This is a genomic window from Salmonella sp. NW645 (assembly GCF_051703725.1).
Classification (GTDB): domain Bacteria; phylum Pseudomonadota; class Gammaproteobacteria; order Enterobacterales; family Enterobacteriaceae; genus Salmonella; species Salmonella enterica.
In genome coordinates this window covers 1-114,771 of record NZ_JAMMKR010000009.1, presented here as the reverse complement: position 1 = coordinate 114,771, position 114,771 = coordinate 1, and the positions used below count along the sequence as shown (strand labels likewise).

The window sequence follows — 114,771 nt, the reverse complement described above, 5'->3', positions numbered from 1 at the left end:
CGCAATCTGTTTATGTACTCGCCTAACGGCAAAAAAGACGGGCTTCAGATCATCCCATTGTCAGAAGTCGCGGCGAAGGATGAATTTCTTAACATCAAGAACGTGAGTCGGGATGACATGATGGCAGCGCATCGTGTGCCGCCACAAATGATGGGGATTATGCCGAATAATGTTGGGGGGTTTGGGGATGTGGAGAAGGCCGCGAAAGTATTTGTTATGAATGAGTTACTACCAATTCAAAAACATATTCTGCAACTTAATGAATGGGCTAAAAAAGACATCATCTCATTCAGTGAATACTCTGTGGAGTGTATGTAAATTGAATAATGGCAGGTACTATACCTGCCAATGAACTTATATTTTAGCAAACGTTTCTAACGCCAAGCTATCTGTTCTTTCTTTTATTAATGAATCATCCCATTTATGTTCTCTTGCTTCTGACTCGCTAACAAACTCTGTAACTAATTTTAAATCAGATTTTTTATAAGATTCTATTTTTTTGTGCAACTCATAATTTTTGCAATCTTCATTAAGTGAAAAACAGAGTGGTAGTAAATTACCAATCATACCTACGACTGACTCGTTAGTTTTGCTTTGAGATGATATGTGTTCCAAAGAAACTATATCCATTTTTAACTCTCGCGTCCCTCGTCTGATACGTTCCAATTTGTCAAAAATATAAACAATCAACTTCCTTTGCCCAGACTTTTTATTTGTATAAACAATATTCTTTGAAAATGCTTGTTTGAATATATTTTCTGAAGGCCCTTTCTGTGTAAAATAATCTAACGCGTCATTAATAACACCCTCAACTTCTCTTTTATTTAATGCCTTATTCATTCTTACTGCTAATACAGAATATTTTGCATCGATTCCAGATGGTCTTAGACGACATACTGCATTAAACTTAAAGTGAAATGACTCTAAGGACTTCAAACATTCTATCAGCATTGATTGTGTAAGGGCTCTCGGTTTCTCTTTACGTTTTCTAAGTAATGAGAGTACAAATGGTCGAGGAATACTCACATTAAAAATCTCGAATGCTTTTAACGAGTTGTAAATTTCACGCTGATCAGGTTGAGGCCAGTCATCTGTATTTGGCGCTATTATTTTACAGTATAATTCAACATCATCATATAATTCGTTCAGAAATGATGCTGATGACAATAAAGTATTCTCATCTTGAATCTCACGTTTAAAAGCACGATAAAGTTGATCTTCTCCAATATAATTATACTTAGAAAGCCACCACGTTCTAATATAATCAGCAATAGTGCTATTACTATCCCTAGACTCAATTTGAGTAACGATATAATCCCATTTTGTTTTTGCAATATCTACCGGATATGTTTGAGTGCAAGTTTGGAATACTTTATTCTTTATCAAATCAATTGAACTTAAGTTTATCCCTCGAGCATTCAACACTTCAAAAATATCATAAGCATCATCCTCCTTACCTACAGATATTTTTACCAACTTCAAATAATTGGTAATCATTCTATATACAGCAGTCAAACAAAATATATAATCTTGGTTATTATAATGTTTTGCACCATCTCGCAACAATGCAGAACAGAGTGATTTCCTCCCTAGTTTTCTAGAAAGAAAAATTCCTGCATAACTTATACGTACATCCTCTTCACAAGATTCATCAACTTGATGCTCTTCGCGATCTTGATATTTTAACTTAAAATATGTTCTATCGCTATTTTTTGCTAATTTTTCAATAAATGTCTCACCATTTGAAGCTAATTGGCTTCTGCTAAATGTAGGACTCACAGTAACGATATATGTTTTAAATATATCATCCGCTAATGAATCTTGCCCTAAGGAACGCAATTTACGCGATATTAATGAAAGCAATATAGTAATAACTGAAAATCGTTGTTGTCCATCAACCACTTCTAATACATCATCACTATCTGCTCCAGAAAGAACAATAGTCCCTATAAAATATTCTGAACACTCCAAGTTCTGTCCATCTTCATTCAACCTTATATTTCTGACAATATCTTGCCATAATTCTTCAAGCTGAAGCTTTTCCCAACTAAACTCACGTTGATTACGAGGAATAACATATCTTTGTTTTACAGATAGAATGTTTTTTATATTTAGTGGTGTTGCATCAAAATTCATAACTTATCCTCAGAGACAACAAATTGATAATAATGTCCTATTCAAATGGCTAATGATATGACATAAAAAAAGAAAAATGCAATGTACTACAAGAATATCAGTAAACATTTCTAGCGCGCGCTCGTATCCCCGCCACGCCTGCCCACTTTATGCAGTGGTTTTCATGCAGCTGCATGACATGAGCAAAAGCCCGCCATTTCTGGCTGGTCTAAGCATAGACGATCCTCGATCGATCATGCGATTTCATGCAGCATAGTCATGCACTGCCATGGGAAGTTAACGTATCTGAATAATCGCTTGAAAAACGAACATATGGGCTTGCAAAGATGAAAGCCCGCTTGAGCGAAAAGTGGAAAATCAACATGTTACAAAGCTTGAAAATTACTTTTGTTCTTGAAAAATCAGCCCAACCATTACTATAGTATTATCTAAATTGGTTAATGTGCCCTGAAATCACCGTAAAATTCAGCTATAACGGCGTATAGATATTAATTAACTGAAATACTAAAAAATTATATTTAAACGGAGTTAGTATGTTGGACGCACGAAAAAATATTGATTTAATCAAAGATATTGACGAAATTTCAGAGAAGGGAATTCAAGCATTTGGGTTATTATATGATGAATCCGGGCACTCAAATCTTCACGATCCTCTACTGAGGTGGTGTGATTTTCTTTTACGCTACATTGCTCCACAAAAACGAATAATTTTAAAATCAGATCGATTTCCTGAAAATATTCACGATGGCGCAAGGGTTGGATTGCAGAGAATCGAGATGTTGTTTACTACTGGTGGTGATGTAAATCCTTATCAGAGTAAAACATTAACATTATTCAATGACACAAGCGGTAAAAAGGCGACGAAAAGAACGGATAACCTATGGGCTGATTGGGGGATTCATCACCTCCATCTGCCATTAAATCCAGTAAGTTCAAGTAAAAAATACTCAGATCGTGCTGAGTGGGTATTATTCCTGAAGGTGTACTCAAACGCTGTGCTTTTTATTGATATAAAACATCATGATAAAAACATAGAACCAAATCTTTTTTCTCAAAGAGATTTGGTAGAAACATTCATACGCAACTGGCCAGAAGCAGCAGAAATATTTGAAATGAAAGGTATTTCAGGCTTGGCTTGCATTCATCCAACTACAGATCCAGATATTGCAAACTTAAGAAAAAATGGAATAAATCTGCCCGTAGTGATGGATGGAAAAGCATATGCCCCATTAGGAATGGGAATAACAACAGCGCGTACCGCTGTGAGCGTATCAACTTATCGAAATAAAATATATCATTGTGCTAAGCACATAGAGAAAATATTTATGGATGAAGATAGTCCATACATAAAAGAAATAAAATCTCTAGGTGTAAACAATCCTGAATTCAAGATGCATATGTTTGATGATGGTGGGTTAGGTATTGTTGAGATAAATACTAGAAAAGGCTGGAAATTCCTTAGAAAAAATGCTGATGCGTCTCATGATGTTTTCAGTTTTTTAAATAACGCGCTGATGCCAGAGTGGGCTAGTCCTGTTGTATTACAGTTCTGGGAAAAAAACTCATTGTAAAATGGAGGGAATTGAAAATTAATACTGAAATTTGTATGGCTCACATCTCCCCCCGAGGTAAATAGTTATTACGCAGTTCTGTTATTGGTATAAAGTGGGTGATAACTTATCAAAATGGCCTCCCACCTAACGCCTCGTTTCACTCGTTGCTCAAACTAGCCCCCATCAGAATGAACCCTACTGGGGGCAACGTTTCTTAATGCAGCCAGCTATCGTCTTCCCACACCTTCTGCATAATTTTCATCACTTGCTTCCTTTCTTCGTCCAGTTGCAGTCCGGTCAGTTCCACACCGTTAGAGCTACCTTTGCGCATGCGAATTACCGTTTTTGGATACAGGGGGCGCAGATTGCGGTAAAGCTCGGATTCAAGGGCGTCCAGGGTAGACTGGCTAATCTTCTGCTCTTTATCGATCATTATTTCAATGCGCATAAAAGTCACCTCAACTGATGACATCCATTGAGCGGTTGTATTCGTGAGTTCTGATTTTTGCCATGAGTTCATCAGTCAACTCAGAAACCCACTGCAGAGCCAGCCCCTTCTCTTCATCACTACACTCACTAGCCGCTACAAGCTTAAGAAAAAAATCAATGCGCTGGAGCTTCAAAGACTCCAAAAAATAGTCCTGCATCTTTCCTCCTATGACACCACAATCAATACTGTATACATAACCACTGTTTATATTTACAGTATATAATAATCTTACTGATGTAAAACGTTTTTTTACGTTCATCAGCCTGATATGCCTGGTATTATTAAGAGCACGAATTGTTAACCCGCGTAATTAATACAGGTTCCGCCACTTATCATCTTCCTGCAAACGCTGGTTCCGATAGAAGATACGCAGGCCTGCTCCTGACGGAATACTGCCACCGCGAAGGAGTAAATCGACCTCTTTCTCGCTGCCATCAAATCCTCTGGACTTCAGTTCATAGACGAGCTGCTGTCGCTGATGATCTGTAATTCGCTGTTTGTAGTCTTTACGCCGTTTCGGCTTAACCAGGCGTAACCTTGCTGCCAGTTCCCGGCGCTCTTTTTTGCTCATACTGTGCAGGTAATCGTGCAACTCCTTGTCATCCATGCGGATAATGTCCGTTCTGGTGTCCCCATCAGCTGATTTATCTTTCTCCTGTTGGTTCAAATTTTCAGCAAGGGGACAGTTATTGCCACGAGTCCAAGGGGCGCAAGCGCCCTGGTCGGCTGCCGCCTCCTGAACGTCAACGGCCTTACGAACCATTTTCCACTTCACCGCATGAGTGCAGATCTTGCCCTCTGCAATGGGTGACCAGATGCCATAAATACGAATACCGTGATCGCCATAGGCGGTCGGCTCTTCGTTGATTTCATAAGCAGTTCTGATGAGGTGATATTTGCGGGGAACCAGTACGCCGCCCTGCTTCATGATGTAGGTGGCAAAACAACCAGCATCAGCAGCAGCCAGGATTGCATCAAGGCGCGGGTTATCCAGTACCGGCGCACCTGCTTTTTTGTCCCCCTGTTGCCTTGCCGCCTGACCAGCCAGCAATCGCAGTTCACGGTAAGCCTGACGCCCCGGAATGCCAAAGAAGCGGAATTGCTGAACACGATGCAGAGACGCCCAGGCATTAACGTATTCAGCGTTATCACGCAGGGATTTACCCGTTTCCTTGCTGATCTCGCCAGCCAGACCACGCCCGTCAATGTTCTTACTGATGTATTTCGCGATGTAGCTTGTTGGCGTACCTTTGCGCGGGTTTATCAGCTCAGACTTAAAGCGTGGTCCCGTGTTATTACCCAGCTCCTCGCGGTCTTCACGGATGGCAAACTTACGCAATAAAGCAGTAATGGCGCGGCGATCTTTTTTGCGCATAAAACACAACAGGTGCCAGTGAACTGTACCGTCATGATGCGGCTCAGCCACCCGCACGCCATACCAGCGCAATCCGGCTTTGTGCATCGCCTTACGAAATGCAGCAAACATGCCGACCAGATAATCACTGCTTTGTCTTACCGTCGCATTTGTCCAGGTCGGGTTAGGCCTGCCGTTATTTAGCGTGGAATGGAAACGTGACGGACAGGTGATGGTGTAGAAAACGGCGCAGTCACCGCGCATTTCCGCGATAAGCTCCAGGCCTTTAACACAGGCCATCATCTCATTGCGGCGATGCGCAGGGTTGCTGCTGCTGGCGTTTACCACATCCTCCATGTCCAGCGTGTCGCCGTCTTCGTTCACCAGTTCATGAGAACGAAAAAACTCCAGCGACTTACGGCGCTGCTCACGTTTATGCATCACGGCTTCATAGCTGACATAAGGAGATGCTTTTTTGCTAACCAGGCAGACAGCGCGCAACTGCTCTTCCCGCCATTCGCAACGCATCTTCCATAATTTCCGATACCACCAGTCGGCGCACAACATACGCGCCAGCGAACCCGGAATGAGTTCATAGGGCACGGGTTTACGGCGGTTTCTTTTCCGGCGGAGTTGCTCAAACGCAAGTGGGATGACATCCAGACGCAGGGTTTCCGCCGCCACCCTTTCCCATGTCTTGCGGATTTCTTCTGGCTTAACGTCATCGGTGGCATACAAATCGCCACAAGCTGCATCAAGGCACATGCTCATATGCGCAGCAACAAGGGTGGACAGGCGTTTCACCTGATCCTGACTCATTTCAGGCAGAATCAGCAGGCCGTCCAGCCCTTCATGGCTTGCCATAAAGCGAAAAGAAGTGGATAGCTGACTGTCGCGTACATGCTCCAGCCGTTCCAGACATGGCTTAATCGTCTCACGCAAATAGCGGGAATAAGCCTTTGGCCTGCCAAGGCTGCTGAAGTATTCAATACGTTGCATCAGCGGCTTGCTGATATGGGAGGGCTGGGCGCTGACGTCTGCCAGAATGACCATGTCCGGGTTAAAACGCTGCTGCTCATGCGCCAACTTTGCCCGGCTAATGAGCTTATCCTGCTCCATTTCGCGCTGGACAGGATCACGGGATTCATTAAAGAAATAACGCTCCCAGACCTGATCACTCAGTGCCTCGCGGCGCAGTTGTTCCTGCTCGTTATCGGCAGCGTACAGAGTGATCAGGTTTGAAAGCGCAGAAACCGGCGCAACTTCCGCCGGGTCCAGATAAGGGTTAATAGCCTTTTTCGGGCTGTTCCATGAGAATGCTGCGGCGGCCTCGTTAAAGCCGCTGCAGTTGTTCATATCAGCATGGCTCATGCACGCACTCCGTACACGGCAGAACTATCCACGCCACGCGAAGGATCAAATCCCACCCAGCAGCGCGCCCCAGAAACAGCGATGATTTCTGTTGCAGATTTACTCTCACCAGCTGCTACGCCGATGCTGCGTTTTGCCTTGATGTAGTGGTGAGTAAAATTGCGATACAGCGAACGGATCAGGGATGTGTCACTGTTAGAAACAATGACCGGATGTCCTTCTGATGACCGATGTTCAAGAACGGATGCCAGGTGATACTGGTCATCTTCAGTGAAGCCGTCAGTGTGATAACCGGAAAACGTGCCGTCATACGGCGGATCGCAATACACCACATCCCCCGCCTTCAACATCGCCAGCGTTTCATCAAAGCTGGCGCAGATAAACGTTGCCCGCTGGGCTTTTTCTGCAAATGCGCGAATTTCTTTTTCAGGGAAATACGGATTTTTATAATTACCGTAGGGAATGTTGAAATGCCCGCTCTTGTTATAGCGACATAAACCACGGTAACCGTGACGATTGAGATACAGGAAATATACCGCTTTCATGAAATCAGTAATTTCATTTGAGTAATTAAACTCCTGTCTTATGTTGTAATAAGCCACCTCCCTGTTTGCTTCCTTAAATAAAACTCTGGCACGAGATATAAACGATTCACAATCAGCGGCAACCTTTTTATAGAGGTTGATTAAATCAGGATTAATATCCGCAACCAGATAGCTTGGATAATCCGTCGCCATCATCACAGCACAGGAACCCGCGAAAGGTTCAACCAGTCGCGGGCCAGCAGGAAGATGTTTTTTCAGTTCGGACATAATTGCGGTTTTATTTCCTGCCCATTTCAGGATGGTGCTCATACAGCACCTCCGTTGTAATGTTTGCCTTTCAGCTCTGCGATTTCCTGACAGGTAATGCAAAGCTGCACACCTGGAATGGCGCGGCGGCGTGCTGGCGGAATTGGCGCTTCACACTCAATGCAAAGCACGCGGGACACGCCCGGTGTTTTAGCACGGGCAGCACAGATATGGCGCTGGCGTTCTTCTTCAACGCGCTGCTGTACGAGATCCATTGCATCAGCCATTAGTGGATCTCCTGCGCTTCGTTCTGGATTGCTTCAGCAGTCACACGCAGCAGTTCTGCCGCTTCGACGTGGTTTAGCTGGCGGGATGTGATATGACACGCCAGGCTATCAAGGCGAGCTGCCATCGCTTCAGCCCTTGCCCGACGTTCTTCAAAACGGGCCTCTGTCAGTAAAAGATTAAGACCTGCATCATCCGGTCCGGTTTTAGTCGTGAGGGTTTCAATATTACGCATAATCAATTCTCCTGAATTTAGATAAAGGGATACCCGGCGGGTTTACGCCATGAATTTCATTAGTTGGTTAATTCGGCATGGTTAGCCGTCTGGGAAATAAGCTCACCACTGCACGAAAATGATTCATTGCTTTAATCAACTCCCGCTTTTCATCAGTGGTCAGCTCATTAATGCTGATGCTATGACGTTCAGCTGGAATTTTTGCCATAAAGAATATGGCAGCCAGTGCCCGTTTATTTTGTTCATTATTGATATCCCGTGGATCACGCATATCTTTAATAAACCGCTCAAGCTCTGACTCAATATTAAGGCCAAAAACTTTCGCCCTTAATTCCGCAATGTGATTAAGCCCATTCAGGCGTTCGCCGGGGCTTAATGGAACAGTTGCTGCAGCGCCATTAATTGCCATACTTCATATCCCCCAAACGCAGCTATCGTTCTTTGTTCTTACGGTAACGCTCAAGAGGAGATACATTTTTTCGTATCGTCTCTTTAACCTGCTCTCCCCGTAAAAACGTCCCATCCTTTAACGTGAAAAAGTAACTGCCATCGCCCGACAATGACGGATAGCAACAGAGCAAATCATCTTCAGGTACTGAATAACTCTCCCCTCTGTAACGAAACTGATAAACCACTTCACTTTCTGCCGCATACATTTGGACTTTCTCCGTTTCCTCGTGGTCAATTCAGACAGCAATTCATCTTGTGAATGACATGGATGCCAGCGTTTTCCATCCTCACCCGTGATCCAGCCGTGACCGTAGTGCATTGCCGGGCTTTGTTTTACCAGCAGCGATGCAAATGATGGTTCTTTCGTCAGCATAAGCACCTCACAGCAAACCGAATGAAGCACCGAGGCCAGTCACGGTATCAACTGCACTCGCCATCGCAGGATTAGCCTGTAAACGGGCCTGCAATGAAACAGCAGCCAGCGCCATCAGTCGTGTTACAGAGTTAATGCTGCTGATAGCATCACGACGACCGGCACTAGTTTTTACATCACCAGATACCGCACCTGCTGCAACACGCCCGATCTCTGCAGTTGCGCTCATGACGTAATGCGGCAGTTTCTCTTTTGCTACCTCATTAATCGGTACACATGGCAGACAATGAATCTGTGCCAGAAAACCATCTACCAACGTTGAATCTTCAGTCAGATCGGTAAGCAGCCAGATTTCTGGTGCGGTTAATAAATGAGGTTGAGCTGGGTTCAGCTTGTTCCGCAGAATCTGCACATTCATGCCCGCACGTTCTGCCAGTTGCACCAGATTGTGGCGCAGTGCGAATGCACGACAGGCTTCATCAAAATGTGGATGTTTGGAAACTTGGTAATCAAACATGGTTTTCAACTCCGAACTTATCGCAAAATCGAACTCAGCGTCTTATTGCGAAAATAGACGTCTATTAAGCAGACAAAGCATCAACAGTCAGAGCAGCCAGGTTAATCATTACCTTTTCACGTTTTTTGTCTTTACGAAGACGATGACGAGGTAGTCGGCCATCAGCCAACATGTCGTTAATCGTATCAATAGAAAGGCCAGTCAGTTCGCTATAACGTTCGATTGTGACATGTGGTGTATTCAGAGTAATTGAAATGTTAGGTGTCATAAGGCAACATTCCTTCTAGATATGGCTTGTGGCGAGCCGTTGTTTGTCGTGATTAGTAGTGAAGGCTCCAAAAGAACACTTCTGGTTCAACTTTAAGATCGCTTTTGGAATCTGTCAACGAATTTTGGATTTCTTTGGAGGACTTGTGGATTTCAATAGCGGCGGTAAGAAAGCCATAGAACGTTTAGTTGAAGCATATGGATTCGGTACCCGTCAGGCTCTCTGTGATCATTTAGGTGTTTCTAAGAGCACCATGGCAACGCGCTATATGCGTGATATTTTTCCAGCAGATTGGGTAATCCAGTGCGCCCTTGAAACGGGCACCTCGCTTAATTGGCTAACAACAGGGCATGGTTCAAAGCAAGCATCAGCAAATACAAATACTATAGAAGTAGAAAAATATTTATTGTCTGATGGAGCATTGCAGAAAGACGGTTTTTATATTTTTGATAAGGGATTTCTACCCTCTACGTTTAAAAAACCTTTTGTCATCACAGATAACAATTCTGAATTTATTTGTGATAAAGAATTTGATGATATACGTGATGGTAAATGGGTAATAAGTATTGATGGCGAAATAACGATCCGTGACATTACTCGTTTACCCGGTGGAAGAATCTTCGTCGAGGGTGGAAACAGAGCCTTCGAATGCAAGATAGAAGACATTGAAATAATTGGTAAAATTATAAGTTTAACAGTCAAGTATGTTAAATAGTACCGGGAGGAAACTATGCTTGGTAAGGTATTTTTTGTGGTTTTGTCATGTTCTTTGTTATTAAACCCACTAACTACCTATGCTAGAAATTATCCCTGCTCAGGGAAAAAGGGAGGTGTTTCTCACTGTACCTCAGATGGCAAATTCGTTTGCAATGATGGAACTATTAGTAAATCCAAAAAAATCTGTACTAAAAACTCACGATAACTTTTGCTTTTATATCTGCGTCTAAAATAAAAATGAGCCGCAGGTTAACCGCAAAAGTTACATGCTCACATAGCAAAAAGAATAGCCAACTTAATTATGGCTTCAGTGAGATGTATGGTCGTAGGATTTCATACATTGACACTGGTTATACATACAGTGAAAATGCTCTCTACTGGAGGGCATTTTTTATGGCAGTACGAAAACTCACCACAGGGAAATGGCTTTGCGAATGTTACCTCGCCGGACGTAATGGGCGTCGTGTGCGTAAACAATTCGCCACCAAAGGCGAAGCACTAGCCTTCGAGCGATACACCATGGGTGAAATAGAAGCAAAGCCCTGGCTGGGCGAATCAGTGGATCGTCGGACACTGAAAGATATGGTTGAGCTATGGTTCAAATTACATGGCAAATCTCTTACTGCCGGACAGCATGTCTACAGCAAGCTGCTGTTGATGGTTGACGCCTTGGGAAATCCCCTTGCAACCGATCTCACCTCAAAAATGTTTGCTCACTATCGCGATAAACGCCTTACTGGTGAAATCTACTTCAGTGAAAAATGGAAGAAAGGAGCAAGCCCAGTTACTGTTAACCTGGAGCAAAGCCATCTAAGCAGCGTTTTCAGAGAACTTTCCCGCCTGGGTGAATGGACACTTCCAAACCCATTAGAGAAGATGCGCAAATTCACTATCGCAGAAAAGGAAATGGCATGGCTTACACATGAGCAGATCATCGAATTACTGTCTGACTGCAAACGTCAGAACCCAATTCTGGCACTGGTTGTAAAAATATGTCTAAGTACAGGCGCACGTTGGCGAGAAGCAATCAATCTTACCCGCTCACAGGTCACCAAGTACCGAATCACCTTTGTGAGAACGAAGGGGAAGAAAAACAGAAGCATCCCTATCAGTAAAGAGCTTTATGAAGAGATCATGGCGCTCGATGGGTTCAATTTCTTCACAGACTGCTATTTTCAATTTTTATCCGTGATGGAAAAAACGTCTATCGTTCTCCCTCGCGGTCAACTGACACACGTTCTGCGCCATACGTTTGCGGCGCACTTCATGATGTCGGGTGGAAACATCTTGGCCTTACAAAAAATTCTCGGACACCACGATATAAAAATGACTATGCGTTATGCGCATCTGGCACCGGATCATTTGGAAACGGCGCTCCGTTTCAATCCACTGGCAACGTTACCAAATGGCGACAAAGTGGCGGCAGCGGTTGGCATTACCCCGTAATAACCACCACTGACCACCACATTAAGTTATTGTTTTTTATCTAACTTATTGTTTTTATTAACCCATTTAGATAAGTGGGTTTTTTGTTGCCCGACGCAGAGTGACACGACATTGACTCTCCGGCGATTCGCTTTACCATCTGTAAAATCGCTTCACGCGCCAGCGGCGTTCGATCCGTTACAAAATGCAGCGTCATCCCCTCGATAAACGCATCCAGTGCGCGGGCGGTCTGCGCGTCAAACCACTGCGCCAGCGTATTCTGGCTACGCTGCATCCAGTTTTGCATGACTATTTTTAACGCTGGCTTATCGCTGGCATAGGCATATAACTGATACATTAACGCCATATTATCCGGCGTCGTAACCTGCGAGCCGTAAATCATTTCCGTTATCGCCTGGCACGCCCCCTCCGCATCCGTCACCTGCGCAAAAAAATCCTGGTATTGACGCGACATGTTCTCGGTGAAAAGTGTAAAAGCTTCACTCAATAACGCATCCATACCGGCAAAATAGTAGGTCATCGAGCCAAGCGGCACCTGAGCGATAGCGGCGATTTTCCGGTGCGTCACGGCATGAACGCCATAGGTCTTTACCGCTTCCAGTGTGGCCTGAATTATTTTTTCCCGTCGCTTAGGATCATTGGCGCGTCTTACGGCATTTTCTTTCATGATGAGTTCCACATCTCATTCAGGATGCAGGCTATAGTAGCCTGCCGCTTACGCTGAAAAAATAGACAGTAAAAACTGTCTGCACAACGAAGTATGACGACGATATGTACAAATGTACACAAGCTTGCTAATGTTTACCTCTCGCTTCTATTTTCTGGCCTGACGCTATGACCGTCCTCTCCTCACGTAACGCCTTAAAACGCCGTACCTGGGCGCTGTTTATGTTCTTCTTTTTACCCGGACTGCTGATGGCCTCCTGGGCAACCCGAACGCCTGCTATTCGGGATATTCTTTCCGTCTCTACCGCGGAAATGGGGGCGGTCTTATTCGGGCTTTCTATCGGTTCAATGAGCGGTATTCTTTGTTCCGCCTGGCTGGTGAAACGATTTGGCACCCGAAAGGTTATTCGCACGACGATGACCTGCGCAGTAACCGGGATGGTTATTCTTAGCGTCGCGCTGTGGTGCGCCTCGCCGCTGATTTTTGCCCTTGGATTAGCCGTTTTCGGCGCCAGTTTTGGCGCCGCCGAAGTGGCGATTAATGTCGAAGGCGCGGCGGTCGAACGCGAGCTGAATAAAACCGTTCTGCCGATGATGCATGGTTTCTACAGTTTCGGCACGCTGGCGGGCGCTGGTGTCGGCATGGCGTTAACCGCATTAAGCGTCCCGGCTAACATCCATATCATCCTCGCGGCTGCCGTGGCGATCGCGCCCATTTTTATCGCCATTCGGGCGATCCCTGACGGTACGGGTAAAAACGCATCGGAAGATGCTCACCTTCAGGAAAAAGGATTACCTTTTTATCGGGACATCCAGCTTTTGCTTATTGGCGTGGTGGTGCTGGCAATGGCATTCGCCGAAGGCTCTGCGAATGACTGGCTGCCGCTACTGATGGTAGACGGACACGGTTTTAGCCCAACCTCCGGCTCTCTGATCTACGCCGGTTTCACGCTAGGTATGACCGTTGGCCGCTTTACCGGCGGCTGGTTTATTGACCGCTATAGCCGGGTGACGGTTGTTCGCGCCAGCGCGTTGATGGGAGCGCTGGGCATTGGTCTGATTATTTTTGTCGATAGCGACTGGGTTGCCGGCGTCTCGGTCATTCTTTGGGGCTTAGGCGCTTCGCTCGGCTTCCCGCTGACCATTTCCGCCGCCAGCGATACCGGTCCCGACGCGCCGACGCGCGTGAGCGTTGTCGCCACGACCGGCTATCTGGCGTTTTTGGTCGGGCCGCCGCTGTTGGGCTATCTGGGAGAGCACTATGGATTACGCAGCGCCATGATGGTTGTGCTGGCGCTGGTTATTCTGGCGGCGCTGGTGGCGAAGGCCGTCGCCAAACCTGTATCGACTCCGCAACCGGTGATGGAGCATAACGCATGAGTATCAAATTAATCGCCGTCGACATGGACGGCACGTTTCTGAGCGATCAAAAAACCTATAACCGTGACCGGTTTATGGCGCAGTACCAACACATGAAGCGGCAAGGCATTCGCTTTGTCGTGGCCAGCGGCAACCAGTATTACCAGTTAATCTCCTTCTTTCCGGACATTGCGCACGAAATCGCTTTTGTCGCGGAAAACGGCGGCTGGGTGGTCAGCGAAGGAGAGGATATTTTTAACGGCGAGCTGACAAAAGCCGACTTCCAGACGGTTGTCGAACACCTGCTCACACGCGCCGATGTGGAGATTATCGCCTGTGGAAAAAACAGCGCCTACACGCTGAAACGGTATAACGATGCGTTAAAAGCCGTTGCGGCAATGTATTATCATCGTCTGGAGTTTGTGGATAATTTTAATAATATCAACGATGTCTTTTTCAAATTCGGCCTTAATATTACCGATGAACGGATACCGGAAGTACAGGCGGCGCTGCACGACGCCATTGGCGATATCATGGTCCCTGTTCATACCGGCTATGGCAGTATTGATTTAATAATTCCCGGCGTGCATAAAGCCAACGGCCTGCGTCTGTTACAGCAGCGCTGGGGCATTCATGATAGTGAAGTGGTGGTCTTCGGCGACGGCGGCAACGATATTGAGATGCTGCGTCAGGCCGGGTTTAGTTTTGCCATGTCGCACGCCAGCGAAGCGGTCGCGGCGGCGGCGAAATACCGCGCCGGATCGAACAACCAGGAAGGCGTGCTGGATATTATCGACAGCGTATTAAACAACGAGCCGCCGTTCAACGTCTAGCGGATACCTCTCTATGCCTGATAACAGAAAGCTTATCAGGCGTAGCCGCTCTCTCAGACTGTTTGCAAATTCCCCGTCCGCTTATCTTTTAAGAAGACCAGCATCAGCAGTAGCCAAAGAATACCGTTTGCCAGATTAAACAGGCTAAATAGCCCATTGCCGCCGCTTAACCAGGCGTGTTTACTTACTTCAATGCCAACGGTAAAAATCAGCATTTGTAGCATTCCCATCGCCGCCGAGACCGTTCCTTTACTCATATCGCTGGAGAAGAGCGTCAGACGCACCAGTCCAGCATTCGCCAGCCCAATGCCAAAAGCGTATACGCTTAATCCCGCCGTCATCCATAAATAAGCATGGGATGAAACCACCGTCGCCGCCGCGGCGATGATCAGCCCCGCGACGATAGGCCAGCCGCCCATCACGATCAGCGAGCGAACCGTACGTCGGGAGGTTAAACGCGCCAACACCAGATTACCGGCAATGAGCGCGCCAAAAACGGGCACCTGTAGCAGACCATATTCATAGCTGCTGAGCTGTTCGCCGCTAATGATGATAATCGGCGACTGCGCAATCCAGGCCAACAGCGGCAGGCTGACAAATCCCAGCGCTAACGCCCCTGCGACGAACCGCCGGTTTTTTATCACCAGCCGATAATCCCGGCCCAGCGCCTTAAATGACAACGTTTCGCCCCGCCGCGTGGCGGTCTCCGGCATTGCGCGCTGTAGCCCGAAAAAGGCGATAGCGGCCAGTGCGGCAAATAAAATAAACATCCCCTCCCACGGCAGAACATGCACCCATGCCGCCCCAACCAGTGGTCCCAGTAGCGGCGCGATTAACGCCACGTTCGCCATCAGCGCGGTAATTTTTATACACACCGCTTCCTCAAAGGATTCCTGAATCGCGGCATACCCTACAGCGCCGATAAAACACAGGCTAATCCCTTGCAAAAAACGCAGGAAGGTAAATTGTTCGATGTTTTTCGCCAGTAACGTCGCCAGGCAGGTGACAATAAACCACACAACGCCCGCCAGCATCACAGGACGACGGCCAATCCGGTCAGACAACGGGCCAAGCAGCCACTGTAAGAACATACCGCCCGCCAGATAAGCGGTCATGGACGTCGGAACCCAGTCCAGGCCCGCCTGATACTGCTCAACCACCGCCAGCATACCCGGCTGGATCATGTCGTTGCCAATATAAGTAGAAAATTCGTACAGCACCAGACAGAGAGGAAAAAGCAACGCCTGACGTCCCAGCCTGCCGCCTGATTGTAAACGATTCTGCATACCATCTCTTCGCCAATAAAAACCGCGCAGAGTGTAATGAAAGTCGGGGAACTGAGATAGCGAATTATGAGGCTGCAAGGGAAATAGCGCACATTTTTACAGAAAGCCACTTAGCGCTTGCGTACTTTAAGGTTAATTTAAGTTTGCGCCGTTATCATCGACATTATTTTATGCCATTGTCTTAAATCTCTTCATGTTGCCGCCAAATAAGACAATACTGCTTTTCCTCCCTGTTACGCTGCATTTATGCTCAGTTTGCACGGGGATGAGCTGGCTATCCCTTTTGATTTCATTGCTCCGAGCCTGGATGTTATGCTGGAAAACCTTAACAACTCGCTGTTTTATTTTATTAACGCCACGCCTGATTCCGCGCAGTGGACAATTTCGCTCGCTATCTTTATCGCCAAAGATCTTATCAACATCGTCCCGCTCTTAGCCGTTGTACTCTGGCTGTGGGGTCCCCGCGATCGGGTCTGCGCCCAGCGTCAGCTGATCGTTAAAATTGGCATCGCGCTGATTATCAGTCTGGCGGTCTCCTGGACAATGGGACACCTTTTCCCGCACGACCGTCCATTTGTCGATCATATCGGCTATAACTTCCTGCATCATGCCGCCGATGACTCGTTCCCCAGCGATCACGGTACGGTGATTTTTACCTTTGCGCTGGCGTTTTTGTTCTGGCACCGCCTCTGGTCAGGCATCGTGATGATGGCGATAGCCATTACCATCGCCTGGTCGCGCGTCTATCTCGGCGTACACTGGCCGTTAGATATGATTGGCGCGCTGCTGGTAGCGATGCTTGGCTGCCTGAGCGCACAGCTGATCTGGCAATGGTACGGCGCGCCGCTCTACCAGGCGCTGCAACGTTGTTACCGTTTCTGTTTCGCGTTGCCCATTCGAAAAGGCTGGGTACGTGACTAAACAGCGAAAAAAAGAGTAATATTAAGCGCTCTGTATGGTGCGGAGCGCTTATTTAACTCTCCAGGGGAACTATGGAAACGCGACGCGACGAGCGTATTGGTCAATTGCTGCAGGCCTTAAAACGCAGCGATAAACTTCACCTTAAAGAAGCCGCGACCCTGTTGGGCGTCTCTGAAATGACCATTCGTCGCGACCTGAACCATAAAAGCGCGCCTGTCGTGTTGCTGGGCGGCTATATCGTACTGGAGCCCCGCAGCGCCAGTCATTATCTGTTAAGCGATCAAAAATCTCGTCTGGTGGAAGAAAAACGCCGAGCCGCTCAGTTGGCTGCAGGCCTGGTACAAGCGCATCAGACGGTATTTATTGACTGTGGCACCACCACGCCGTGGATCATTGAAGCCATTGATAATGACCTTCCCTTTACGGCGGTGTGCTATTCACTTAATACCTTCCTGGCGCTGCAGGACAAACCCCATTGCCGCGCTATCCTCAGCGGCGGGGAGTTTCACGCCAGCAACGCCATTTTCAAACCGCTTGATTTCCATGAAACCTTAAACAATATTTGTCCGGATATCGCGTTTTATTCCGCCGCCGGCGTTCATACCAGTAAAGGCGCTACCTGCTTTAATCTGGAAGAGCTGCCGGTAAAACATTGGGCCATGACGATGGCACAGTGCCATGTACTGGTGGTGGATCACAGTAAATTCGGCAAGGTACGTCCGGCGCGGATGGGGGAATTATCACGCTTTGATACGATTATCAGCGACCGCCGTCCCGATGAGGCCTTTGTGGCCTACGCTAAAGCGCAACAAATTACTCTGATGTATTAACCGCCCGTTGCCGGATGCGACGCGCACCCGGCAACGGGGTTATTTTACGAGAACCAACTGCCAAACCACTGATGGAGTTTCATCAGCACAAAATCCCACATCCGGCTGAAAAATCCCCCCTCCTCGACGTTTTCCATCACCATTAACGGGCGTTGCTCAATGGATTTTCCGTTAAGCTGGAAATCGATGGTGCCGACAACCTGCCCTTTCTTCAACGGCGCCGTGAGCTGTGGTTCGTTCAACGTAAAGCTGGCCTTCAGGTTTTTAAGCTGCCCACGCGGAATCGTCACAGACCCCGCATCGCCCGCCCCCAAATTGACCTCAGGCTTATCGCCAAACCAGACCCGTTGCGTCACGAATGTCGCGTCAGGTTTAATCGGCGTGACCGTTTCAAAGAAGCGGAAACCCCAGGTCAACAGTTTTTCTGACTCATTAAAACGAATACGGTCCGTTTTCGCCCCCAGCACGACAGAGATCAGACGCATATCGCCCTGAGTGGCGGAGGCGACAAGGTTATACCCAGCGCCAGCCGTTGTCCCCGTTTTCATGCCGTCGACATGCAGATTGGTGCTCCACAACAGGCGGTTGCGGTTCGGTTGACGAATATTATTAAAAGTAAATTCTTTCTCTTTATGAATGGCGTATTCGTCAGGCACATCGTGAATCAAGGCCTTGCCGAGCAACGCCATATCGCGAGCGGTACTGAACTGCCCTGGCGCATCAAGACCGTGTACCGTCTGGAAGGTTGTATTCGTTAATCCCAGTCGTTTCGCATAGGCATTCATCAGGCCGATAAAGGACTCCTGGCTTCCGGCGACGTAGTCGGCAAGCGCGATACAGGCATCATTACCTGACTGAATGATGATGCCTTTATTAAGATCCGCAACAGACACCTGATCGCCTGGCTTCAGAAACATCACCGACGACCCACGTAGCGCCGGGTTCCCCGTCGCCCAGGCATCTTTGCCCACCGTTACCATATCGGTCAGCTTGATTTTCCCTGCCTTCAGCGCCTGGCCCACTACGTAGCTGGTCATAATTTTTGTCAAACTGGCAGGGTCAAGTTTCTCATCGGCATTACCTTCCGCCAGTACTTTACCGCTGGCGTAATCCATTAAGATCCAGGCTCGCGCATCAACGCCCGGCGGCGCGATCGTTTGTTCCTCTGCCTTTACAGGCGAAGCGAAAAGGAATAAGAGAACCGAACCTGCCGCGAGGCTACGAAGGGAAGAAGCGTATTGCGTCATAGTACCACCCGAGTATCCATTCCAAAAACACACGTCACACCACCGTGTAATAAGTGCGGTGAGTAATAACGCACTCACGACGTTAAAGAAACCGTAACTTGGTAAAGTTTTTAAAGTTTATGCAATAACATCCCGTTACGCTTCCTTCATAACGATTTTTTTACAGACCATTGTGTAAATGTTAGGTTTATCTCACGGTAGGCCGATTACTGTCATCATCCTGATAAAACAGAAGGGGTTAATATGATTACGCTGTGGGGCCGGAACAACTCGACTAATGTTAAAAAAGTGTTGTGGACGCTTGAAGAGCTGGAACTGCCATACGATCAAATTCTGGCAGGCGGAAAATTCGGCGTTAACCAGGATGCCGACTATCTGGCGATGAATCCCAATGGACTGGTGCCGCTGCTTAAAGATGATGAAACCGACCTGTTATTGTGGGAATCCAATGCCATTGTCCGCTATCTGGCGGCGCAATACGGCCAGAACCGGCTATGGGTTGATAATCCGGCGCGGCGTGCGGAGGGCGAAAAATGGATGGACTGGGCGAATCAAACGTTAAGCCCGGCGCACCGTGTGATCCTGATGGGACTGGTCAGAACCCCGCCGGAAAAACGCGACCAGGCGGCAATTGAAGCTGGTATCGAAAAGTGTGATGGCCTGTTTGCGCTTCTTGATGATGCTCTGGCCCACCAGCCGTGGTTCTCCGGGGATAACTTTGGCACCGGTGATATCGCTATTGCGCCTTTCGTCTATAACCTGCTGAACGTGGGTCTGAAATGGACGCCGCGCCCGAATCTGGAACGCTGGTATCAACAGCTTACCGAGCGCCCTGCTTTTCGCAAAGTGGTGATGATCCCGGTGACCTAACGCGTGGCTGCAGGACTTACCTTGAGTAACTGCCCGTCGGACTCATCGGTTAACACATATAAGTAGCCGTCAGGTCCGACACGCACATCCCGAATACGCTGCTTTCTGTCACCCAGAATACGGCCTTCTTCCGTCACCGTATTGCCATCGACGCGCATCACAATGACCTCTTTATCTTTTAGCGCGCCGATAAACAGTTTGTGCCGCCACGGCGCAAAAACGTCGCTGGCATAAAAAGCCATCCCGCTGATCGCCGGAGAATCCTTCCAGTAGTAAACCGGTTGCTCCGTTCCTTCGACAATTTCACCTTTGGCTTCCGGCACTTTTAGACCACTATAGTTGACGCCCCATGTGGCCAGCGGCCAGCCATAATTTTTGCCTTTTTCCGGGATGTTAATTTCATCGCCGCCGCGCGGACCGTGTTCATGCAGCCATAGCGCGCCGCTCCAGGGATTGATGGCCAGCCCCTGCGGATTACGAATACCGTAAGACCAGATTTCCGGACGCGCGCCCGCCTGATGCACAAACGGATTATCCGGCGGAATTTCGCCCTGCCCGGTCAGGCGCACCAGCTTACCCTGTAATTTATCCAAATCCTGCGCGGTAGCGCGCTGGTTATTTTCACCCAGGGCAATAAAAAGAGATCCTTGCGCATCGAATACCATACGTCCGCCGAAATGGTTGCCGGTAGACAGCTTAGGCATCTGGCGAAACACGGTACGAAAATACTCCAGACGCTGAAGATCGTCGCTCAGCCGTCCAAAACCGACTGCCGTACCGGCATTTCCTTCGCGGTCAGCTTCAGCATAGCTCAGCCAGACGCGGCGCGACTGGGCAAAGTCAGGCGCCAGCACGACGTCCAGCAAACCTCCCTGCCCTTTTGCCCACACTTTCGGTACGCCAGCCAGCGGATCGGAAAGTCCCCGTCCCGCCTGCCAGTGGCGCAGTTGTCCCCCTTTCAGGGTAATGAGCATCCCACGGTTATCCGGCAAAAAAGCCAGCGACCACGGGTGATCGAGTCGGGTTTGCAGCACCTCAACGTTCACCGGCGCAAGATTGGCGTTCGCCCATGAAGAGAAAAGAGAGAATGAAACTATCGCGAGAAGTATTCGACGCATACCGCCTCCTTCAGGGCTCTGCGTTAAAGCGTAGTCAGCATCGCAAGAGGTCGGTTTATTTTTACAAAACATTAAGCGGCGCGGTCCGGTAAAAAGGGGGAGTCGCCTCCCCCTTATTCAGACCTGTGTAAGCGGTGAATGTGCTTTCAGACTCTGAATACTCAGCGTCAAAGTTGTCAGACAGTTTTCAAGTTTATCTGCGTTGACGGCAATAAAGGTCGGACAATCATGGTGTCCGCTCATTAAACAAACGGCGGCGGCTGCAAGCGCGCCTTCGGCACGGCGCAGCGCGTTCCACTCTTCCTGATCGAGATGCAGTCCCTGCCGTAAAGCGTGATCGTGGAGCTCGCGATTCAGTTCAAAAAAATTGTCACGCAGAGTGTCACTTTCGCTGACTGACATATACCCCTTCGCTTTTCGCAATTGCAGATAAGCGGCAAGATCGATACGCGCGTTTATCAGCTTGTTGAGAAGATCGGTTCTCAGTCTGTCAACGACCATACCTTTTTTCCTCCTCTTTTCTACCAGGGTTCAACTTAATAGTATGGTCGTTTTTTAGACAAAGGGGGTGTCAGAGATCAAGAATTTTCTTAGAATTGCCCTTTTTCACCTTTTGCTGACAACCACAACGGTTGATGCCGCCGCTCCTGATGAGATTGCGATACAATTTTTGTTCGGATATCTGTAGAATCCCTGCCCTGACCATTCCAATAAATGAACACTTTTTAAGCTATGAGTAATGTAACCCACCAGCCAAAGATCGGCTTCGTTTCCCTGGGCTGTCCGAAAAACCTCGTTGATTCGGAACGCATCCTGACTGAGCTGCGTACCGAAGGCTATGACGTTGTGCCACGCTATGACGATGCGGATATGGTTATCGTTAATACCTGTGGCTTTATTGACAGCGCGGTACAAGAGTCGCTGGAAGCCATTGGCGAAGCGCTGAACGAAAACGGTAAGGTAATCGTCACCGGCTGCCTGGGCGCAAAAGAAGATCAGATCCGCGAAGTGCATCCGAAAGTACTGGAAATCACCGGGCCGCATAGCTATGAGCAAGTTCTGCAGCACGTACATCATTACGTACCGAAGCCGAAGCACAATCCATTTTTAAGCCTCGTACCGGAACAGGGTGTAAAACTGACGCCGCGCCATTATGCGTATCTGAAAATTTCTGAAGGCTGTAATCACCGCTGCACGTTCTGCATCATCCCGTCGATGCGCGGGGATCTGGTCAGCCGTCCGATTGGCGACGTATTAAGCGAAGCGAAACGTCTGGTTGATGCCGGGGTCAAAGAGATTCTGGTGATTTCGCAAGATACCTCCGCCTACGGCGTAGATGTGAAGCACCGCACCGGATTCCATAATGGCGAACCGGTGAAAACCAGTATGGTGAGCCTGTGCGAACAGTTATCAAAACTGGGCGTCTGGACACGTCTGCACTACGTCTACCCCTACCCACACGTTGATGATGTGATTCCGCTAATGGCGGAAGGCAAAATCCTGCCCTATCTGGACATTCCGCTGCAACATGCCAGCCCGCGGATTCTTAAACTGATGAAACGTCCCGGTTCCGTTGACCGCCAACTGGCGCGCATTAAGCAGTGGCGCGAAATCTGCCCGGAACTGACCCTACGCTCCACCTTTATTGTCGGCTTCCCCGGCGAAACGGAAGAAGACTTCCAGATGCTGCTCGACTTCCTGAAAGAGGCGCGCCTCGATCGTGTAGGCTGCTTCAAGTACAGCCCGGTGGAAGGCGCAGGCGCGAATGACCTGCCGGATCAGGTGCCGGAAGAGGTGAAAGAAGAGCGCTGGAACCGCTTTATGCAACTGCAACAGCAAATCTCCGCTGAGCGCTTGCAGGAAAAAGTGGGCCGCGAAATTCTGGTGATCGTCGACGAGGTTGACGAAGAAGGCGCTATCGGGCGTAGCATGGCGGATGCGCCGGAAATTGACGGCGCGGTCTATTTGAACGGCGAAACCAACGTCAAGCCGGGCGATATCGTGCGCGTGAAAGTGGAAAACGCCGACGAATATGATTTGTGGGGCAGTCGGGTTTAACGCCACCTCCCCCGGCGCGGGTGTCGGATGTGTTACCCCACCTGGCGAGCCCGTTCCAGGCCCGCCAGGCGTCAACGCCACCGGGCTGGCTTACCCCTTAATCTTCGGGTCCAGCGCATCGCGCAACCCGTCGCCTAACAGGTTAAACGCCAGCACAGTCAGGAAAATCGCCACCGCCGGGAAGAGCGCTACGTGCGGCGCGATGACCATATCCGCCCGCGCTTCATTGAGCATCGCTCCCCACTCCGGCGTTGGCGGCTGCGCGCCTAATCCGAGAAATGACAGGCTTGCCGCGGAAATAATTGACGTACCGATACGCATCGTAAAGAAAACCACAATTGACGAGACCGTTCCCGGCAAGATATGGCTAAACAAAATCGTCGTGTCGCTGGCGCCGATACTGCGGGCAGACTCAATAAACGTCTGCTGTTTTAAGACCAGGGTATTTCCGCGCACCAAACGTGCAAACGCCGGAATAGAGAAAATCGCCACCGCAACGATCACATTAGCAATACCGCTGCCTAACACCGCCACAACGGCAATCGCCAGCAAAATGCCGGGGAAGGCGAACAGCACATCGCAAATGCGCATAATGAAACGATCCCACCAGCCTTCATAATATCCCGCCAGCAATCCCAACACCGTGCCGATTATCGCGCCGATAAATACCGCGAACACGCCCGCCGCCAGTGAGATCTGCGCCCCAACGAGAACCCGGCTAAAGATGTCTCTTCCCAGCGAGTCAACGCCAAACCAGTGCTGCAAAGAGGGGCCATTGTTCAGGCTATCGTAGTCAAAATAGTTTTCCGCATCGTAGGGCGTCAGCCAGCGGGCAAAAATCGCCACCAGAATTAACGCCAGTACGAATCCCCCGGCGACCAACGCGACATGCTGGCGGCGAAAACGACGCCAGAACTCCCGCCATGGCGTGCGTATCTGGTCGGGTTTTACCACCGGCATAGCATGTAAAATCGCCTGACGGCGCCAGTTAAATAATCGCATCCTTACTTATACCTGATAGCCGGATTAATGGCGGCATAGAGGACATCCACCACTAAGTTGATAAGAATAAATTCCAGAGAAAACAGCAGCACTTCCGCCTGAATCACGGGGTAGTCGCGCATGTCGACCGAGTCGACCAGTAATCGCCCAAGCCCCGGCCAGTTAAACACTTTTTCGACGACGATCGATCCGCCAAGCAGAAAGCCAAATTGCAGTCCCATCATGGTGACGACCGGGATCATCGCATTGCGCAGGCCATGTTTTAACACCACCCACGTTTCACTGACGCCTTTCGCCCGCGCGGTCCTCATGTAATCCTCGCTCAGGACATCGACAAACGAGGAGCGCGTAAAACGCGCCATGACTGATGCCACCGCCGCGCCAAGCGTCAGGGAGGGTAAAATATAATGTTGCCAGCTATCCGCCCCCACGGTCGGTAGCCAGCCCAGATCCACGGAAAAAATCTGCATTAACAACATTCCCAGCGCAAAAGCCGGGAAAGAAATGCCGGTCACGGCAAGCGTCATTCCTACCCGGTCAGGCCATCGATTACGCCACACGGCGGCGGCGATGCCGATCGCCATGCCAAACAGAACCGCCCATATCATACTGGTTATCGTCAGCCACAGCGTCGGCAAAAAGCGGCTGGCGATCTCCTCAGAAACCGGGCGGCGGGAAACCATTGACGTACCGAAATCGCCTTGTAAAACATGGGTGATGTAACGCCAAAACTGGACATGAAGCGGCTGATCAAGCCCCAGCTGCTGACGAACCAGCGCGATCACCTGCGCGTCGGCTTCTGGTCCGGCTATCAGCCGCGCCGGGTCGCCGGGCAACAAATGAACAAATAAAAACACCAACACTGCCACAATCAACAGCGTAGGAATTAATCCCAGCAGGCGCTTGAGAACATAGTTAAGCATCACACGAACCTTTTACCGGATGGCGGACAACGCGCGCGCCATCCAGCCCCATCGCATTACTTACTTCAAATCCGCATCGTCAAAGCTGAAACCGGTATCCGGCATAATCCAGAAACCGGTCAAATTTTTACTGTGCGCAGAAACCAATTTCTCCACCACCAACGGTATCCAGGGCGACTCTTTCCAGATAATATCCTGCGCCTCTTTGTATAATCGTGTTTTCTCCTGCGGATCGTTGGTCTTTAAGGCCGCCGCCAAATCGCTGTCGACCTGCTTGTTGCTGTAAAAAGCGGTATTAAACTGCGTCGGCGGCCAGTTTTGTGATGCGAAGAGCGGCGATAACGCCCAGTCAGCTTCGCCCGTCGACGCCGACCAGCCGGTATAGAACATTCGCACGCCGCTCTCTTTTTGCCCTTTGCCCTCAACTTCCGCGGCGCGCTGGCCAGCGTCCATCGCGGTTATCCGGGCTTTAATGCCAATCTGCGCCAGTTGCTGTTGGGTAAACTGCAACACTTTTTGCGCGGTGCTATGGTTGTGCGATGACCACAGCGTGGTACTGAAACCGTCTGGATACCCCGCCTCTTTCAACAGTTCGCGCGCTTTAGCCGGATCATAGGGCCACGGCTGATAGCTTTGCGCATAGGCTATCGACGGCGGCACCACGCCCGTCGCCGGCGTGGCGTATCCGGCAAACGCCACTTTAACCAGCGCCTGACGATTGATAGCGTAATTCAACGCCTCACGCACCTTAGGATTATCAAACGGCTTCTGCGTCACATTCATACTGATGTAACGCTGCATAATAGACGGGCTGGCGACCAGTTCGAGGTTTTTATTTTTCGCCAGTAACGCGGCCTGCTCATAAGGGATAGGAAAAGCAAATTGCGCTTCGCCGGTTTGCAGCATCGCCGCGCGGGTATTGTTGTCAGTAACCGGACGCCAGGTAATAGAATCCAGCTTGGGTAAGCCCTGCTGCCAGTAACCAGCGAACTTTTTCACTTTGACAAAGTCGGTCTGATTCCAGGTTTCAAGCTGGTATGGACCGGTACCGACCGGATGAAAACCAATATCCTTGCCATATTTTTCCAGCGCTTGCGGCGAGATCATCGCCGTCGCCGGGTGCGCCAGAATATTAATGAAAGCGGAGAACGGCTGTTTCAGGGTAATTTTTACCGTTGCCGGGTCGACAACCTCCGTTTTTGCGATATTTTTATACAGGTTATAACGCTTGAGGTGGTTATCCGGATTGCTGGCGCGATCGAGATTCGCTTTCACCGCCGCCGCATCAAAATCCGCGCCGTCCTGAAATTTCACCCCCTGCCGTAGGGTAATGGTGTAGGTCAGACCGTCATCAGAAACGGTATAGCCTTTCGCCAGGACGTTTTTTACCTTCATGTCTTTATCCAGGCCAAACAGCCCCTGATAAAATGACTTCGCCACCGCCTGCGAGAGCGTATCGTTGGCGTCATACGGATCGAGCGTGGTGAAATTAGACCCTACCGCCACCACCACATCTTTGGCCGCCAGGGCCGGAAAAGCCGCAATGGATGAGGCCAGTCCCAGCGCCGCCAGCCATTTATGCGTAATAAATTGCGTCATGTTGTTCTCCTGAAACCCTGCCTGTCTGAATGTTATAAGCGCGAGAGCGCATTATCCTGCAGCGGCCGCGCAACATAATGTCCCGGCCCGACCAACTGTAATGAAACGGCGGGCGTCTCTTCGCCACGTTTATGAATATTGCTGGGTATATCATCTGATAGCAGAACGCGCCGCGGCCGGTGTCTGGAGGGATCGGCAACCGGCACCGCCGCCATCAATTTACGCGTATAAGGATGCTGCGGATTTTCAAAAACGGCGCGCCGCGGCCCCATCTCAACAATTTGACCAAGATACATCACCGCTACGCGATGGCTAATTCGCTCCACGACCGCCATATCATGCGAAATAAACAGGTAGGCGATCCCCATTTCCCGTTGTAAATCGAGCAATAAATTAATGATCTGCCCGCGAACGGAAACATCCAGCGCGGAGACAGCCTCATCAGCAATAATCACTTTAGGATTCAATGCCAGCGCGCGAGCAATGCAGATGCGCTGACGTTGACCACCGGAAAACTCATGCGGATAACGCCAGGCATGTTCAGGACGTAATCCGACACGCTCAAGCAACCAGGCCACGCGCTTTGCCGCAGCGTCCCCCTGCCCCAGGCCATGAATCCGTAAAGGTTCCATAATGGAATACCCCACGGTCTGGCGCGGGTCGAGCGAGGCGTAAGGGTCCTGGAAAATACATTGAATATCGCGGCGCAACGGCTGGAGTTTACCCGCAGACAGCGTGTCAATGCGCTGGCCGTTAAAGATAATCTCCCCCTGCCGGGATTCAACCAACCGCAGCAGCGCGCGTCCGGTCGTCGATTTTCCGCTACCGGACTCGCCCACCAGCGATAGCGTTTCGCCCGGCCAGAGATCGAAACTGATATTCTCAACGGCATGAACTTCACGCGTAACGCGGTTAAAGAGACCGCTACGCAGCGGGAATCGCGTCACCAGCCCCCGAACCTGGAGAATAGGCTCGCCTTCCACCACCGTGTCTTGCTCAATCTGCGATTCATAAAGGGCCGGTTCGTCAGCGGAAATCAACGGGAAACGGCGTGGCAGCGAGTGGCCGCGCATCGCGCCAAGCTGAGGGACGGCGGCCAGCAACGTTTGGGTATAAGGATGCGTCGGCGCATGGAAAATCTGCTCTACGCTGCCGGTTTCCACGGCCTCGCCTTGATACATCACCAGCACGCGATCGGCAATATCCGCCACGACGCCCATGTCGTGGGTGATAAAAATCACGCCCATCGACATCTCTTGCTGCAACACTTTGATAAGTTGCAGAATTTGCGCCTGGATAGTGACATCCAGCGCCGTGGTGGGTTCATCGGCAATCAATACCGCCGGACGGCAGGATAGCGCCATCGCGATCATGACTCGCTGGCGCATCCCGCCGGAAAGCTGATGCGGATAACGCGATAAAATCGCCTGCGACTCCGGGATCCGTACCTGATCGAGCATACGTTTCGCTTCCGCCAGCGCCTCTTCGTGGCTGGCGCCCTGATGCAAACGAATAGATTCGGCAATTTGCTCGCCAACGGTAAACACCGGGTTGAGCGAGGTCATTGGCTCCTGGAAAATCATGGCGATATCCGCGCCGCGCACACGCCGCATCTGCGCGTCACTCTGCTCAGACAACTCAATCACCTGGCGATTACGCCGACGCAACAGCATTTCGCCGCAGCGCACGTTCGCGCCCGACTGCTCAATCAGCCGCATTAACGCCAGCGCCGTCACCGATTTTCCCGATCCCGACTCGCCGACAATCGCCAGAGTCTCTCCACGCTTCAGGCGTAATGACACATTACGCACGGCGTCTATCTGTTGCCCTTCGTGGTGAAACGCGATATTCAGGCCACTGACGGACAGAACATCGCGGCTATCCAGCTCATCGCTGTGCGGCACCTGCGGCTCCTTATTCCCGGTAAATTCCTGTGGTAGGGGTATCCTCGGCATATCCCCAGGCGCGATACATCCCTTCGCTGTTAAACGGCAACGCGACATTACCTTCGTGATCAACGGCGATTAATCCACCGCTGCCGCCCAGCGCCGGTAATTTTTCCATCACCACGCGCTCACAGGCATCGGCAAGGCTGAGTCCGCCATATTCCATCAATGCGGCGATATCGTAAGCCGCGAGCGTGCGAATAAAGACCTCTCCCGTTCCGGTACAGGAAACGGCGACGCTGGCGTTGTTGGCATAACACCCTGCGCCGACCAGCGGGCTGTCGCCGACGCGCCCGGGCAATTTATTGGTCATCCCACCGGTAGACGTTGCCGCCGCCAGATTGCCGAATTTATCCCGCGCCACCGCGCCGACTGTACCCATTTTTTTCGTTTCGTCCAGCGGCGCGCCGCTGTGATCGAGCGCCATTTCGCCCGCCGCACGCGCCGCCAGCAATTGCTCGTAACGCGCCGGGGTGGAAAAGATATCCGGCGAAACGCGCGCCATCCCCTGTGAAAAGGCAAAGTTTTCCGCCCCTTCCCCCACCATGAGTACATGCGGGCTGCGCTCCATCACCAGTCTGGCGGCGAGCACAGGATGGCGAACATGACTCACGCCCGCGACGGCTCCGGCTTTCAGGGTATTGCCGTCCATCACGCAGGCATCCAGTTCATGAGTCCCGTCTCGGGTATAGACCGCGCCGATACCCGCATTGAAGAGCGGACACGCTTCCAGCAGGCGCACCGCTTCCGTCACTACATCAAGCGCGCTGTCACCTGCTTCCAGCATCTTTTGCCCGCTTTCGACAATCTCTGACAGCGCCTGGATATAGCGTAGCTCCTGCTCATGGCTCATTTGCGCGCGAGCAATCGCGCCTGCGCCGCCGTGAATCGCAATCACTGCTTTATTCATTTTTAGGGTCCATTAACGGTGGCACACAACTTTTACTATAACTATCAGAATTGTTGTGAGTTATTCATTCGATTTTTGAATATAGAAAGATGCGTAAGGTATGTAAAGGCACAAGGCCGTCTCTAAGACCGAGGTAGCATACTGCCCGCCACTGTTTTCTGACATAATAGCCGGATTCGATTTTGCCTCGCAGGAGTATGTTCATGGAATTTTCCGCCGGATTGATGCCGCTTGAAACGGCGCTGACCCAGATGCTTTCACGTATTACCCCGCTCACCGCCGTAGAAACGTTGCCGCTGGTGAACTGCTTTGGCCGCATCCTGGCGACCGATATCGTTTCTCCCCTCGATGTTCCCGGCTTTGATAATTCAGCTATGGATGGTTATGCGGTACGTGTGGCGGATTTGTCCGCCGATAAGCCGCTACCCGTCGTCGGCAAAGCATTTGCCGGTCAGCCTTACCAGGGAGAATGGCCTGCGGCAACCTGCATTCGCATTATGACCGGCGCCCCGGTGCCGGCAGGTTGCGAGGCGGTAGTCATGCAAGAGCAGACGGAACAAACCGATGATGGCGTGCGTTTTACCGCCGATGTTCGTTGCGGACAAAACATCCGCCGCCGCGGCGAGGATATTCGCCAGGATGCGGTGGTCTTTCCGGCCGGTACGCGCCTGACTACTGCCGAACTGCCGGTGCTGGCGTCGCTGGGAATTGCCGATGCGCAGGTTGTACGTAAAGTGCGCGTAGCGCTGTTCTCGACCGGCGACGAGCTCCAGCTTCCGGGCCAGCCGTTGGAGGCGGGGCAAATTTATGACACTAACCGTCTAACTATACATTTGATGCTGCAACAGCTTGGCTGCGAAGTGATCAATTTAGGCATTATTCCTGACGATCCCGGTAAGATTCGCGCCGCGTTTATCGACGCCGACAGCCAGGCCGATGTAGTGATAAGCTCCGGCGGCGTCTCGGTTGGTGAAGCGGACTATACCAAAACCATCCTTGAGGAGTTGGGCGAAATCGCCTTCTGGAAGCTGGCTATCAAGCCAGGCAAACCGTTTGCCTTCGGCAAACTCAGTAATAGCTGGTTCTGTGGCCTGCCGGGGAATCCAGTCTCTGCGGCGCTCACTTTTTATCAACTGGTTCAGCCTTTACTGGCGAAGCTTGGCGGCAACACGGCAAGCGCTGTACCGCCGCGCCAGCGTGTACGCACAACATCTCGCCTGAAGAAAACGCCGGGGCGTCTCGATTTCCAGCGCGGCATCCTGCAACGTAGCGCCAACGGCGAACTGGAGGTCACGACCACCGGGCACCAGGGTTCACATATTTTCAGCTCGTTTAGTCTGGGCAACTGCTTTATTGTGCTGGAGCGTGAACGCGGCAATGTTGAGCCGGGAGAATGGGTGGAAGTCGAGCCGTTTAATGCTCTGTTCGGAGGCCTGTAATGGCGGAACTTAGCGACCAGGAGATGCTGCGCTATAACCGACAAATTATTCTGCGCGGCTTCGATTTTGAAGGGCAGGAAGCGTTAAAAGAGGCGCGGGTATTAGTGGTCGGGCTGGGCGGACTCGGCTGCGCGGCAACGCAGTATCTGGCCGGCGCTGGCGTCGGGCAACTGACGCTACTCGATTTTGATACCGTTTCCGTTTCCAATCTCCAGCGTCAAACCTTGCACAGCGACGCCACGGTCGGGCAGCCAAAGGTAGAGTCCGCCCGCGACGCGCTGGCGCGAATCAACCCGCATATTACCATTACGCCCGTTAACGCGCGGCTGGACGACGACGCTATGACCAGCCTGATTGCCGGGCATTCGCTGGTACTGGACTGTACCGATAACGTTAGCGTACGTAATCAACTTAACGCCGGGTGCTATACCACGAAAGTGCCGCTAATCTCCGGCGCGGCCATTCGTATGGAAGGACAAGTTACCGTCTTTACGTATCGGGAAAACGAACCCTGTTACCGCTGCCTGAGCCGCCTGTTTGGCGAAAACGCTCTGACCTGCGTAGAGGCAGGGGTGATGGCGCCGCTGATTGGCGTGATCGGTTCGCTACAGGCAATGGAGGCCATTAAGCTGCTGGCGCATTACGGTCAGCCTGCCAGCGGAAAAATCGTCATGTACGATGCGATGACCTGTCAGTTCCGCGAAATGAAGTTGATGCGCAACCCCGGCTGTGAGGTCTGCGGTCAGTAGTCACTTTACGGATAAACATACCGAAGCACGGTTTATGGCCGTGCTGTATCAACAGATAATTACTGTCATCAGACGCAAAGCCAGCTTACCCAAGCTCCGACTGACGATCGGCTCAAGCAGCGCGGCATCATCTTAAACGCCATATCACAGCCTCAAACCGTGATGTTGTACCTCATTTAACGCCTCTTTATCAGAACCTCTCCATTCGTTGACGCACATCAAGATAACTTTCATTCGAAAGTAATTTAATCTTTATATGAAATAAGAGAGGCCGTTTATGATCTTCAATATTCAGCGCTATTCTACCCACGATGGCCCCGGTATCCGTACCGTAGTATTTTTCAAAGGCTGTTCGTTGGGCTGTCGCTGGTGCCAGAACCCGGAAAGCCGCGCCCGCGCTCAGGATCTGTTATACGACGCGCGGCTGTGTCTCGAAGGATGCGACCTGTGCGCGCAAGCCGCGCCGGACGTCATTGAGCGCGCGCTAAACGGCCTGCTCATCCATCGCGAGAAACTGACCGACGCCCATTTTTCCGTCCTGGCGCATTGCTGCCCCACACAGGCGTTAACCGTGTGCGGCGAAATAAAAAGCGTGGATGAGATCATGGCGACGGTACTGCGCGATAAACCTTTTTACGATCGCAGCGGCGGCGGTCTTACGCTTTCCGGCGGCGAACCGTTTATGCAGCCGGAGCTGGCGGCAGAGCTGTTTAAAGCCAGCCATGACGCCGGTATTCATACTGCGGTTGAGACCTGTCTGCATGTCCCATGGAAATACATTGCGCCCTCACTGCCTTATATCGATCTGTTTCTGGCTGATTTGAAGCATGTCGCCGACGGGCCGTTTAAGCAGTGGACCGATGGCAGCGCCTCGCGGGTGCTGGAAAATCTCAGGAAACTCGCCGCCGCGGGCAAAAAAATGGTGATTCGCGTCCCGCTGATTCAGGGATTTAATGCCGATGAGGAGGCCATTAAAGCCATTACCGACTTTGCCGCCGACGAACTGCACGTCGGGGAAATTCATTTTCTGCCCTACCACACGCTGGGCATCAATAAATACCACTTACTCAGTCAACCCTATCATGCCCCGGATAAACCACTGGATGCGCCGGCGTTACTCGATTTTGCCCAGAAGTACGCCTGCCAAAAAGGTTTAACCGCGACCCTACGAGGATAATTATCATGACCCAACTGAAACTGGACACGCTCAGTGACCGCATTAAGGCGCACAAAACCGCGCTGGTACATATCGTGAAACCGCCGGTCTGTACCGAACGCGCGCAGCATTATACCGAAATGTACCAGCAGCATCTGGATAAACCGATTCCGGTACGCCGTGCGCTGGCGCTGGCCCATCACCTGGCGGAACGCACTATCTGGATAAAACACGATGAACTGATCGTCGGCAACCAGGCAAGTGAAGTCCGCGCCGCGCCGATTTTCCCGGAATATACCGTCTCGTGGATTGAAAAAGAGATCGACGACCTGGCGGACCGGCCCGGCGCAGGTTTTTCCGTAAGTGAAGAAAACAAACGTATTCTGCACGACGTCTGTCCGTGGTGGCGCGGTCAAACCGTCCAGGATCGCTGCTACGGCATGTTTACCGATGAACAAAAAGGGCTTCTGGCGACTGGCATTATCAAAGCCGAAGGCAATATGACTTCCGGTGACGCGCACCTGGCGGTGAACTTCCCGCTACTGCTGGAAAAAGGGCTTGATGGCCTGCGCGATAAAGTCGCCGAGCGCCGCTCACGCATCAACCTGACCGTGCTGGAAGATCTGCATGGCGAGCAGTTCCTGAAGGCGATTGATATTGTGCTGGACGCGGTAAGCCAGCACATCACGCGCTTTGCCGCGCTGGCGCGCCAGATGGCAGGCGAAGAGTCCCGTGAAAGCCGTCGTAAAGAGCTACTTACCATCGCCGAAAACTGCGAGGTGATCGCCCACCAACCGCCGCAGACCTTCTGGCAAGCACTGCAATTGTGCTACTTCATCCAACTGATTCTACAAATTGAGTCTAACGGTCACTCGGTGTCATTTGGTCGTATGGACCAGTATCTTTACCCTTATTATCGTCGCGATGTCGAACTAAACCAGACGCTGGATCGTGAGCACGCCATTGAACTGCTGCACAGCTGCTGGCTGAAACTGCTGGAAGTAAACAAGATCCGCTCCGGTTCGCACTCTAAAGCTTCCGCAGGCAGCCCGCTGTATCAAAACGTCACCATTGGCGGTCAGAATCTCATCAACGGTCAGCCAATGGACGCAGTGAATCCGCTGTCTTACGCCATTCTGGAGTCCTGCGGACGTTTGCGTTCTACCCAGCCCAACCTCAGTGTGCGTTATCACGCCGGAATGAGTAACGATTTCCTTGACGCCTGCGTCCAGGTCATCCGCTGCGGCTTTGGGATGCCGGCGTTTAACAATGATGAAATCGTCATCCCGGAATTTATCAAGTTGGGGATCGAACCGCAGGACGCTTACGATTACGCGGCGATCGGCTGTATCGAAACCGCCGTCGGCGGGAAATGGGGTTATCGCTGCACCGGCATGAGCTTTATTAACTTCGCCCGCGTCATGCTGGCGGCGCTGGAAGGCGGTCGCGACGCCACCAGCGGCAAAGTATTTCTGCCGCAGGAAAAGGCGCTCTCCGCAGGCAACTTTAACAATTTTGACGAAGTGATGGCCGCCTGGGATACCCAAATTCGCTACTACACGCGCAAATCGATCGAAATTGAGTATGTGGTCGACACCATGCTGGAAGAGAATGTCCACGATATTCTCTGCTCAGCGCTGGTAGATGACTGTATTGAGCGAGCGAAAAGTATCAAGCAAGGCGGCGCGAAATATGACTGGGTATCCGGTCTGCAGGTCGGTATCGCCAACCTGGGCAACAGCCTCGCCGCCGTGAAAAAACTGGTCTTCGAACAGGGCGTTATCGGTCAACAGCAGCTTGCCGCCGCGCTGGCCGATGACTTCGACGGTCTGACTCACGAGCAGTTGCGCCAGCGTCTGATTAACGGCGCGCCGAAGTACGGCAACGACGATGACAGTGTCGATACCCTGCTGGCGCGCGCTTATCAGACCTATATTGATGAGCTGAAGCAATATCATAACCCGCGCTATGGTCGTGGCCCTGTCGGCGGCAACTATTACGCCGGTACGTCCTCTATCTCAGCAAACGTGCCATTTGGCGCCGCGACCATGGCTACCCCGGACGGTCGCAAAGCGCATACACCGCTGGCGGAAGGCGCAAGCCCTGCATCAGGTACGGATCATCTCGGCCCGACGGCGGTGATTGGTTCCGTAGGCAAATTACCTACCGGTTCCATTCTCGGCGGCGTGCTGCTCAACCAGAAACTGAACCCAACGACGCTGGAAAACGAATCCGACAAACAGAAACTGATGGTTCTGCTACGGACGTTCTTTGAGGTGCATAAAGGCTGGCATATTCAGTACAACATCGTGTCACGCGAAACGCTGCTGGATGCGAAAAAACATCCGGACCAGTACCGCGATCTGGTCGTGCGTGTGGCAGGCTACTCCGCCTTCTTCACCGCGCTGTCGCCGGATGCGCAGGACGATATCATCGCCCGTACCGAACATATGCTGTAATTTGCCCTGGCGCCATCGGCAATATGTCCGAATTGCCTGATGGCGCTACGCTTAACAGGCCTGCGCAGGCCTGTTAATCAGAAGGGATCGGTGCCGTCAAGCACGGCCTGAATGACGTTGAGCGCGCCTTGATGGTTATTATCATCAGTGTGATAGCGTGAAAGCGCTTTGATATTGTCTGCAGCATTGCCCATGGCAAAAGAGTAATGCGCCATTTTCAACATTTCCGCATCATTACCGCTGTCGCCAATGGCGACGACATTCTGTGGCGACCTGTTCCAGCGCTTTAACAGACGACTGATGCCATTCGCTTTATGCAGTCCCGGGATAATCAGGTCGATAAAACCGAAGCCGCTGGTGACGGGCTTCATGATGCCATCCAGAGATACGTGCAGTTTGTCGATAACCAGCGGAATTTGTTCATCAGGCAAATTCAGGGAGAACTTAAACAGGATATCGTCAATGTCGTGATAATCGTTTACCGGCTGCAGGCGGTGATAATGTTTGGCCATCAGCGCCACGAAAGCCTCGGGAGCGTTTTTGCTGACATAAGCGCTTTTCAGACCACAGGCGACGAAGTTAAGCTGCTTATCCTTCAGCAGTTCGCCAATCACAATACGCGATTCATGCCGGGTTAGCTCCCCGTGAAACAACTGTTTGCCATGTTCATACACCAGCGCGCCATTTTCTGCGACGAAGGAAATTTCGTCTTTCAGCTCGGGGAAGAAGGAGATCAACTGGTAGTACTGATTACCGCTAGCGACCACAAATTCGATATTACGTTTTTTCAGTTCCTGGTATTGCGCCATGAAGCGTACACGATCGTACTGCTTGGCATCGTCGAGAAAAGTGCCGTCCATATCGGTAACGACAACGTTAACGGTCATACTTAAGCTCCTGGCTGTAACTGCGACCAGAAACATTTTAATAACAATGTGAGCAGAACCACAAATTTATTTCGAATGAAAAGTGGCTGAACGAAAGGAATAGCCGCATAAGACATTAAGGCGTCCTGGCCACCTTACGTTTTCCTCTCGCTTCCCTCTTTGTGTTCCCCTCAATATTTTAAACTTGCATTAACCTTATTTTAACTTAAAGTATCACATGTAACTAATTTTACTTTCGAACGAAAGATGATGAGGTTGATATGACGACTCCTTTTACCCACGAAACGCTGCCCGCCGACCCAAAAGCGGCCATTCGTCAGATGAAGCAGGCGCTACGCGCGCAAATCGGCGACGTACAGGCGGTGTTCGACCGTTTGAGCGCCACCATAGCAGCCCGGGTGGCGGAAATTAACGATCTGAAGGCACAGGGACAGCCGGTATGGCCAATTATCCCTTTTAGCGAACTGGCGATGGGCAACATTAGCGATGCCACCCGCGCCGAGGTTAAGCGCCGTGGGTGCGCGGTGATTAAAGGTCATTTTCCACGCGAACAGGCGCTGGCGTGGGACCAGTCGATGCTCGACTATCTGGACAAGAACCATTTTGACGAGGTGTATAAAGGACCGGGGGATAATTTTTTCGGTACGCTGAGCGCCTCCCGGCCTGAAATCTATCCTGTCTACTGGTCGCAGGCGCAAATGCAGGCCCGCCAAAGTGAAGAGATGGCGCTGGCGCAGTCGTTCCTCAACCGTCTGTGGCAGGTAGAGCACGACGGCAAGCGATGGTTTAATCCGGATATCAGCATCATTTACCCGGATCGCATCCGTCGCCGCCCGCCGGGCACCACATCCAAAGGACTGGGAGCGCATACCGACTCCGGCGCGCTGGAACGCTGGCTGCTACCAGCCTATCAGCAGGTATTCGCCAGCGTGTTTAACGGCAGCGTCGAGCAGTACGATCCGTGGAATGCGGCGCACCGTACCGACGTTGAAGAGTATACGGTGGATAACACCACAAAATGCTCGGTATTTCGCACCTTCCAGGGCTGGACCGCGCTCTCCGATATGCTGCCCGGTCAGGGGTTGCTTCATGTCGTCCCTATCCCGGAGGCGATGGCGTATATTCTGCTGCGCCCGCTGCTGGATGATGTCCCGGAAGATGAATTATGCGGCGTCGCGCCGGGCCGGGTGCTGCCGATTTCTGAACAGTGGCATCCTTTACTGATGGCGGCGTTAACCAGCATTCCGCCGCTGGAAGCCGGGGATTCCGTGTGGTGGCATTGCGATGTCATCCACTCCGTCGCCCCCGTCGAAAATCAGCAGGGCTGGGGCAATGTGATGTACATTCCTGCCGCGCCAATGTGTGAGAAAAATCTGGCCTATGCGCGTAAGGTGAAGGCGGCACTGGAGACAGGCGCATCACCGGGCGATTTCCCGCGCGAGGACTATGAAACCACCTGGGAAGGGCGCTTCACGCTGCGCGATCTGAATATTCACGGTAAACGGGCATTAGGTATGGACGTTTGACGGTCGTACCGCCCTGCCCGCTCACCTGCGGTGTGCCCTTTACCTGGGCGCACCCGTCTTACCGAACCGACGCGCCAGGATACGTTGGCCCGGTAAGCACAGCGCCACCGGGCGTCAGTGTTTAGCTTTCAATCCCTTTACTACGCAAATAATCGTCGTAGTTGCCGCTGAAATCCACCACGCGCTCCGGCGTAATTTCAATGACGCGGGTTGCCAGCGAGCTGACAAACTCACGGTCGTGCGAAACAAAGATCAGCGTGCCCTGATACAGCTCCAGCGCCATATTCAGCGATTCGATCGACTCCATATCCAGGTGGTTAGTCGGTTCGTCCATGATCAGGATATTCGGCTTTTGCATCATCAGTTTGCCGAACAGCATACGGCCCTTCTCGCCACCGGAGAGGACTTTCGCAGGCTTTTTGATATCATCCTGGCTAAATAGCAGGCGGCCCAGAATACTGCGCACTGCCTGCTCGTCGTCGCCTTCCTGCTTCCACTGACTCATCCATTCAAACACCGTCAGGTCATTTTCGAATTCATATTCGTGGTCCTGCGCGTAGTAACCAATACGCGCGTTTTCCGACCATTTAACGGTGCCGTGATCGGCGTCCAGATCGCCAACCAGCGTCTTCAGCAGCGTAGATTTACCCACGCCATTGGTGCCGAGTACCGCCAGCTTCTCGCCGACTTCGAGCAGCAAATTGACATTTTTAAACAGCGGACCGTTATCAAAACCTTTCGTCAGCGCTTCCACTTCCAGAGCGTTACGGAACAGTTTTTTATCCTGCTCAAAACGGATGAACGGGTTCTGACGGCTGGAGGCTTTCACCTCTTCCAGCTTGATTTTATCAATCTGCCGCGCGCGCGACGTTGCCTGACGCGATTTAGAGGCATTGGCGCTAAAACGGCTAACAAAAGATTGCAGCTCGGCAATTTGCGCTTTTTTCTTCGCATTATCGGCCAACAGACGTTCACGCGCCTGAGTCGCCGCCGTCATATACTCATCATAGTTACCCGGATAGACGCGCAAGTCGCCGTAATCCAGATCCGCCATATGCGTACAAACCATGTTCAGGAAGTGACGGTCGTGCGAAATGATGATCATCGTGCTATCGCGCTCGTTCAGCACCTGCTCCAGCCAACGGATAGTATCAATATCCAGGTTGTTGGTCGGTTCGTCGAGCAACAGGATGTCCGGATTAGAGAATAACGCCTGCGCCAGCAGCACACGCAATTTCCAGCCTGGCGCGACTTCACTCATCAGACCGTAATGCTGCTCCAGCGGGATGCCCACCCCCAACAGCAGTTCGCCCGCGCGCGCCTCAGCGGAATAACCGTCCATCTCGCCGTATTTTACTTCCAGATCGGCGACTTTATAGCCGTCTTCTTCGCTCATTTCCGGCAAGGCGTAGATACGGTCGCGCTCCTGCTTGACTTCCCACAGTTCGCCATGCCCCATAATGACAGTATCAAGTACGGTGAATGTTTCAAAAGCGAACTGGTCCTGACGCAGCTTACCGATGCGCTCATTCGGATCGAGGGAAACATTGCCCAGCGTCGGCTCCAGGTCGCCGCCGAGGATTTTCATAAAAGTGGACTTTCCGCTACCGTTGGCGCCGATCAGGCCGTAACGGTTGCCGCCGCCAAATTTGACGGAAATGTTTTCGAACAGCGGCTTACTGCCGAACTGCATGGTAACGTTGCTGGAAACTAACACAGGCTTATCCTGAAAAAAGATGTGACAAACCGCTTATTATGCCACAAGTCTGAAATAAGATCGCGCCCTGTACAAAGGGCTACACTGAACCGTAAGGGAAAAAAACGTGATTTCGTACACATCTGAATTCCCTGTTTACTGGAATGCACCTATAATGCGCTCCCAACATGACAGAATTCTCAACCTACTAGCCTGCTTGGCACAGAATCTCGCATAACATGAATATGAAATTAACAACGCTTTTCGCGGCGGCTTTCGCTGTAGTTGGTTTTTGTAAAACAGCCTCAGCAGTCACTTACCCGCTGCCTACCGATGGTAGCCGTTTAATTGGGCAAAATCAGGTCATCACCGTTCCGGAGGGCAATACCCAGCCGCTGGAGTATTTTGCCGCGGAGTATCAGATGGGGCTCTCCAACATGCTGGAAGCCAACCCTGGCGTGGATACCTTCCTGCCGAAGGGCGGTACCGTGCTGAATATTCCGCAGCAGCTGATCCTGCCGGATACCGTACACGAAGGCATTATCATTAATAGCGCGGAAATGCGCCTCTATTACTACCCGAAAGGCACAAACACCGTTATCGTCCTGCCGATTGGGATCGGTCAGTTAGGTAAAGACACGCCTATCAACTGGACGACCAAAGTTGAACGTAAAAAAGCCGGTCCGACCTGGACGCCTACGGCAAAAATGCACGCTGAATATCGCGCCGCCGGCGAGCCGCTGCCTGCCGTCGTGCCTGCGGGCCCGGATAACCCGATGGGCCTGTACGCGCTGTACATTGGTCGCCTGTATGCTATTCACGGCACCAACGCCAACTTCGGCATCGGGCTTCGCGTGAGCCACGGCTGCGTACGTCTGCGCAACGACGATATCAAATTCCTGTTTGAAAATGTGCCAGTCGGTACCCGCGTGCAGTTTATCGATGAACCGGTAAAAGCCACCACCGAGCCGGACGGTAGCCGTTACATTGAGGTGCATAACCCGCTGTCAACGACGGAAGCGCAGTTTGAAGGTAAGGAAGCGGTGCCGATCACGCTTAATAAGAGTATCCTGGCCGTCACCAACGAGCCTGACGTTGATCAGACCGTCGTACAACAGGCGGTTCAGGATCGTTCCGGGATGCCGGTTCGTCTGAACTGACAGACTCTGCCTGCGAAGCCCGATAGACACTATCGGGCTTCTCTTACGGCATCAGTTGCAATAATCCATATCCCACCAGCGCCGCCCATGCCAGCATCGGCAGCGAATAGAAATGAAATCGCCACCAGATTCGGCGATCGTTCGCCATCCGTAAAGCAATAAGATTTGCCAGCGACCCCGGCAGCAGACCAAACCCGCCGATATTCACCGCCCATGCCAGCAGCGTCGAGGCCGGTACATAGTTCAGCAGGAGAATGGTACTGGGCACATTACTGATAACCTGCGACAGGCCGATAGCGGTTAGCCAAAGTCCCAGGTGAGACAGTGCGCCAACCTGGTTGAAAACGCCCTGCAACGCCGGCAATTGCGTTAGCAGATGGACATCAATAAACATCGCCATAAATACCAGCAGCAGCGTCCAGTCCACGCTGACTATCACCCTGCGCGCCAGCACAATAAACCCAGCCGCCACCAACACCAGTCCCCATAACTCTTGCCTGAGCTCCAGCGCGGTAAGAAAAACGACATATAATGCCAGGCAACTCCACACCAGACGGGGCTGCCACTGCGGCGAACGCGTACCGGTATGATACTGTAACGCCCTACCCGGAAAACAAAACCAGCACAGGAGCAGTAACGTCAGCATCATCATGACGGCAAGCGGCGCCATTTGCCCGCTAAATTCAGCAAAGGTTAAGCCGGAGCGTCCCCACAACAGAATATTTTGCGGATTACCGACAGGCGTCAGCAGCGAACCGGCGTTCACCGCCAACGCTTCAAAAATAATCAATCGGTTGACCGGAATCGCGCACAGTTTTTTTAACGTTATCGTCAGCGGCACAACGATAAACAGCGCGACATCGTTTGTCAGAAAGGTCGACAGCGCCGCCGCAGCCAGCACCAGGAACATCGCCAGTTGCCGCTCGGTATGAAATCGGCGCGTCATCTTGCGTCCCAGCACATCAAAATAGCCGCTCAGCTCAACGCCTTTAGTGAGCAACATTAACCCACTGAGGGTAATAATGGTGTGCCAGTCAATCGCGCCAGGCCAGGCGCGGGGCGCAAAAGGAACAAACAGGCTTAGCGCCATCCCCACAATGATCAACAACTGAAAAAAACGGTCACGCCGCAGCGCCCGTAAAAAGGCCAGATTCATTCTGCAGATGTTCCATGCTGTTGCGTGAAGGCCAAAAAGGCATCCAATGTCTCCTGGCTGACATGGTGTTCCATCCCTTCCGCATCACGACGCGCGATCTCCGGGCTTACGCCTAATACCAGTAAAAAATTTTCGACAATTTGATGCCGCTCGCGGCTTTCCTGCGCCAGCTTCTCCCCTTCCGGCGTCAGAAAAACGCCGCGCCAGGGGATCATTTGAATAAATCCTAACGATGCCAGGCGCTTAAGCATTTTGGCCACAGTCGGCTGGGAGACGCCGAGCCGCGCCGCCATATCCACCTGACGCGCTTCCCCTACCTCAATAATTAAATCGGAAATCAGCTCAACGTAATCGTCTATCAACTCACGGCGATGCGCCTCTCTGACCTGACGAAATCCTTCAACGTGTTCTTCTACGTTCACCAATTGCGTCACTTTTTTTGTTGTTGGCGTACCTGCGCGACGACCCATTTTGCTTCCTCGTTTCTGTGACGCGTTAACGCGTCAGCTGACAGAGCGCTCATTGTAAACCAGAGTTGTCCGGGCACAAAAAATTAACGTTTTAGCAATAGCTATAAAACATAGCCTGTGCTATATCTGTATGTAATGCAGACATCCCTCACGGATCGATGGGATAGAAATATCAGGAGGTTTATATGAACGAATTTAAGAGGTGTATACGCGTGTTCAGTCACTCTCCCTTTAAAGTCCGGTTAATGCTGCTCTCTATGTTGTGCGATATGATCAACGGCAAACCGGAACAGGATAACCCTTCCACGAAATAAGGCGGCGGTGCGGTACGCCGCTTTATTTTGCATCCTCAACGGAAATGGCGCCCATTTCCCCTGTTTTTTGTGGTTTTGCTATTCTCTTCGCAAAACATTTTCTTTCCGGCGGTTGACCTTCTTACCCGCACGCTCTATCTTCTGGCAGCCCTGAATATTTTGCGACTCGCCGTTGCGAACCCAATACCTTTTTTACGCATAATCAGGCAGGTAATGACCCTTCGCGCCAGGGTTAGCACATGGCGTTTTTGCAATAGTGGCATATGAATTCAACCCTTATCGATTCACTTCTCGCCCGTCGTCGGACTGTAAGCCCGTGGGCGGGCCTCTACTTTTTACAGTCGCTGCTGATTAACCTCGCGCTCGGCTACCCCTTTAGCCTGCTTTATACCGCGGCGTTTACCTGCCTGTTGCTGCTGCTCTGGCGCTACCTGCCCCGCGGACAAAAAGCGCTGCTCGGCATTTGTTCGCTGGTAGCCGCTTGCTATTTTCCCTTTGGCCAGGCTTACGGCGCCCCGAACTTTAATACGCTGCTGGCGCTGCACTCCACCAATATGGAAGAGTCGAGCGAAATCCTGACCATCTTCCCGTGGTATAGCTACCTGACCGGACTTTTTATTTTTGCGCTGGGTATTATTGCGCTTCGCCGCCGAAAAGAAGAGGTCAGGCCGCGCTGGAATAGCCTCGACAGCCTGTGCCTGCTGATTAGCGTCGCGGCATTTTTCGTCGCGCCGGTACAAAATCTGGCCTGGGGCGGCGTTTTTAAGGTTATTGATACCGGCTATCCGGTTTTTCGCTTCGCTAAAGACGTTATCGTCAATAACAACGAAGTCATTGAAGAGCAGCACCGTATGGCGCAGCTATCCGGCATAAAAGATAGCTGGACGGTTACTGCGGTGAAACCCAGATATCACATCTATGTCGTGGTGATTGGTGAAAGCGCGCGACGGGATGCCATGGGCGCTTTCGGCGGCCACTGGGATAATACCCCCTTCGCCAGCCATGTGAATGGCGACTTCTTTATGGATTACATCGCCGCCAGCGGCTCAACGCAAAAATCGCTTGGTTTAACGCTCAATCGCGTGGTGGATAACAAACCGCAGTATCAGGATAACTTCGTCACGCTGGCTAACCGCGCCGGTTTTCAGACATGGTGGTTTTCCAATCAGGGGCAAATCGGCGAATACGACACGGCCATCGCCAGTATCGCCAAACGCGCCGATGAAGCGCATTTCCTGAAAAACGGCGATTTTGAAGCGGATAAAAATACTCGCGACGACGCGCTGTTAACCATGACGGCGCAGGTATTGGCGACAGAACGCACGCAACCGCAGTTGATTGTGTTGCATTTAATGGGATCGCATCCCCAGGCCTGTGACCGTACTCAGGGAAAATACGCGACGTTTGTCCAGTCGAAAGAGACGTCTTGTTATTTATACACCATGACGCAAACCGACGATTTGCTCCGTCAGCTCTATACTCAGCTTCGTCATAGCGGCGACAGCTTTTCGCTCGTCTATTTCTCCGATCACGGGCTGGCGTTTAAAGAGCGCGGCAAAGCGGTACAGTACCTGGCGCATGACGACAAATTCCAGCAAAACTTCCAGGTGCCGTTTATGGTGCTATCCAGCGACAGTAAAGCGCATCGGATCATTAAAGCTCGCCGTTCCGCGAACGATTTCCTGAGTTTTTTCTCGCAATGGACAGGAATTAGCGCTAAAGAGATCAAAAATCGCTATCGATTTATTTCGGAACAGAAAGCCGGGCCCGTTTATATCACCAATTTCAAATTACAGAAAGTGGACTATAACCATCTGGGCAGCGATATTTTTTCACTAAAATAATGCACGTTTCAGGCAAAAAAAAATCCGCCCCGAAAGGCGGATTTTTCATTTTCACCGACGTGATTAGAAGCGGTAACCCACGCCAGCAATCCAGGTGCCAACGTCAACGCTACGAATACGGCTCTGCTCGTAAGAGAAGTCCAGAGCAACATTTTCCATCGGGTTGAATTGCAGACCAGCGCCATAGGAGAAGCCATAATCGCTGGTGTCATGTTTGTAGGTTGGGTAATCGGTCGTCTGGAATTTACCGTAACCCACACCGACTACACCGTAGATGCTCGCCCAATCGTTCAGACGGTAAGCCGGGCCGGCAGTGATGCCGTAGTACTGACCTTTGTTGTAATCGCCCGCACCGTTAGTACGATCTTTTTCGGTGTAGGTGAAGGAACCGATTACGCCCAGCGGGTTGTCGTCCTGCTCATAACGATACTTCAGGTTAAAACCGCTCATTTTATTCGCTACGCCCTGCGCGTCGCTCTGAGCGTAACCACCGGTAACGGTAGAAGTAGCAGCTACTGCAGTACCTGCGGAAAAAGCCAGAACAGCGGCCAGTGCTGAAAGACATGCAATTTTTTTCATAACCACCTCAAATGTGCTTCAAGTAAGTCCTAAGTTTTAAATATATCAAAAATTAATGGGAAACTCTTTGCGATTCACGGTGTCTAAGGGCGCCTTTCATGTAACAGAACGTTTCCATATCGCGCTATCTTATTCAATTAACATCACTTTTCCGGCTGATTGCACCAATAATGCGCGTGCGGCGCGATACATTCATCCAGATTATTCCTAAACTAACAGTCTATTTATCCATCAATTTAAGTTCATTTTATGGAATCCTGGAAATTTTTTTTCAACGAATCCTCAACCGCCGCGGGGAATTTCCATTACACTGCCACCTTTACTCGTACTGACATTTTTTGACAGGAGAAAGGATGCCGGGGTCAACACGTAAACTACCAGTCTGGTTGCCCATTTTGGTTTTGCTCATTGCCATGTCCTCTATTCAGAGTGGCGCTTCACTGGCGAAATCGTTATTTCCTCTTGTCGGCGCGCCGGGCGTAACGGCGCTTCGTCTGGCGTTGGGAACGCTTATCCTTATCGCCTTTTTCAAACCCTGGCGTTTGCGTTTTGCCAAAGAGCAGCGGCTGCCTTTACTGTTTTATGGTCTGTCGCTGGGCGGGATGAACTATCTATTCTATCTGTCGATTCAGACGGTGCCGTTGGGTATTGCGGTCGCGCTGGAATTTACCGGTCCTCTGGCGGTCGCGCTGTTTTCATCCCGGCGGCCGGTAGATTTTATTTGGGTCGTACTGGCTGTGCTTGGGCTCTGGTTCCTGCTGCCATTAGGGCAAGATATGTCTCACGTCGATCTTACCGGGGCCGCGTTAGCGCTCGGCGCTGGCGCCTGTTGGGCTGTCTATATTCTTACCGGCCAGCGAGCAGGCGCGGAACATGGTCCGGCCACGGTGGCGGTAGGCTCGCTGATTGCCGCCATCATTTTCGTGCCGATTGGCGCAGTTCAGGCTGGCGACGCGCTATGGCACTGGTCGATTCTTCCCTTAGGGTTAGCGGTCGCTGTGCTTTCTACGGCGCTGCCTTATTCACTGGAAATGATTGCGCTGACGCGCCTGCCAACCCGCACCTTCGGTACGCTGATGAGCATGGAACCCGCGCTGGCCGCCGTTTCCGGGATGATTTTTCTGGGCGAAACGCTTACGGGCATACAAATCCTGGCCCTGTGCGCCATCATCGCCGCCTCAATGGGCTCTACCCTAACGATTCGCCGCGAACCGCAAATTAAACAAGTTGACGTAAAATAGTTTCTTATTCTGCATGATGTGCATAATCATGCAGAATATCACCTCGTTATTCACCTTTTATTATCGCGCTATTACTTCGTCATTTTTTGTCATATTTTTTCTCATTTTTTACATTAAAATGAGAATTATTACCCACTAAACAACAAACTAACATAACTAATTGATTTATAATTAAAATAAATATTAAATCTTGTCTGTACTATTAAAGTGATAGGTAAATTCAAAAAAGCAAAGTTAAAAACCGGTGCTATACTTATTTTCGTTAATTACCTGGGACACAAACATCAAGAGGATATGAGATTATGAGTACCGCTAAACTGGTAAAAACAAAAGCGTCTAATCTGCTTTATACCCGTAACGATGTATCAGAGAGCGATAAAAAAGCGACGGTTGAGTTGCTTAATCGTCAGGTGATCCAGTTCATTGACCTGTCGCTGATCACGAAACAGGCCCACTGGAACATGCGCGGTGCTAACTTTATTGCCGTTCATGAGATGCTGGATGGCTTCCGTACCGCACTGACCGACCATCTGGATACTATGGCCGAGCGCGCCGTACAGCTTGGCGGTGTGGCGTTAGGCACCACGCAAGTTATCAATAGCAAAACACCGCTGAAAAGCTATCCGCTCGATATCCATAACGTGCAGGATCACTTAAAAGAACTGGCCGATCGCTACGCTGTTGTCGCTAATGATGTTCGCAAAGCTATCGGTGAAGCCAAAGATGAAGACACTGCCGATATCTTTACCGCCGCATCACGCGACCTCGATAAATTCCTGTGGTTTATCGAATCCAACATCGAATAAATCTATCTCTACCCTGAATACTTCGAGTTGCAGGAAGGTACAAACGCAGCGAATCCGCAGGAGCCTGACTTCCGTCGGTAACTGAAGCGAACGCACCTGCAACTTGATGTACACAGGTATATAAGTCATCCCTATACCCCTGCCTGTCACAGGGGTTTTGCACTTAAATAGTGCACACGTCTTGTACTCCCCCTCAATAAAAGTGAATTATTTGTAATAATTACATCACACAATCGTTAATTAAAGATTGTTTTAACAACAATTTTTACGCTAAATAGACCCTGTATCTCTACTTTGTTATTCATGCACTAAATCAGTGCCCCGAAACGGTGCGGCATACTGGTTTTGCCCGACTTATTGTGCACAGGAATGATTCATGCTTCTGTTAAAACAATGAGTTACATAATTGGCATGATTTTTTCATTACGCTACATGTTCTCGCAGGGGATCGCCCCGTGGATAGAAAAGGAAATGCTATGAAGTCTCTATTAAAAGTTTCACTGGCTGCACTTACCCTGGCTTTTGCGGTGTCTTCGCACGCCGCGGATAAGAAACTCGTTGTGGCAACCGATACGGCGTTCGTTCCGTTTGAATTTAAACAGGGCGACAAATACGTCGGTTTTGATGTTGATCTGTGGGACGCTATCGCGAAAGAACTGAAGCTGGACTACACCCTGAAACCGATGGATTTCAGCGGCATTATTCCGGCATTACAAACCAAAAATATCGATCTGGCGCTGGCGGGTATTACGATTACAGACGAGCGTAAAAAAGCGATCGACTTTTCCGATGGCTATTACAAAAGCGGTCTGCTCGTGATGGTGAAAGCCAACAATAACGACATTAAAAGCGTTAAAGACCTCGATGGCAAAGTCGTTGCCGTGAAGAGCGGAACCGGGTCGGTGGATTACGCGAAAGCGAATATCAAAACCAAAGATCTGCGTCAGTTCCCGAACATTGATAACGCGTACATGGAATTAGGCACCAACCGCGCAGACGCCGTTCTGCACGATACGCCGAACATCCTGTACTTTATCAAAACCGCAGGCAATGGCCAGTTCAAGGCGGTAGGCGAATCACTGGAAGCACAGCAATACGGAGTTGCCTTCCCGAAAGGCAGCGATGAACTGCGCGAGAAAGTCAACGGCGCGCTGAAAACGCTGCGTGAGAATGGCACCTATAACGAAATCTACAAAAAATGGTTCGGTACAGAACCTAAATAAAACGACCTGATGTTGGCTTGTGGCCCGGTAGTGAGGACGCTCACCGGGCCTACAGCTCTTTCCGTGACGGATAAGACACTTTCACGCCATTTCCGCGCCGGATAGAGCATTTGACTATTTACACCACGGTAACAGGAACGACATATGCAGTTTGACTGGAGCGCCATCTGGCCCGCCATTCCGCTTTTGCTTGAGGGCGCTAAAATGACCCTGTGGATCTCGGTCCTCGGTCTGGCTGGCGGCCTGGTTATTGGACTGGCGGCAGGTTTTGCCCGTACGTTTGGCGGCTGGTTCGCCAACCACATCGCCCTGGTTTTCATTGAAATTATTCGCGGCACGCCCATCGTTGTCCAGGTCATGTTTATCTACTTTGCCCTGCCGATGGCATTTAATGATTTGCGTATTGATCCGTTCAGCGCAGCGGTCGTGACAATTATGATTAACTCCGGCGCTTATATCGCGGAAATTACTCGCGGCGCAGTACTATCCATTCACAAAGGTTTTCGCGAAGCGGGTCTGGCGCTGGGCCTTTCTCGCCGGGAAACCATCCGCCATGTTATTTTACCGCTTGCTCTGCGCCGTATGCTGCCGCCGCTGGGCAACCAGTGGATCATTAGCATCAAAGACACCTCGTTGTTTATTGTTATCGGCGTAGCCGAGCTGACCCGTCAGGGCCAGGAAATTATTGCCGGTAACTTTCGTGCCCTGGAAATCTGGAGCGCCGTGGCCGTCTTCTATTTGATCATTACGCTGGTGCTGAGCTTTATTTTGCGTCGTCTTGAAAAAAGGATGAAAATCCTGTGATTGAATTTAAAAACGTCTCCAAGCACTTTGGCCCCACCCAGGTGCTGCATAACATTGATTTAAACATCCGTCAGGGCGAAGTGGTTGTGATTATCGGCCCTTCCGGTTCGGGTAAATCCACGTTATTACGCTGTATCAATAAACTGGAAGAGATCACCTCCGGCGATCTGATTGTCGATGGTCTGAAAGTCAACGATCCTAAAGTAGACGAACGGCTGATTCGCCAGGAAGCCGGCATGGTGTTTCAACAGTTTTATCTGTTCCCGCATCTGACCGCGCTCGAAAACGTGATGTTCGGTCCTCTGCGCGTGCGCGGCGTAAAGAAAGAAGAAGCGGAAAAACAGGCGAAAGCTCTGTTAGCGAAAGTTGGACTGGCGGAACGGGCGCACCACTACCCCTCCGAGCTTTCCGGCGGTCAACAACAGCGCGTCGCCATTGCCCGAGCGCTGGCCGTGAAGCCGAAAATGATGCTCTTTGACGAGCCAACCTCCGCTCTGGACCCTGAACTGCGCCATGAAGTGCTGAAAGTCATGCAGGATCTGGCGGAAGAAGGCATGACCATGGTCATTGTCACTCACGAAATCGGCTTTGCCGAAAAAGTCGCCTCACGGCTGATTTTCATCGATAAAGGACGTATTGCCGAAGATGGCAGCCCGCAGGCGTTGATCGAAAACCCGCCAAGCCCACGTTTACAGGAATTTTTACAGCACGTCTCCTGAGATATCGCCCTTCCTGCCCTGCGGCAGGGAGGGCATCATGGAATAGTCCCATTTCATTTTCCCTTCCCTGCGCCATCTATACTTAGTGTTTTGCGTCTCTTTTCTCACTGGAGGAGTCATGCGGTGGACCCTGTTCATCCTTTTTTGTCTACTGGGCACGCCTGCCCATGCGGTCGCCATACCCGGCGTGACCACGGGGACATCAACCAGCCAGCAAGCAGCGCCAGAGCCCAGTCCTGAACAAAAAAAAGCGGCCTATGCGGCCCTGGCTGACGTACTGGAGAACGAGGCTTCACGTAACGAATTAATAGCGCAACTCCGCGAAGCCTCAACCACGCCGCCGACCGAGCCAGCGCCAGCGCTTGCGCCGCCTGCGGCCAAAGATGAGAAAACGGTACTGGAGAACGTCACCACCGTTACCCGTCAGTACGGCGATGCTTTCGCTACCCGTTTCGCCCAGCTTTATCGCAACATCACCGATGCGCCGCACAAGCCGTTTAACTCGCAAACCTTCACCAACGCGTTAACCCACTTTTTATTTCTGGCCGTCGCGGTATTTGGTTTTTATAGCGTGATACGGCTTTGCGCCCTGCCGTTATATCGAAAAATGGGCCTGTGGGCACGCAAGAAAAACCGTGAACGCAGCAACTGGTTACAGCTCCCGGCGATGATCGTCGGCGCGTTTATTATCGACCTCCTGCTACTGGCGCTCACCTTATTTATCGGTCAGATGCTCAGTGATAATTTCCATGCGGGAAGTCGAACTATCGCTTTTCAGCAAAGCCTGTTCCTGAATGCCTTCGCGCTGATAGAGTTCTTTAAAGCGATTCTGCGGCTTATTTTTTGCCCTAATGTACCGGAATTACGCCCATTCGCGATTCAGGATGCGACAGCGCGTTACTGGAATCGCCGTATGAGTTCGCTTAGCAGTTTGATTGGCTACGGGCTGATTGTTGCCGTTCCGATTATTTCCAATCAGGTGAATGTTCAGGTTGGCGCGATGGCTAATGTGGCGATCATGCTCTGCATCACCATCTGGGCGCTGTACCTGATCTTTAAAAACAAAGCGGAGATTACGCAACATTTATTAAGCCTGGCGGAACGATCATTAGCCTTTTTTAGCCTGTTTATCCGCGCCTTTGCGCTGGTGTGGCACTGGCTGGCCAGCGCTTACTTTATCGTGCTGTTTTTCTTCTCGTTATTCGACCCAGGCAATAGCCTGAAGTTTATGATGGGCGCGACCGTGCGCAGTCTGGCGATTATTGGCATCGCCGCGTTTATCTCCGGCATGTTTACCCGCTGGATAGCGAAAACCATCACCCTGTCGCCCCATACGCAGCGCAATTACCCGGAATTACAAAAGCGGCTTAACGGCTGGCTCTCCTCGGCGCTAAAAGTCGCACGCTTTTTGACCGTCTGCGTCGCCGTTATGCTGTTGCTCAACGCCTGGGGATTATTCGATTTCTGGCACTGGCTACATTATGGCGCGGGGGAAAAGATGGTCGATATCCTCATCCGTATCGCGTTAATCTTATTCTTCTCCGCCGTGGGATGGACGATTCTCGCCAGTCTGATTGAGAATCGCCTGGCCTCCGATATTCATGGTCGCCCGCTACCCAGCGCCCGCACGCGCACGCTGCTGACGCTGTTCCGCAATGCGCTGGCAGTGATTATCAGTACCATAACCATCATGATCGTGTTATCGGAAATCGGCGTCAATATCGCGCCATTGCTGGCTGGCGCGGGGGCGTTAGGTCTGGCTATCTCTTTCGGTTCGCAAACCCTGGTGAAAGATATTATTACCGGCGTCTTTATTCAGTTTGAAAACGGGATGAATACCGGCGACTTAGTCACCATAGGCCCGCTGACGGGGACGGTCGAAAGAATGTCGATTCGTTCCGTCGGCGTGCGGCAGGATACCGGGGCATACCATATTATCCCGTGGTCCTCGATCACCACTTTCGCCAACTTTGTGCGCGGTATCGGCTCTGTTGTCGCCAACTATGACGTGGATCGCCATGAGGATGCGGATAAAGCGAATCAGGCGCTGAAAGACGCGGTAACGGCGCTGATGGAGACGGAGGATATTCGCGGGCTGATTATCGGCGAACCCACGTTCGCCGGTATTGTCGGTTTAACGAACACGGCGTTTACTTTACGCGTATCGTTCACCACCCTACCGCTCAAGCAGTGGACGGTGCGTTTTGCCCTTGATAGCCAGGTGAAAAAGCATTTTGATCTAGCCAATGTGCGCGCGCCGGTGCAAACGTATCAGGTTCTGCCCGCCCCCGCTGGCGGCCCGTCGCCTGATTCGCCGCCGCCGCGCGAACCGACGATTTAGCGTTTACGGGTGATAAAACGGCGACGCTGGTCGTCATCCATAAAGGTCCAGGCAATAAAGCGGCTTTGCTTTTGCCCCTGGGCCATCTCTTTTTTCACCACTTTCACCGCGCCAGCCTCCGTCAACGCCCGGTAAAGCGGCGGTAAATTCTCGCCGCGCGACACCAACGTCGTAAACCACAACACCTGACGGCGGAAGGATTGGCTTTCAGCAATCATTTTTTTAATAAAGGCGACTTCGCCGCCTTCGCACCATAGCTCCTGCTGTTGACCGCCAAAGTTCAGCGCATCATCTTTATTCTGCCCCAAATTGCGGCGCTTACGCTCGCTGCCCGCGCGGGCTGCGGCGGCGGAGTCGTGAAAAGGCGGGTTACAAAGCGTTGCGTCATAAAATTCATTTTTATGAATGATACCGGTAAAAATGGCCGCCGGATCTTTTTGCCGACGCAGACGAATGGCGCGGCTTAACCCCGTATTAGCCTGAATGATAGCCTGCGCGCTGGACATCGCTGCGTCGCTGACTTCACTACCGGTAAATCGCCAGCCATATTCATGAACGCCGATAAGCGGATAAATACAATTGGCGCCCACGCCCACGTCCAGAATAGTTGCCTGCGCCGGAATACTCCCTGTCGTTTCGCCAAGCAGATCCGCCAGATGATGGATATAATCCGCACGACCAGGCACTGGCGGACATAAAAACCCTGGCGGAATGTCCCAGTGTGTGACGGCATAAAAATGCGCCAGCAACGCCTTATTGAGCGCTTTTACCGCTTGCGGATTAGCAAAATCAACGCTCTGTTCACCGGCGGGCGTGCGGATAAGAAAGGACGTCAATTCCGGCGTGGTCTGACACAGTGCGGCGAGATCATAACGGTGTTGATGGCGGTTGCGCGGGTGTAACCCCGATTTCTGGGCGGACATGGCATTCTCCTTTTAGCAGCGGCGTAAGATACCCGTATAACGCCACGGGGTAAATATACCACCGCGAATTCCCTGCCTCGCTCGTTTGATCGGATATCTGAATGACATTGGTTCTGCTCATGGTCTGAAAAGATCGCGCGATGCGATTTTTTCGCCTGACGGCGCTACACTTAACCTCAGGTACCCTAAAATCAGGAGAGCGTGATGGCATCCGGCTGGGCAAATGACGACGCAGTGAATGAACAAATCAACAATACCATTGAAGATGCCGTTGCCCGCGCTCGCGGCGAACTTCCCCACGGCGAAAGTCGCGATGAATGCGAATCTTGCGGCGATCCTATCCCTGAAGCGCGGCGTAAAGCCGTACCGGGCGTTCGGTTATGCATATCCTGCCAACAGGAGAAAGATTTACATAACGCAACATTTTCAGGATATAATCGTAGAGGTTCAAAAGACAGCCAGTTACGCTGACTTTTCTTTACCGAAACCGCCAGTATCATCCATTCCTTTACGCTCATGCTTTTTAGCGTTCTGCGTCGCAGAATGTGCCGTTAACCTCGACTCTGTAAAGCCAGATGACAAGAACGGTAAATTCCACCGTTGAATTAATTAATAATCAATAGGTTATTTGTCATTCAAAAATTTTGAGCAAGGCCGTCAATTCTATTCGATTTTATCTTTCGCAAAAAACCGTGATACTCATCACATCGACGGAACATCGTCCCATAAACAGAATAACCTGCGAGAGATTAATCATGAAAACCATTAAATATGCTGTTGCAGCCATCGCGCTTTCCACCCTTTCTTTTGGCGCTTTTGCCGCAGAACCGGTTAGCGCGTCTCAGACGCAAAACCTGCATAAAATCGGCGTAGTGTCTGCCGACGGCGCCACCACGCTGGATGGCCTGGAAGCTAAACTGGCTGAAAAAGCCGCCGCTGCTGGCGCAAGCGCTTATAACATCACCTCCGCCGTGGGTAATGACAAAATGAGCGGCACTGCGGTGATTTATAAATAATTTACCTGCCCGCCAGATTTCAGGCTGTAACATCGCTGTTGTTTGAATTCTGACGGGTATTACCCTCGTCTGTTTGCCAACAGACCCACTGCTCCAACCCTCATTAACCCTGTTTGTTACCCTTATTTGCCCGTCCGCCACTGGACGGGCTTTTTTTATTCGCTAAAAGCCTGTTCGACGCGCGCAATCCCGTCTTCTAACGTCGCCGCCTCTCCCGTCGCAACCAGACAACAGGCCATTTGCGTTTTTAATGATTGCGGCACCGGCTCGTGGCCGGCAAGGCAGCGCTCAATCCAGCGCGCGGTGATTTCAGGATCTTTAGTCGCAGGCAGTGAAAGCGGCTCGTCGTGCGTGTCGCTCTGACGCTCATGCAGTACCTGCACGCCACGGCTATCAATCAGGCTGATTTGCGGACAGCGTTGCGGGTTGGCATAGACTTCGCCTTCGGTACCATGCATCAGCAAAGCCCGCCCGCCAATGCGGCTAAAAAAGGTCGCCACACGCGGGACATATTCAGGGTGAGAAACGCTTGATAAACGCAGCGCGGCATCCTCAGCAAATGGTGTTGCCAGCTTGGCCAGTGAATGCGCGCTGTTGCGCACGCCCATCCGCCAGCGCATCGCCAGCTGTTTTTCCAGCGGCGGGCAGAGCGCGCTCACCGGGATAAACACCGGCTGGTGCCCGTCCAGTTTGGCCTGCGCTTGTCCGCCGTGTAGGGTGGGGACAATCCCCATCAGCTCAAATATTGTTTCCGTCAGTACGCGGGTCGGATCTTCACTGACGCCGTGTACTACAACTGGAAAGCCCAATTTATGCAGCAGGATAGCCAGCAACGGCGTTAAATTCGCCTGTTTACGCGCGCCGTTATAGCTGGGAATAATGACCGGCAACGGCCTATCTGCGGGCGGTGTCAGTTTGATGGTATGATTCTGCATGGCTTCATAAAAGCCCAGCATTTCGGCTTCGCCTTCGCCTTTAATACGCAGCGCCATCAATATACTGCCCATCTCCAGGTCGGGGACGTCGCCATTCAGCATTCGGGTATACAAACCGCGCGCGGTATCCAGATCCAGATCGCGGGCGTGATTTTTAACTCGCCCGATCTCTTTGATGATCTTGCGATAATCCATTGAAAGCTCCTTGAAGTGTGCTCACAGCATTAACGCCGTCGGCGGCGTGCAGGTTTTGCTTTTGGTTTTACTATAACGTCTGGCACGGCAGGCTGCTCTATCGGAAAAACAGGTAAGGCATTCAGTAAACGCTGTCCGTAGTTTTTGGTCAACAACCGCTTATCATAAATGACCACTTCTCCCCGACAGGCATGGCTACGGATCAATCGCCCTACCTGCTGAATTAAATTAAAAGACGCGCTTGGTAAACTTTGTACCTCAAACGGATAACGATTCAGACTTTTTAGCCATTCGCCTTCGGTGATCACGACCGGGCTGTCGATCGGCGGGAAGGCAATTTTATGGATATGGACCTGCGTCAGCAGCTCGCCTTTAAGATCCAGCCCTTCGGCAAAAGACTGAAGCCCAACCAGCACGCTGCGTTCGCCGCTCTCCACCCGTTTACGGTGTAGCTCCACCAGCCGGTAACGCGGCTGGTCGCCCTGAACCAGGAGGAGTAAGCGCACATCAGCGACATGCTCCAGAAAACGCTGCATCGCCCGCCCGCTGGCGAACAGTACCAGCATACCATGATGTTTTTTGCTCTCCAGTTGCTCTCGAAAATAGGCTGCCATTTCGGCAATATGCTGCTCTTCGTTATCAATGGTGGGTTCGTAGCGCATTTGAGGAATCACCAGTTTCCCCTGTTCCACATGATTAAACGGCGAATCCAGCGCCACAAAGCGGTCGCCGGCTTTTTCTTTTAAGCCGCTCATTTCCTGCAGGCGCGAAAAGCTATTGAGCGAGCGCAGTGTCGCCGAGGTGACAATAATGTGCGGTACGCTGCGCCATAACAATCTTTCCAGCTGATCGCTGACGCGGATACCGACACAATGGAACCAGACGTGGAGTTGCCCTTCGCGTATTTCACGCGTCGCCCATTTGGACACCGGCGCGCCTGAAGACTGCGCCATCGAAGCCAGCCGCCATAATTTACTTTGCGCCTCGAACATTCCCAGCGCCCGGTTCATCTGTAAAATCACCCGATGCAAACGCACAATATCGTGCGACCCGGTTTTTTCGCTGAGATCGTTGAGAAAGGATTCCGCCAGCCCACGCAGCGTCTCGGTCAGCTTCGCCAGTCGCTGGCAGATTTCCATGACCTCATCAGGCAACTCGCCCATTGCAAAACGGTGCTCCGCCTCCTGCGCTGCGGGCATATACAGATTAAGAATGGCATTGAGCGAGGCGATCAGTTCGTACACCTCCTCGCAATGGGCGTTAAGTCGCTCAGGATTCGCTAACGGCGGCGTGGTCTTAGGGCGAAATTGCTCCATGCAGGTCGCCACCAGTTTGCTGAACAGGTCCAGTTGCAAGCGATACCAGGAGGCGGTAATTTCCGCGCTCATCTCCAGCGCATCGCGAGCGACATCGGGCAGATGATGACCTTCATCCAGTACCAACAGCAGATGCTTTGGTTCCGGCAGTACGGCTTCACTTTCCATCGCCGCCATTACCAGCGCGTGATTCGCCACCACGACTTCCGCTTCCTGTATTTCACGTCGGGCGACAAAGAATGGACATTCGCGGTAATAGTGACAGTTGCGGTTCAGACAACTGGCTTTATCGGTACTTAATCGCCGCCACAGATCGTCGTCAATAGCAATGTCGGTATGATCCCGCAGACCATCCCATTTGTAACCGTCAAGATCCCCTTTCAGCCTGGCGCAGCGCTTTTGCTCTTCCTGGTTGTTAGGCGTCAGTTCGTCATCAAGAAAGGCGAGCAGATCCTGCTGCGTAGGCTCGCTACTGGCGAGCGCCGCCAGGTTTCGCGGACACACGTAGCGCCCGCGGCCAAAGGCGGCGGTAAAACGCAGATCGGGGATGATTTTTCGTAGCAGCGGCAAATCTTTGCTAAAGATCTGATCCTGTAACGCCACGTTAGCGGTACTGACTACCAGTGTTTTTTGCTCTTCCCGGGCAATGGCAATACCGGGAATAAGATAGGAGAGGGTTTTCCCGACGCCGGTCGGCGCTTCAATAGCCAGATGTCTCCCTTCTTCCCCGGCCAGCGTTCTGGCGACGTCAGCAATCATCTGCCGCTGCGGCGCACGGGGAATAAAGTCGGGAATCTGGTCCTGAAGCGCCTTATACCAGGCGGCGATTTGCGCTTTCAGCGCAGCGGTCAATGCCATGAGAAAACCTGAAGTACTGTATAAACAGCCACTATTGTGTCACATTTCAGGGGCGGGAAGTACCTTTTTTACCGGTTCTGGAAGGCGGCTCGCAACGCGATGTGTATTTTGCCGGATGACGGTGCAAGCACCTTATCCGGCCTACGTATTTGCATAGTCCGTAGGCCCGGTAAGCGTCGCGCTACCGGGCATGTTGCCGGATAAAATTTACTGGGCAGGCGTGATTCTGCGCGGGCGACGCGGCGGACGTGCTTTGTCGCCAGCGGGTTTCCCCTCGCCTGTGCGCGGTTTTGGTTTCGCCTTCGCCGCCCCGCTATCCTGACGTCGCGGCTGCTGACTGCGCCCCGCTCCCCCCTGATTTTGTCCGCGTCCACGACCGCCGCCTCCGCGCTGCTGACGGCCATTCTGAATCGGCTCCGCTTTAATCGACGGGTCCGGCTCATAGCCCGGCGTCGTAATGCGTGGGATCTCTTTTTTCAGCAACTTTTCGATATCACGCAACAGTTTATGCTCGTCAACACAGACCAGCGACAGCGCCTCGCCAGTTGCCGCCGCGCGACCGGTACGGCCAATACGATGTACATAATCTTCCGGCACGTTCGGCAGCTCATAGTTGACCACGTGCGGCAGCTCTTCAATATCCAGACCACGCGCCGCAATATCCGTCGCCACCAGCACGCGAATATCGCCGGATTTAAAATCGGCCAGCGCGCGGGTACGTGCGCCCTGCGATTTATTACCGTGGATCGCCGCGCTGCGAATACCGTCTTTATTAAGCTGTTCCGCCAGATGGTTCGCGCCATGCTTGGTGCGGGTGAAGACCAACACCTGCTGCCAGTTGCCCTGGCCAATCATTTGTGACAGCAGTTCGCGCTTACGTTTTTTATCGACAAAGTGCACGTGCTGCGTCACCTGCTCTGAGGCCGTGTTGCGGCGCGCCACTTCGATTTCCAGCGGGTTGCGCAACAGCTTTTCGGCGAGCGCTTTGATGTCGTCGGAGAACGTGGCGGAGAACAGCAGATTCTGACGCTTCGCCGGCAGTTTCGCCAGCACGCGACGAATGTCATGAATGAAGCCCATATCCAGCATACGGTCGGCTTCATCCAGTACCAGAATCTCAATCTGATCCAGCTTCACGGCATTTTGATGTTCCAGGTCGAGCAGACGTCCCGGCGTCGCCACCAGCACATCCACGCCGCCGCGCAGTTTCATCATCTGCGGATTGATGCTTACGCCGCCAAATACCACCAGCGAGCGAATGTTGAGATATTTACTGTAATCTCTGACGTTTTCGCCAATTTGCGCCGCCAGCTCGCGGGTTGGCGTGAGGATCAATGCGCGCACCGGGCGACGACCTTTAGCGTGCGGCTGATGGGTAATCAGATGCTGCAACAATGGCAGGGTAAAACCCGCCGTTTTACCGGTTCCGGTCTGGGCGCTGGCCATCAGATCGCGGCCTTCCAGCACGGCGGGAATCGCCTGTTGCTGAATAGGGGTAGGTTCACGGTAACCCTGCTCGGCAATGGCGCGCAGGATATCAGGGTTTAATCCCAGGGAATCAAAAGACATAACTACTCCGGACCGCCCCGACCGTTGCCGGTGTAGTTTTCAGGGAGATGCTCAAATTTGGAATGACAAAAACCACAATGTCATGAAGGGGCGGAGTGTAGCAGTTTTTGTGATGCGGCGCATAAATTATCCCGGAAGGTGGCAAAGACAAATTAATCGACCACACTGGACAAGTGCCATTATGAGTCATAGTCTTAATCAATCGATTGATTAAGACTTAGGGCGTGTGATGAATATTACCACCACGACCACCAAGGGCGAGCAGGCGAAAAGTCAGCTCATTGCCGCCGCGCTGGCGCAGTTTGGCGAGTATGGACTCCATGCCACCACGCGCGATATCGCCGCGCTGGCGGGGCAAAATATTGCCGCTATTACTTACTATTTCGGCTCAAAAGAGGATTTATACCTCGCCTGCGCCCAGTGGATTGCCGATTTTCTTGGCGAAAAATTTCGCCCCCATGCTGAAAAAGCGGAACGTCTGTTTAGCCAGCCTGTCCCTGACCGGGACGCCATACGCGAGCTTATTCTGCTCGCCTGCAAGAACATGATTATGCTGCTGACGCAGGAAGACACCGTTAACCTGAGCAAATTCATTTCACGCGAGCAGCTCTCTCCCACGTCGGCCTATCAATTGGTTCATGAACAGGTTATCGATCCGTTGCACACCCATCTGACAAGATTGGTTGCCGCTTATACCGGCTGCGACGCCAATGATACGCGCATGATTTTGCATACCCATGCCTTACTGGGCGAAGTGCTGGCGTTCCGTCTCGGCAAAGAAACTATTCTGTTACGTACCGGCTGGCCGCAGTTTGATGAAGAAAAAGCGGAGCTGATTTACCAGACGGTAACCTGCCACATCGATCTTATTCTGCATGGTTTAACGCAAAGGAGTCTGGACTGATGAAAAAACCTGTCGTTATCGGACTGGCAATCGCAGCGATCGTCGCTGTGATTGCCGGTGGAACCTGGTGGTATCAAAGTCGGCAGGACGATGGGCTGACGCTATACGGTAATGTCGATATCCGTACCGTCAATATCAGCTTTCGCGTCGGCGGCAGGCTGGCGTCGCTGAATGTTGATGAAGGCGATGCCATCAAAGCCGGACAGGTGCTCGGCGAACTGGATCACGCGCCATACGAAAACGCGCTGATGCAGGCGAAAGCTGGCGTGTCGGTCGCGCAGGCGCAATATGATTTGATGCTGGCAGGCTATCGCGATGAAGAGATAGCCCAGGCCGCCGCCGCCGTCAGACAGGCACAAGCCGCCTATGACTACGCGCAAAACTTTTATAACCGTCAGCAAGGATTGTGGAAAAGCCGCACCATTTCCGCTAACGATCTGGAAAACGCCCGCTCATCGCGCGATCAGGCGCAGGCGACTCTGAAGTCCGCGCAGGATAAACTGAGCCAGTACCGTACCGGTAATCGTGAACAGGATATCGCCCAGGCGAAAGCCAGCCTGGAACAGGCAAAGGCCCAACTGGCGCAGGCGCAGCTTGATTTGCAGGACACTACGCTTATCGCACCTGCCAACGGAACCTTGCTCACCCGCGCGGTCGAGCCTGGCAGTATGCTGAACGCCGGCAGCACGGTATTAACGCTCTCGCTGACCCGCCCCGTCTGGGTGCGCGCCTATGTCGATGAACGCAACCTCAGTCAGACGCAACCGGGGCGCGACATTCTGTTGTATACCGACGGTCGTCCTGACAAACCTTACCACGGCAAGATTGGTTTCGTTTCGCCCACTGCGGAATTTACGCCGAAAACCGTCGAAACGCCGGATCTGCGTACCGATCTTGTCTATCGCCTGCGCATTATCGTCACCGATGCGGACGATGCGTTACGCCAGGGGATGCCAGTCACGGTGAAATTTAATGACGAGGCACGGCATGAGTGAGGCCGTTATTACGCTGCACGGTCTGACGAAGCGCTTTGCGGGAATGGATAAACCCGCCGTCGCGCCGCTCGACTGTACCATTCATTCCGGTTATGTCACCGGGCTGGTAGGGCCGGACGGCGCAGGAAAAACCACGCTGATGCGTATGCTGGCGGGCCTGCTCAAAGCCGATGGCGGCAGCGCGTCCGTATTGGGCTTCGACCCGATACAAAACGACAGCGAGCTGCACGCGGTTCTGGGCTATATGCCGCAGAAATTCGGTCTGTATGAAGATCTTACCGTCATGGAGAACCTTAATCTCTATGCCGATTTACGCAGCGTTACCGGCGAGATACGCGAAAAGACCTTTGCCCGTTTGTTGGAATTTACCGCCCTCGGCCCTTTCACTGGCCGTCTGGCGGGGAAATTGTCCGGCGGGATGAAGCAAAAACTGGGGCTGGCCTGTACGCTGGTCGGCGAACCGAAAGTGCTGCTGTTGGATGAACCGGGCGTTGGCGTTGACCCGATTTCACGGCGCGAGTTGTGGCAAATGGTCCACGAACTGGCGGGCGACGGGATGCTGATTTTATGGAGCACCTCCTATCTGGATGAAGCCGAACAGTGTCGCGATGTGCTGCTGATGAATGAAGGCGAGCTGCTCTATCAGGGCGAACCTAAAGCGCTGACGCAAACGATGGCCGGTCGTAGCTTTCTGATGAGCAGTCCACAGGAAAACAACCGTAAGTTGCTACAAAGAGCGCTCAGACTGCCGCAGGTGAGCGACGGCATGATTCAGGGACGTTCGGTACGCCTGATCCTGAAAAAAGAGGCGACCGCAGCAGATATTCGCCAGGCCGAAGGGATGCCGGAAATCACCCTCAATGAGACCGCGCCGCGCTTCGAAGATGCGTTTATCGATCTGCTTGGCGGAGCGGGAACCTCGGAGTCTCCGCTGGGTTCAATCCTGCATACGGTTGAAGGCACTGCCGGCGAAACGGTGATTGAAGCGCAGGAACTGACGAAAAAATTTGGCGATTTCGCGGCCACGGACCATGTTAATTTCGTCGTACAGCGCGGCGAGATTTTTGGCCTGCTCGGCCCGAACGGCGCGGGTAAATCAACCACCTTTAAAATGATGTGCGGCCTGCTGGTGCCGACGTCCGGCAAGGCGCTGGTGCTGGATATGGATCTGAAAGTCAGCTCCGGCAAAGCCCGTCAGCATCTGGGCTATATGGCGCAAAAATTTTCGCTTTACGGCAACCTGACGGTTGAGCAGAACCTGCGTTTTTTCTCCGGCGTCTACGGTTTGCGGGGCCGCGCGCAAAATGAAAAAATTCAGCGCATGAGTGAAGCATTTGGTCTGAAAAGCATCGCGTCGCATCCCACCGATGCGCTGCCACTGGGTTTTAAACAGCGACTGGCGCTGGCCTGCTCGCTGATGCACGAACCGGATATTTTATTCCTTGATGAACCAACATCCGGGGTTGATCCCCTCACCCGCCGTGAATTTTGGCTGCACATTAATAGCATGGTGGAAAAAGGGGTCACGGTAATGGTGACGACCCACTTTATGGATGAGGCGGAATATTGCGATCGCATCGGACTGGTTTATCGTGGGAAGCTTATCGCCAGCGGTACGCCGGACGATCTCAAAGCGCAGGCCGCCGATGAGCAACAGGCCGATCCGACGATGGAGCAGGCCTTTATCACTCTCATCAATGACTGGGATAAGGAGCATACGCATGAGTAAGTCTCTCTCCTGGCGCCGCGTGCGTGCGTTGTGCGTCAAAGAGACGCGCCAGATCGTGCGCGATCCCAGTAGCTGGCTGATTGCGGTGGTGATCCCGCTGCTGTTGCTGTTTATTTTTGGTTACGGCATTAACCTTGACTCCAGCAAGCTGCGGGTGGGGATTCTGCTTGAACAGCAAAGCCAGGAGGCGCTGGATTTCACTCATGCGATGACCGGTTCACCCTATATCGACGCGACCATTAGCGATAATCGCCATGAATTAATTGAAAAAATGCAGGCCGGACGCATTCGCGGACTGGTGGTGATTCCGGTGGATTTCGCGCAGCAAATGGCGCGCGACGGTGACAGCGCGCCGATTCAGGTGATTACCGACGGCAGCGAGCCAAACACCGCCAACTTCGTTCAGGGTTATGTGGAAGGCATCTGGCAAATCTGGCAACAGCAGCGGGCGGAAGATCGCGGCGACACCTTTGAACCGCTCATCGACGTCCAGACGCGCTACTGGTTTAACCCGGCGGCGATCAGTCAGCATTTTATTATTCCCGGGGCGGTGACCATTATCATGACGGTAATTGGCGCAATCCTCACCTCGCTGGTCGTTGCCCGCGAATGGGAGCGCGGCACGATGGAGGCGCTGCTCTCAACCGAAGTGACGCGTGTTGAACTGCTGCTGTGTAAGCTTATTCCCTATTACTTTCTCGGTATGCTGGCGATGCTGCTCTGTATGCTGGTATCGGTGTTTATTCTCGGCGTGCCGTATCGCGGTTCGCTGGTGATTCTGTTTATCATCACCAGTCTGTTTTTACTGAGTACGCTGGGGATGGGGCTGTTGATTTCCACCATCACTCGCAACCAGTTTAACGCCGCGCAGGTGGCGCTGAACGCCGCCTTTTTGCCATCGATTATGCTGTCCGGATTTATCTTCCAGATAGACAGTATGCCTGCGGTGATCCGCGCGGTGACCTATATTATTCCGGCGCGCTATTTTGTTAGCACCCTGCAAAGTCTGTTTCTGGCCGGCAATATTCCGGTCGTGTTAGGCGTTAACGTACTGTTTTTAATCGCCTCGGCGGTGATGTTTATTGGCCTGACGTGGCTAAAAACCAAACGACGACTGGATTAACTCTGGCGCTCGTATTTTGCCCGGTGGCGCTATGCTTACCGGGCCTACGGGCCATGTAGGTCGGGTTAGCGTAGCGCCACCCGACATGAGGAAGGTTCTATGTTTCATCGCTTATGGACATTAATTCGCAAAGAACTGCAATCGCTTTTACGCGAACCGCAAACGCGCGCGATCCTGATTCTGCCGGTGCTGATTCAGGTCATCCTGTTTCCATTCGCCGCGACGCTTGAAGTCACTAACGCGACTATCGCTATCTACAACGAAGATAACGGCAAACATTCGGTAGAACTTACCCAGCGCTTTGCCCGCGCGAAAGCGTTTACCCATGTGCTATTGCTGAACAGTCCGCAGGAGATCCAGCCGACTATCGATACGCAAAAAGCGCTGCTGCTGGTACGCTTCCCGGCGGATTTCTCGCGGAATCTGGATACCTTCCAGCCAGCGCCGATGCAACTCATTCTTGATGGACGTAACTCCAACAGCGCGCAAATCGCCGCCAATTATCTGCAACAGATCGTCAAGGAGTATCAGCAGACATTGATGGACGGCAAGCCAAAGCCCAACAATAGCGAACTGGTGGTACGCAACTGGTATAATCCGAATCTGGACTACAAGTGGTTTGTGGTGCCCTCGCTGATCGCCATGATCACCACTATCGGCGTGATGATCGTGACTTCGCTGTCCGTCGCCCGCGAGCGTGAACAAGGCACTCTGGATCAGCTACTGGTCTCTCCGCTCACCACCTGGCAGATTTTCGTTGGTAAAGCGGTGCCGGCGCTGATAGTCGCGACCTTCCAGGCCACGATCGTGCTGGCTATCGGCATTTGGGCATACCAAATTCCCTTCGCCGGTTCGTTAGCGCTGTTTTATTTCACGATGGTGATTTACGGGCTGTCGCTGGTAGGCTTTGGCCTACTGATATCATCGCTTTGCGCCACGCAACAGCAGGCGTTTATCGGCGTCTTTGTCTTTATGATGCCGGCGATTTTGCTCTCGGGGTATGTCTCGCCGGTGGAAAATATGCCGGTCTGGCTGCAAAACCTGACGTGGATAAACCCTATCCGCCACTTTACTGATATTACCAAGCAAATTTATCTTAAGGATGCGAGTCTGGGGATTGTCTGGGGAAGTTTGTGGCCGCTACTGGTGATAGCGGCCACCACGGGTTCAGCGGCGTATGCGATGTTTAGACGCAAAGTGATGTAGCTTTTTATCTTTCGCCAGTAGCGAGACTACGGCGGGCCCGGCCAGGATAGCCAGCCCCGCCAGAGCCAGTAAGACATTGTTTTGCAATACGCGGGATAGCAGCCAGAGGACAATCAGCGCGGTGCCGAAGTACCAGGTGGTAGTCAGCTCTTCCAGCACATCCGCCACATCGCGCCAGCGTTGCTCATGATGGCGCTGCAACGCCAGCATCAGCAGTACCGTCACGCCATAAAGCACGCATAATCCCAGGCCGACGCGCACTAATGTGCCGCTCATCCAGCCTATTACCAGCATCGCCACTACCAGTAAATGCAACATAATCTGCCAACAACCGAGGCCGGTTGCGACACGAACGCGTTGTTGCCACTTCATGGCTTTTCTCCTGAAGCATTTTTCTCTCATTATTCAGAGTACCGAACTTTACGGAAAATTCCGTAAGACCGCATCTTTTTGTGACGACGACTACACTATTTCAATCAGGATAGTGACGCGGACAGGAAGAAAATGACTCAACACACGCGAAATTTTTCATTCAAAGTGCTCACAATTAATACGCACAAAGGTTTTACCGCCTTTAATAAACGCTTCATCCTGCCGGAGCTGCGCGACGCCGTCAGAACGGTCGGCGCCGATATCGTCTGTCTGCAAGAAGTGATGGGCGCGCATGAAGTACATCCGCTGCATATCGAAAACTGGCCGGACACTACCCACTATGAATTTTTGGCCGACACCATGTGGAGCGATTTCGCCTATGGCCGCAATGCGGTCTATCCGGAAGGCCACCACGGTAACGCGGTTCTTTCTCGCTATCCCATTGAACATTATGAAAATCGCGACGTCTCGGTCGGCGGTAGCGAAAAACGCGGCGTGCTCTATTGCCGCATTACGCCGCCCATGCTCAACCGCCCTATCCACGTCATGTGCGTACATCTCGGCCTGCGGGAGAGTCACCGCCAGGCACAGCTAACCATGCTGGCGGGATGGGTGAATGCCTTGCCGGAATCAGAACCGGTGCTGGTGGCCGGAGACTTTAATGACTGGCGGCAAAAGGCCGGCCCGCCGTTAAACGCGGCCGGGTTGGAGGAGATATTCACCCGTGCCCATGGCCGACCGGCGCGCACATTCCCGGTGAGTATGCCGCTGCTGCGACTCGATCGTATTTACGTCAAGAATGCGAACGCCAGTTCTCCTACGGCACTACCGCTGCGGAACTGGCGACATTTATCAGACCATGCCCCCCTTAGCGCGGAGATCCATCTATGAAATGCGGCTGGCGTGAAGGTAATCAAATTCAGCTACTGGAAAACGGCGACCAGTTCTATCCTGCCGTGTTTGAGGCTATCGCTCAGGCACAGCAAAAAATCATTCTGGAAACCTTTATCTTGTTTGAAGATGAGGTGGGTAAAAAACTCCATGCCGCTCTGCTAAAAGCCGCACAGCGCGGCGTAAAAGCCGAAGTATTACTCGACGGCTACGGCTCTCCCGATCTCAGCGACGCGTTTGTCGGCGAATTAACCTCGGCGGGCGTGATTTTTCGCTATTACGACCCCCGCCCGCGTCTACTGGGGTTGCGAACCAATATCTTCCGCCGAATGCACCGCAAAATTGTGGTGATTGATGATCGTATTGCTTTTGTCGGCGGCATTAACTACTCCGCCGAACATATGTCGGATTACGGCCCGCAGGCGAAACAAGACTACGCGGTACGGGTCGAAGGGCCTGTTGTGGCCGATATCCTGCAATTCGAAGTCGAGAATCTGCCGGGGCAAAGCCCCGCGCGCCGCTGGTGGAAGCGCCATCACCAGGCTGAAGAAAACCGTCACCCCGGCGAAGCGCAGGCGCTGTTTGTCTGGCGGGATAACGAAGAGCACCGTGACGATATCGAACGTCATTATCTGAAAATGCTGACCCAGGCAAAGCGTGAAGTGATTATCGCTAACGCCTATTTTTTCCCCGGCTATCGCTTGCTCCACGCAATGCGTAAAGCCGCCCGCCGTGGCGTGAGCGTAAAACTGATTGTCCAGGGGGAACCAGACATGCCGATAGTCAAAGTCGGCGCGCGGTTGCTCTATAACTATCTGGTGAAGGGCGGCGTGCAGGTTTATGAATACCGACGCCGTCCGCTGCATGGCAAGGTGGCGCTGATGGACGATCACTGGGCCACGGTAGGGTCGAGTAATCTCGATCCGCTCAGCCTGTCGCTTAACCTTGAAGCTAACCTGATCATTCACGATCGTACCTTTAACCAGACCCTGCGCGATAATTTACAAGGCATCATCGTGAACGATTGTAAGCAGGTCGATGAGTCTATGCTGCCGAAACGCACCTGGTGGAACCTGACCAAAAGCGTGCTGGCGTTCCACTTTTTACGTCATTTCCCGGCGCTGGTCGGCTGGCTACCTGCGCATACCCCGCATCTGGCGCAGGTTCCCCCGCCTGCCCAGCCAGAAATGGAAACCCAGGATCGCGTTGATCCAGAAAATACAGGAGTGAAGCCCTAATGGCTAAATCGCATCCGCGCTGGCGGCTGGCTAAAAAAGTGCTGACCTGGCTGTTTTTTATTGCGGTCGTCGTTCTGCTGGTGGTTTATGCTAAAAAGGTCGACTGGGGTGATGTCTGGACCGTCATCCGCGACTATAACCGCACGGCGCTTTTAAGCGCTGTAGGACTGGTGATCGTTAGCTATCTTCTGTACGGCTGCTACGACCTGCTTGGACGGCTTTATTGCGGCCATAAACTGGCGAAGCGACAGGTGATGTTGGTATCGTTCGTCTGCTATGCCTTTAACCTGACGCTCAGCACCTGGGTCGGCGGGATCGGGATGCGTTACCGACTATACTCTCGCCTCGGGTTGCCCGGCAGTACTATCACGCGCATTTTCTCGCTCAGCATTACCACTAACTGGCTGGGCTATATTCTGCTTGGCGGCATCATTTTTACCTTCGGCATTGTCCAGCTTCCCGACCACTGGTATATCGATGAAGGCACGCTACGTATTCTCGGTATCGTTTTATTGTTGATTATCGCGGTCTATCTGTGGTTTTGCGCCTTTGCGAAGCGGCGGCATATGACGATTAAAGGGCAGAAGCTGGTGCTGCCGTCATGGAAATTCGCGCTGGCGCAGATGGCGATCTCCAGCGCGAACTGGATGGCGATGGGCGCCATTATCTGGCTGCTGATGGGTCAGGATGTGAACTATTTCTTTGTGCTGGGCGTACTGCTGGTGAGCAGTATCGCGGGCGTCATCGTGCATATTCCGGCAGGCATCGGCGTGCTGGAGGCCGTATTCCTCGCGTTGCTGGCGGGCGAACATACGTCGCAAGGCACGATTATCGCCGCCCTGCTCGCGTACCGCGTGCTTTACTATTTTATTCCCCTGTTGCTGGCGCTGGTGTGCTACCTGATCCTGGAAAGCCGGGCGAAGAAGCTGCGGGCGAAAAACGAGCGGGCGATGGCGAAATAAATCTAAGCAGACGCGTTTTCGCTTTCCAGCACAACGCGTTTTATCCGGTAAAAATAAACATATGCTGAGAAAAAAGACGTATTCATCTGTAAGCGGGAAAAAAGCAGCAATGACCAGCTAAACAGCAGCAGGAGCACTTCGTGAAACTCGCCCATGAATACTGATGACAGGGTACAGAACGTTGCCAATGTAACGGAAATAATGGCCAGCAATAGCGCATACCGGTAAATAATGACCCCGTTCATATTCCCATGAAAATCCGGTAATGAAATGAGAAATCAGCGCTGGTGGGCATTTCTTATTAAAATCCTCGCCGCCATTTTTAATGGCGCGAGTGACGTCTTTAGCTTCACAAAACACTAACCAAAATTGTTTGCCACATAATTTACTCATTATACCCATCATCACCAACCTGAATAAAAAACCTGCAACGCCTACGGCCTGAAAGATAATAGTATTTCCAGAATCATCAAAATGATATAACGACACAGCGTAACCACAGCATTAATAATGCCAAGGTAAAGCGTCAGCGCGCCAAATAAAGCGCAACGAGACAGGGATGAAAACTCGCTGTGGTATAACATGCGGGCATAACCATGAAGTGTCGATTTTTCTAGTGCTGTAATCAATGTCCACACCAATACCGTCAGTACACTGACTATCCAGACCAGAGTGCTACTGGCCACCAGGCTATTGACAACTATCGCAGCGATGATCCCGCTTACCGCCATAAAAATTAACGGCCTGAATAGACCAGAACTGATATTCAGGTAGAAAATAAATAAGGCATTAAGACTAAACATGATTCCAACAATCACGAAAATGGTCGCGCCACCTGAGAAAAGGTAAGCTAATGACACGCCGGTAAGCGTAATGATGGCAATATATATCAACATTGCGACAACAGTGCCAAAGCGGGAAAGACAGGTAATGGCCCCATACCCCAGGCCAAGCAAAAGTGTTGATATCCACAAAACAACAACAGGTTGAACGTAGGTTATCAAAAAATGAGTATACAACGTTAACCATATAATGCCGGCGGTACACCATAGTCCCAACGCAGTATACCAATAGGTAAGGGATAACATTGTCGCGGGAATAAATGCTATTTGCCGTATACGTATTGCAGCCAGAGGGCCCACTTGTCATTTATCACTCTTCACATGATCACGGTGATAAGAATGGCAAGCGCAGGAAAATATTTCTAAGATATCTATGCTGTTTCGCCCTAAATATAGTCCTAAAAAAATCCTGGCGCAGGGCCAGGATTTTAAGAGATCAATATAATTAGCGGCGATTGCCAAAAATACGCAATAACATCAGGAACAGGTTGATAAAGTCCAGGTACAGCGTTAACGCGCCGAGAATCGAATATTTACGCAGATTAGCGCTATCGCGGGTATCTATTTGCTCGCCGATATTTTTCAGTTTCTGCGTGTCATAGGCCGTCAGACCGACAAACACCACCACCCCGATATAGGTTACCGCCCACATCAGCGCTTCACTCTTCAGCCAGAAATTGACCAGCGACGCCAGAACGATACCAATAAGCGCCATAAACAGCATATTGCCGAAACCGCTAAGATCGCGCTTAGTGGTGTACCCGTACAGGCTCATGGCGCCAAACATTCCCCCCGTCACCACAAACGTGCTGGCAATAGAGGAGTAGGTGTAAACGATAAAAATACTGGATAACGTCAATCCGGTTAGCGCCGAATAGAGCATAAACAGCGTGGTCGCCATTCCGGCGCTAAGTTTATGCACCAGTCCCGACAGAACAAACACCAGCGCAAGCTGGGCAATAATTAAGCCAAAGAAGGTGATCTTACTGGAAAAGACAAACATCATGACGGCTGGCGTATTAGCCGCATACCACGCGATAAACGCGGTCAGTAACAGTCCGACCGTCATCCAGCCATACACTTGCGCCATATAGGTCTGCAGGCCGGACCGCGCCTGCACTATTGAATCAGATCGTGGAAATCTGTCCATGATGAACTCCTGTGTGGAAATGATACCCTAAAGCGTATCACATTCTGCTACCAACGTTTCGCCGACTGCTGGTCGCTGTCGCGCGCTTCGACCCAGCGATCGCCTTCCGGCGTGGCTTCACGCTTCCAGAACGGCGCACGGGTTTTCAGATAATCCATAATGAACTGGCCGGCGTCGAACGCGCTACTGCGGTGCGCGCTGGTGACGCCGACAAACACAATCTCATCGCCCGGCCATAATTCGCCAACGCGATGAATCACCGTGACCCGCCCCAGCGGCCAGCGGGAACGCGCCTTCGCGACGATCTCCGCCAGAGCTTTCTCAGTCATGCCGGGATAATGCTCCAGCGTCAGCGCCTTAACGCTATCGCCCAGGTTATGATTGCGCACTTTTCCGGTAAAGGTGACGACCGCGCCGTCTTCGTCGCACGCCGCCAGCCAGGAATATTCTTCCCCGACGCTAAACGGCGCAGGGCCGACTACAATTCGCGTTTCGCGCATGTTAGCCCCCCGTGACTGGCGGGAAAAACGCCACTTCATCGCCCGCCGTCAGCGGGTGGTCAAAACTTACCAGCGTCTGGTTGACCGCCGCCAACAGCTTGCCGTCTTCCAGCGCCAGCGCCCAACGATCGCTGTTTGTCGCCAGATGCTGTCGCAGCGACTCAACGGTGGAAAAATCTGCTGGAAGCTCCAGCGCGTCAGTTCCTGTAAGCTCGCGAACCTGGGCGAAGAAAAGCACCTTAATCATGCGCATCCACCTTAAAATCCCCCGATTTGCCGCCGCTTTTCGCCAGCAGGCGCACCGGACCAATTACCATATCTTTTTGTACCGCTTTGCACATGTCGTAGATGGTTAACGCCGCGACGGACGCCGCGGTTAATGCTTCCATTTCGACGCCGGTTTTACCGGTCAGACGGCACAGAGACTCAATACGCACGCGGTTATGCTCCGGCTCGGCCTGAAGCTGAATCTCCACTTTACTTAGCAGTAGCGGGTGGCACAGCGGGATCAGCTCCCAGGTGCGTTTGGCGGCCTGAATACCGGCAATACGGGCGGTCGCGAAAACATCGCCCTTGTGGTGTTTGCCATCAACAATCATCGCCAGCGTTTCACTACGCATGGTAACGAATGCTTCCGCACGCGCTTCACGAACGGTTTCCGCTTTCGCGGAAACGTCCACCATGTGCGCTTCGCCTGCGGCGTTTATATGGGTTAATTGCGACATCGTTATTTCTTTAAATGAGGGTGAAAATTACATGGGCGTGTACGGGCATCCAACTGCGGCGCAATGATATTCTCCCATGCGGTTCTGCACGCTTTTGTGGAGCCCGGCATGGCGAAAATCAAGGTGTTATTCGCCACGCCAGCTACCGCGCGCGACTGCAGAGTTGCGGTGCCGATCTCTTCAAACGAGAGCATGCGAAACACTTCGCCAAATCCTTCCACTTCACGATCGAACAGCGGCAACAGCGCTTCCGGCGCCTGATCGCCTTCGGTCAAACCGGTCCCGCCAGTTATCAATACGACCTGCACCTCATCACTGGCGATCCAGGCGGAAACCTGGGCGCGAATCGCGTAACGGTTTTCTTTAACGATGGCTTTCGCCACCACTTCATGCTCGGCCTCCTGCGCCGAATCACGCAGATAATGACCGGAGGTGTCGTCTTCTTCGCCGCGTCGGCTGGAAACAGTAAGAATAGCGATGCGGGTCGGGATAAATTCAGCGCTGACCTGACTCATCTGAAATCTCCTTATTAAGGATTAACCGCCAATGTAAGATAAATTTTGCGTAATACCAGTATTGCTCTGGTGAAGGAAATGGGTCTGCTTTTTCTCCCGCAACGCGTCGGAAATACGTTCCTCAAGCGCGTATTGCTGCGCATCATCCTGTAACAGGTCGCGTAAACTCACGCCGCCGTCGCCAAACAGACATAAATGCAGCTTACCGACGGACGAAACACGCAGGCGGTTACAGGTGGCGCAGAAATCTTTTTCGTACGGCATAATGAGACCGATCTCACCGGCGTAATCGGGATGACAAAAAACCTGCGCCGGGCCATCGCTACGCTGGCGGAGCTGGTGGATCCAGCCGCGCTTAATCAGCTCGTCGCGTAATACCTGACCCGAAATATGATGTTTGCGGAAGAGATCGCTCCCCTCGCCCGTCTCCATAAGTTCAATGAAGCGTAGCTGAATGGGGCGAGGCTGAATCCAGGCAAGGAAGGTATCCAACTGATGGTGATTCACGTCGCGCATCAGCACGGTGTTGACTTTCACCTTTTCGAAACCGGCGTCAAAGGCGGCATCGATGCCCGCCATCACCTGGCGGAATTTGTCCTGACCGGTAATCGCATGGAACTGACGCGCATCCAGACTATCCACGCTAACATTGACGCCCGTCAGCCCCGCTTCGCGCCAGTTCGCGGCATCGCGCGCCAGTCGATAACCGTTAGTGGTCACCGCGATCTGGCGAATAGCATCATTTTCACCTACGGCGGCAATGATGTCGGTAAAATCGCGGCGTAATGAAGGCTCGCCGCCGGTAAGACGCACCTTCTCCGTGCCAAGACTGGCAAAAGCGCGCGTAACGCGACGAATTTCATCGACGGTAAGGAAACCGTTGTTAGTAACGCCGCCAGGTTTGTAGCCATCCGGCAGACAGTAGGTGCAACGAAAGTTGCACACATCGGTAATCGACAAACGCAAGTAGTAAAACTTACGCGCGAAAGCATCGGTAAGTTGTGAAGCCATGTACACCTTTCCAAATACGGGAGGCGGAGTCATTTCTTCCTGCGCCCTGGTGGCAAACGTTAAACGTTGTCACGGCCAAAGCACCATATCAAAAATGACCCAGGTGCAGAGGCTAGAGTGTTTACTGTGGTTACGCCGATACTAGCGTGTAAATGACAATTTCGCCATCACGCTTTCGCTATATAAACATATACATAGCGATATGATCGTGCTATTTAGCGACAGAATACGTGAAAATCACACTTTTACATTGATATATATCATTTAGCCGTGGTAACGCCCTCGCTATAAAGGGGTAGTCGGGAATAATTAATTGTCTTTTAGCCGGTCGGCTAATTGCTGAAAACCCGCGACTTGCGCTACTGTAGCGCTGCTTATTTGACTTCAGGAATTTTTATGCGCAATCGTACGCTGGCTGACCTTGATCGTGTCGTTGCCCTCGGCGGAGGGCATGGATTAGGACGCGTCCTCTCCTCGCTTTCTTCTTTAGGTTCGCGCCTGACCGGCATTGTGACTACCACAGATAACGGGGGGTCAACTGGCCGTATTCGCCGCTCGGAAGGCGGGATCGCCTGGGGCGATATGCGCAACTGTCTGAATCAGTTAATTACCGAACCCAGCGTCGCATCCGCTATGTTTGAGTATCGTTTTGGCGGTAATGGCGAACTTTCTGGTCATAACCTCGGAAATTTGATGTTAAAGGCGTTAGATCACCTGAGCGTGCGGCCTCTGGAAGCGATTAATTTAATTCGTAATCTGCTTAAAGTGGACGCGCAGCTGATCCCGATGTCGGAGCTACCGGTAGATCTGATGGCGATTGACGAACAGGGGCATGAGATTTACGGCGAGGTGAATATCGATCAGTTAGCGACGCCGCCGCAAGAGATCATGTTAACGCCGAACGTGCCGGCGACGCGGGAAGCGGTACAGGCCATTAATGACGCGGATCTGATTCTGATTGGCCCTGGCAGTTTTTATACCAGCCTGATGCCTGGCCTGCTGCTGGATGAACTGGCGCAGGCGCTGCGGCGCACCCCGGCGCCAATGGTGTATATCGGCAATCTGGGCCGCGAACTGAGTCTGCCCGCCGCCAGTTTAACGCTGGTCGATAAGCTGGCGATGATGGAGCAATATATTGGCAAAAAAGTCATTGACGCAGTGGTGGTTGGACCGCAAGTTGACGTCAGTGCGGTGAACGATCGGGTGGTGATTCAGGAAGTGCTGGAGGCCAGCGATATCCCCTATCGCCACGATCGTCAGTTACTACACAATGCGCTGGAAAAAGCGCTACAGGCGTTGGGTTAAGCCCGTTTACCGACGACGCTGCGCTTATCAGATGCCTGTTTACACCGAAGGGTAAACAGGCTCTCTCCCCCTTCTGATAAACTGCGTTCAGCTATCGCCAGTAGGCGCTCATGAGCGAGCTCACCTCTTTTTTCAGCAATATATTCTCCATGATCCCAGTAAAGTGGGTCTGATTGATCTCTTCCATTATCCGCATCCCAGCCATGCGCTCTGCGTCAGGATCACCCGCTATTCCTAACGCTTCCAGTTCAGCATTGACCCGGCTCTGATACTCATCCGTTTCAATATACTCAGCCCTTTTAGCCATCATTTCACGCCACTCTTCTGGCGCTATACGCTCCAGCACTTTATGCCACGGCCCCCACAGCGCAAACCATTTGTGAAAATCCCTATTTTCAGCAATTTTTATCCTTAATTCCGCCTCGTCAAGGTCAGACTCAGTGATACCCGAAACGTTATAAAATCGCATATCCTGGGTCATTGTTGTCAGCGACAGCGACTCTCGTAACTGATTCTGAAAACCCAGAAATACTTCGATTTCGTCAATAAAAAACAGCCGTTTTACCTTTTCTCTGGCGAGCGATTCTATTTGCTCCAGCCGAAAGATTTCACGCCCCGCCATAATCAGTTCCGCTAAGTGGCTATCAAAGACGCCTCTTTCAGCATCATGAACCAACGTCGCTTCCTGCATTTGGTGGTATGCCAGTGTGACCCGATCTTCACAGCTTATCGTTGCATCCATCGCTATAATAAATGCGGTTTCTCTTAGTGTGCTATCATCAGCCAGGCGCATTAGCCAGGCGGAGACTTGCTCCTTAAAATCCGAATGTCGGGTGTTCTGCGTATCGCCAAGACGATCCAGAAACATGCTGAAGGCTGCCGCGTTTACTTCCGTCTCAAACGCCCGCCATTGGTTGACGTCTTCCTCCTCGAGACAGGTTAGCCAACCCTGGACAGCTTGATGCAGTGGTCGAGTTACCCGAACAATTGAAAAGTCGCCCATGGCAAACAATACCCGGGGTCCCTGATAATCTACAGAGGACATTAGCCGCTGCATATTCTGTATTGTTCGTTCTGAAAAAGGATTATATTCTACGATTATTCTCGTAGGTTGAGGTCCCTCACCACGAAAATGGGGTAACGACTCCGGGAGACGGACCAGGCGATTGCGAGAGGCCTGCATTATTTGTAATGCCGCCGGGAGGTTTTCCGGTAGATTAATCAAAGCATTACGGGAAACATCCAGCGTTGTTATCGTGGGAGGTAGTGTTTCAGGCAGAACAGTAATCTGATTTTTACTTACATCCAGGAACTGTAATTCTGGTGGTAACGATGCGGGCAGACTGGTTAAGACATTTTCGCCGGCCTCCAGATTCTTCAGGCCCGGTGGCAATGTTTCAGGCAGAGCGGTTAACGAATTACTCTGCACATTCAAATGGGTAATCCCTGACGGAAGATGTTCTGGCAGTGTCCTTATGCTATTGTCATAAACGCTCAGGTACCGAAGTTCCTCAGGTAGATTTTCAGGTAAGGAACTAATTTTATTATGGAAAAGATCCAGCGATTGAAGCGCTGAAGGCAAACGTTCCGGTAATTCAGTAATACGGTTAATGCTCAGCTCCATTTTCTGTATGGTATCCGGTAACGTGGCAGGGATACTGGTTAGCCGATTACTGCTGGCATACAGGGTCTTTATATTTCCCTGTAAATTTTCCGGCAAACTTTTCAGTTCATTGTTATCGAGTGTCAGAGTAGTTATCTGCTCAGGAATACAGGCGGGTATAGTGGTAAGTCCTAATATTTTCAGACGGAGTTCCGTCTTATTATTTTTCAGGCAGTCACGCATCCGTTGTACGGCTTCTTCACGATTTGCTGCCTCTTCCGCTGGTGCCTCTTTTACCCACTCAGACCAGATTAACTCATAATTCACAGCAACTTTGGAGCCGGAAGCGCTACTCGCCTGCTCGCTTTCTGTTACACGGGTATAGGTGACTGACTTTCCCCCTCCCTCAACGGTATAGCCCTCTGTATTAAAAATTATAGACAGAATTTCCTGACTATTTTCATTCAAAATACAGTATTGGTCTGTCCCCCCTCTATTACTCTGAATATTATCCGCATACGCCGGGAAGGCTAACTCCCTCAAACATTCAAACTTGCCTTTGATCTCTTCTGGCGAGGCGGTTTCAGGTGGATGACAAAGATAAGCGATGCAGCTTTGTGCTTCAACCTGATGTTCTGAAGAGAAAAAGGCACTTATTTTATTCCATATCTCTTCTTTTAAAGGCACCTCTGTTGATGCCTCATTGCTAATACTTTGATGCCTTGCCGTAGATTGTATATTAGTAATATTAAACATATTTTCCCTACCTGATCTGAACGTAACCTAAAGTAACAGATAAGGATATTCTCAACTTTAAACAAGAGGTCATAGTCATCATTATTTCGGACAAATCATTCAGTATTTGCAGCGCTTGACTTATAAATGCTCGCGCTTCCATCACCTCTTTTTTAAGTAGAATGATGTAATCTGTTGCCATGACACGCTTTCAACGAACTCACATAAGATTAAAATGACGATCATAAGGATAGCTATACCGATAATACGGGGCGTTTTTTTTCATAGCCGAGGAGAGAGGGAAAATTAGCGTTGGGTTCAGCCTCAACGCTAATTTTCTTCAGTTGTGATTAAACTAGCTACCCCATTGATGTTTTGAGTTTTTCGACAATCTCGTTAGTCAAAGCCTGTCACTGTTTTTCATTCCTGACTGACTTAGCCCTTACTATTGCACTGAAATTCTCAAAAGCGAGCCATGGTAACGATGACTCGCTGCCGATCGACACATTGTCAGGACGCCGCGATAAACAACTCGCGTAACTGGTGCAACTGGTCGCGAATTTGCGCGGCTTCTTCAAACTCCAGATTTTGCGCGTGCTGCATCATTTGCCCTTCCAGTTCATGAATTTTCTGCTGCAACGCTTTCGGCGTCATATCCAGTTCGACAATTCCGGCTTTTGCCGTAGAACGGCCCTTGCCTTTCCCCTTCGCTTTGGTTTTCGCAATGTTCTGCCCCAGCGCCAGGATGTCGACCACTTTTTTATTCAGCCCCTGCGGAGTGATACCGTGCTCTTCGTTGTACTTCTGCTGCTTCTCGCGACGTCGCTCGGTTTCGCCAATCGCCTTCGCCATCGACGGCGTGATTTTATCGCCATACAGAATCGCTTTACCATTAACGTTACGCGCCGCGCGTCCTATGGTCTGAATCAGGGAGCGCTCGGAGCGCAGGAAGCCCTCTTTATCGGCGTCCAGAATCGCCACCAGCGAGACTTCCGGCATATCCAGCCCTTCGCGCAGCAGGTTAATCCCCACCAGAACGTCAAACTCGCCCAGACGCAAATCGCGGATGATTTCCATGCGCTCCACGGTATCAATATCTGAGTGCAGGTAACGCACGCGCTCGCCGTGTTCTTCCAGATATTCGGTCAAATCTTCCGCCATCCGTTTGGTAAGCGTAGTGACAAGGACACGCTCATTAATGGCCGCACGCTGACGAATTTCGGACAGCAGATCGTCCACCTGGGTCGCCACCGGACGCACTTCAATAATCGGGTCCAGCAGCCCGGTCGGTCGCACGACCTGATCCACCACCTCATCACCAGATTTTTCCAGCTCATAGTTGCCGGGCGTGGCGGAAACATAGATAGTTTGCGGCGCTAAGGCTTCAAACTCCTCAAACTTCAGCGGACGGTTATCCAGCGCCGAAGGCAGACGGAAGCCATACTCGACCAGCGTCTCTTTGCGCGCCCGGTCGCCGCGATACATGCCGCCTATCTGCGGGATGGTGACATGAGACTCATCCACCACCAGCAGTCCGTCGGCGGGCAGATAATCGAACAAGGTTGGCGGCGGTTCGCCCGGCCCGCGGCCCGACAGAAAGCGGGAATAGTTTTCAATGCCTGAGCAGTAGCCCAGCTCGTTCATCATCTCTAAATCGAACTGCGTGCGCTGGCTTAATCGCTGCTCTTCAAGCAGCTTATTATTTGCCAGCAAGACTTTACGCCTGTCCGCCAGCTCATCTTTTATCTCTTCCATCGCCTGCAGAATACGCTCGCGCGGCGTCACGTAGTGCGTTTTGGGATAGATGGTATAACGTGGCACCGTTGACTCTACCTGCCCGGTTAACGGGTCGAACAGCGACAGGCGTTCCACTTCTTCATCAAACAGCTCAACGCGTAACGCGATATCGTCAGATTCAGCCGGGAAGATGTCGATCACTTCGCCGCGCACGCGAAAGGTACCACGCTGAAAAGCTTGATCGTTACGGGTGTATTGCAATTCCGCCAGCCGACGCAAAATCGCGCGCTGGTCAATCAGCATTCCCACCGTCAGATGCAGCATCATTTTCAGGTAGAGATCCGGATCGCCCAGACCGTAAATCGCGGACACGGAAGCCACCACCACGACATCGCGTCGCTCAAGCAACGCTTTCGTTGCCGACAACCGCATTTGCTCAATATGTTCGTTTACCGAAGCGTCTTTTTCGATAAACGTATCCGAACTTGGCACATACGCTTCCGGCTGATAGTAGTCATAGTAGGAGACGAAATACTCCACCGCGTTTTCCGGGAAAAACTCTTTCATTTCGCCGTAGAGCTGCGCCGCCAGGGTTTTATTGGGCGCAAGCACCATCGTTGGCCGCTGCAAGTCCGCAATGACGTTGGCAATGGTGAATGTCTTCCCGGAACCGGTCACGCCCAATAACGTCTGATGCGCCAGCCCGTCCTCCAGCCCTTCTTCCAGACGACGTATAGCGTCCGGCTGATCGCCAGAAGGTTTAAAAGCGGAATTCAGTTTGAACGGTTTACTCATGAGCGGCTACCTGAAGGAGTGAGCGGGCAGGGGTGTAATTTTACTCTTGACGGTGAATATTGCCAATAAAAAATACTGGATGAAAAAACAGTAACACTCCAGTGTATAATGGCTATCGGCAGATACCCCACGCTATTTAGAGGTAAAACATAGACAGTCGCGGGGTAAAATTCCAGCAGTGTGCTGGTTATCCCCAGACCAGAGTCTTTTTTAACATTTGTCAAGTCGGATGATGAAAGTTTTATGTCAACGTATCCCCCTTCCTTTACAACCATTGATTTTATATAACTTGCTGTCTAGAAAGGGATATTTTCTCAAGCCGTCTTTCGCGCCAATTTAGTCGCAGGCCGCGTCGCCTCTCGCTTACGTTGTGTTTTCTAACTCTAATACACAAGGTTATCCACAGGAATAGTGGATAACTGCTTCCAGCCCGTATCCCCTGCCGCCTGGCAAAATCAGCCCCTGACGTTTTCGCCGGGCGATAAAAAAAAATTATCGCTATTTTTGGCAGATTATTGGCTAACGAGAAGGGAAAAATTGAGGCGTAGACGCTCACATTTTGCACATTTTTATCCTGGCGACGTCAGGAGGGTCTGGCGAAAGAACAGCAGGATCGTCTGATCCTGCAAGAAGGCGGTTTTTAAGCGCGGTCAGGCGCGTTCCAGGGGGCTAAGGTCCAGATACTGTCCTGTCGCCGCCTGCGATGGAGAAACGCCCAGCCACGGGATTTCCCCTAACAGCGGGGCCGGGATGACGCGGCGAAGCGTCGCGAGATATTCACCATGACGCGCGCCCGGCGGCTGTATGTCGTTGGCTATCCATCCGACAAGCGGTAATCCGGCCTGTTCTACCGCCAGCGCCGTCAGCATGGCGTGATTAATACAGCCCAGCTTGACGCCAACAACCAGAATCACCGGCAGCTGCTCCGTCTGTACCCAGTCGGCAAACGTCAGCGTGGCAGAGAGCGGTGTAAACCAGCCGCCCGCCCCTTCTGTCAACACCCAGTCTGCCTGCGCCTCCAGCGTTCGCAATCCGCGTGATAATACCGCCGCGTCTATCGCCCGGCCTTCGTCGGCGCTAACGATGTGGGGAGAGGTAGGCTCGGCAAAAGTATAAGGATTGATAGCGGAATAAGGTTGCGGCAGGCTGCTGTTACGCTGCAAGGCCAGGGCATCGCCATTGCGTAGCCCGTCGGTTGTCATTTCGCTGCCGGAAGCGACGGGCTTATAGCCTACGGTTTGATAACCTAACTGCGTTGCGGCCTGCAATAAGGCGCAACTGGCAACCGTTTTACCGACTTCAGTATCAGTACCGGTCACAAAATAGCGTTTAGTCACGTTCAATCACTCCCATAAAAAGATGGTACGTCAGCGGATATTTCCCCTGCCGCTGCGGCCATGCCAGTTGAATCTGTCTAAGCCGGGCGCGGGTTAATACATCCGACTCCCGCCCTTCATGAAGATGGGTGGCGCCAATGCCTTTAAGCGAGCGCATCGCACTCAGGGCATCCTCAAACCACAATGTCATCGCCTGAGTATGACGAGACGCCCGCCAGCCGCGCAGCGCGTGGTCAATTGCCTCTTCCGGCAAAAAGCTATTCGCGTGAGCGCGATTATCGACGGCCTGCCATGCCTGACGCAGCTCCGGCAACGACCCCTGGCACAAGGTGGTAAACGCCACCACGCCGCCGGGCCGTACGACCCGGTACAACTCGCTCAACGCATCACGTAAATCGCCGCACCACTGGACCGCCAGGTTGCTCCAGGCCAGGTCAAAAACTTCGGCGTCATGGGGAATCGCTTCGATATCCGCCAGCAAATAGTGATGCGCCGCCTGACGATCGCGCGCCTGTTGCAGCATCGCCAGCGAAAGATCCAGGGCGGTCACTTCGCTCCCCCGCTCTCGCCAGTAACGACTCATACGTCCAGGGCCGCAGCCTGCGTCCAACACACTGGCAAACTGGCGGCCTGCCAACAGCGTCAGCAGCGCATCCGCGCTGTGTTGCTGCAAAGAGGCGTGTTGTTCATATTGCGATGCGGCCCGGCCAAACGCCGCCGCAATAGCCTGCTTATTCACCTGCGCCATGCAGCACCTCCAGCAGACGGTCTATATCGCACGCTTCATGCGCCTGCGTTAACGTTAAGCGCAGGCGCGCCGTACCGACAGGCACCGTCGGCGGACGAATCGCCGTCGCCCAGCATCCTTGTTGACGCAGCGCCTCCGCCAGGCGCAATGCACGGCTGTTATCGCCCACGATTAACGGCTGGATGGCGCTATGGGCATTCAGTAGCGTAAATCGGGACGCGTTAACGCCGGCCCGAAAGCGCTGAACCAGAGCGGCGAGTTTTTCGCGCCGTTCACCACCTTCATCGCTACGGATCACCGCCAGCGAGGCGCTTAACGCCTGCGCCTGGGCGGGCGGCATACTGGTGCTGTAAACCAGATGGCGGGCGAATTGCAGCAGATAATCCGCGACGCTTTCCGAGCAGAGCACCGCTGCGCCGCTGACGCCAAACCCCTTACCGAAAGTCACTACCAGCAACTCAGGCTTCCCCCCCCGTTGCCAGCAGGTGCCCCGCCCCTCATCGCCAGTCACGCCGATGCCGTGCGCATCATCAACCAACAGCCAGGCATGATGCCTGCGGGCAATGTGCTGGATTTCCGCCAGCGGCGCGCTGTCGCCGTCCATGCTGTATACACCTTCTGTCACCACCAGTTGCTGACCCACGCAGGGCGATTGCAGTAAACGCGACAGATGCTGCGTATCGTTATGGATAAAGCGGCGAAGCTGCGCCGGACTCAGATTAGCGGCCTCCAGCAGGGAAGCATGACTCAACCTGTCGGCCACAATCCGGTCATTTTTTTTCATTAAGGCGGTAATGACCGCCTGATTCGCCGCAAAGCCAGAGATAAACAGTAGCGCGCGCGGATATCCTAACCATTGCGCCAGTTCCTCCTCTAACGCCCGGTGCGCCACGGAATAACCGCTGATATGACCCGACCCGCCGCTGCCGACGCCAAAACGCGTCGCTGCCTGTTGCCAGGCGCGAATAATCTGCGGGTGTTGACTTAAGCCGAGGTAATCATTGCTGGAGAAGTTAAGATACTGTCGCCCGTTCGCTACCAGCCAGCGTCCGGCGCCCTGCGACACCACATAGCGGCGGCGCAACGTATCCGTCGCCCGACGCGCCGTCAGCGCATCGTCGACGCGTTGTTGCCAACTCATAAGGCTGCCGCGTTGTAATAATCATCGGTGTCAGGCGTCATCAGCGTCTGCTCCAGACGTTGCTGCTGCTCGTTATCGCCCGCCAGCACCCTGGTCTGCTGCGGATTCAGCCCCAGCTTACGGAATAACTGCAGATCCTTGTCCTCTGCCGGATTTGGCGTAGTTAACAATTTGCAGCCATAGAAAATCGAGTTCGCCCCGGCCATAAAGCACATCGCCTGGGTCTGCTCGTTCATCTGTTCACGTCCTGCGGAAAGACGCACGTATGAGGTCGGCATCATGATGCGCGCTACGGCGATAGTACGAATAAAATCAAACGCATCCACGTCATCGTTATCCGCAAGCGGTGTGCCTTTCACCTTCACCAGCATGTTGATTGGCACGCTTTCCGGCGGCGTCGGCAGGTTCGCCAACTGCAACAACAGACCGGCGCGATCGGTAACCGTTTCGCCCAGACCCACAATGCCGCCAGAGCACACTTTAATCCCTGCTTCACGGACTTTTTCCAGCGTGTCGAGGCGCTCCTGATAGGTACGGGTAGTGATGATATTGCCGTAAAACTCCGGCGAGGTATCGAGGTTGTGGTTGTAGTAATCCAGCCCGGCATTAGCCAGACGCTGCGCCTGGCTCTCGTTCAACATACCGAGCGTCATACAGGTTTCCAGCCCCATCGCTTTGACGCCCTGTACAATCTGCTCCAGATAAGGCATATCGCGTTCATGCGGATTCTTCCAGGCCGCCCCCATACAGAAGCGGGTCGAACCGGCGTTTTTCGCTTTACGGGCGGAGTCCAGTACCTGCTCTACTTCCATTAAACGCTCGGCTTCCAGCCCGGTTTTATAGCGCGAGCTCTGCGGGCAGTATTTACAATCCTCCGGGCAGGCGCCGGTTTTGATCGACAGCAGCGTACTAACCTGTACCTGCTGCGGATCGAAATGCTGGCGATGAATTTGCTGCGCTTCAAACAGCAATTCCAGCAGTGGTTTTTCAAATAATTCGGTTACTTGCGACAGTGTCCAGCGTGGGTGGCGAGCCATCGGGCTTCTCCAAAATATGTTGTTTGTTTTTGATATGGTGTAGACTCGTAAACCTAAATCTTTTTAATTTGGTTTACAAGTCGATTATGACAACGGACGATCTGGCCTTCGATAAACGCCATATTTGGCATCCTTACACTTCCATGACCTCGCCGCTGCCGGTATATCCCGTTGAGCGGGCCGAAGGCTGCGAGCTGGTTCTCGCCTCGGGCGAACGCCTGATTGAGGGGATGTCCTCCTGGTGGGCGGCCATTCATGGTTATAACCACCCGCAATTGAATGCGGCGATGAAAGCGCAAATTGACGCCATGTCGCATGTCATGTTCGGCGGCATAACCCATCAACCTGCGGTGAATCTGTGCCGTAAGCTGGTCGCGATAACGCCTGAGCCGCTGGAGTGTGTCTTTCTGGCCGACTCTGGTTCGGTGTCGGTAGAAGTGGCCATGAAGATGGCGCTGCAATACTGGCAGGCGCGGGGCGAATCGCGTCAGCGTTTTCTGACGTTTCGCCACGGTTATCATGGCGACACGTTCGGCGCGATGTCGGTGTGCGATCCGGATAACTCCATGCACAGCTTGTGGAAAGGCTATCTGCCGGAAAATCTGTTCGCGCCGGCACCGCAAAGCCGGATGGATGGCGAATGGGATGAAAGCGACATCGCGCCATTTGCCCGCCTGATGGCCGCGCATCGCCATGAAATAGCCGCCGTGATTCTGGAACCTATCGTTCAGGGCGCGGGCGGGATGCGCATATATCATCCACAATGGCTCAGGCGTATTCGTAACATGTGCGATCGCGAAGGCATTCTGCTGATTGCCGATGAAATAGCCACCGGGTTTGGCCGTACCGGCAAACTGTTCGCCTGCGAGCACGCCGGGATCGCGCCGGATATTCTGTGTCTCGGCAAAGCCTTAACCGGCGGCACCATGACCCTCTCGGCAACGCTCACGACACGCCAGGTTGCAGAGACTATTAGCAACGGCGAGGCGGGGTGTTTTATGCATGGCCCGACGTTTATGGGGAATCCGCTGGCCTGCGCCGTCGCTTGCGCCAGCCTGACGCTGCTGGAAAGCGGCGAATGGCGTCAGCAGGTGGCGTCTATCGAGTCTCAGTTACGCGCTGAGTTAGCCCCCGCGCAAAGTTCGCCCTGGGTGGCGGATGTGCGGGTGTTGGGCGCGATTGGGGTGGTTGAAACCACGCATCCGGTCAATATGGCGGCGCTTCAACGCTTCTTCGTCGGGCAAGGCGTCTGGATCAGGCCGTTCGGCAGGCTAATCTACCTGATGCCGCCCTACATTATTCGTCCGGATCAACTGCGCCGTTTGACCCAGGCGGTCAATGACGCGGTACACAATGAAACATTTTTTAGCCATTAATCAGCGGTAAGCGATGCTGCTTCTGGCTACACTTCTGGTGAGTCAAAAGGAGAACGCATGAAACTTATCAGCAACGATTTGCGCGATGGAGATAAACTTCCTCATCGCCACGTTTTTAACGGTATGGGCTATGATGGCGATAATATTTCGCCGCATCTGGCCTGGGACGACGTGCCGATGGGCACCAAAAGTTTTGTCGTGACCTGTTACGATCCCGACGCGCCGACCGGCTCCGGCTGGTGGCACTGGGTGGTGGTGAACCTCCCGGCGGATACGCGCGTACTGACCCAGGGGTTCGGCTCAGGCCTGGTGGCCGTACCAGACGGCGTCATTCAGACGCGTACCGATTTCGGTAAAGCGGGCTACGGCGGCGCGGCGCCGCCTAAAGGGGAAACGCACCGCTATATCTTTACGGTTCACGCGCTGGACGTCGAGCGTCTTGAGGTTGATGAAGACGCCAGCGGCGCGATGGTCGGCTTTAACGTGCATTTCCATTCGCTCGCCAGCGCCTCGATCACGGCGATGTTCAGTTAAACGCTGTGCCGGATGGCGGCGTAAACGTCTTATCCTGCCAACGGGTTGGGTAAGCCGAATACGCGCCTCGCCATCCGGCAGCATTCACATAAAGTCCGGCACCAGACGCTGTAACGCGCCTTGCGCCAGCAGCGCCGTCGCACACTCAATATCGGGCGCGAAAAAACGATCCTGCGTATAGTGCGCCACCCGCTGGCGCAGTGTCTGCCGCGCCTGTTCCAGTAACGGGCTGGAGGTTAACCCTTCCCGTAAATCTATCCCCTGACAGGCAGCCAGCCACTCCACGGCAATGATGCCGCGGGTATTCGCCGCCATTTCCCAGAGTCGCCGCCCTGCCGCCGGGGCCATTGAGACATGATCTTCCTGATTCGCCGAGGTCGGCAGGCTATCCACGCTGTGCGGGTGCGCCAGCGCTTTATTCTCACTAGCGAGCGCCGCGGCGGTGACCTGGGCAATCATAAAACCGGAATTAACGCCGCCATTTTTTACCAGGAACGGCGGTAACTGCGACATATGTTTATCCATCATCAGCGCGATGCGCCGCTCCGATAGCGCGCCGATTTCCGCTATCGCCAGCGCCAGATTATCCGCCGCCATGGCAACCGGTTCAGCATGGAAGTTACCGCCGGAGATCACCTCCCCCGCATCGGCAAAGACCAGCGGATTATCGGACACCGCATTGGCCTCAGCCAGCAGTACCTCTTTCGTCTGACGTAACTGGGTCAGACAAGCGCCCATTACCTGCGGCTGGCAGCGAAGGGAATACGGGTCCTGAACTTTATGACAGTGGTGATGTGATTCAGCAATGGCGCTGGTATCGGTCAGCAGATGCCGGAACAACCGCGCGACGTCAATTTGCCCCTGTTGTCCGCGCGCGGCATGAATGCGCGCATCAAAAGGACGGCGCGATCCCAGTACGGCCTCGGTAGTCAGCGCGCCGCAGACAACGGCGGAGGCAAATAACTCCTGTGCCTCAAACAAACCGCGCAGCGCGAAGGCCGTCGACGCCTGGGTGCCGTTAAGCAGCGCCAGCCCCTCTTTGGCCGCCAGCGCGACAGGCTCCAGTCCGGCCTTTTTTAGCGCCGTCTGCGCCGGAAGCCATTCACCCTGCCAGCGCGCTTTTCCTTCGCCAAGCAGCGTCAGCGACAGATGCGCCAGCGGCGCTAAGTCGCCCGACGCGCCAACCGAGCCTTTTGCCGGAATCAGCGGATACACGCCGGCATTCACCAGAGCGATGAGCGCTTCTATCACGCTCAACCGAATCCCGGAAAACCCGCGCGCCAGACTATTGATTTTCAATACCATAATCAGACGCACCATCGCGTCATCCAGTGGGTCGCCTACGCCCGCGGCGTGAGACAGCACCAACGATCGCTGTAGATTTTGCAAGTCTTCATCAGCGATGCGCGTCTGCGCCAGCAGACCGAAACCGGTGTTGATGCCGTAGGCGGTACGCCCTTCGGCAACGATATCATTGACGCACGCGACGCTGGCGTTAATGCCGTCAATGGCGCTGGCGTCCAGCCGAAGCTGTACCGGATGACGCCAGACATCGTACAGTTGAGAGAGGCTTAACTGCCCCGGAGTGAGTGTCATGGTGTTCATATCAGCCTTTCCCCTGCGTCGCCGCAACCATCGGTAAATTCAGACCTTGCTCAACAGCGCATTCCACCGCGAGATCATATCCGGCATCGGCATGGCGCATGACGCCCGTCGCCGGATCGTTGTGTAACACGCGGCGAATACGCGCGGCGGCCTCGTCAGTGCCATCACAGACAATCACCATACCGGCGTGTTGCGAAAAACCCATCCCCACCCCGCCGCCATGATGGAGCGATACCCATGTTGCCCCGCTGGCGGTATTCAGCAATGCATTTAACAGCGGCCAGTCGGAAACCGCGTCGGAACCGTCGCGCATCGCTTCGGTTTCACGGTTAGGGCTGGCGACAGAACCGGAATCCAGGTGATCGCGGCCAATCACAATGGGCGCGGATACCTCGCCGCAACGCACCATTTCGTTGAACGCCAGCCCCAGTTTTTGCCGCCACTCCAGGCCTACCCAGCAGATACGCGCCGGTAGCCCCTGAAAATGAATGCGCTCGCGCGCCATATCCAGCCAGTGATGCAGATGTTTATCCTCAGCCACTATCTCTTTGACTTTGGCATCGGTTTTATAGATATCCTGCGGATCGCCGGACAGCGCCACCCAGCGAAACGGCCCGATGCCACGACAGAACAGCGGACGAATATAGGCTGGCACAAATCCCGGAAAATCAAAGGCGTTTTCCACCCCCATCTCTTTCGCCATCTGACGAATATTGTTGCCATAGTCAAAGGTCGGCACGCCCATTTGACTGAGCGCCAGCATCGCCCGAACATGCGCCGCCATGGAACGTTTCGCTGCCTGCATCGTCCCGTGGGGATCGGATTGCGCGTTTTTCTGATACTCCTCCCAGCGCCAGCCGGAGGGTAAATAGCCATGTAGCGGATCGTGGGCGCTGGTCTGATCGGTCACCAGGTCCGGGCGCACGCCGCGATTAACCAGTTCCGGCAGGATATCCGCCGCGTTCGCGCACAGGACGACGGACACGGCTTTCCCCTCGCGGGTGTAGCGCGTAATGCGGGCCAGCGCGTCATCCAGCGTGGCGGCCTGCTCATCCACGTAGCGAGTACGCAGACGAAAATCGATACGGCTTTGCTGGCATTCAATCGTCAGCGAACACGCTCCGGCCAGCGTCGCGGCTAGCGGTTGCGCGCCGCCCATGCCGCCCAGTCCGGCGGTCAGCACCCAGCGTCCCGCCAGCGTGCCGTTATAGTGCTGACGCCCCGCCTCGACAAAGGTTTCGTATGTTCCCTGCACGATTCCCTGGCTGCCGATATAGATCCAGCTTCCGGCCGTCATCTGACCGTACATCGCCAGCCCTTTCGCATCCAGTTCGTTAAAATGTTCCCATGTCGCCCAGTGGGGAACCAGGTTGGAGTTGGCGATTAATACCCGCGGCGCGTTGTCGTGCGTTTTAAATACGCCGACCGGTTTGCCAGACTGAATAAGCAACGTTTCGTCCGCCTCCAGCCGGGTGAGCGCATCAACAATAGCGTCATAGCATTCCCAGTTGCGCGCGGCGCGACCAATCCCGCCGTAGACCACCAGCTCATGCGGATTTTCCGCCACGTCAGGATCGAGATTATTCATTAACATCCGCAGCGGGGCTTCTGTCAGCCAGCTTTTCGCCGTTAATACCGTGCCTCGGGGCGCGCGGATAGTCTGCTGACGATACTTGCTTTCAGGCATAGCAATGACTCCTCATTGTTATCGGTCTGCCATCGCCAAATAACGCTAAAACGCCACTATCAGGCACCGCCGCAGACCCACAGATAAGAATCAGACATATACTTGTCTATACAAGTAAGCACAAGAATAGAATTAACAAAAATGATACAATTTTGTTATATTGTGTCAGCAATCACGTTTTCCGGCAGCAGTCCGCTCAGGAGATAAATCGTCCCTGTAGCCGGTAGCGCGACCCGGGGAAAAGTAAGCGGGCGTGAGAAACAATCCGCGACGCGGACCAGGTTGTACGACGAATGAGCAGACAAGGCTCATGCTCTTTGATAGTTAACCACGCGCACTCTTGCGCCGTGGCGCGCACCGCCTCCACAATATGTTCCCCTTCCGTTAGCGGCGCGATCCGCGACAAATAAGCGTGCGGCGTGGTCTGACGGTAATCCTGCGTCAGGTAATCCACGGCAATATCCGCATTCACGCAGCGATCTTCAATCTGTACCGGCAGATCGTTTTCATAATGCACCATGATGGAATGGAAAATGACATCGCTCTCATTGACGTTGAGAGCGCTGGCCTGGATGGCGTTTGCCCGCACACGCTCCAGCGTGAGCACCTCACAACGATGCTGATGACGGCGGGCGGCAATCTCCTCGGCGATACTGCGGACTTCAAACAGCGCGGACTGGCCTTTTGGTTCGGCGACAAACGTCCCCACACCCTGTAAACGCACCAGCCACCCTTCATCCGTCAACTCACGCAGCGCCCGGTTGATGGTCATTCGGCTAAAGCCATACTGAGCGACCAGTTCAGCTTCCGACGGAATGCGATCGTGCGGCTGCCAGACGCCGCCGGCTATTTTTTTACAGATGTCCTGTTTCACCGTTTCGTAAAAAGGCGCAGGCGCAGAACGGGAGCGGGATGAATACATGCGTGAAGCCTTCCTTATGCGGAGAGTGTTTTCCGGATGACAGATTAACGCCACCAGTGCGCGATTTGCCAGCCAAGCCGCGCCGCCACGCGCGCCGATGCGCCATCTTCATCAAAGCGTGGATTAAATTCAACCAGATCCGCCGCCTGTAATTTTCCGCTGCGGCAAACCGGCTCAATTAAACGCAGAACCTGTATCAGCGGCACGCCCAGCGCTGCGGGAGCGGAGACGGCCGGCATTTCCCAGACAGGCAATACGTCGAGATCGATAGTCAGATAAATTTTATCCACCTTGTCGATAAACTGCGTCATCTGCGCCAGTGCGTCATGGCAGTCCAGATCCTCCACCACGGTAACATTCCGCCACTGCGCTTCCCGCCACAACGCCTGTGTATTTGCCGCACGGCTCACGCCGAAACAGGCATAATGAAACGCGCGGCTCTGCGCGTCGCATAGCTGCGCCAGTTGACGAAACGGCGTCCCGGATGTTGCCCGGTCGGTCTGACGGAGATCCAGATGCGCATCAAGATTAATGATCCCTACGCTTTCCTGCGCAAACGCGTCCAGCACCCCCGCGCCATGTCCAAACGCGGTTTCATGCCCGCCGCCCAGTACCAGCGTGCGCATCCCGGCCCGCAGACAGCGGCTTACCGCATCGCGCAAGGCCTGCTGCGCGCCTTCCAGATCGGGCGTCGGCGCAACCCAATTGCCTAAATCCACCAGCCGTTCATGTCCCTGGTGGCTGGCCATATTCGCCAGCGCTTTACGCAACGCGTCCGGGCCGCCTGCCGCGCCGGGACGCCCTGCATTGCGTTTTACCCCCTCGTCGCAGGCAAATCCCATTAACGCGATCTTTTGCTGCCAGTTTTCGGGGGAAAAGGTCTCGCTGCGCGTGACGGTCTGAAACAGACGCCGCGCATCCGGCGCTTCTATACTGTCATCGCGCCCCTGCCAAAGCGCCGGAGAAGCCGGATACCATTGCGTCATGAGATTTTTCCTCTGTATACCCGCTGATATAAAGGGTTACGCCCCGGCTCATACACTATCTCTACCGGCTGTTCAGCATCCCACACCACAAAATCCGCCCGGTAGCCGGCCCTGAGCTGCCCATGCGTCGCCTGTCTTCCCAGCGCGCGAGCGGCATGGCGCGTAACGCCCGCCCATGCCTCTTCCGGCGTCAGACCAAACTGTACGCAGGCCATATTCATCGCCAGATGCAAGCTGCAAAACGGGCTGGTGCCGGGATTGAAATCGCTGGCGACGGCGACAGGCACCTGATAGCGGCGCAGCAGTTCCACCGGCGGGCGCTGCGTCTCGCGCAGAAAATAAAACGCGCCGGGCAACAACACGCCGACAGTACCGCCGTCACGCATCGCCGCGACGCCCGCTTCATCAAGATATTCGATATGATCCGCCGATAAACCCTGATAACGACTCACCAGCTGCGCGCCGCCCAACAGCGAAAGCTGCTCAACATGGCCTTTAACGGGAATACCTAACGCCTTCGCCGTCTGCAATACGCGCTCACTCTGCGCCACATTAAAGCCGACGCTCTCGCAAAAGAGGTCTACCGCATCAAATAACCCTTTTTGCCAGAGCTGCGGAATCATCGTCTCGCAGACCAGAGTGATGTAGCCGTCCGGGTCGTCACGATACTCCGCTGGCGTAGCATGAGCGGCAAGTAGCGTGGGGCTAATGTCGATAGCGTTTTCGGCGGCAAGTTTTGCAGCGACGCGCAACAGCTTTTCTTCTGTCGCCAGCTCCAGACCATAGCCGGATTTAATCTCCAGCAGCGTAACGCCTTCGCTGGCAAGGCGCATCATGCGTTCGCGCGCCAGCAGGTAGAGCGTCTCTTCTGCACAGGCGCGGGTTGCTGATACCGTCGCGTTAATGCCGCCACCCTGAGCGCTAATATGCTGGTATGACGCGCCGTTAAGCCGCTGTTCCCACTCTGCGGCGCGGTTACCGGCAAACACCAGATGCGTGTGGCAATCGATAAGTCCCGGGGTTACCAGTCGTCCCTGCATATCATGGATATTGTCCCCGCTGACAGGAAGCTGCGTCTCTGGCACGATATCGCAAATATGCCCTCCGCGTACAATCAGCGCCTGGTTATCCACCAGCCCGTACGGGGCTTGCCGCTGCGGGTCCATTGTCGCCAGCCTGATGTTTCGCCAGACAGTATCGCCCGGTAAAAGTTGCCGCATTCCTGTCGCTCTCTTGCCTGTCATGAGTTGTATAGACATTTATTTTCTTTCTGCTCCGGGTTGTCAACTCAAAGCGCGAAAGTTGTTGCTTAATTGTGATAAAACTATCTGATGCTACAGGTGTTTCCAGCCTGAAAAGGAACTTTTTACCTTTTCGCCTTCCCGTTTCGTTCAACTTAGTATAAAAAAGCAGGCTTCAATGGATGTCATTTAACTTTTTCAAGCCCGGAGCAACCTGTGAATACATTATCGGTTTCCCGTCTGGCGCTGGCACTGGCTTTTGGCGTGACGCTGAGCGCCTGTAGCTCTACGCCACCCGATCAGATCCCTTCCGATCAAACCGCGCCTGGCACCGCCTCGCGCCCAATTCTGTCGGCAAATGAAGCGAAAAACTTCGTTGCGGCGCGCTATTTTGCCTCCCTGACGCCGAATACCGCCCCGTGGTCGCCGTCGCCGATTACCCTGCCCGCACAGCCTGACTTTGTGGTGGGGCCGGCAGGTACGCCAGGCGTTACGCACACCTCAATTCAGGCCGCGGTCGATGCGGCAATGGTTAAACGCACGAACAAACGCCAGTACATTGCTATTATGCCGGGCGACTATCAGGGGACCGTGTATGTTCCCGCCGCGCCGGGAAGTCTGACCCTGTACGGGACCGGTGAAAAACCGATCGATGTGAAAATTGGGATGGCGATTGATGGTGAAATGAGTGTCGCTGACTGGCGCCGCGCGGTGAATCCCGGCGGGAAATATATGCCTGGTAAACCCGCCTGGTATATGTTCGATAACTGCCAAAGCAAACACGCCGCGACGATCGGTGTGATGTGTTCTGCCGCGTTCTGGTCGCAGAATAACGGTCTGCAGCTACAAAATCTGACCATCGAGAACACGCTGGGCGACAGTGTCGATGCCGGAAACCATCCGGCGGTGGCGTTGCGTACCGATGGCGACAAAGTCCAGATTAACAAGGTCAATATCCTTGGCCGCCAGAACACCTTCTTTGTGACCAACAGCGGCGTGCAGAACCGTCTGCAAACCGATCGCCAGCCGCGTACGCTGGTGACGAACAGCTATATTGAAGGCGATATGGATATGGTGTCCGGACGCGGCGCCGTGGTGTTCGATAACACCAACTTCCAGGTCGTCAACTCCCGCACACAGCAGGAAGCCTACGTCTTCGCCCCGGCGACGCTGTCCAATATTTACTATGGCTTTTTGGCGATCAACAGCCGCTTTAACGCCTCCGGCGATGGCGTTGCGCAGCTTGGCCGCTCGCTGGATGTCGACGCCAACACCAACGGTCAGGTAGTGATCCGCGACAGCGTGATTAACGAGGGCTTTAACGTTGCCAAACCGTGGGCCGACGCGGTCATCTCGAAACGTCCGTTTGCCGGAAATACGGGAACCGTGGATGACAAAGGCGAGGTGCTGCGTAATCTGAACGACACTAACTACAACCGCATGTGGGAATACAACAACCGCGGTGTAGGCAGTAAAGTGGTGGCGGAACCTAAGCAGTAATCGCCGTTCCGGTTCAGGCTTATAAACGGGCCGCCGCAGCAGATGTGGCGGCCCGTGGTTTTACTGCAAGTGATGTTTATTGAAATTAATCAGGCATCCTGCCCTGGTGAGCTCCAGCCCGCCGCCCTCCGGCACACAGCGCTTTAGTACGCGTTCACCACAACCCACATTGGCCCCTGGCCGACGGCATAACGACCTTTTTCCGTCAGCAACCCCTGAGTGCCCGTAATTTCATAGACCGCGATATGATGTGATTTTTGACCCGCTGCAATCAGGTATTTCCCGCTGTTGTCGATATTAAAGCCGCGCGGTTGGGCTTCCGTCGGCTGGAAGCCTTCAACGCTCAGTACGCTGCCGTCTTCGGAGACACTAAAGACGGTAATCAGACTGGCGGTGCGGTCACAGGCATACAGATGCCGTCCATCCGGCGTAATATGAATATCCGCCGCCCAACGGGTATCGGAAAAATCGGCGGGCATCATATCCAGGGTTTGTACGCACTCTATCTCGCCATGCGGATTTTTAAGCTGCCAGACATCCACCGAACTGTTCAGTTCATTGACGCAATACGCATATTGTCGATTCGGGTGGAAGACCATATGACGCGGGCCTGCCCCTTCAACTGTATTTACTTCCGCCGGCTCCTGGGCCACCAGATGGCCGTCATCGCTTAGCGTAAACAGACAAATGCGATCCTGTTTTAGCGCAGGCACCCACAGGGTACGGTTATCAGGCGTAATATTTGCCGAGTGGCAGCCGTCCAGCCCTTCCACCACATCCACCAGCTCAACCGGCAGGCCATCCTGTAAGCGCGTCACGCTGACATTACCGGCGTTATACGATCCGACAAAGACAAAACGACCATGATGATCGGTAGAAATATGGGTCGGGCTACCCGGCAGGGCGGATTCGGCGGCAAACGTCAGCGCGCCATCATCCGGCGCAATACGATACGCCAGGACACGAAACTCCGGGCGTACGCCGACATAGAGGTAGCGTTTATCCGGACTGACCACCATCGGCTGAACCTGACCGGGCACATCCACGACCTGCACCAGCGTCAGCGTCCCTTCGTGGTTCAGGCTCCAGACGTGAATTTGCTGACTCTCAGGGCTGGCGGTATAGACTGTTTGTTTCATGAATACTCCTTTGCATATGGCATGTAGCTGCAATAACAGGACACAGCTTAACGTAGTCGCTTTTGACGGCGAATGCTGAATTCAGACGCAGAATTTTGTCTGCTTACCGTCCCGGTGTACCATGCCGACAGACGGAATTATTACTCTTAATCTGGAAAAAATTATGACTGCACGCGTGATTGCCCTCGATTTAGACGGAACGTTATTAACCCCGCATAAAACCTTACTCCCCTCCTCGCTTGACGCGCTATCACGCGCCAAAGAGGCGGGCTTTCAACTTATCATTGTCACTGGTCGCCATCACGTTGCTATTCATCCTTTTTATCAGGCGCTGGCGCTGGAAACACCTGCTATTTGCTGCAACGGCACCTATTTGTATGATTATCAAGCTAAAACTGTCCTGGATGCCGATCCTATGCCCGTGGATAAGGCGTTGCAGTTGATTGATTTACTGGATGAGCATCAGATTCACGGCCTGATGTATGTTGATGACGCTATGCTTTACGAACACCCAACCGGTCACGTCGTGCGTACCTCCCGGTGGGCGCAGACCTTGCCGCCGGAGCAACGTCCGACCTTTACACAGGTCTCTTCGTTGGCGCAGGCGGCGCGCGACGTGAATGCCGTGTGGAAGTTTGCGCTTACCGATGAAGATATTCCCAGACTACAGCGGTTCGGTCAGCATGTTGAACAGGCGCTTGGCCTGGAGTGCGAATGGTCATGGCACGATCAGGTGGATATCGCGCGCAAAGGCAACAGTAAAGGCAAGCGCCTTACCCAGTGGATAGAAGCGCAGGGAGGGTCAATGAAAAATGTGATCGCTTTCGGCGATAACTACAACGACATCAGTATGCTGGAGGCGGCAGGCACCGGCGTTGCGATGGGCAACGCCGATGAGGCGGTGAAAGCGCGCGCTGACGTTGTGATCGGCGATAACACTACCGATAGCATCGCCAAATTTATTTACACCCACCTGCTATAGTCAGGCGGTGATAGAAACGCTTTTCACCTGCGCGTAAAGCCACAGGCCAGGCTTGATATTCAGCTCATCCCTGGCCCACGGGCTTATTCGCGCCCACAGCGTTCTGCCGCCTATCTCAAGCTGGACTTCCACCTGTCCGTTATCGTCATAACAATTCGCCACTTTTGCCCGCAATACGTTGCGGATACTGGTCTGCTGCGGCGGCTGTAGTACCAGCGAGACATCCGACGCCTGTATACGAATACGCAGTGTGGATTGCAGCGGCTGATTGAGTTTATTTACCCACAGGTGCTGGTCGCCAAGCGCCAGAGCGGTCATGGCATAATGCGGGTGATGCTCCAGCACGCTGACTTTCAGAATACTGCTCTGTTGCTCTTTCGGCAGCCACGGGTGCATAACGCTGCTTCCCCAGACCTCCTCCAGCGGGCCAAACGCTTTAACCTGTCCATCCTCCAGCACCATGACTTTATCCGCCAGGTGGAGAATTTCATCGAGAGAATGGCTGACATACAGCATGGGAATATTGATTTCCCGCGCCAGCCGTTGCAGGTACGGCAGTAATTCGCGTTTTCGCGGGATATCCAGCGAGGCCAACGGTTCGTCCAACAGCAGCAACTCCGGGGCGGTGAGCAATGCCCGGCCTATCGCTACGCGCTGTTTTTCTCCGCCGGACAGGCTCCCCGGCAGGCGATCAAGCAACGCTTCAATTCCCAGCAGCGACACCAGCTTATCAAACTGACCGGTCATGCTTTTCGCCATACCGTAGCGCAAATTGCCGCGTACTTTGTAATGGGGGAACAGGCGCGCATCCTGGAAAACATAACCGATGCGGCGCTTTTCCGGCGTTAAACAGATACCGTTTTCCGCGTCATGCAACACCCGACCATTCAGCGCGATGCGTCCTTTTTGCGGGCGAGTCAAACCGCTGATGGCATTAATCAGCGAGGTTTTTCCCGCGCCGGAGACGCCAAAGATAGCCGTGATCCCACTGGCTGGCAGCGTTTCGTTGAGGGTTAAACAGTGCGTTCCCAGCGTCTGGGAAAAATTAAGCTCCAGCATGGTTAGCGCCCCGTCCGTTCACGGCTAATCCGCGCCAGCCATTCAGAAATCAACAGCGAAATCAGCGCTAATACAATCGAAATCACGCACAGCCTCGCCGCCGCGCTCTCCCCGCCAGGCGTCTGAATCAAAGTATACATGGCGGAAGGTATGGTGCGGGTTTCGCCCGGAATATTGGAAACAAAGGTAATGGTCGCGCCAAATTCGCCAAGCGAACGGGCAAACGCCAGCACCGTACCAACAATAATACCCGGCAGGGTAAGCGGTAAGGTGATAGTCAGAAAAACGCGCCAGCGCCCGGCGCCCAGCGTTCTGGCGGCCTGTTCAAGCTTGATATCCACCCCCTCCAGCGCCAGCCGAATGGCCCGCACCATCAGCGGGAAGGACATCACCGCCGCCGCCAGCACGGCGCCGCGCCAGCTAAAGGCAAACGTGAGACCGAACCAGTCATACAGCCACTGGCCAATAAACCCGCGTCGCCCCATCGACACCAGCAGCAGATAGCCGACCACCACCGGCGGCAGCACCAGCGGCAGATGCAGGACACTATCAAGTAAGGCTTTGCCCGGAAACCGGCATCGCACCAGTAACCAGGCAAAAAAGATCCCAAACGGCAGGCTAAACAGCACGGCCAGGGAAGACACTTTCAGGCTAAGAAGGACAGCCTGCCATTCTGGATCGGTCAGTATCATTACTTCGTCGTAAATCCATAACGTTTAAAGATTGTCGAGGCCTGCGGTCCTTTCAGGTAATCATAGAACGCGCTGACGGCCGCATTTTTATGCCCCTCCACGATAGCGATGGGGTATTCCACTTTTTTATGTGAATCTTCCGGGAACGTCGCCACCACGTTGACCCCCTTGCTGGCGACCGCATCAGAACCGTATACAATGCCTAAAGGCGCTTCGTTACGTTCGACCAGCGCCAACGCACCGCGCACATCCTCGCCCGGCGCCAGTTTCGGTTCAAGCGTTTGCCATGCGCCCAGCTTTTGCAGCGCTTCTTTGGCATAAATTCCCGCCGGTACGTGTTGCGGATCGCCCACCGCCAGACGCCCGCCGTTCAGCAGATGAATCCAGTCCGTTTTGTTGTCGATGGTAAACGGTTTCTGCTCGCTGGCTTTCGGCGCTACCACTACCAGGCTATTGCCAAGCAATGTTTCGCGCGTCGTGGTATCCACCGCTTTTTTATCGGCTGCGTAATCCATCCATTTCTGGTCAGCAGAGATGAACAGATCCGCCGGCGCGCCCGCTTCTATCTGGCGCGCCAACGTTGAAGAGGAGGCGAATGAGGAGACCACATCCACATTTTTCTCTTTTTTATATTCTGCCGCAATGTCTTGCATCGCGTTCGTTAGCGACGCGGCGGCGAATACGGTGATCTTGCCTTCATCCGCCAGCGCATGACCAGCGATGATGAAAGATAATGTCGCCCCTGCGACCAGGCGTAACCAGGAATGCGCCATCTGTAACTCCTTGTGCGTTTCGTTATGTAAACGACAATATAACGATAATCTCAGGGGTTTCCCAGCGGTTATTCATACCCATTAACGATTAAACACAGAAAATATCGGCAGGAAAAGCAGGATCTTGAGTAACAAAAACGCCCGACTGAGCGGGCGTTTGGGGAAATCAGCGGTTCTGTCTGGACTGGTCTTTCTGACCGATACCGGAAAAAATGTTGAACACCTCACCCAGACCGTAAATCAGACCGAGGATGATGGCCATCACTACCGGTACCATGATGACGGCGAATACCAGACTTTTTAATAACTCTAACATGGGCAACTCCAGATATAGTCCTTTTTGTATTTTAACCGCATCACACAGAAAAGCACTCCCCTTTTGTGCGGTCGGCTTTGCGCTGACGCGCTTTTCAGTCACAATAGTCTTTTTACCAGGAGCTGGTTATGCAGGCCGAAATCCTTCTTACCCTGAAACTTCAGCAAAAGCTTTTTGCCGATCCCCGACGTATCTCTCTGCTGAAACACATTGCGCTTTCCGGCTCGATTAGTCAGGGCGCGAAAGACGCGGGAATCAGCTATAAGAGCGCCTGGGATGCGATAAACGACATGAACCAGCTTAGTGAACATATGCTGGTTGAACGCGCAACGGGCGGCAAAGGCGGCGGCGGCGCGGTATTAACCCGCTATGGTCAGCGTCTGATCCAGCTTTACGATTTGCTGGGCCAAATTCAGCAAAAAGCGTTCGATGTGTTAAGCGACGATGACGCCCTGCCGCTTGACAGTCTGCTGGCCGCTATTTCCCGCTTTTCACTGCAAACCAGCGCCCGAAATCAGTGGTTCGGCACCATTACCGCCCGCGATCGCGATCAGGTGCAACAGCATGTCGACGTACTGCTGGCCGACGGCAAAACGCGGCTCAAAGTTGCGCTGACGGCGCAAAGCGGCGAGCGTCTCGGCCTGGAGGAAGGTAAAGAAGTGCTGATCCTGCTAAAAGCGCCGTGGGTTGGCATTACCCGGGATGCAGCCGTTGCGCGCGCCGCTGACAATCAGTTGTCGGGAACGATCAGCCATATCGAGCGCGGCGCGGAACAGTGTGAAGTGTTGATGGCGCTGCCGGACAGCCAGACGCTGTGCGCTACGATACCGACTGCGGATGCCGCCACGTTAAAGGAAGGCGATGACGTGATTGCCTGGTTTAATGCGGACAGAGTGATTATTGCAACGTTGTGCTAAGCACATTGACATCCGTTGCCGAAAGACGTATCCCTGTCATTCATCGCTGCAAAAAATGGGATGCAAAATGTCATCGTTGCAAATTTCGCAAGGCACGTTTCGTCTGAGCGATACAAAAACACTTCATCTGGATTCGCTGACGCTCAATGCGGGCGATAGCTGGGCATTCGTTGGGGCTAACGGGAGCGGGAAGTCGGCGCTCGCCCGCGCGCTGGCGGGTGAACTGCCATTATTAACAGGCGAGCGCCAGTGTCAGTTTACCCGCATTACTCGTCTGTCCTTTGAACAATTGCAAAAGCTGGTCAGCGATGAATGGCAACGTAATAACACCGATATGCTCAGTCCTGGCGAAGACGATACCGGGCGCACTACCGCGGAAATTATTCAGGATGATGTTCACCATCCTGCCCGCTGTGCGATGCTGGCGCAGCAGTTCGGCATTTCCGCTTTACTCAACAGGCGTTTTAAATACCTTTCTACCGGCGAGACGCGAAAAGCGCTGCTGTGTCAGGCGATGATGTCTGAGCCGGAGTTATTGATCCTTGATGAACCGTTCGACGGGCTTGACGTGACCGCCCGTCAACAACTGGCGCAACGCCTGACGGCGTTGAACCAGGCGGGTATTACCCTGGCGCTGGTACTCAACCGTTTTGATGAAATCCCGGACTTCGTGCAGTTTGCCGGCGTGCTTGCCGACTGTACGCTGGCGGAAACCGGAACGACGACAGAGTTACTGCAACGGGCGTTGGTCGCTCAACTCGCGCACAGCGAGCGTCTGACAGACGTACAATTACCCGAACCGGACCAACCTTCCGCCCGCCATGCGTTACCCGATGGCGAACCACGGATCGTACTTAACGATGGCGTAGTCTCGTATAACGATCGCCCTATCCTCCACCACCTAAGCTGGCGAGTAAATCCAGGCGAACACTGGCAGATCGTCGGTCCTAACGGAGCGGGTAAGTCTACGTTGCTTAGCCTTATTACTGGCGATCATCCGCAAGGCTACAGCAACGATCTTACGCTGTTCGGGCGGCGGCGAGGAAGCGGCGAAACAATCTGGGATATCAAAAAACATATCGGCTACGTCAGCAGCAGTTTACATCTGGATTACCGCGTCAGTACCACGGTACGCAATGTCATTCTCTCCGGCTATTTCGATTCTATCGGCATTTACCAGGCCGTTTCAGACAGGCAACGAAAACTGGCGCAACAGTGGCTGGATATTCTGGGAATCGATAAGCGCACGGCGGATGCCCCTTTCCACAGTCTCTCCTGGGGACAGCAGCGGCTGGCGCTGATCGTGCGCGCGCTGGTTAAACATCCGACAGTGTTGATTCTGGATGAACCGCTGCAAGGGTTGGATCCGCTGAACCGCCAACTGGTACGCCGTTTTGTGGATGTATTAATTCGCCAGGGAGAGACCCAACTGCTGTTCGTTTCCCATCATGCAGAGGATGCGCCTGCCTGTATTACCCACCGACTGGAATTTGTACCAGAGGGCGAAAGCTATAAGTACGTTTCCGGACGATGCAATAATTAAATGTATTATCAGAATGGCGCCGCGCGCCATTCTGGAACCGCTCTCCTTTTATTAAGAATAATAATAACGGTCGATAAGCTTACTATCTCTTGAATCGCTGACCGCCTCATTGTCATAATAATCCTGAAATTTTCGACAATGATGTCGTATGTGAATATAAGGGATTTATTATGGCTTTTCGTTTTCTACAAATAATACTATTTTTACTGGCAGCCATGTTATTTTGCCCCGGCAGTTATGCTGAGCAAAAGCCGACCGCTGCGCAGGAAGCACGTAAAACCGCCGTTGAGGTCGCTGTTGAAGGCATGAGTCGCGCCGCCGTTGCGGGTCCGACAAAAATTAGTTTAGGTGATAAAGCCACGCTTAATCTGCCGGAAGGATTTACCTGGATACCCGCAAAAGAAGCGGCGGTATTTATGCGTGAAATTGGTAACTATGTTGACGATGAATATTTTTACGGTCTCGTATTTAAAAAGGAAATGAATGGATTTATTTCTATCGAATATGATGATTCTGGTTATGTAAAAGATGATGATGCAAAAAATTGGGATGCCGATGAATTAATGGATAACCTGCGCAAAGGCACAAAAGAAGCGAATAAAGATCGTATTGCAAAAGGCATTGAGCCGATAGAAATTATTGGCTGGATCGAGAAGCCTACCTACGATGCAACCAATCATCGTCTGATCTGGTCCGCCGCCATCCATGATATCGGCACCAACGAACCACTGAATGAACAAGGCGTGAACTACAACACCTATCTGCTGGGACGTGAAGGCTATTTTTCTTTAAATCTGGTGACCGACAGAGGTTCTGTTGACCACGAAATCCCTCTGGCGAAAAGAATTCTCAGTTCCGTCAAGTTCAACCCTGGACAACGCTACGCTGACTTCAACGAATCAACGGACAAAATAGCGGAGTATGGGCTCGCCGCGCTGATTGGCGGTATCGCGGCCAAAAAAGTAGGTCTGCTTGCTATGCTCGGTATCGCGTTGCTTAAATTCTGGAAAGTGACCGCCATCGGCGTCGTCGCCGTCGGGGCGCTCGCCAGGAAGCTACTCTCGCGTAAAAAAGACTGACAGCCCCTGCCCCGTCCGTTTCATTTCCAGGCGCATAACGCGCCTTTTTTTCGGATAAAAAGCAGAAGCATTCTCAAGCCAGATGATTTGTAATCATTTAATCGATACAAATGCGTAAAATCACCAGCGTGTAAACGATTCCACTAATTTATTACATGTCACACTTTTCGCATCTTTGTTATGCTATGGTTATTCCATACCATAGGCTTAACGGAGCGAATTATGAGAGTATTGGTTACAGGTGGTAGCGGTTACATTGGAAGTCATACCTGCGTACAATTGCTGCAAAATGGTCATGACGTCGTCATCCTCGATAACCTCTGCAACAGCAAGCGCAGCGTGCTGCCCGTTATTGAACGTCTGGGCGGTAAGCACCCGACCTTTGTCGAAGGCGATATTCGCAACGAAGCGCTTATAACCGAAATTCTGCACGATCACGCGATTGATACCGTGATTCACTTTGCCGGCCTGAAAGCCGTCGGCGAATCGGTCGCCAGGCCGCTGGAGTACTATGACAACAACGTCAACGGTACGCTGCGGTTGGTCAGCGCCATGCGTGCGGCCAACGTTAAAAACCTTATTTTTAGCTCCTCCGCCACCGTTTATGGCGATCAGCCCAAAATTCCTTACGTCGAAAGTTTTCCTACCGGCACGCCGCAAAGCCCCTACGGCAAAAGTAAATTGATGGTAGAACAGATCCTCACCGATCTGCAAAAAGCCCAGCCGGAGTGGAGTATTGCGCTGCTGCGTTATTTCAACCCGGTCGGCGCGCACCCGTCGGGCGACATGGGAGAAGATCCGCAAGGTATTCCGAATAACCTGATGCCCTATATCGCCCAGGTCGCCGTGGGTCGTCGCGAATCGCTCGCCGTTTTCGGCAATGATTACCCGACCGAGGATGGCACCGGCGTACGCGATTACATTCACGTTATGGACTTAGCCGACGGGCACGTCGTGGCGATGGAAAAACTGGCGGACAAATCCGGCGTACATATTTATAACCTCGGCGCGGGTGTCGGCAGTAGCGTCCTGGATGTGGTCAACGCCTTTAGTAAAGCCTGCGGTAAACCCATTAATTACCACTTCGCGCCGCGCCGCGACGGCGATCTCCCGGCGTATTGGGCAGATGCCAGCAAAGCCGATCGCGAGCTGAACTGGCGCGTCACCCGCACGCTTGACGAAATGGCGCAGGACACCTGGCACTGGCAGTCACGCCATCCGCAGGGATACCCAGATTAAGGACGTTGTTATGACCCCATTTAATCCCATCGATCATCCGCATCGCCGTTATAACCCGCTTACCGGCCAGTGGGTTCTGGTTTCGCCGCATCGCGCAAAACGCCCCTGGCAAGGGGCGCAGGAAACGCCGTCTCAGCAAATGCTGCCGGCCCACGATCCGGACTGCTTCCTGTGTGCGGGCAATACGCGTGTCACCGGCGATAAAAATCCCGATTACAAAGGGACTTACGTCTTTACTAACGATTTCGCGGCGCTGATGGCCGACACGCCGGATGCGCCGGACAGCCACGATCCGCTGATGCGCTGCCAGAGCGCGCGCGGCACCAGCCGCGTGATCTGCTTTTCTCCCGATCACAGTAAAACGCTGCCGGAGTTGAGCCTGCCCGCGCTGACGGAAATCGTCAGAACCTGGCAGACGCAGACCGCCGAGTTAGGCAAAACCTATCCGTGGGTGCAGGTCTTTGAAAATAAAGGCGCGGCGATGGGCTGTTCGAACCCGCATCCGCATGGACAGGTCTGGGCCAACAGCTTCCTGCCGAATGAGGCCGAACGCGAAGATCGTTTACAAAAAGCCTACTTCGCCGAGCAGCGCTCGCCAATGCTGGTGGATTATGTCCAGCGGGAACTGGCGGACGGCAGCCGCACCGTGGTCGAAACCGAACACTGGCTGGCGGTGGTGCCTTACTGGGCGGCGTGGCCGTTCGAAACGCTACTGTTACCCAAAACGCATGTCCTGCGCATTACCGATTTAAGCGACGAGCAGCGCGACTCTCTGGCGCTGGCGTTGAAAAAGCTGACCAGTCGTTATGACAACCTGTTTCAGTGTTCCTTCCCCTACTCAATGGGCTGGCACGGCGCGCCGTTTAACGGTGAAGAAAACGCACACTGGCAGTTGCACGCGCACTTTTATCCGCCGCTGCTGCGCTCTGCGACCGTCCGTAAATTTATGGTCGGCTATGAAATGCTGGCGGAAACCCAGCGTGATTTAACCGCAGAACAAGCGGCTGAACGCCTGCGCGCGGTCAGCGACATCCATTTTCGCGAATCCGGAGTATAAAAATGAATCTGAAAGAGAAAACGCGCGCGCTGTTTGCTGAAATTTTCGGCTACCCTGCCACCCACACGATTCAGGCGCCAGGCCGCGTCAATCTGATCGGCGAGCATACTGATTACAATGATGGTTTTGTTCTGCCCTGCGCTATCGATTACCAGACCGTAATTAGCTGTGCGCCGCGCGACGATCGTACCGTACGGGTGATTGCCGCCGATTACGACAATCAGGTGGACGAATTTTCACTGGAGGCGCCGATCGTGACCCACGATAGCCAGCAGTGGTCTAACTATGTGCGCGGCGTAGTGAAACACCTGCAACAGCGTAACAACGCGTTTGGCGGCGTGGATATGGTCATCAGCGGCAATGTGCCGCAGGGCGCCGGGTTAAGCTCCTCCGCTTCGCTGGAAGTGGCGGTGGGCACCGTCTTCCAGCAGCTTTATCACCTGCCGCTGGACGGCGCGCAAATTGCGCTCAACGGACAAGAGGCCGAGAACCAGTTTGTCGGCTGTAACTGCGGCATTATGGATCAGCTCATCTCTGCGCTCGGCAAAAAAGATCATGCGCTGCTGATTGATTGCCGTACGCTCGGCGCCAAAGCGGTTTCCATGCCGAAAGGTGTCGCCGTGGTGATCATCAATAGTAACTTTAAGCGCACTCTGGTGGGCAGCGAGTATAATACCCGCCGTGAACAGTGCGAAACCGGCGCCCGTTTCTTCCAGCAGCCGGCCCTGCGCGATGTCAGCCTTGAGGCGTTCAATGCCGTTGCCAGCGAACTGGACCCGGTAGTCGCAAAACGTGTTCGCCATGTATTGAGCGAAAATGCGCGCACCGTTGAAGCGGCAAGCGCGCTGGAGAAAGGTGATTTGCAACGTATGGGCCAACTGATGGCGGAGTCCCATGCCTCAATGCGCGATGATTTCGAAATTACCGTCCCGCAGATAGACACGCTGGTAGACATCGTCAAAGCGACCATCGGCGATCAAGGCGGCGTGCGCATGACCGGCGGCGGCTTCGGCGGCTGTGTTGTCGCGCTGATCCCGGAAGATCTGGTTCCCGCTGTTCAGCAGGCCGTTGCGCAACAGTACGAAGCGAAAACCGGAATCAAAGAAACCTTTTATGTATGCAAACCGTCACAAGGAGCAGGACAGTGCTAAATGAAACGCCCGCACTGGCCCCCGATGGTCAACCGTACCGCCTGCTAACCCTGCGCAACAGCGCAGGGATGGTGGTAACGCTGATGGACTGGGGAGCCACTCTTCTTTCCGCCCGTATACCGCTGTCTGACGGCAGCGTTCGGGAAGCATTACTGGGCTGCGCCAGCCCGGAACACTACCCTGAACAGACGTCGTTCCTCGGCGCCTCTATTGGCCGTTACGCGAACCGTATCGCCAATAGCCGCTATACGTTTGCCGGCGAAACCGTACAGTTAAGCCCAAGCCAGGGCGAGAACCAGCTACACGGCGGACCGGAAGGCTTTGACAAGCGCCGCTGGCAAATTGTGAACCAGAACGATCGCCAGGTATTATTCGCGCTCACCTCTGATGACGGCGACCAGGGCTTTCCTGGCCATCTTTGCGCCACGGCGCAATATCGTCTGACCGATGACAATAGAATCTCCATCACCTACCGGGCGACGGTCGATAAACCCTGTCCGGTGAATTTGACCAACCACGTCTATTTTAATCTGGACGGCGATCGGACCGACGTGCGCCAGCATAAGCTGCAAATTCTGGCGGATGAGTATCTGCCGGTAGATGAATCCGGTATTCCACGCCAGGGGCTAAAATCGGTAGCCAATACCTCGTTTGACTTCCGGATGCCAAAAATCATTGCCAGCGAATTTCTCGCCGATGACGATCAGCGCAAGGTTAAAGGCTACGATCATGCTTTCCTGCTACAGACGCAGGGTGATGGCAAAAAGCCGGCGGCCCGTCTGTGGTCACAGGATGGAAAGCTACAAATGATGGTTTACACCACCGCCCCGGCGCTACAGTTTTATTCCGGCAATTATCTGGCGGGTACACCTTCCCGCGGGCCGGAACCTTATGCCGACTGGCAAGGGCTGGCGCTGGAGAGCGAACTGCTGCCGGACAGCCCGAATCATCCTGAATGGCCGCAGCCTGACTGTATCCTTCGCCCTGGCGAGGAGTACGCCAGCCTGACCGAGTATCAGTTTATTCCGTTCTAACGATATGCCGCTACATGCCCGATGACGCAAGCTTATCGGGCCTACGCGCCATTGCCCTGCTCAAACCTCCACCACTTAAAGACAAAATCGCAACTCTGAGTTCACAAGAACCTTACACTGCGCCACTATTTTCGCTATGGTTATGCGTAAGCATTGCCGCCAACACCTCGCGGCAATATAATGAGAATTATTATCATTACATATGATTTATAGGAGTGAGAGTATGGCTGTAACTAAGCTGGTTCTGGTACGTCACGGTGAAAGTCAATGGAACAAAGAGAACCGTTTCACCGGCTGGTATGATGTTGACCTGTCTGAAAAAGGCGTAAGCGAAGCAAAAGCAGCGGGTAAACTGCTAAAAGAAGAAGGTTTCAGCTTTGATTTTGCCTACACTTCCGTACTGAAACGCGCTATCCATACGCTGTGGAACGTACTGGATGAACTGGATCAGGCGTGGCTGCCGGTGGAAAAATCCTGGAAACTCAATGAACGTCACTATGGCGCGTTGCAGGGGCTGAATAAAGCGGAAACGGCAGAAAAATATGGTGACGAGCAGGTTAAACAGTGGCGCCGCGGTTTTGCCGTGACGCCGCCGGAACTGACTAAAGATGATGAGCGTTATCCGGGTCACGATCCACGTTATGCCAAACTGAGCGAGAAAGAGCTGCCGTTGACCGAAAGTCTGGCGCTGACCATCGACCGCGTTATTCCTTACTGGAACGACACCATCCTGCCGCGTATGAAGAGCGGTGAGCGCGTGATCATCGCCGCTCACGGTAACTCATTGCGTGCGCTGGTGAAATACCTGGATAACATGAGTGAAGATGAGATTCTTGAGTTAAACATCCCGACCGGCGTGCCGCTGGTGTATGAGTTCGACGAAAACTTCAAGCCGATCAAACATTACTATCTGGGTAACGCTGACGAAATCGCCGCGAAAGCGGCTGCCGTGGCGAATCAGGGTAAAGCGAAGTAATCACCTTTGCCGGATGGCGGTATAACTGCCTTATCCGGCCTACGAGCAATGGGTAGGCCGGATAAGCGCAGCGCCATCAGGCAATATGTCTTAAACAGCGATCACGCCGTCCAGCACCACCTGCAATTTCCCCTGCGAACAGCGCTCCACGCGTCCTCGTACCCGGTACACTTCAGCCAGACGCTCCGCAGTAATCACCGTCTCCGGCGCGCCGCTGGCGACCAGCCTGCCGTCTTTTAGCATCAGGACATGGTCACCATGACGCAGTGCAATATTAATGTCATGCGCCACGACTATCGTCACTCTATTTTGCGCCTGGGTATCCCGACGCACGAGATCCATTACGTGAAACTGATAGTTTAAATCCAGCGCGCTGAGCGGCTCATCCAGCAACAGAAGTTCAGGGCGACGAATCAGCGATTGCGCCAGACCCACTAACTGCCGCTGACCGCCGGAAAGCTGGTCGAGATACTGCAACGCCAGATGCGTTATGCCTAATTGCTCAAGGATAGCCAGTATCTGCGCTCTGCCCTGCGCATTGTCTCTGCCGCCTGATGCCCGCAGTACCACGATAATCGACTCCAGTACATGCAGATGCACGCCCTGCGGTAATGACTGCGGCAAAAACACAACTTTCTGCGCCCGCTCGGCAAACGATAACGACATGAGATCTTCGCCATCAAGCAGCGCCTCGCCGTCGGCGTTATTCAGCCCGGCCAGCGAACGTAGTAACGTCGATTTACCACAGCCGTTCGGCCCCAGCAAAATGGTAATTTTCCCGCGCGGCAGTAAGGGAACGTTGAGATCTGCAATAACCGGCTGAGTGGAATAGCCGGCGCTAAATGAGCGGAGCATTAACCCGCGCATCAGAGACTCCCCCGATGTCGCAATACAATGCTTAAAAAGAACGGAACCCCGACCAGCGAGGTGACAATCCCCACCGGCACCATGACGCCCGGAATACTATTTTTCGCCGCAATAGAGGCCAGCGATAACACCAGCCCGCCTATCAGCACGCTGCCCGGAAGGTAGAAACGGTGATCTTCCCCCAAAAGTATTCGCGCAATGTGCGGCGCAACGAGACCAATAAAACCAATCGGCCCGACGAAAGCTACCGTCAGCGCTGATAACAAGCTGATACGCAACAATGACAGCAGGCGTAAACGGCGGACATGAATCCCAAAGCTCATCGCCCTCTCTTCGCCCAGACGTAATGCCGTAAGTTGCCAGGCGCTTCGTAACGCGCAAAAAAGCACAGCAATAAACACCACGGCCAGTACGCCCAATTTTTCCCACGACGCGCGGACCAGGCTCCCCATCGTCCAGAATACCAGCCCCTGCAGCGTATCTTCATCAGCCACAAACTGCATAATGGCGACCAACGCGTTAAAGGTGAATACCAGCGCAATACCGAACAACACCACTCCGGATGCGGCGACGCCTGTCCAACGGGTAATACCGTCCAGGAGTAACGCGGATAAAAGCGCAAAGATGAACGCATTGGCCGGGATAAACCAGGCGGCAGGAATACCGGGAATACCGATCCCCAACACAATCGCCAGCGCAGCGCCAAAAGCCGCCGCGGACGATACGCCAAGGGTAAACGGCGTCGCCAGCGGATTATTTAAAATGGTTTGCATTTCGGCGCCCGCTAACCCTAACGCCATGCCTACCAGCAGCGCCATCAGGGCATAGGGTAAACGAATATCCCAGACAATAACGTGTATGCCCGCATTCACCTTTTCCGGCTGGAAAAGGGCCTGCCACAGCGCACTGAGCGGTAAACCAGAAGACCCACAGGTTACATCCACCATCAGTGAAGCCATCATCGCCAGCGCAATAGCTAACATGAGCACGGCCCGTTTTCGTATGATCTGGCGATAGCGCGGAATGACGGGCGTGGAAGCGAGACCGGGGGCTAAAAGTGATTTGTCCTGACAGGTCATGGTTCGGGCTACGTTATTAATCAGAGGAGAATTATAGCGCCGAATTATTTCGTTATATATTTATTTATATTTCGATTGATGACACGGTGGCCTATCTCACCGGTTTCCAAATAAAAAACCGGCCTTACGGGCCGGTTTAAGACGTAATGAAGATTAGCCGCGACGGGCTTTTACCGCTGCCGACAACTGACGAAGCAGCGCATCGGTATCTTCCCAGCCAATACAGGCGTCAGTAATGCTTTTACCGTAGGTCAGCGGCTGACCGCTTTCCAGACTCTGGTTTCCTTCTACCAGATGACTCTCTACCATCACGCCAATAATCGCTTTTTCACCGCCCGCTATCTGCTGACAGACATCGGCGCAAACCTCCATCTGCTTTTGAAATTGCTTACAGGAGTTGGCATGGCTGAAATCGATCATGACCTGCGGCGTCAGTCCCGCTTTGGTGAGGCCTTCTTTCACCTCAGCAACATGTTGCGCACTATAGTTTGGCGCTTTACCGCCGCGCAGAATGATATGGCAGTCGCCGTTGCCGCTGGTATTCACAATCGCCGAATGACCCCATTTAGTGACGGAGAGGAAGCAATGCGGCGCGCCGGCGGCGTTGATGGCGTCAATGGCGACTTTAATCGTGCCATCAGTACCATTTTTAAAACCGACCGGACAAGAGAGGCCAGACGCCAGTTCGCGATGAACCTGGGATTCAGTAGTCCGCGCGCCAATGGCACCCCAGCTCATCAGATCGGCCAGATATTGCGGCGTGATCATATCGAGGAATTCGCCGGCGGCAGGCAGGCCGCTGTCGTTAATATCCAGCAGCAGTTTGCGCGCAATACGCAGACCGTCGTTAATCTGGAAGCTGTTATCCATGTGCGGATCGTTAATCAGCCCTTTCCAGCCGACGGTAGTACGCGGTTTCTCAAAATAGACGCGCATGACAATTTCAAGCTCGCCTTGAAGCTCATCGCGTAGCGCCAGCAAACGGGCGGCATACTCTTTCGCCGCTGCCGGATCATGAATTGAACAAGGACCGATCACCACCAGCAGACGATCGTCATTGCCTTTGAGAATTTTATGGATGGCTTTGCGCGCGTGAGCAACGGTATTTGCTGCATTTTCCGTAGCGGGAAACTTTTCCAGCAGCGCGACCGGAGGTAATAACTCGTTGATTTCTTTAATGCGTAAATCGTCGTTCTGATAATTCATGTTTATTCCAGTGTTGCCGTACTTATCCCAATGAATGCAATCCCTCCAATCTATCTCTTCAATTAAATAGTGTAAACGGGCTTTTACACTTTGAACGGAATAATCCTGGAATTCAGGAAAAAAACGCACAAATGTAGCGAAAAATGGGATCTAACCTACACTTTTTAACTGTAACCACTCTGTTTATGAATTATTGCAAGATTCTCTGCTGCGTTAACCTGCGGCGGCGAACGCTTTTTATCCCTTATTTGAGGATTTGACTGACACGTGCACTGTTGGAAGAGGTTATCCGACATATCCACCATAACAGGAGCATCTTATGAAAATGACAAAACTGACTACGCTTTTACTGACCGCTACCCTCGGCCTTGCCAGCGGCGCAGCGTTAGCTGCTGAATCTAACGCGCAATCCAGTAATGGCCAGGCGAACTCGGCGGCAAATGCCGGTCAGGTTGCCCCGGACGCCCGCCAGAATGTTGCGCCGAATGATGTGAATAACAACGACATCAATACCAACGGCAATACTAACAGCACGATGCAGCATCCGAACGGTTCAACCATGAATCATGACGGAATGACCAAGGATGAAGAGCATAAAAATACCATGTGTAAAGAAGGTCGCTGCCCGGATATTAATAAAAAAGTGGAAACCGGTAATGGCGTCAATAATGACGTGAATACCAAAACCGACGGTACCACACAGTAATGCAGAAAAAAGTCTGATAACGGGAGAGCTTTCGCTCTCCTTTTTATTTTGTCAGCGAAAAATCAGTATGATGTCTACAGTATTGATGAGAATAACAAAGGAATGACGTTATGGCGCACTCACACTCTCATGCCGATTCACACCTGCCGAAAGATAATAATGCTCGTCGCCTGCTTTTCGCCTTTATCGTCACTGCCGGATTTATGCTCCTTGAGGTGGTGGGCGGGATACTCTCCGGCTCTCTGGCGTTGTTGGCGGATGCGGGACATATGCTCACCGACGCGGCGGCCCTTCTCTTTGCGCTGCTGGCGGTTCAATTTTCCCGTCGTCCCCCGACTGTTCGCCACACTTTTGGCTGGCTAAGACTCACCACACTGGCGGCCTTTGTGAATGCCATTGCGTTGGTGGTCATTACCCTTCTCATTGTCTGGGAGGCGATAGAGCGCTTTTACACGCCACGTCCGGTGGCGGGCAATCTGATGATGGTGATTGCGGTCACGGGTCTGCTGGCGAACCTGTTTGCATTCTGGATTCTCCATCGGGGAAGCGATGAAAAAAACCTGAACGTGCGCGCTGCCGCGCTACATGTGATGGGCGATTTGCTGGGTTCCGTCGGCGCAATAGTCGCCGCGCTGATCATTATCTGGACGGGCTGGACGCCAGCGGACCCGATTCTCTCTATTCTGGTTTCGGTACTGGTGTTACGCAGCGCCTGGCGTTTGTTAAAAGATAGCGTCAACGAATTGCTGGAAGGCGCGCCGGTTTCACTGGATATTAATGCCTTACAGCGCCATTTAAGCCGGGAAATCCCCGAAGTCCGCAACGTACACCATGTGCATGTCTGGATGGTCGGCGAAAAACCGGTCATGACATTGCACGTTCAGGTCATTCCGCCACACGACCATGATGCGCTGCTGGAACGTATCCAGGATTTCCTGATGCACGAATACCATATTGCGCACGCCACGATTCAGATGGAGTATCAAGTGTGTCACGGCCCGGACTGTCACCTGAATCAGACGCCATCCGGGCATGTTCATCACCATTAACGGGAAAACGCGCGCGATCCTCGCTCCCGCGCGCTGTTTATCCACAGGCGGCTACCGTTCACGGCGATAAATGTCAGGATCAGATATTCCAGCGACATCGCATAGACGCCCTGCAAAGCAAAAATCACCACACTGATCACGTTGATTACCACCCACAGGAGCCAGTTTTCGACATATTTGCGTGTCATCAGAATCATCGCCGCGATAGACAGCACCATCATGCAAGAGTCCCAGAACGGGAAGGCGTCCGGTTGCAGTACGGGCATTGTCACCTGTAATCCCAGCATCTGCATAATGGCGACGGCCACGCGCGTCAGGACGGCGAATACGGGATCGATATATCGCGTCATCAAACCGATAGCTATCACACATATCGCCAGCCATGCCATTGCTTTTGGCAACGGCAGCCAGCGGATTTTAAGCTCGGCTTGATTATCCTTTGTTTGCCGCGACCACGCATACCAGCCATAAATATTGGCGGCAAAGAAAAAGAGTTGCAGCAACAGGCTGGCATAAAGCTGGATCTGAAAGAAAATAATCGCAAACAGGGTGACGTTAACCAGTCCAAAAAAGTAGTTGCTGATCTTCTCCAGACTGGCAAGCCAAATACAGAGCAGGCCGGCGATGGTCCCTACCGCTTCGATCCACGAGAGATCGTACCCGCCAGCGCCAATCGGAATATGAATCAGTATGTTGTGCGTACTAAAAAAATCCATTCTATCCCCCAAAGATTTCCGTCTTTACGCCCGAAGTGTAGTCGCAAAATCCAGCATCCGGTTGAGGGGCAGTAATGCGCCCTCGCGTAGCGCCGCATCAACCTGTATTTCATGCGCCGCGCCTCCCTGCTCCAGCCCTTCAGCAATGGCTTTCAGGCCATTCATCGCCATCCACGGACAGTGCGCGCAGCTACGGCAGGTCGCCCCCTCGCCAGCCGTGGGCGCTTCAAGCAGCTCTTTTTCAGGCACCGCCTGCTGCATTTTGTAGAAGATGCCGCGATCGGTCGCCACGATAAGCTGTCTGTGCGGCAGCGTTTTTGCCGCCTTAATAAGCTGACTGGTGGAGCCCACCGCATCGGCCATCTCGACAATGGACTGCGGCGATTCAGGGTGAACCAGAAGAGCGGCATCGGGATAGATTTTTTTTAAACGGGTCAACGCCTGGGTTTTAAACTCGTCATGCACGATACACGCCCCTTGCCAACACAGTACATCGGCCCCGGTCTGTTTTTGCACGTAATTCCCCAGGTGTCTGTCCGGCGCCCAGATAATTTTTTCCCCCAAACTATCCAGATGCTCAATCAGTTCTACGGCGATACTGGAGGTCACAACCCAGTCCGCACGCGCTTTAACAGCAGCCGAGGTGTTAGCATAGACCACTACGGTTCTGTCAGGATGCGCATCACAAAAAGCGCTAAATTCGTCTATTGGGCAGCCTAAATCCAGCGAACATTCCGCCGCCAGGGTAGGCATAAGAATGGTTTTTTCCGGGCTGAGGATTTTGGCGGTTTCCCCCATAAACCGTACGCCCGCTACCAGTAACGTGGATGCGGCGTGCTTCGCGCCGAAACGGGCCATTTCCAGCGAGTCGGAAATACAGCCGCCGGTTTCTTCTGCCAACTGTTGAATTTCCGGATCGGTGTAGTAGTGCGCCACCATCACAGCATCCCGTTCGCTGAGGAGTCGTTTGATTTTCTCACGATAAAATTGCTTTTCATCGTCGTTCAACGGCGTTGGTTTCGGCGGGAACGGGTAGATTGCGGCTTGTGGGTCAAACATTACGCTCATCGTGGTTTCTCGTTTTACTGACTTAACGAAACAACCGAATGAAAGCGTAATAAACGCCACAATCGGTTAATTTGTTTTATATGCTAAACAAGATAGCTGATTCAATAAGGAAAGTCACAATAATTACGTAGCCCCGTATCTGATGGCGGCGTAACGTCTTATCAGGCCTACGTGAGCGGTGCCGTCTGTAGGCCTGATAAGCGCAGCGCATCAGGCAAGACCCGAACCTGCGGCAGGTTCGAATCTTCCATATTGCAGATAGCAAAAAGGTGCCTTTAGGGCGCCTTTTTACATTGGTGGGTCGTGCAGGATGACTCGGCTTCGCCTCGCCCTACGGGCCGTCGCTGACGCAACGTTATCCTTCACGCTCAACATCTGAGTTTGATGTTAAATTGGTGGGTCGTGCAGGATGACTCGCTTCGCTCGCCCTTCGGGCCGTCGCCGTAAACGGCTCCGTTGTCTCACTGCGTTCGACCCGAACCTGCGGCAGGTTCGAATCTTCATATTGCAGATAGCAAAAAGGCGCCTTTAGGGCGCCTTTTTACACTGGTGGGTCGTGCAGGATGACTCGCTTCGCTCGCCCTTCGGGCCGTCGCCGCAAGCGGCTCCGTTGTCTCACTACGTGAGACCCGAACCTGCGGCAGGTTCGAATCTTCTATATCGCAGATAGCAAAAAAGCGCCTTTAGGGCGCTTTTTTACATTGGTGGGTCGTGCAGGATTCGAACCTGCGACCAA

110 protein-coding genes, 2 other RNA genes, 3 pseudogenes and 1 riboswitch (1 of these 116 only partly in view) are annotated in these 114,771 nt (G+C 52.8%); of the genes and pseudogenes, 50 read left to right on the top strand and 65 right to left on the bottom strand.

The window, feature by feature from the left end; genetic code table 11:
- On the top strand, positions 1–318 hold the final stretch of the coding sequence (locus NA389_RS18525) for a phage portal protein (protein WP_023262104.1). 717 nt of this gene lie to the left of the window's left edge; the window shows 318 of its 1,035 coding nt (coding positions 718–1,035); its start codon lies off the left edge, out of view; it ends in the stop codon at positions 316–318.
- A 36-nt stretch (positions 319–354) separates the two neighbouring features.
- Here NA389_RS18525 and NA389_RS18520 read toward each other — a convergent pair whose 3' ends face one another.
- The gene (locus NA389_RS18520) at positions 355–2,136 is read right to left on the bottom strand and encodes a DUF262 domain-containing protein (RefSeq protein WP_023262103.1); all 1,782 of its coding nucleotides are present in this window, start codon (positions 2,134–2,136) and stop codon (positions 355–357) included.
- Positions 2,137–2,669: 533 nt separating this feature from the next.
- Between NA389_RS18520 and NA389_RS18515 the strand changes: the two genes are divergently transcribed.
- Positions 2,670–3,707, top strand: coding sequence for a hypothetical protein (locus NA389_RS18515; RefSeq protein ID WP_023262102.1), 1,038 nt, complete (start codon positions 2,670–2,672; stop codon positions 3,705–3,707).
- Positions 3,708–3,903: 196 nt separating this feature from the next.
- Here the strand turns inward: NA389_RS18515 and NA389_RS18510 are convergent, their stop codons facing one another.
- The 11 genes and pseudogenes from NA389_RS18510 to NA389_RS18460 form a co-directional block, all read right to left on the bottom strand.
- A complete protein-coding gene (locus NA389_RS18510; protein ID WP_053530352.1) occupies positions 3,904–4,137 on the bottom strand; it encodes a DinI-like family protein in 234 nt (77 codons plus the stop codon).
- Between the two features lie 10 nt (positions 4,138–4,147).
- On the bottom strand, positions 4,148–4,336 hold the full coding sequence (locus NA389_RS18505; protein WP_001154434.1) for a hypothetical protein: 189 nt from the start codon (positions 4,334–4,336) through the stop codon (positions 4,148–4,150).
- Positions 4,337–4,489: 153 nt separating this feature from the next.
- On the bottom strand, positions 4,490–6,904 hold the full coding sequence (locus NA389_RS18500) for a replication endonuclease (RefSeq protein ID WP_079917097.1): 2,415 nt from the start codon (positions 6,902–6,904) through the stop codon (positions 4,490–4,492).
- Positions 6,901–7,758 carry a DNA adenine methylase gene (locus NA389_RS18495; protein WP_079917096.1) on the bottom strand — a complete coding sequence of 286 codons (858 nt, stop codon included), beginning with the start codon at positions 7,756–7,758 and terminating at the stop codon, positions 6,901–6,903. The genes NA389_RS18500 and NA389_RS18495 overlap by 4 nt, the downstream gene beginning before the upstream one ends.
- Positions 7,755–7,982, bottom strand: coding sequence for a TraR/DksA family transcriptional regulator (locus tag NA389_RS18490; RefSeq protein WP_023135809.1), 228 nt, complete (start codon positions 7,980–7,982; stop codon positions 7,755–7,757). Before NA389_RS18490 ends, NA389_RS18495 begins: the two co-directional genes overlap by 4 nt.
- Positions 7,982–8,215, bottom strand: a complete 234-nt coding sequence (locus NA389_RS18485; RefSeq protein ID WP_023135810.1) for a DUF2732 family protein — start codon at positions 8,213–8,215, stop codon at positions 7,982–7,984. The genes NA389_RS18490 and NA389_RS18485 overlap by 1 nt, the downstream gene beginning before the upstream one ends.
- A 67-nt stretch (positions 8,216–8,282) precedes the next feature.
- Positions 8,283–8,624, bottom strand: a complete 342-nt coding sequence (locus NA389_RS18480) for a DUF5347 domain-containing protein (protein WP_000996717.1) — start codon at positions 8,622–8,624, stop codon at positions 8,283–8,285.
- Between the two features lie 22 nt (positions 8,625–8,646).
- A complete protein-coding gene (locus NA389_RS18475; protein WP_001374083.1) occupies positions 8,647–8,871 on the bottom strand; it encodes a hypothetical protein in 225 nt (74 codons plus the stop codon).
- A gap of 56 nt (positions 8,872–8,927) precedes the next feature.
- A pseudogene (locus tag NA389_RS18470) lies at positions 8,928–9,038 on the bottom strand (phage filamentation protein Fil family protein); the annotation flags it as partial.
- 7 nt (positions 9,039–9,045) lie between these two features.
- Positions 9,046–9,555, bottom strand: coding sequence for a phage regulatory CII family protein (locus NA389_RS18465; protein ID WP_000460893.1), 510 nt, complete (start codon positions 9,553–9,555; stop codon positions 9,046–9,048).
- 64 nt (positions 9,556–9,619) lie between these two features.
- Positions 9,620–9,823 (bottom strand): hypothetical protein, encoded by a 204-nt coding sequence (locus NA389_RS18460; protein ID WP_000188450.1) that lies wholly within the window; start codon positions 9,821–9,823, stop codon positions 9,620–9,622.
- A gap of 145 nt (positions 9,824–9,968) precedes the next feature.
- Here NA389_RS18460 and NA389_RS18455 point away from each other — a divergent pair, with 145 nt between their 5' ends.
- From NA389_RS18455 to NA389_RS18445, 3 genes are all read left to right on the top strand, one after another.
- Positions 9,969–10,538 carry a phage repressor protein CI gene (locus tag NA389_RS18455; protein WP_001346406.1) on the top strand — a complete coding sequence of 190 codons (570 nt, stop codon included), beginning with the start codon at positions 9,969–9,971 and terminating at the stop codon, positions 10,536–10,538.
- A gap of 15 nt (positions 10,539–10,553) precedes the next feature.
- The gene (locus NA389_RS18450; protein ID WP_000900883.1) at positions 10,554–10,745 is read left to right on the top strand and encodes a hypothetical protein; all 192 of its coding nucleotides are present in this window, start codon (positions 10,554–10,556) and stop codon (positions 10,743–10,745) included.
- Between the two features lie 188 nt (positions 10,746–10,933).
- On the top strand, positions 10,934–11,986 hold the full coding sequence (locus NA389_RS18445; RefSeq protein WP_079917095.1) for a phage integrase: 1,053 nt from the start codon (positions 10,934–10,936) through the stop codon (positions 11,984–11,986).
- Positions 11,987–12,026: 40 nt separating this feature from the next.
- Here the strand turns inward: NA389_RS18445 and NA389_RS18440 are convergent, their stop codons facing one another.
- The gene (locus NA389_RS18440; protein WP_017465778.1) at positions 12,027–12,653 is read right to left on the bottom strand and encodes a TetR/AcrR family transcriptional regulator; all 627 of its coding nucleotides are present in this window, start codon (positions 12,651–12,653) and stop codon (positions 12,027–12,029) included.
- Positions 12,654–12,820: 167 nt separating this feature from the next.
- On the opposite strand from NA389_RS18440, the gene NA389_RS18435 reads away from it, so the two are divergent.
- Both NA389_RS18435 and NA389_RS18430 read left to right on the top strand, forming a co-directional pair.
- A complete protein-coding gene (locus NA389_RS18435) occupies positions 12,821–14,032 on the top strand; it encodes an MFS transporter (protein WP_000217430.1) in 1,212 nt (403 codons plus the stop codon).
- Entirely contained in the window at positions 14,029–14,844 is an 816-nt protein-coding gene (locus tag NA389_RS18430) for a Cof-type HAD-IIB family hydrolase (protein WP_000023538.1), read from the top strand. The genes NA389_RS18435 and NA389_RS18430 overlap by 4 nt, the downstream gene beginning before the upstream one ends.
- 53 nt (positions 14,845–14,897) lie before the next feature.
- Here NA389_RS18430 and NA389_RS18425 read toward each other — a convergent pair whose 3' ends face one another.
- Positions 14,898–16,130 (bottom strand): MFS transporter, encoded by a 1,233-nt coding sequence (locus tag NA389_RS18425; protein ID WP_001181284.1) that lies wholly within the window; start codon positions 16,128–16,130, stop codon positions 14,898–14,900.
- Positions 16,131–16,442: 312 nt separating this feature from the next.
- Between NA389_RS18425 and ybjG the strand changes: the two genes are divergently transcribed.
- Positions 16,443–17,051, top strand: coding sequence for an undecaprenyl-diphosphate phosphatase (ybjG, locus tag NA389_RS18420; protein ID WP_001528832.1), 609 nt, complete (start codon positions 16,443–16,445; stop codon positions 17,049–17,051).
- 71 nt (positions 17,052–17,122) lie between these two features.
- Complete coding sequence (gene deoR, locus NA389_RS18415; RefSeq protein ID WP_000450103.1) at positions 17,123–17,881, top strand: DNA-binding transcriptional repressor DeoR; 759 nt, start codon at positions 17,123–17,125, stop codon at positions 17,879–17,881.
- A 44-nt stretch (positions 17,882–17,925) separates the two neighbouring features.
- Here the strand turns inward: deoR and dacC are convergent, their stop codons facing one another.
- Positions 17,926–19,128 (bottom strand): serine-type D-Ala-D-Ala carboxypeptidase, encoded by a 1,203-nt coding sequence (dacC, locus tag NA389_RS18410; RefSeq protein WP_000195710.1) that lies wholly within the window; start codon positions 19,126–19,128, stop codon positions 17,926–17,928.
- Between the two features lie 243 nt (positions 19,129–19,371).
- Between dacC and NA389_RS18405 the strand changes: the two genes are divergently transcribed.
- A complete protein-coding gene (locus NA389_RS18405; protein ID WP_000631902.1) occupies positions 19,372–19,998 on the top strand; it encodes a glutathione S-transferase family protein in 627 nt (208 codons plus the stop codon).
- Here the strand turns inward: NA389_RS18405 and NA389_RS18400 are convergent.
- The gene (locus NA389_RS18400; RefSeq protein WP_001252729.1) at positions 19,995–21,116 is read right to left on the bottom strand and encodes a PQQ-dependent sugar dehydrogenase; all 1,122 of its coding nucleotides are present in this window, start codon (positions 21,114–21,116) and stop codon (positions 19,995–19,997) included. The genes NA389_RS18405 and NA389_RS18400 overlap by 4 nt on opposite strands.
- A gap of 117 nt (positions 21,117–21,233) precedes the next feature.
- On the bottom strand, positions 21,234–21,617 hold the full coding sequence (bssR, locus tag NA389_RS18395) for a biofilm formation regulator BssR (RefSeq protein ID WP_000259651.1): 384 nt from the start codon (positions 21,615–21,617) through the stop codon (positions 21,234–21,236).
- A 231-nt stretch (positions 21,618–21,848) separates the two neighbouring features.
- Between bssR and rimO the strand changes: the two genes are divergently transcribed.
- Positions 21,849–23,174: a 30S ribosomal protein S12 methylthiotransferase RimO gene (gene rimO, locus NA389_RS18390; protein ID WP_000073314.1), complete on the top strand. Its 1,326-nt coding sequence runs from the start codon at positions 21,849–21,851 to the stop codon at positions 23,172–23,174.
- A 90-nt stretch (positions 23,175–23,264) separates the two neighbouring features.
- On the opposite strand, the gene gsiD is transcribed toward rimO, so the two are convergent.
- Genes gsiD through iaaA form a run of 5 tightly spaced genes read right to left on the bottom strand, consistent with a single transcriptional unit; the run spans position 23,265 to position 29,554 of the window.
- Positions 23,265–24,176 carry a glutathione ABC transporter permease GsiD gene (gsiD, locus tag NA389_RS18385; RefSeq protein ID WP_001236024.1) on the bottom strand — a complete coding sequence of 304 codons (912 nt, stop codon included), beginning with the start codon at positions 24,174–24,176 and terminating at the stop codon, positions 23,265–23,267.
- Positions 24,177–24,178: 2 nt separating this feature from the next.
- Positions 24,179–25,099 carry a glutathione ABC transporter permease GsiC gene (gene gsiC / locus NA389_RS18380; RefSeq protein ID WP_000936069.1) on the bottom strand — a complete coding sequence of 307 codons (921 nt, stop codon included), beginning with the start codon at positions 25,097–25,099 and terminating at the stop codon, positions 24,179–24,181.
- Positions 25,100–25,159: 60 nt separating this feature from the next.
- Positions 25,160–26,698, bottom strand: coding sequence for a glutathione ABC transporter substrate-binding protein GsiB (gene gsiB / locus NA389_RS18375; RefSeq protein ID WP_000191439.1), 1,539 nt, complete (start codon positions 26,696–26,698; stop codon positions 25,160–25,162).
- Between the two features lie 32 nt (positions 26,699–26,730).
- Positions 26,731–28,602 (bottom strand): glutathione ABC transporter ATP-binding protein GsiA, encoded by a 1,872-nt coding sequence (gene gsiA, locus NA389_RS18370; protein WP_001120575.1) that lies wholly within the window; start codon positions 28,600–28,602, stop codon positions 26,731–26,733.
- A gap of 10 nt (positions 28,603–28,612) precedes the next feature.
- Complete coding sequence (iaaA, locus tag NA389_RS18365) at positions 28,613–29,554, bottom strand: beta-aspartyl-peptidase (protein WP_001030502.1); 942 nt, start codon at positions 29,552–29,554, stop codon at positions 28,613–28,615.
- A 203-nt stretch (positions 29,555–29,757) separates the two neighbouring features.
- Here iaaA and moeA point away from each other — a divergent pair, with 203 nt between their 5' ends.
- The 4 genes from moeA to NA389_RS18345 all read left to right on the top strand — a co-directional run bounded on the left by moeA (position 29,758) and on the right by NA389_RS18345 (position 35,357).
- Positions 29,758–30,993 (top strand): molybdopterin molybdotransferase MoeA, encoded by a 1,236-nt coding sequence (gene moeA / locus NA389_RS18360; RefSeq protein ID WP_000395803.1) that lies wholly within the window; start codon positions 29,758–29,760, stop codon positions 30,991–30,993.
- Positions 30,993–31,742, top strand: a complete 750-nt coding sequence (gene moeB / locus NA389_RS18355; protein WP_000829288.1) for a molybdopterin-synthase adenylyltransferase MoeB — start codon at positions 30,993–30,995, stop codon at positions 31,740–31,742. The genes moeA and moeB overlap by 1 nt, the downstream gene beginning before the upstream one ends.
- Before the next feature lie 277 nt (positions 31,743–32,019).
- Entirely contained in the window at positions 32,020–32,919 is a 900-nt protein-coding gene (locus NA389_RS18350; protein ID WP_000576938.1) for a glycyl-radical enzyme activating protein, read from the top strand.
- A gap of 5 nt (positions 32,920–32,924) precedes the next feature.
- A complete protein-coding gene (locus NA389_RS18345; RefSeq protein ID WP_000192661.1) occupies positions 32,925–35,357 on the top strand; it encodes a glycyl radical protein in 2,433 nt (810 codons plus the stop codon).
- Positions 35,358–35,434: 77 nt separating this feature from the next.
- On the opposite strand, the gene NA389_RS18340 is transcribed toward NA389_RS18345, so the two are convergent.
- Positions 35,435–36,244, bottom strand: a complete 810-nt coding sequence (locus NA389_RS18340) for a Cof-type HAD-IIB family hydrolase (RefSeq protein ID WP_000217907.1) — start codon at positions 36,242–36,244, stop codon at positions 35,435–35,437.
- Positions 36,245–36,504: 260 nt separating this feature from the next.
- Here NA389_RS18340 and NA389_RS18335 point away from each other — a divergent pair, with 260 nt between their 5' ends.
- Positions 36,505–37,770: a DUF1479 domain-containing protein gene (locus tag NA389_RS18335; RefSeq protein ID WP_000210953.1), complete on the top strand. Its 1,266-nt coding sequence runs from the start codon at positions 36,505–36,507 to the stop codon at positions 37,768–37,770.
- 121 nt (positions 37,771–37,891) lie between these two features.
- Here NA389_RS18335 and NA389_RS18330 read toward each other — a convergent pair whose 3' ends face one another.
- A complete protein-coding gene (locus NA389_RS18330) occupies positions 37,892–39,487 on the bottom strand; it encodes an ABC-F family ATPase (protein WP_000961480.1) in 1,596 nt (531 codons plus the stop codon).
- 218 nt (positions 39,488–39,705) lie between these two features.
- Here NA389_RS18330 and ldtB point away from each other — a divergent pair, with 218 nt between their 5' ends.
- The gene (gene ldtB, locus NA389_RS18325) at positions 39,706–40,626 is read left to right on the top strand and encodes a L,D-transpeptidase (RefSeq protein WP_001056404.1); all 921 of its coding nucleotides are present in this window, start codon (positions 39,706–39,708) and stop codon (positions 40,624–40,626) included.
- A 43-nt stretch (positions 40,627–40,669) separates the two neighbouring features.
- On the opposite strand, the gene NA389_RS18320 is transcribed toward ldtB, so the two are convergent.
- Both NA389_RS18320 and mntR read right to left on the bottom strand, forming a co-directional pair.
- Positions 40,670–41,782, bottom strand: coding sequence for an anion transporter (locus NA389_RS18320; RefSeq protein ID WP_001046521.1), 1,113 nt, complete (start codon positions 41,780–41,782; stop codon positions 40,670–40,672).
- Positions 41,779–42,252 (bottom strand): manganese-binding transcriptional regulator MntR, encoded by a 474-nt coding sequence (gene mntR / locus NA389_RS18315; RefSeq protein WP_000533542.1) that lies wholly within the window; start codon positions 42,250–42,252, stop codon positions 41,779–41,781. Before mntR ends, NA389_RS18320 begins: the two co-directional genes overlap by 4 nt.
- A 185-nt stretch (positions 42,253–42,437) precedes the next feature.
- Here mntR and mntS point away from each other — a divergent pair, with 185 nt between their 5' ends.
- Both mntS and NA389_RS18305 read left to right on the top strand, forming a co-directional pair.
- A complete protein-coding gene (mntS, locus tag NA389_RS18310; RefSeq protein WP_001001755.1) occupies positions 42,438–42,566 on the top strand; it encodes a manganase accumulation protein MntS in 129 nt (42 codons plus the stop codon).
- A 263-nt stretch (positions 42,567–42,829) separates the two neighbouring features.
- Complete coding sequence (locus NA389_RS18305) at positions 42,830–44,410, top strand: phosphoethanolamine transferase (protein WP_001089333.1); 1,581 nt, start codon at positions 42,830–42,832, stop codon at positions 44,408–44,410.
- Positions 44,411–44,473: 63 nt separating this feature from the next.
- Here NA389_RS18305 and ompX read toward each other — a convergent pair whose 3' ends face one another.
- Positions 44,474–44,989: an outer membrane protein OmpX gene (gene ompX / locus NA389_RS18300; protein ID WP_000716763.1), complete on the bottom strand. Its 516-nt coding sequence runs from the start codon at positions 44,987–44,989 to the stop codon at positions 44,474–44,476.
- Between the two features lie 353 nt (positions 44,990–45,342).
- On the opposite strand from ompX, the gene rhtA reads away from it, so the two are divergent.
- The 6 genes from rhtA (at position 45,343) to ybiO (ending at position 52,123) form a co-directional block, all read left to right on the top strand.
- Positions 45,343–46,230, top strand: a complete 888-nt coding sequence (gene rhtA, locus NA389_RS18295) for a threonine/homoserine exporter RhtA (protein ID WP_001119554.1) — start codon at positions 45,343–45,345, stop codon at positions 46,228–46,230.
- Positions 46,231–46,532: 302 nt separating this feature from the next.
- A complete protein-coding gene (gene dps, locus NA389_RS18290) occupies positions 46,533–47,036 on the top strand; it encodes a DNA starvation/stationary phase protection protein Dps (RefSeq protein ID WP_000100805.1) in 504 nt (167 codons plus the stop codon).
- Between the two features lie 476 nt (positions 47,037–47,512).
- Entirely contained in the window at positions 47,513–48,259 is a 747-nt protein-coding gene (glnH, locus tag NA389_RS18285; RefSeq protein ID WP_000838671.1) for a glutamine ABC transporter substrate-binding protein GlnH, read from the top strand.
- Between the two features lie 144 nt (positions 48,260–48,403).
- Positions 48,404–49,063: a glutamine ABC transporter permease GlnP gene (gene glnP, locus NA389_RS18280; protein ID WP_001159075.1), complete on the top strand. Its 660-nt coding sequence runs from the start codon at positions 48,404–48,406 to the stop codon at positions 49,061–49,063.
- Positions 49,060–49,782, top strand: coding sequence for a glutamine ABC transporter ATP-binding protein GlnQ (gene glnQ / locus NA389_RS18275; protein ID WP_000569093.1), 723 nt, complete (start codon positions 49,060–49,062; stop codon positions 49,780–49,782). Before glnP ends, glnQ begins: the two co-directional genes overlap by 4 nt.
- Before the next feature lie 118 nt (positions 49,783–49,900).
- Entirely contained in the window at positions 49,901–52,123 is a 2,223-nt protein-coding gene (ybiO, locus tag NA389_RS18270; RefSeq protein ID WP_001267728.1) for a mechanosensitive channel protein, read from the top strand.
- Here the strand turns inward: ybiO and rlmF are convergent.
- The gene (gene rlmF, locus NA389_RS18265) at positions 52,120–53,046 is read right to left on the bottom strand and encodes a 23S rRNA (adenine(1618)-N(6))-methyltransferase RlmF (RefSeq protein ID WP_001275974.1); all 927 of its coding nucleotides are present in this window, start codon (positions 53,044–53,046) and stop codon (positions 52,120–52,122) included. The two genes, ybiO and rlmF, sit on opposite strands and share 4 nt — an antisense overlap.
- Positions 53,047–53,250: 204 nt before the next feature.
- Here rlmF and NA389_RS18260 point away from each other — a divergent pair, with 204 nt between their 5' ends.
- Both NA389_RS18260 and ybiJ read left to right on the top strand, forming a co-directional pair.
- Complete coding sequence (locus tag NA389_RS18260) at positions 53,251–53,517, top strand: DksA/TraR family C4-type zinc finger protein (RefSeq protein ID WP_000146332.1); 267 nt, start codon at positions 53,251–53,253, stop codon at positions 53,515–53,517.
- A gap of 284 nt (positions 53,518–53,801) precedes the next feature.
- Entirely contained in the window at positions 53,802–54,062 is a 261-nt protein-coding gene (gene ybiJ / locus NA389_RS18255) for a DUF1471 family protein YbiJ (protein ID WP_000849089.1), read from the top strand.
- 155 nt (positions 54,063–54,217) lie between these two features.
- On the opposite strand, the gene ybiB is transcribed toward ybiJ, so the two are convergent.
- From ybiB to rhlE, 3 genes are all read right to left on the bottom strand, one after another.
- Positions 54,218–55,192 carry a DNA-binding protein YbiB gene (ybiB, locus tag NA389_RS18250; RefSeq protein WP_438795988.1) on the bottom strand — a complete coding sequence of 325 codons (975 nt, stop codon included), beginning with the start codon at positions 55,190–55,192 and terminating at the stop codon, positions 54,218–54,220.
- Positions 55,193–55,221: 29 nt separating this feature from the next.
- Positions 55,222–57,366, bottom strand: a complete 2,145-nt coding sequence (gene dinG / locus NA389_RS18245) for an ATP-dependent DNA helicase DinG (protein ID WP_001218630.1) — start codon at positions 57,364–57,366, stop codon at positions 55,222–55,224.
- A 207-nt stretch (positions 57,367–57,573) separates the two neighbouring features.
- Positions 57,574–58,935: an ATP-dependent RNA helicase RhlE gene (gene rhlE, locus NA389_RS18240; protein ID WP_000007065.1), complete on the bottom strand. Its 1,362-nt coding sequence runs from the start codon at positions 58,933–58,935 to the stop codon at positions 57,574–57,576.
- 229 nt (positions 58,936–59,164) lie between these two features.
- On the opposite strand from rhlE, the gene cecR reads away from it, so the two are divergent.
- The 5 genes from cecR (at position 59,165) to NA389_RS18215 (ending at position 64,892) form a co-directional block, all read left to right on the top strand.
- Positions 59,165–59,839: a transcriptional regulator CecR gene (gene cecR, locus NA389_RS18235; RefSeq protein ID WP_001028038.1), complete on the top strand. Its 675-nt coding sequence runs from the start codon at positions 59,165–59,167 to the stop codon at positions 59,837–59,839.
- On the top strand, positions 59,839–60,834 hold the full coding sequence (gene hlyD / locus NA389_RS18230; protein ID WP_000743431.1) for a secretion protein HlyD: 996 nt from the start codon (positions 59,839–59,841) through the stop codon (positions 60,832–60,834). Before cecR ends, hlyD begins: the two co-directional genes overlap by 1 nt.
- Positions 60,827–62,563, top strand: coding sequence for an ATP-binding cassette domain-containing protein (locus NA389_RS18225; protein WP_001287616.1), 1,737 nt, complete (start codon positions 60,827–60,829; stop codon positions 62,561–62,563). Before hlyD ends, NA389_RS18225 begins: the two co-directional genes overlap by 8 nt.
- Positions 62,556–63,686, top strand: a complete 1,131-nt coding sequence (locus tag NA389_RS18220; protein WP_000045765.1) for an ABC transporter permease — start codon at positions 62,556–62,558, stop codon at positions 63,684–63,686. Before NA389_RS18225 ends, NA389_RS18220 begins: the two co-directional genes overlap by 8 nt.
- Positions 63,687–63,785: 99 nt before the next feature.
- Positions 63,786–64,892, top strand: a complete 1,107-nt coding sequence (locus tag NA389_RS18215) for an ABC transporter permease (protein WP_000469050.1) — start codon at positions 63,786–63,788, stop codon at positions 64,890–64,892.
- Here the strand turns inward: NA389_RS18215 and NA389_RS18210 are convergent.
- Positions 64,854–65,264 carry a YbhQ family protein gene (locus NA389_RS18210; protein ID WP_000871970.1) on the bottom strand — a complete coding sequence of 137 codons (411 nt, stop codon included), beginning with the start codon at positions 65,262–65,264 and terminating at the stop codon, positions 64,854–64,856. The genes NA389_RS18215 and NA389_RS18210 overlap by 39 nt on opposite strands.
- Positions 65,265–65,396: 132 nt before the next feature.
- Here NA389_RS18210 and NA389_RS18205 point away from each other — a divergent pair, with 132 nt between their 5' ends.
- The 3 genes from NA389_RS18205 to NA389_RS18195 are packed head-to-tail and all read left to right on the top strand — an operon-like array spanning position 65,397 to position 68,355.
- Positions 65,397–66,155: an endonuclease/exonuclease/phosphatase family protein gene (locus NA389_RS18205; RefSeq protein ID WP_000192039.1), complete on the top strand. Its 759-nt coding sequence runs from the start codon at positions 65,397–65,399 to the stop codon at positions 66,153–66,155.
- Positions 66,152–67,393: a cardiolipin synthase ClsB gene (gene clsB / locus NA389_RS18200; protein ID WP_000649639.1), complete on the top strand. Its 1,242-nt coding sequence runs from the start codon at positions 66,152–66,154 to the stop codon at positions 67,391–67,393. The genes NA389_RS18205 and clsB overlap by 4 nt, the downstream gene beginning before the upstream one ends.
- Positions 67,393–68,355, top strand: a complete 963-nt coding sequence (locus tag NA389_RS18195) for a lysylphosphatidylglycerol synthase transmembrane domain-containing protein (protein WP_001129817.1) — start codon at positions 67,393–67,395, stop codon at positions 68,353–68,355. The genes clsB and NA389_RS18195 overlap by 1 nt, the downstream gene beginning before the upstream one ends.
- A 2-nt stretch (positions 68,356–68,357) precedes the next feature.
- Here the strand turns inward: NA389_RS18195 and NA389_RS18190 are convergent.
- The 9 genes and pseudogenes from NA389_RS18190 to moaA all read right to left on the bottom strand — a co-directional run.
- Positions 68,358–68,606 (bottom strand): annotated as a pseudogene (locus tag NA389_RS18190) (hypothetical protein); the annotation flags it as partial.
- Positions 68,563–68,766: pseudogene (locus NA389_RS18185) on the bottom strand (hypothetical protein); the annotation flags it as partial. The pseudogenes NA389_RS18185 and NA389_RS18190, both read right to left, overlap by 44 nt.
- A gap of 23 nt (positions 68,767–68,789) precedes the next feature.
- Positions 68,790–69,497 (bottom strand): Bax inhibitor-1 family protein, encoded by a 708-nt coding sequence (locus tag NA389_RS18180; RefSeq protein ID WP_000529069.1) that lies wholly within the window; start codon positions 69,495–69,497, stop codon positions 68,790–68,792.
- Between the two features lie 145 nt (positions 69,498–69,642).
- A complete protein-coding gene (locus NA389_RS18175; RefSeq protein WP_000373611.1) occupies positions 69,643–70,347 on the bottom strand; it encodes a Bax inhibitor-1/YccA family protein in 705 nt (234 codons plus the stop codon).
- Between the two features lie 47 nt (positions 70,348–70,394).
- Entirely contained in the window at positions 70,395–70,847 is a 453-nt protein-coding gene (moaE, locus tag NA389_RS18170; RefSeq protein ID WP_001209382.1) for a molybdopterin synthase catalytic subunit MoaE, read from the bottom strand.
- A 1-nt stretch (position 70,848) separates the two neighbouring features.
- Positions 70,849–71,094 (bottom strand): molybdopterin synthase sulfur carrier subunit, encoded by a 246-nt coding sequence (gene moaD, locus NA389_RS18165; RefSeq protein WP_000598600.1) that lies wholly within the window; start codon positions 71,092–71,094, stop codon positions 70,849–70,851.
- On the bottom strand, positions 71,087–71,572 hold the full coding sequence (gene moaC, locus NA389_RS18160; protein WP_000080894.1) for a cyclic pyranopterin monophosphate synthase MoaC: 486 nt from the start codon (positions 71,570–71,572) through the stop codon (positions 71,087–71,089). The genes moaD and moaC overlap by 8 nt, the downstream gene beginning before the upstream one ends.
- Positions 71,573–71,574: 2 nt before the next feature.
- Positions 71,575–72,087, bottom strand: a complete 513-nt coding sequence (gene moaB, locus NA389_RS18155; RefSeq protein ID WP_000084597.1) for a molybdenum cofactor biosynthesis protein B — start codon at positions 72,085–72,087, stop codon at positions 71,575–71,577.
- A gap of 21 nt (positions 72,088–72,108) precedes the next feature.
- Entirely contained in the window at positions 72,109–73,098 is a 990-nt protein-coding gene (gene moaA, locus NA389_RS18150; protein ID WP_000168180.1) for a GTP 3',8-cyclase MoaA, read from the bottom strand.
- Positions 73,086–73,230: riboswitch (molybdenum cofactor riboswitch) on the bottom strand. Its footprint overlaps the gene before it by 13 nt.
- A gap of 264 nt (positions 73,231–73,494) precedes the next feature.
- Between moaA and yvcK the strand changes: the two genes are divergently transcribed.
- Entirely contained in the window at positions 73,495–74,403 is a 909-nt protein-coding gene (yvcK, locus tag NA389_RS18145; RefSeq protein ID WP_001246040.1) for a uridine diphosphate-N-acetylglucosamine-binding protein YvcK, read from the top strand.
- A gap of 91 nt (positions 74,404–74,494) precedes the next feature.
- On the opposite strand, the gene slrP is transcribed toward yvcK, so the two are convergent.
- From slrP to bioB, 7 genes are all read right to left on the bottom strand, one after another.
- On the bottom strand, positions 74,495–76,762 hold the full coding sequence (gene slrP / locus NA389_RS18140) for an SPI-1 type III secretion system effector E3 ubiquitin transferase SlrP (RefSeq protein ID WP_071645853.1): 2,268 nt from the start codon (positions 76,760–76,762) through the stop codon (positions 74,495–74,497).
- Between the two features lie 7 nt (positions 76,763–76,769).
- Complete coding sequence (locus NA389_RS18135) at positions 76,770–76,943, bottom strand: hypothetical protein (RefSeq protein ID WP_001563585.1); 174 nt, start codon at positions 76,941–76,943, stop codon at positions 76,770–76,772.
- Between the two features lie 308 nt (positions 76,944–77,251).
- Positions 77,252–79,273, bottom strand: a complete 2,022-nt coding sequence (uvrB, locus tag NA389_RS18130) for an excinuclease ABC subunit UvrB (protein WP_000042502.1) — start codon at positions 79,271–79,273, stop codon at positions 77,252–77,254.
- Between the two features lie 650 nt (positions 79,274–79,923).
- Positions 79,924–80,610, bottom strand: coding sequence for a dethiobiotin synthase (bioD, locus tag NA389_RS18125; protein ID WP_000167212.1), 687 nt, complete (start codon positions 80,608–80,610; stop codon positions 79,924–79,926).
- Complete coding sequence (gene bioC / locus NA389_RS18120; protein WP_000079904.1) at positions 80,603–81,358, bottom strand: malonyl-ACP O-methyltransferase BioC; 756 nt, start codon at positions 81,356–81,358, stop codon at positions 80,603–80,605. The genes bioD and bioC overlap by 8 nt, the downstream gene beginning before the upstream one ends.
- Positions 81,342–82,499 (bottom strand): 8-amino-7-oxononanoate synthase, encoded by a 1,158-nt coding sequence (bioF, locus tag NA389_RS18115; RefSeq protein WP_000118947.1) that lies wholly within the window; start codon positions 82,497–82,499, stop codon positions 81,342–81,344. The genes bioC and bioF overlap by 17 nt, the downstream gene beginning before the upstream one ends.
- Complete coding sequence (bioB, locus tag NA389_RS18110; protein WP_000090727.1) at positions 82,496–83,536, bottom strand: biotin synthase BioB; 1,041 nt, start codon at positions 83,534–83,536, stop codon at positions 82,496–82,498. The genes bioF and bioB overlap by 4 nt, the downstream gene beginning before the upstream one ends.
- A gap of 86 nt (positions 83,537–83,622) precedes the next feature.
- Here bioB and bioA point away from each other — a divergent pair, with 86 nt between their 5' ends.
- Positions 83,623–84,912: an adenosylmethionine--8-amino-7-oxononanoate transaminase gene (bioA, locus tag NA389_RS18105; protein WP_001632963.1), complete on the top strand. Its 1,290-nt coding sequence runs from the start codon at positions 83,623–83,625 to the stop codon at positions 84,910–84,912.
- A gap of 57 nt (positions 84,913–84,969) precedes the next feature.
- Positions 84,970–85,446 carry a kinase inhibitor gene (locus NA389_RS18100; RefSeq protein WP_000767407.1) on the top strand — a complete coding sequence of 159 codons (477 nt, stop codon included), beginning with the start codon at positions 84,970–84,972 and terminating at the stop codon, positions 85,444–85,446.
- 84 nt (positions 85,447–85,530) lie between these two features.
- Here NA389_RS18100 and hutH read toward each other — a convergent pair whose 3' ends face one another.
- From hutH to hutI, 5 genes are all read right to left on the bottom strand, one after another.
- Positions 85,531–87,051, bottom strand: a complete 1,521-nt coding sequence (gene hutH, locus NA389_RS18095) for a histidine ammonia-lyase (protein WP_001095244.1) — start codon at positions 87,049–87,051, stop codon at positions 85,531–85,533.
- 1 nt (position 87,052) lies between these two features.
- Positions 87,053–88,738 carry a urocanate hydratase gene (gene hutU / locus NA389_RS18090; RefSeq protein ID WP_001115220.1) on the bottom strand — a complete coding sequence of 562 codons (1,686 nt, stop codon included), beginning with the start codon at positions 88,736–88,738 and terminating at the stop codon, positions 87,053–87,055.
- Between the two features lie 196 nt (positions 88,739–88,934).
- Complete coding sequence (locus tag NA389_RS18085; protein WP_000287413.1) at positions 88,935–89,660, bottom strand: histidine utilization repressor; 726 nt, start codon at positions 89,658–89,660, stop codon at positions 88,935–88,937.
- Positions 89,661–89,704: 44 nt separating this feature from the next.
- Positions 89,705–90,646, bottom strand: a complete 942-nt coding sequence (gene hutG / locus NA389_RS18080) for a formimidoylglutamase (RefSeq protein ID WP_000195690.1) — start codon at positions 90,644–90,646, stop codon at positions 89,705–89,707.
- The gene (hutI, locus tag NA389_RS18075) at positions 90,643–91,866 is read right to left on the bottom strand and encodes an imidazolonepropionase (RefSeq protein WP_001249492.1); all 1,224 of its coding nucleotides are present in this window, start codon (positions 91,864–91,866) and stop codon (positions 90,643–90,645) included. Before hutI ends, hutG begins: the two co-directional genes overlap by 4 nt.
- 237 nt (positions 91,867–92,103) lie before the next feature.
- Between hutI and NA389_RS18070 the strand changes: the two genes are divergently transcribed.
- Positions 92,104–93,387: a putative acyl-CoA thioester hydrolase gene (locus NA389_RS18070; protein ID WP_079917093.1), complete on the top strand. Its 1,284-nt coding sequence runs from the start codon at positions 92,104–92,106 to the stop codon at positions 93,385–93,387.
- 143 nt (positions 93,388–93,530) lie between these two features.
- Here the strand turns inward: NA389_RS18070 and pgl are convergent, their stop codons facing one another.
- Positions 93,531–94,526, bottom strand: coding sequence for a 6-phosphogluconolactonase (pgl, locus tag NA389_RS18065; RefSeq protein WP_000815468.1), 996 nt, complete (start codon positions 94,524–94,526; stop codon positions 93,531–93,533).
- 163 nt (positions 94,527–94,689) lie between these two features.
- Between pgl and NA389_RS18060 the strand changes: the two genes are divergently transcribed.
- On the top strand, positions 94,690–95,508 hold the full coding sequence (locus NA389_RS18060; protein WP_001748281.1) for a pyridoxal phosphatase: 819 nt from the start codon (positions 94,690–94,692) through the stop codon (positions 95,506–95,508).
- On the opposite strand, the gene modC is transcribed toward NA389_RS18060, so the two are convergent.
- The 4 genes from modC to NA389_RS18040 form a co-directional block, all read right to left on the bottom strand.
- Positions 95,509–96,567, bottom strand: a complete 1,059-nt coding sequence (gene modC, locus NA389_RS18055; RefSeq protein WP_000891710.1) for a molybdenum ABC transporter ATP-binding protein ModC — start codon at positions 96,565–96,567, stop codon at positions 95,509–95,511.
- Between the two features lie 2 nt (positions 96,568–96,569).
- The gene (gene modB, locus NA389_RS18050) at positions 96,570–97,259 is read right to left on the bottom strand and encodes a molybdate ABC transporter permease subunit (protein ID WP_000604026.1); all 690 of its coding nucleotides are present in this window, start codon (positions 97,257–97,259) and stop codon (positions 96,570–96,572) included.
- The gene (modA, locus tag NA389_RS18045) at positions 97,259–98,032 is read right to left on the bottom strand and encodes a molybdate ABC transporter substrate-binding protein (RefSeq protein ID WP_000951406.1); all 774 of its coding nucleotides are present in this window, start codon (positions 98,030–98,032) and stop codon (positions 97,259–97,261) included. Before modA ends, modB begins: the two co-directional genes overlap by 1 nt.
- A gap of 166 nt (positions 98,033–98,198) precedes the next feature.
- The gene (locus NA389_RS18040) at positions 98,199–98,348 is read right to left on the bottom strand and encodes an AcrZ family multidrug efflux pump-associated protein (RefSeq protein WP_000891513.1); all 150 of its coding nucleotides are present in this window, start codon (positions 98,346–98,348) and stop codon (positions 98,199–98,201) included.
- A 128-nt stretch (positions 98,349–98,476) separates the two neighbouring features.
- Here NA389_RS18040 and modE point away from each other — a divergent pair, with 128 nt between their 5' ends.
- The 8 genes from modE to gpmA all read left to right on the top strand — a co-directional run bounded on the left by modE (position 98,477) and on the right by gpmA (position 107,344).
- Positions 98,477–99,265 carry a molybdenum-dependent transcriptional regulator gene (gene modE / locus NA389_RS18035; protein WP_001147419.1) on the top strand — a complete coding sequence of 263 codons (789 nt, stop codon included), beginning with the start codon at positions 98,477–98,479 and terminating at the stop codon, positions 99,263–99,265.
- A 67-nt stretch (positions 99,266–99,332) separates the two neighbouring features.
- Complete coding sequence (modF, locus tag NA389_RS18030) at positions 99,333–100,808, top strand: molybdate ABC transporter ATP-binding protein ModF (RefSeq protein ID WP_000096921.1); 1,476 nt, start codon at positions 99,333–99,335, stop codon at positions 100,806–100,808.
- Between the two features lie 170 nt (positions 100,809–100,978).
- A complete protein-coding gene (locus NA389_RS18025; protein ID WP_079917092.1) occupies positions 100,979–101,887 on the top strand; it encodes a DUF2167 domain-containing protein in 909 nt (302 codons plus the stop codon).
- A gap of 222 nt (positions 101,888–102,109) precedes the next feature.
- Entirely contained in the window at positions 102,110–103,126 is a 1,017-nt protein-coding gene (gene galE / locus NA389_RS18020) for a UDP-glucose 4-epimerase GalE (RefSeq protein ID WP_001265465.1), read from the top strand.
- 10 nt (positions 103,127–103,136) lie between these two features.
- A complete protein-coding gene (gene galT / locus NA389_RS18015; protein ID WP_000187473.1) occupies positions 103,137–104,183 on the top strand; it encodes a galactose-1-phosphate uridylyltransferase in 1,047 nt (348 codons plus the stop codon).
- 2 nt (positions 104,184–104,185) lie between these two features.
- Positions 104,186–105,334 carry a galactokinase gene (gene galK, locus NA389_RS18010; RefSeq protein WP_001049372.1) on the top strand — a complete coding sequence of 383 codons (1,149 nt, stop codon included), beginning with the start codon at positions 104,186–104,188 and terminating at the stop codon, positions 105,332–105,334.
- Positions 105,328–106,368 carry a galactose-1-epimerase gene (galM, locus tag NA389_RS18005; RefSeq protein ID WP_000931425.1) on the top strand — a complete coding sequence of 347 codons (1,041 nt, stop codon included), beginning with the start codon at positions 105,328–105,330 and terminating at the stop codon, positions 106,366–106,368. Before galK ends, galM begins: the two co-directional genes overlap by 7 nt.
- 223 nt (positions 106,369–106,591) lie before the next feature.
- Positions 106,592–107,344, top strand: a complete 753-nt coding sequence (gene gpmA / locus NA389_RS18000; protein ID WP_000301554.1) for a 2,3-diphosphoglycerate-dependent phosphoglycerate mutase — start codon at positions 106,592–106,594, stop codon at positions 107,342–107,344.
- A gap of 90 nt (positions 107,345–107,434) precedes the next feature.
- Here gpmA and NA389_RS17995 read toward each other — a convergent pair whose 3' ends face one another.
- The 3 genes from NA389_RS17995 to aroG form a co-directional block, all read right to left on the bottom strand.
- Positions 107,435–108,211, bottom strand: coding sequence for an ABC transporter ATP-binding protein (locus NA389_RS17995; RefSeq protein ID WP_001214710.1), 777 nt, complete (start codon positions 108,209–108,211; stop codon positions 107,435–107,437).
- On the bottom strand, positions 108,211–109,290 hold the full coding sequence (locus tag NA389_RS17990; protein ID WP_000128340.1) for a FecCD family ABC transporter permease: 1,080 nt from the start codon (positions 109,288–109,290) through the stop codon (positions 108,211–108,213). The genes NA389_RS17995 and NA389_RS17990 overlap by 1 nt, the downstream gene beginning before the upstream one ends.
- 153 nt (positions 109,291–109,443) lie before the next feature.
- Positions 109,444–110,496, bottom strand: a complete 1,053-nt coding sequence (aroG, locus tag NA389_RS17985) for a 3-deoxy-7-phosphoheptulonate synthase AroG (protein ID WP_001109234.1) — start codon at positions 110,494–110,496, stop codon at positions 109,444–109,446.
- 319 nt (positions 110,497–110,815) lie between these two features.
- Between aroG and NA389_RS17980 the strand changes: the two genes are divergently transcribed.
- Together NA389_RS17980 and zitB are read left to right on the top strand one after the other, a co-directional pair.
- On the top strand, positions 110,816–111,202 hold the full coding sequence (locus tag NA389_RS17980; protein WP_000784382.1) for a YbgS-like family protein: 387 nt from the start codon (positions 110,816–110,818) through the stop codon (positions 111,200–111,202).
- A 110-nt stretch (positions 111,203–111,312) separates the two neighbouring features.
- Positions 111,313–112,251, top strand: a complete 939-nt coding sequence (zitB, locus tag NA389_RS17975) for a CDF family zinc transporter ZitB (RefSeq protein ID WP_000951256.1) — start codon at positions 111,313–111,315, stop codon at positions 112,249–112,251.
- On the opposite strand, the gene pnuC is transcribed toward zitB, so the two are convergent.
- From pnuC to NA389_RS17955, 4 genes are all read right to left on the bottom strand, one after another.
- Complete coding sequence (gene pnuC, locus NA389_RS17970) at positions 112,248–112,967, bottom strand: nicotinamide riboside transporter PnuC (RefSeq protein WP_000345366.1); 720 nt, start codon at positions 112,965–112,967, stop codon at positions 112,248–112,250. The genes zitB and pnuC overlap by 4 nt on opposite strands.
- A 24-nt stretch (positions 112,968–112,991) precedes the next feature.
- Positions 112,992–114,035, bottom strand: a complete 1,044-nt coding sequence (gene nadA / locus NA389_RS17965; protein ID WP_000115351.1) for a quinolinate synthase NadA — start codon at positions 114,033–114,035, stop codon at positions 112,992–112,994.
- A 393-nt stretch (positions 114,036–114,428) separates the two neighbouring features.
- Positions 114,429–114,553: non-coding RNA, RtT sRNA (locus tag NA389_RS17960), on the bottom strand.
- A 29-nt stretch (positions 114,554–114,582) separates the two neighbouring features.
- A non-coding RNA gene (locus tag NA389_RS17955) (RtT sRNA) lies at positions 114,583–114,708 on the bottom strand.
- Positions 114,709–114,771 lie beyond the last annotated feature (63 nt).

What these genes read in the sequence shown, in the direction of transcription:
- NA389_RS18520 (WP_023262103.1), bottom strand. Translation starts at nt 2,136, where the DNA reads ATGAATTTTGATGCAACACCACTAAATATAAAAAACATTCTATCTGTA.
- NA389_RS18515 (WP_023262102.1), top strand. Translation starts at nt 2,670, where the DNA reads ATGTTGGACGCACGAAAAAATATTGATTTAATCAAAGATATTGACGAA.
- NA389_RS18510 (WP_053530352.1), bottom strand. Translation starts at nt 4,137, where the DNA reads ATGCGCATTGAAATAATGATCGATAAAGAGCAGAAGATTAGCCAGTCT.
- NA389_RS18505 (WP_001154434.1), bottom strand. Translation starts at nt 4,336, where the DNA reads ATGCAGGACTATTTTTTGGAGTCTTTGAAGCTCCAGCGCATTGATTTT.
- NA389_RS18500 (WP_079917097.1), bottom strand. Translation starts at nt 6,904, where the DNA reads ATGAGCCATGCTGATATGAACAACTGCAGCGGCTTTAACGAGGCCGCC.
- NA389_RS18495 (WP_079917096.1), bottom strand. Translation starts at nt 7,758, where the DNA reads ATGAGCACCATCCTGAAATGGGCAGGAAATAAAACCGCAATTATGTCC.
- NA389_RS18490 (WP_023135809.1), bottom strand. Translation starts at nt 7,982, where the DNA reads ATGGCTGATGCAATGGATCTCGTACAGCAGCGCGTTGAAGAAGAACGC.
- NA389_RS18485 (WP_023135810.1), bottom strand. Translation starts at nt 8,215, where the DNA reads ATGCGTAATATTGAAACCCTCACGACTAAAACCGGACCGGATGATGCA.
- NA389_RS18480 (WP_000996717.1), bottom strand. Translation starts at nt 8,624, where the DNA reads ATGGCAATTAATGGCGCTGCAGCAACTGTTCCATTAAGCCCCGGCGAA.
- NA389_RS18475 (WP_001374083.1), bottom strand. Translation starts at nt 8,871, where the DNA reads ATGTATGCGGCAGAAAGTGAAGTGGTTTATCAGTTTCGTTACAGAGGG.
- NA389_RS18465 (WP_000460893.1), bottom strand. Translation starts at nt 9,555, where the DNA reads ATGTTTGATTACCAAGTTTCCAAACATCCACATTTTGATGAAGCCTGT.
- NA389_RS18460 (WP_000188450.1), bottom strand. Translation starts at nt 9,823, where the DNA reads ATGACACCTAACATTTCAATTACTCTGAATACACCACATGTCACAATC.
- NA389_RS18450 (WP_000900883.1), top strand. Translation starts at nt 10,554, where the DNA reads ATGCTTGGTAAGGTATTTTTTGTGGTTTTGTCATGTTCTTTGTTATTA.
- NA389_RS18445 (WP_079917095.1), top strand. Translation starts at nt 10,934, where the DNA reads ATGGCAGTACGAAAACTCACCACAGGGAAATGGCTTTGCGAATGTTAC.
- NA389_RS18440 (WP_017465778.1), bottom strand. Translation starts at nt 12,653, where the DNA reads ATGAAAGAAAATGCCGTAAGACGCGCCAATGATCCTAAGCGACGGGAA.
- NA389_RS18435 (WP_000217430.1), top strand. Translation starts at nt 12,821, where the DNA reads ATGACCGTCCTCTCCTCACGTAACGCCTTAAAACGCCGTACCTGGGCG.
- NA389_RS18430 (WP_000023538.1), top strand. Translation starts at nt 14,029, where the DNA reads ATGAGTATCAAATTAATCGCCGTCGACATGGACGGCACGTTTCTGAGC.
- NA389_RS18425 (WP_001181284.1), bottom strand. Translation starts at nt 16,130, where the DNA reads ATGCAGAATCGTTTACAATCAGGCGGCAGGCTGGGACGTCAGGCGTTG.
- ybjG (WP_001528832.1), top strand. Translation starts at nt 16,443, where the DNA reads ATGCTGGAAAACCTTAACAACTCGCTGTTTTATTTTATTAACGCCACG.
- deoR (WP_000450103.1), top strand. Translation starts at nt 17,123, where the DNA reads ATGGAAACGCGACGCGACGAGCGTATTGGTCAATTGCTGCAGGCCTTA.
- dacC (WP_000195710.1), bottom strand. Translation starts at nt 19,128, where the DNA reads ATGACGCAATACGCTTCTTCCCTTCGTAGCCTCGCGGCAGGTTCGGTT.
- NA389_RS18405 (WP_000631902.1), top strand. Translation starts at nt 19,372, where the DNA reads ATGATTACGCTGTGGGGCCGGAACAACTCGACTAATGTTAAAAAAGTG.
- NA389_RS18400 (WP_001252729.1), bottom strand. Translation starts at nt 21,116, where the DNA reads ATGCGTCGAATACTTCTCGCGATAGTTTCATTCTCTCTTTTCTCTTCA.
- bssR (WP_000259651.1), bottom strand. Translation starts at nt 21,617, where the DNA reads ATGGTCGTTGACAGACTGAGAACCGATCTTCTCAACAAGCTGATAAAC.
- rimO (WP_000073314.1), top strand. Translation starts at nt 21,849, where the DNA reads ATGAGTAATGTAACCCACCAGCCAAAGATCGGCTTCGTTTCCCTGGGC.
- gsiD (WP_001236024.1), bottom strand. Translation starts at nt 24,176, where the DNA reads ATGCGATTATTTAACTGGCGCCGTCAGGCGATTTTACATGCTATGCCG.
- gsiC (WP_000936069.1), bottom strand. Translation starts at nt 25,099, where the DNA reads ATGCTTAACTATGTTCTCAAGCGCCTGCTGGGATTAATTCCTACGCTG.
- gsiB (WP_000191439.1), bottom strand. Translation starts at nt 26,698, where the DNA reads ATGACGCAATTTATTACGCATAAATGGCTGGCGGCGCTGGGACTGGCC.
- iaaA (WP_001030502.1), bottom strand. Translation starts at nt 29,554, where the DNA reads ATGAATAAAGCAGTGATTGCGATTCACGGCGGCGCAGGCGCGATTGCT.
- moeA (WP_000395803.1), top strand. Translation starts at nt 29,758, where the DNA reads ATGGAATTTTCCGCCGGATTGATGCCGCTTGAAACGGCGCTGACCCAG.
- moeB (WP_000829288.1), top strand. Translation starts at nt 30,993, where the DNA reads ATGGCGGAACTTAGCGACCAGGAGATGCTGCGCTATAACCGACAAATT.
- NA389_RS18350 (WP_000576938.1), top strand. Translation starts at nt 32,020, where the DNA reads ATGATCTTCAATATTCAGCGCTATTCTACCCACGATGGCCCCGGTATC.
- NA389_RS18345 (WP_000192661.1), top strand. Translation starts at nt 32,925, where the DNA reads ATGACCCAACTGAAACTGGACACGCTCAGTGACCGCATTAAGGCGCAC.
- NA389_RS18340 (WP_000217907.1), bottom strand. Translation starts at nt 36,244, where the DNA reads ATGACCGTTAACGTTGTCGTTACCGATATGGACGGCACTTTTCTCGAC.
- NA389_RS18335 (WP_000210953.1), top strand. Translation starts at nt 36,505, where the DNA reads ATGACGACTCCTTTTACCCACGAAACGCTGCCCGCCGACCCAAAAGCG.
- ldtB (WP_001056404.1), top strand. Translation starts at nt 39,706, where the DNA reads ATGAATATGAAATTAACAACGCTTTTCGCGGCGGCTTTCGCTGTAGTT.
- NA389_RS18320 (WP_001046521.1), bottom strand. Translation starts at nt 41,782, where the DNA reads ATGAATCTGGCCTTTTTACGGGCGCTGCGGCGTGACCGTTTTTTTCAG.
- mntR (WP_000533542.1), bottom strand. Translation starts at nt 42,252, where the DNA reads ATGGGTCGTCGCGCAGGTACGCCAACAACAAAAAAAGTGACGCAATTG.
- mntS (WP_001001755.1), top strand. Translation starts at nt 42,438, where the DNA reads ATGAACGAATTTAAGAGGTGTATACGCGTGTTCAGTCACTCTCCCTTT.
- NA389_RS18305 (WP_001089333.1), top strand. Translation starts at nt 42,830, where the DNA reads ATGAATTCAACCCTTATCGATTCACTTCTCGCCCGTCGTCGGACTGTA.
- ompX (WP_000716763.1), bottom strand. Translation starts at nt 44,989, where the DNA reads ATGAAAAAAATTGCATGTCTTTCAGCACTGGCCGCTGTTCTGGCTTTT.
- rhtA (WP_001119554.1), top strand. Translation starts at nt 45,343, where the DNA reads ATGCCGGGGTCAACACGTAAACTACCAGTCTGGTTGCCCATTTTGGTT.
- dps (WP_000100805.1), top strand. Translation starts at nt 46,533, where the DNA reads ATGAGTACCGCTAAACTGGTAAAAACAAAAGCGTCTAATCTGCTTTAT.
- glnH (WP_000838671.1), top strand. Translation starts at nt 47,513, where the DNA reads ATGAAGTCTCTATTAAAAGTTTCACTGGCTGCACTTACCCTGGCTTTT.
- glnP (WP_001159075.1), top strand. Translation starts at nt 48,404, where the DNA reads ATGCAGTTTGACTGGAGCGCCATCTGGCCCGCCATTCCGCTTTTGCTT.
- ybiO (WP_001267728.1), top strand. Translation starts at nt 49,901, where the DNA reads ATGCGGTGGACCCTGTTCATCCTTTTTTGTCTACTGGGCACGCCTGCC.
- rlmF (WP_001275974.1), bottom strand. Translation starts at nt 53,046, where the DNA reads ATGTCCGCCCAGAAATCGGGGTTACACCCGCGCAACCGCCATCAACAC.
- NA389_RS18260 (WP_000146332.1), top strand. Translation starts at nt 53,251, where the DNA reads ATGGCATCCGGCTGGGCAAATGACGACGCAGTGAATGAACAAATCAAC.
- ybiJ (WP_000849089.1), top strand. Translation starts at nt 53,802, where the DNA reads ATGAAAACCATTAAATATGCTGTTGCAGCCATCGCGCTTTCCACCCTT.
- ybiB (WP_438795988.1), bottom strand. Translation starts at nt 55,192, where the DNA reads ATGGATTATCGCAAGATCATCAAAGAGATCGGGCGAGTTAAAAATCAC.
- dinG (WP_001218630.1), bottom strand. Translation starts at nt 57,366, where the DNA reads ATGGCATTGACCGCTGCGCTGAAAGCGCAAATCGCCGCCTGGTATAAG.
- rhlE (WP_000007065.1), bottom strand. Translation starts at nt 58,935, where the DNA reads ATGTCTTTTGATTCCCTGGGATTAAACCCTGATATCCTGCGCGCCATT.
- cecR (WP_001028038.1), top strand. Translation starts at nt 59,165, where the DNA reads ATGAATATTACCACCACGACCACCAAGGGCGAGCAGGCGAAAAGTCAG.
- hlyD (WP_000743431.1), top strand. Translation starts at nt 59,839, where the DNA reads ATGAAAAAACCTGTCGTTATCGGACTGGCAATCGCAGCGATCGTCGCT.
- NA389_RS18225 (WP_001287616.1), top strand. Translation starts at nt 60,827, where the DNA reads ATGAGTGAGGCCGTTATTACGCTGCACGGTCTGACGAAGCGCTTTGCG.
- NA389_RS18220 (WP_000045765.1), top strand. Translation starts at nt 62,556, where the DNA reads ATGAGTAAGTCTCTCTCCTGGCGCCGCGTGCGTGCGTTGTGCGTCAAA.
- NA389_RS18215 (WP_000469050.1), top strand. Translation starts at nt 63,786, where the DNA reads ATGTTTCATCGCTTATGGACATTAATTCGCAAAGAACTGCAATCGCTT.
- NA389_RS18210 (WP_000871970.1), bottom strand. Translation starts at nt 65,264, where the DNA reads ATGAAGTGGCAACAACGCGTTCGTGTCGCAACCGGCCTCGGTTGTTGG.
- NA389_RS18205 (WP_000192039.1), top strand. Translation starts at nt 65,397, where the DNA reads ATGACTCAACACACGCGAAATTTTTCATTCAAAGTGCTCACAATTAAT.
- clsB (WP_000649639.1), top strand. Translation starts at nt 66,152, where the DNA reads ATGAAATGCGGCTGGCGTGAAGGTAATCAAATTCAGCTACTGGAAAAC.
- NA389_RS18195 (WP_001129817.1), top strand. Translation starts at nt 67,393, where the DNA reads ATGGCTAAATCGCATCCGCGCTGGCGGCTGGCTAAAAAAGTGCTGACC.
- NA389_RS18175 (WP_000373611.1), bottom strand. Translation starts at nt 70,347, where the DNA reads ATGGACAGATTTCCACGATCTGATTCAATAGTGCAGGCGCGGTCCGGC.
- moaE (WP_001209382.1), bottom strand. Translation starts at nt 70,847, where the DNA reads ATGCGCGAAACGCGAATTGTAGTCGGCCCTGCGCCGTTTAGCGTCGGG.
- moaD (WP_000598600.1), bottom strand. Translation starts at nt 71,094, where the DNA reads ATGATTAAGGTGCTTTTCTTCGCCCAGGTTCGCGAGCTTACAGGAACT.
- moaC (WP_000080894.1), bottom strand. Translation starts at nt 71,572, where the DNA reads ATGTCGCAATTAACCCATATAAACGCCGCAGGCGAAGCGCACATGGTG.
- moaB (WP_000084597.1), bottom strand. Translation starts at nt 72,087, where the DNA reads ATGAGTCAGGTCAGCGCTGAATTTATCCCGACCCGCATCGCTATTCTT.
- moaA (WP_000168180.1), bottom strand. Translation starts at nt 73,098, where the DNA reads ATGGCTTCACAACTTACCGATGCTTTCGCGCGTAAGTTTTACTACTTG.
- yvcK (WP_001246040.1), top strand. Translation starts at nt 73,495, where the DNA reads ATGCGCAATCGTACGCTGGCTGACCTTGATCGTGTCGTTGCCCTCGGC.
- slrP (WP_071645853.1), bottom strand. Translation starts at nt 76,762, where the DNA reads ATGTTTAATATTACTAATATACAATCTACGGCAAGGCATCAAAGTATT.
- NA389_RS18135 (WP_001563585.1), bottom strand. Translation starts at nt 76,943, where the DNA reads ATGGCAACAGATTACATCATTCTACTTAAAAAAGAGGTGATGGAAGCG.
- uvrB (WP_000042502.1), bottom strand. Translation starts at nt 79,273, where the DNA reads ATGAGTAAACCGTTCAAACTGAATTCCGCTTTTAAACCTTCTGGCGAT.
- bioC (WP_000079904.1), bottom strand. Translation starts at nt 81,358, where the DNA reads ATGGCGCAGGTGAATAAGCAGGCTATTGCGGCGGCGTTTGGCCGGGCC.
- bioF (WP_000118947.1), bottom strand. Translation starts at nt 82,499, where the DNA reads ATGAGTTGGCAACAACGCGTCGACGATGCGCTGACGGCGCGTCGGGCG.
- bioB (WP_000090727.1), bottom strand. Translation starts at nt 83,536, where the DNA reads ATGGCTCGCCACCCACGCTGGACACTGTCGCAAGTAACCGAATTATTT.
- bioA (WP_001632963.1), top strand. Translation starts at nt 83,623, where the DNA reads ATGACAACGGACGATCTGGCCTTCGATAAACGCCATATTTGGCATCCT.
- NA389_RS18100 (WP_000767407.1), top strand. Translation starts at nt 84,970, where the DNA reads ATGAAACTTATCAGCAACGATTTGCGCGATGGAGATAAACTTCCTCAT.
- hutH (WP_001095244.1), bottom strand. Translation starts at nt 87,051, where the DNA reads ATGAACACCATGACACTCACTCCGGGGCAGTTAAGCCTCTCTCAACTG.
- hutU (WP_001115220.1), bottom strand. Translation starts at nt 88,738, where the DNA reads ATGCCTGAAAGCAAGTATCGTCAGCAGACTATCCGCGCGCCCCGAGGC.
- NA389_RS18085 (WP_000287413.1), bottom strand. Translation starts at nt 89,660, where the DNA reads ATGTATTCATCCCGCTCCCGTTCTGCGCCTGCGCCTTTTTACGAAACG.
- hutG (WP_000195690.1), bottom strand. Translation starts at nt 90,646, where the DNA reads ATGACGCAATGGTATCCGGCTTCTCCGGCGCTTTGGCAGGGGCGCGAT.
- hutI (WP_001249492.1), bottom strand. Translation starts at nt 91,866, where the DNA reads ATGCGGCAACTTTTACCGGGCGATACTGTCTGGCGAAACATCAGGCTG.
- pgl (WP_000815468.1), bottom strand. Translation starts at nt 94,526, where the DNA reads ATGAAACAAACAGTCTATACCGCCAGCCCTGAGAGTCAGCAAATTCAC.
- NA389_RS18060 (WP_001748281.1), top strand. Translation starts at nt 94,690, where the DNA reads ATGACTGCACGCGTGATTGCCCTCGATTTAGACGGAACGTTATTAACC.
- modC (WP_000891710.1), bottom strand. Translation starts at nt 96,567, where the DNA reads ATGCTGGAGCTTAATTTTTCCCAGACGCTGGGAACGCACTGTTTAACC.
- modB (WP_000604026.1), bottom strand. Translation starts at nt 97,259, where the DNA reads ATGATACTGACCGATCCAGAATGGCAGGCTGTCCTTCTTAGCCTGAAA.
- modA (WP_000951406.1), bottom strand. Translation starts at nt 98,032, where the DNA reads ATGGCGCATTCCTGGTTACGCCTGGTCGCAGGGGCGACATTATCTTTC.
- NA389_RS18040 (WP_000891513.1), bottom strand. Translation starts at nt 98,348, where the DNA reads ATGTTAGAGTTATTAAAAAGTCTGGTATTCGCCGTCATCATGGTACCG.
- modE (WP_001147419.1), top strand. Translation starts at nt 98,477, where the DNA reads ATGCAGGCCGAAATCCTTCTTACCCTGAAACTTCAGCAAAAGCTTTTT.
- modF (WP_000096921.1), top strand. Translation starts at nt 99,333, where the DNA reads ATGTCATCGTTGCAAATTTCGCAAGGCACGTTTCGTCTGAGCGATACA.
- NA389_RS18025 (WP_079917092.1), top strand. Translation starts at nt 100,979, where the DNA reads ATGGCTTTTCGTTTTCTACAAATAATACTATTTTTACTGGCAGCCATG.
- galE (WP_001265465.1), top strand. Translation starts at nt 102,110, where the DNA reads ATGAGAGTATTGGTTACAGGTGGTAGCGGTTACATTGGAAGTCATACC.
- galT (WP_000187473.1), top strand. Translation starts at nt 103,137, where the DNA reads ATGACCCCATTTAATCCCATCGATCATCCGCATCGCCGTTATAACCCG.
- galK (WP_001049372.1), top strand. Translation starts at nt 104,186, where the DNA reads ATGAATCTGAAAGAGAAAACGCGCGCGCTGTTTGCTGAAATTTTCGGC.
- gpmA (WP_000301554.1), top strand. Translation starts at nt 106,592, where the DNA reads ATGGCTGTAACTAAGCTGGTTCTGGTACGTCACGGTGAAAGTCAATGG.
- NA389_RS17995 (WP_001214710.1), bottom strand. Translation starts at nt 108,211, where the DNA reads ATGCGCGGGTTAATGCTCCGCTCATTTAGCGCCGGCTATTCCACTCAG.
- NA389_RS17990 (WP_000128340.1), bottom strand. Translation starts at nt 109,290, where the DNA reads ATGACCTGTCAGGACAAATCACTTTTAGCCCCCGGTCTCGCTTCCACG.
- aroG (WP_001109234.1), bottom strand. Translation starts at nt 110,496, where the DNA reads ATGAATTATCAGAACGACGATTTACGCATTAAAGAAATCAACGAGTTA.
- NA389_RS17980 (WP_000784382.1), top strand. Translation starts at nt 110,816, where the DNA reads ATGAAAATGACAAAACTGACTACGCTTTTACTGACCGCTACCCTCGGC.
- zitB (WP_000951256.1), top strand. Translation starts at nt 111,313, where the DNA reads ATGGCGCACTCACACTCTCATGCCGATTCACACCTGCCGAAAGATAAT.
- pnuC (WP_000345366.1), bottom strand. Translation starts at nt 112,967, where the DNA reads ATGGATTTTTTTAGTACGCACAACATACTGATTCATATTCCGATTGGC.
- nadA (WP_000115351.1), bottom strand. Translation starts at nt 114,035, where the DNA reads ATGAGCGTAATGTTTGACCCACAAGCCGCAATCTACCCGTTCCCGCCG.